At 59.7% G+C, this 102,398-nt stretch carries 108 protein-coding genes, 1 tRNA gene and 1 pseudogene; 36 read left to right on the top strand and 74 right to left on the bottom strand.

All coding sequences use genetic code 11. The annotated features are described in order from the left end of the window. Together ACB042_RS15250 and ACB042_RS15245 are read left to right on the top strand one after the other, a co-directional pair. Positions 1-206: hypothetical protein (locus tag ACB042_RS15250; protein ID WP_371178669.1), on the top strand; the 206-nt coding region annotated here is incomplete at its 5' end. Positions 207-359: 153 nt separating this feature from the next. After that, positions 360-470, top strand: a pseudogene (locus tag ACB042_RS15245) (gamma carbonic anhydrase family protein); the annotation flags it as partial. A gap of 256 nt (positions 471-726) precedes the next feature. On the opposite strand, the gene rplQ reads toward ACB042_RS15245, so the two are convergent. From rplQ to rpsJ, 28 genes are all read right to left on the bottom strand, one after another. After that, complete coding sequence (gene rplQ / locus ACB042_RS15240; protein ID WP_005307999.1) at positions 727-1,110, bottom strand: 50S ribosomal protein L17; 384 nt, start codon at positions 1,108-1,110, stop codon at positions 727-729. Between the two features lie 43 nt (positions 1,111-1,153). Continuing rightward, complete coding sequence (gene rpoA / locus ACB042_RS15235) at positions 1,154-2,143, bottom strand: DNA-directed RNA polymerase subunit alpha (protein WP_005307997.1); 990 nt, start codon at positions 2,141-2,143, stop codon at positions 1,154-1,156. A gap of 25 nt (positions 2,144-2,168) precedes the next feature. After that, positions 2,169-2,789, bottom strand: a complete 621-nt coding sequence (rpsD, locus tag ACB042_RS15230; RefSeq protein WP_005340600.1) for a 30S ribosomal protein S4 — start codon at positions 2,787-2,789, stop codon at positions 2,169-2,171. A 39-nt stretch (positions 2,790-2,828) separates the two neighbouring features. Continuing rightward, positions 2,829-3,218, bottom strand: a complete 390-nt coding sequence (gene rpsK / locus ACB042_RS15225; protein WP_005307993.1) for a 30S ribosomal protein S11 — start codon at positions 3,216-3,218, stop codon at positions 2,829-2,831. Positions 3,219-3,232: 14 nt separating this feature from the next. Then, the gene (rpsM, locus tag ACB042_RS15220; protein WP_005307991.1) at positions 3,233-3,589 is read right to left on the bottom strand and encodes a 30S ribosomal protein S13; all 357 of its coding nucleotides are present in this window, start codon (positions 3,587-3,589) and stop codon (positions 3,233-3,235) included. A 139-nt stretch (positions 3,590-3,728) separates the two neighbouring features. Continuing rightward, a complete protein-coding gene (gene rpmJ, locus ACB042_RS15215) occupies positions 3,729-3,842 on the bottom strand; it encodes a 50S ribosomal protein L36 (RefSeq protein ID WP_005319705.1) in 114 nt (37 codons plus the stop codon). A gap of 27 nt (positions 3,843-3,869) precedes the next feature. Beyond that, the gene (gene secY, locus ACB042_RS15210) at positions 3,870-5,198 is read right to left on the bottom strand and encodes a preprotein translocase subunit SecY (protein WP_005340602.1); all 1,329 of its coding nucleotides are present in this window, start codon (positions 5,196-5,198) and stop codon (positions 3,870-3,872) included. Between the two features lie 8 nt (positions 5,199-5,206). Next, positions 5,207-5,644, bottom strand: a complete 438-nt coding sequence (gene rplO, locus ACB042_RS15205; RefSeq protein WP_005340604.1) for a 50S ribosomal protein L15 — start codon at positions 5,642-5,644, stop codon at positions 5,207-5,209. 2 nt (positions 5,645-5,646) lie between these two features. Further along, positions 5,647-5,826, bottom strand: a complete 180-nt coding sequence (gene rpmD / locus ACB042_RS15200) for a 50S ribosomal protein L30 (protein WP_005307985.1) — start codon at positions 5,824-5,826, stop codon at positions 5,647-5,649. A 6-nt stretch (positions 5,827-5,832) separates the two neighbouring features. After that, the gene (gene rpsE, locus ACB042_RS15195; RefSeq protein ID WP_005340605.1) at positions 5,833-6,333 is read right to left on the bottom strand and encodes a 30S ribosomal protein S5; all 501 of its coding nucleotides are present in this window, start codon (positions 6,331-6,333) and stop codon (positions 5,833-5,835) included. Between the two features lie 14 nt (positions 6,334-6,347). After that, positions 6,348-6,701: a 50S ribosomal protein L18 gene (gene rplR, locus ACB042_RS15190; RefSeq protein WP_005340606.1), complete on the bottom strand. Its 354-nt coding sequence runs from the start codon at positions 6,699-6,701 to the stop codon at positions 6,348-6,350. Between the two features lie 9 nt (positions 6,702-6,710). After that, positions 6,711-7,244: a 50S ribosomal protein L6 gene (rplF, locus tag ACB042_RS15185; protein WP_005340607.1), complete on the bottom strand. Its 534-nt coding sequence runs from the start codon at positions 7,242-7,244 to the stop codon at positions 6,711-6,713. Between the two features lie 13 nt (positions 7,245-7,257). Continuing rightward, positions 7,258-7,650, bottom strand: a complete 393-nt coding sequence (gene rpsH / locus ACB042_RS15180) for a 30S ribosomal protein S8 (RefSeq protein WP_005307980.1) — start codon at positions 7,648-7,650, stop codon at positions 7,258-7,260. A gap of 21 nt (positions 7,651-7,671) precedes the next feature. After that, positions 7,672-7,977 carry a 30S ribosomal protein S14 gene (gene rpsN, locus ACB042_RS15175; RefSeq protein ID WP_005340609.1) on the bottom strand — a complete coding sequence of 102 codons (306 nt, stop codon included), beginning with the start codon at positions 7,975-7,977 and terminating at the stop codon, positions 7,672-7,674. Positions 7,978-7,987: 10 nt separating this feature from the next. Further along, positions 7,988-8,527, bottom strand: a complete 540-nt coding sequence (rplE, locus tag ACB042_RS15170) for a 50S ribosomal protein L5 (protein ID WP_005331162.1) — start codon at positions 8,525-8,527, stop codon at positions 7,988-7,990. Positions 8,528-8,540: 13 nt separating this feature from the next. Then, the gene (gene rplX / locus ACB042_RS15165; RefSeq protein WP_005307977.1) at positions 8,541-8,858 is read right to left on the bottom strand and encodes a 50S ribosomal protein L24; all 318 of its coding nucleotides are present in this window, start codon (positions 8,856-8,858) and stop codon (positions 8,541-8,543) included. A gap of 11 nt (positions 8,859-8,869) precedes the next feature. Next, positions 8,870-9,238 carry a 50S ribosomal protein L14 gene (gene rplN / locus ACB042_RS15160; RefSeq protein WP_005307975.1) on the bottom strand — a complete coding sequence of 123 codons (369 nt, stop codon included), beginning with the start codon at positions 9,236-9,238 and terminating at the stop codon, positions 8,870-8,872. A 147-nt stretch (positions 9,239-9,385) separates the two neighbouring features. Continuing rightward, positions 9,386-9,634 (bottom strand): 30S ribosomal protein S17, encoded by a 249-nt coding sequence (rpsQ, locus tag ACB042_RS15155; RefSeq protein ID WP_005307966.1) that lies wholly within the window; start codon positions 9,632-9,634, stop codon positions 9,386-9,388. Continuing rightward, on the bottom strand, positions 9,634-9,825 hold the full coding sequence (gene rpmC, locus ACB042_RS15150) for a 50S ribosomal protein L29 (RefSeq protein WP_005307965.1): 192 nt from the start codon (positions 9,823-9,825) through the stop codon (positions 9,634-9,636). Before rpmC ends, rpsQ begins: the two co-directional genes overlap by 1 nt. Then, positions 9,825-10,238: a 50S ribosomal protein L16 gene (gene rplP / locus ACB042_RS15145; RefSeq protein WP_005340612.1), complete on the bottom strand. Its 414-nt coding sequence runs from the start codon at positions 10,236-10,238 to the stop codon at positions 9,825-9,827. Before rplP ends, rpmC begins: the two co-directional genes overlap by 1 nt. A 13-nt stretch (positions 10,239-10,251) precedes the next feature. Beyond that, positions 10,252-10,965, bottom strand: coding sequence for a 30S ribosomal protein S3 (rpsC, locus tag ACB042_RS15140; protein ID WP_005307962.1), 714 nt, complete (start codon positions 10,963-10,965; stop codon positions 10,252-10,254). Between the two features lie 3 nt (positions 10,966-10,968). Next, positions 10,969-11,313, bottom strand: a complete 345-nt coding sequence (gene rplV, locus ACB042_RS15135; RefSeq protein WP_005319741.1) for a 50S ribosomal protein L22 — start codon at positions 11,311-11,313, stop codon at positions 10,969-10,971. A 10-nt stretch (positions 11,314-11,323) separates the two neighbouring features. After that, positions 11,324-11,602 (bottom strand): 30S ribosomal protein S19, encoded by a 279-nt coding sequence (gene rpsS / locus ACB042_RS15130; RefSeq protein ID WP_005307960.1) that lies wholly within the window; start codon positions 11,600-11,602, stop codon positions 11,324-11,326. 22 nt (positions 11,603-11,624) lie between these two features. Next, positions 11,625-12,446 carry a 50S ribosomal protein L2 gene (gene rplB, locus ACB042_RS15125; protein ID WP_005340614.1) on the bottom strand — a complete coding sequence of 274 codons (822 nt, stop codon included), beginning with the start codon at positions 12,444-12,446 and terminating at the stop codon, positions 11,625-11,627. A gap of 15 nt (positions 12,447-12,461) precedes the next feature. Further along, positions 12,462-12,764 (bottom strand): 50S ribosomal protein L23, encoded by a 303-nt coding sequence (gene rplW / locus ACB042_RS15120; RefSeq protein ID WP_005307955.1) that lies wholly within the window; start codon positions 12,762-12,764, stop codon positions 12,462-12,464. Continuing rightward, positions 12,761-13,366, bottom strand: a complete 606-nt coding sequence (gene rplD, locus ACB042_RS15115) for a 50S ribosomal protein L4 (protein WP_005340616.1) — start codon at positions 13,364-13,366, stop codon at positions 12,761-12,763. The genes rplW and rplD overlap by 4 nt, the downstream gene beginning before the upstream one ends. 17 nt (positions 13,367-13,383) lie before the next feature. Then, positions 13,384-14,016 carry a 50S ribosomal protein L3 gene (rplC, locus tag ACB042_RS15110; RefSeq protein WP_005340620.1) on the bottom strand — a complete coding sequence of 211 codons (633 nt, stop codon included), beginning with the start codon at positions 14,014-14,016 and terminating at the stop codon, positions 13,384-13,386. 22 nt (positions 14,017-14,038) lie between these two features. Next, positions 14,039-14,350: a 30S ribosomal protein S10 gene (gene rpsJ / locus ACB042_RS15105; protein ID WP_005307944.1), complete on the bottom strand. Its 312-nt coding sequence runs from the start codon at positions 14,348-14,350 to the stop codon at positions 14,039-14,041. Between the two features lie 356 nt (positions 14,351-14,706). Here rpsJ and ACB042_RS15100 point away from each other — a divergent pair, with 356 nt between their 5' ends. Further along, complete coding sequence (locus ACB042_RS15100) at positions 14,707-15,621, top strand: DMT family transporter (RefSeq protein WP_371178668.1); 915 nt, start codon at positions 14,707-14,709, stop codon at positions 15,619-15,621. Positions 15,622-15,658: 37 nt separating this feature from the next. Here the strand turns inward: ACB042_RS15100 and envZ are convergent, their stop codons facing one another. Together envZ and ompR are read right to left on the bottom strand one after the other, a co-directional pair. Further along, positions 15,659-16,969, bottom strand: a complete 1,311-nt coding sequence (gene envZ, locus ACB042_RS15095) for a two-component system sensor histidine kinase EnvZ (protein WP_157161774.1) — start codon at positions 16,967-16,969, stop codon at positions 15,659-15,661. Then, on the bottom strand, positions 16,966-17,688 hold the full coding sequence (gene ompR, locus ACB042_RS15090; RefSeq protein WP_005340625.1) for a two-component system response regulator OmpR: 723 nt from the start codon (positions 17,686-17,688) through the stop codon (positions 16,966-16,968). The genes envZ and ompR overlap by 4 nt, the downstream gene beginning before the upstream one ends. A 249-nt stretch (positions 17,689-17,937) precedes the next feature. On the opposite strand from ompR, the gene greB reads away from it, so the two are divergent. Both greB and ACB042_RS15080 read left to right on the top strand, forming a co-directional pair. Then, on the top strand, positions 17,938-18,411 hold the full coding sequence (gene greB, locus ACB042_RS15085; protein ID WP_005355349.1) for a transcription elongation factor GreB: 474 nt from the start codon (positions 17,938-17,940) through the stop codon (positions 18,409-18,411). Between the two features lie 191 nt (positions 18,412-18,602). After that, positions 18,603-20,912 (top strand): Tex family protein, encoded by a 2,310-nt coding sequence (locus tag ACB042_RS15080; RefSeq protein WP_371178667.1) that lies wholly within the window; start codon positions 18,603-18,605, stop codon positions 20,910-20,912. A gap of 70 nt (positions 20,913-20,982) precedes the next feature. On the opposite strand, the gene ACB042_RS15075 is transcribed toward ACB042_RS15080, so the two are convergent. The 4 genes from ACB042_RS15075 to bioH all read right to left on the bottom strand — a co-directional run bounded on the left by ACB042_RS15075 (position 20,983) and on the right by bioH (position 23,185). Next, on the bottom strand, positions 20,983-21,261 hold the full coding sequence (locus ACB042_RS15075) for a hypothetical protein (protein WP_005340630.1): 279 nt from the start codon (positions 21,259-21,261) through the stop codon (positions 20,983-20,985). A gap of 85 nt (positions 21,262-21,346) precedes the next feature. Then, positions 21,347-22,114 (bottom strand): putative metalloprotease CJM1_0395 family protein, encoded by a 768-nt coding sequence (locus tag ACB042_RS15070; RefSeq protein ID WP_167557245.1) that lies wholly within the window; start codon positions 22,112-22,114, stop codon positions 21,347-21,349. Between the two features lies 1 nt (position 22,115). Next, positions 22,116-22,349: a flagellar basal body rod C-terminal domain-containing protein gene (locus tag ACB042_RS15065; protein WP_005340632.1), complete on the bottom strand. Its 234-nt coding sequence runs from the start codon at positions 22,347-22,349 to the stop codon at positions 22,116-22,118. Between the two features lie 71 nt (positions 22,350-22,420). After that, on the bottom strand, positions 22,421-23,185 hold the full coding sequence (gene bioH / locus ACB042_RS15060) for a pimeloyl-ACP methyl ester esterase BioH (protein ID WP_371178666.1): 765 nt from the start codon (positions 23,183-23,185) through the stop codon (positions 22,421-22,423). Between the two features lie 38 nt (positions 23,186-23,223). Here bioH and ACB042_RS15055 point away from each other — a divergent pair, with 38 nt between their 5' ends. Then, a complete protein-coding gene (locus ACB042_RS15055) occupies positions 23,224-23,952 on the top strand; it encodes a ComF family protein (RefSeq protein WP_371178665.1) in 729 nt (242 codons plus the stop codon). Between the two features lie 80 nt (positions 23,953-24,032). After that, on the top strand, positions 24,033-24,611 hold the full coding sequence (gene nfuA, locus ACB042_RS15050) for a Fe-S biogenesis protein NfuA (RefSeq protein ID WP_005340636.1): 579 nt from the start codon (positions 24,033-24,035) through the stop codon (positions 24,609-24,611). 69 nt (positions 24,612-24,680) lie between these two features. On the opposite strand, the gene gpsA is transcribed toward nfuA, so the two are convergent. Genes gpsA through ACB042_RS15035 form a run of 3 tightly spaced genes read right to left on the bottom strand, consistent with a single transcriptional unit; the run spans position 24,681 to position 26,640 of the window. Further along, positions 24,681-25,685, bottom strand: a complete 1,005-nt coding sequence (gene gpsA / locus ACB042_RS15045; protein WP_058058785.1) for an NAD(P)H-dependent glycerol-3-phosphate dehydrogenase — start codon at positions 25,683-25,685, stop codon at positions 24,681-24,683. A 2-nt stretch (positions 25,686-25,687) separates the two neighbouring features. Next, positions 25,688-26,158, bottom strand: a complete 471-nt coding sequence (secB, locus tag ACB042_RS15040; RefSeq protein WP_005340639.1) for a protein-export chaperone SecB — start codon at positions 26,156-26,158, stop codon at positions 25,688-25,690. A 50-nt stretch (positions 26,159-26,208) separates the two neighbouring features. Further along, entirely contained in the window at positions 26,209-26,640 is a 432-nt protein-coding gene (locus tag ACB042_RS15035) for a rhodanese-like domain-containing protein (protein ID WP_005340640.1), read from the bottom strand. A 246-nt stretch (positions 26,641-26,886) separates the two neighbouring features. Here ACB042_RS15035 and gpmM point away from each other — a divergent pair, with 246 nt between their 5' ends. After that, positions 26,887-28,416: a 2,3-bisphosphoglycerate-independent phosphoglycerate mutase gene (gpmM, locus tag ACB042_RS15030; protein WP_201909269.1), complete on the top strand. Its 1,530-nt coding sequence runs from the start codon at positions 26,887-26,889 to the stop codon at positions 28,414-28,416. 9 nt (positions 28,417-28,425) lie between these two features. After that, entirely contained in the window at positions 28,426-29,778 is a 1,353-nt protein-coding gene (gene envC / locus ACB042_RS15025) for a murein hydrolase activator EnvC (RefSeq protein WP_371178664.1), read from the top strand. 133 nt (positions 29,779-29,911) lie between these two features. Here envC and ACB042_RS15020 read toward each other — a convergent pair whose 3' ends face one another. Continuing rightward, on the bottom strand, positions 29,912-30,562 hold the full coding sequence (locus tag ACB042_RS15020) for a Qnr family pentapeptide repeat protein (RefSeq protein ID WP_042059194.1): 651 nt from the start codon (positions 30,560-30,562) through the stop codon (positions 29,912-29,914). A gap of 89 nt (positions 30,563-30,651) precedes the next feature. On the opposite strand from ACB042_RS15020, the gene ACB042_RS15015 reads away from it, so the two are divergent. Continuing rightward, positions 30,652-31,659 (top strand): substrate-binding domain-containing protein, encoded by a 1,008-nt coding sequence (locus ACB042_RS15015; protein ID WP_005355407.1) that lies wholly within the window; start codon positions 30,652-30,654, stop codon positions 31,657-31,659. A gap of 84 nt (positions 31,660-31,743) precedes the next feature. Here ACB042_RS15015 and ACB042_RS15010 read toward each other — a convergent pair whose 3' ends face one another. The 3 genes from ACB042_RS15010 to ACB042_RS15000 are packed head-to-tail and all read right to left on the bottom strand — an operon-like array spanning position 31,744 to position 34,697. Then, on the bottom strand, positions 31,744-32,385 hold the full coding sequence (locus ACB042_RS15010; RefSeq protein ID WP_371178663.1) for a bifunctional 4-hydroxy-2-oxoglutarate aldolase/2-dehydro-3-deoxy-phosphogluconate aldolase: 642 nt from the start codon (positions 32,383-32,385) through the stop codon (positions 31,744-31,746). Positions 32,386-32,394: 9 nt separating this feature from the next. Continuing rightward, positions 32,395-34,191: a phosphogluconate dehydratase gene (gene edd, locus ACB042_RS15005; RefSeq protein ID WP_100644830.1), complete on the bottom strand. Its 1,797-nt coding sequence runs from the start codon at positions 34,189-34,191 to the stop codon at positions 32,395-32,397. Next, positions 34,188-34,697 carry a gluconokinase gene (locus ACB042_RS15000; protein ID WP_371178662.1) on the bottom strand — a complete coding sequence of 170 codons (510 nt, stop codon included), beginning with the start codon at positions 34,695-34,697 and terminating at the stop codon, positions 34,188-34,190. Before ACB042_RS15000 ends, edd begins: the two co-directional genes overlap by 4 nt. 245 nt (positions 34,698-34,942) lie before the next feature. On the opposite strand from ACB042_RS15000, the gene gntU reads away from it, so the two are divergent. From gntU to ACB042_RS14980, 4 genes are all read left to right on the top strand, one after another. Next, positions 34,943-36,283, top strand: coding sequence for a gluconate transporter (gene gntU / locus ACB042_RS14995; RefSeq protein WP_371178661.1), 1,341 nt, complete (start codon positions 34,943-34,945; stop codon positions 36,281-36,283). 149 nt (positions 36,284-36,432) lie between these two features. Then, positions 36,433-37,782 (top strand): CDP-diacylglycerol--serine O-phosphatidyltransferase, encoded by a 1,350-nt coding sequence (gene pssA, locus ACB042_RS14990; RefSeq protein WP_005342654.1) that lies wholly within the window; start codon positions 36,433-36,435, stop codon positions 37,780-37,782. 190 nt (positions 37,783-37,972) lie between these two features. Next, on the top strand, positions 37,973-40,042 hold the full coding sequence (gene recG / locus ACB042_RS14985; RefSeq protein ID WP_371178660.1) for an ATP-dependent DNA helicase RecG: 2,070 nt from the start codon (positions 37,973-37,975) through the stop codon (positions 40,040-40,042). 31 nt (positions 40,043-40,073) lie between these two features. Further along, positions 40,074-42,191, top strand: coding sequence for an AsmA family protein (locus ACB042_RS14980; RefSeq protein WP_371178659.1), 2,118 nt, complete (start codon positions 40,074-40,076; stop codon positions 42,189-42,191). Positions 42,192-42,245: 54 nt separating this feature from the next. On the opposite strand, the gene ACB042_RS14975 is transcribed toward ACB042_RS14980, so the two are convergent. Next, positions 42,246-43,154, bottom strand: coding sequence for a bifunctional GNAT family N-acetyltransferase/hotdog fold thioesterase (locus tag ACB042_RS14975; RefSeq protein WP_069527624.1), 909 nt, complete (start codon positions 43,152-43,154; stop codon positions 42,246-42,248). 51 nt (positions 43,155-43,205) lie between these two features. On the opposite strand from ACB042_RS14975, the gene ACB042_RS14970 reads away from it, so the two are divergent. Next, positions 43,206-43,886, top strand: a complete 681-nt coding sequence (locus ACB042_RS14970) for a spermidine synthase (RefSeq protein ID WP_371178672.1) — start codon at positions 43,206-43,208, stop codon at positions 43,884-43,886. Here ACB042_RS14970 and dtd read toward each other — a convergent pair. From dtd to ACB042_RS14945, 5 genes are all read right to left on the bottom strand, one after another. Beyond that, positions 43,875-44,312: a D-aminoacyl-tRNA deacylase gene (gene dtd / locus ACB042_RS14965; protein ID WP_113740154.1), complete on the bottom strand. Its 438-nt coding sequence runs from the start codon at positions 44,310-44,312 to the stop codon at positions 43,875-43,877. The two genes, ACB042_RS14970 and dtd, sit on opposite strands and share 12 nt — an antisense overlap. Before the next feature lie 92 nt (positions 44,313-44,404). After that, on the bottom strand, positions 44,405-45,277 hold the full coding sequence (locus ACB042_RS14960; RefSeq protein ID WP_005340664.1) for a virulence factor BrkB family protein: 873 nt from the start codon (positions 45,275-45,277) through the stop codon (positions 44,405-44,407). Positions 45,278-45,454: 177 nt separating this feature from the next. Next, positions 45,455-46,696, bottom strand: coding sequence for a malic enzyme-like NAD(P)-binding protein (locus ACB042_RS14955; RefSeq protein ID WP_064339161.1), 1,242 nt, complete (start codon positions 46,694-46,696; stop codon positions 45,455-45,457). A gap of 254 nt (positions 46,697-46,950) precedes the next feature. Then, positions 46,951-48,177: an aromatic amino acid transporter gene (locus ACB042_RS14950; protein WP_005355439.1), complete on the bottom strand. Its 1,227-nt coding sequence runs from the start codon at positions 48,175-48,177 to the stop codon at positions 46,951-46,953. A 169-nt stretch (positions 48,178-48,346) separates the two neighbouring features. Then, positions 48,347-49,780, bottom strand: coding sequence for a DUF2867 domain-containing protein (locus tag ACB042_RS14945; protein ID WP_199765764.1), 1,434 nt, complete (start codon positions 49,778-49,780; stop codon positions 48,347-48,349). A 198-nt stretch (positions 49,781-49,978) separates the two neighbouring features. On the opposite strand from ACB042_RS14945, the gene ACB042_RS14940 reads away from it, so the two are divergent. Beyond that, the gene (locus ACB042_RS14940) at positions 49,979-51,070 is read left to right on the top strand and encodes a hypothetical protein (RefSeq protein WP_371178658.1); all 1,092 of its coding nucleotides are present in this window, start codon (positions 49,979-49,981) and stop codon (positions 51,068-51,070) included. A 66-nt stretch (positions 51,071-51,136) separates the two neighbouring features. Here the strand turns inward: ACB042_RS14940 and priA are convergent, their stop codons facing one another. Further along, entirely contained in the window at positions 51,137-53,344 is a 2,208-nt protein-coding gene (gene priA, locus ACB042_RS14935) for a primosomal protein N' (RefSeq protein WP_371178657.1), read from the bottom strand. Positions 53,345-53,491: 147 nt separating this feature from the next. Here priA and rpmE point away from each other — a divergent pair, with 147 nt between their 5' ends. Further along, positions 53,492-53,707 carry a 50S ribosomal protein L31 gene (gene rpmE / locus ACB042_RS14930; RefSeq protein WP_005340673.1) on the top strand — a complete coding sequence of 72 codons (216 nt, stop codon included), beginning with the start codon at positions 53,492-53,494 and terminating at the stop codon, positions 53,705-53,707. A gap of 125 nt (positions 53,708-53,832) precedes the next feature. Here the strand turns inward: rpmE and ACB042_RS14925 are convergent, their stop codons facing one another. Both ACB042_RS14925 and ACB042_RS14920 read right to left on the bottom strand, forming a co-directional pair. Further along, entirely contained in the window at positions 53,833-54,483 is a 651-nt protein-coding gene (locus tag ACB042_RS14925) for a chromophore lyase CpcT/CpeT (protein WP_021230765.1), read from the bottom strand. Between the two features lie 122 nt (positions 54,484-54,605). Then, positions 54,606-56,459 (bottom strand): methyl-accepting chemotaxis protein, encoded by a 1,854-nt coding sequence (locus tag ACB042_RS14920; RefSeq protein WP_103250823.1) that lies wholly within the window; start codon positions 56,457-56,459, stop codon positions 54,606-54,608. Positions 56,460-56,605: 146 nt separating this feature from the next. Here ACB042_RS14920 and rraA point away from each other — a divergent pair, with 146 nt between their 5' ends. Continuing rightward, a complete protein-coding gene (gene rraA, locus ACB042_RS14915) occupies positions 56,606-57,091 on the top strand; it encodes a ribonuclease E activity regulator RraA (protein ID WP_005340678.1) in 486 nt (161 codons plus the stop codon). A gap of 270 nt (positions 57,092-57,361) precedes the next feature. Here rraA and ACB042_RS14910 read toward each other — a convergent pair whose 3' ends face one another. The 3 genes from ACB042_RS14910 to ACB042_RS14900 all read right to left on the bottom strand — a co-directional run bounded on the left by ACB042_RS14910 (position 57,362) and on the right by ACB042_RS14900 (position 59,921). Then, positions 57,362-58,036 (bottom strand): 7-cyano-7-deazaguanine/7-aminomethyl-7-deazaguanine transporter, encoded by a 675-nt coding sequence (locus tag ACB042_RS14910; RefSeq protein WP_005340680.1) that lies wholly within the window; start codon positions 58,034-58,036, stop codon positions 57,362-57,364. A gap of 159 nt (positions 58,037-58,195) precedes the next feature. Beyond that, positions 58,196-58,483 (bottom strand): DUF3630 family protein, encoded by a 288-nt coding sequence (locus ACB042_RS14905; protein ID WP_159157841.1) that lies wholly within the window; start codon positions 58,481-58,483, stop codon positions 58,196-58,198. A gap of 10 nt (positions 58,484-58,493) precedes the next feature. Further along, complete coding sequence (locus tag ACB042_RS14900) at positions 58,494-59,921, bottom strand: YdiU family protein (protein WP_371178656.1); 1,428 nt, start codon at positions 59,919-59,921, stop codon at positions 58,494-58,496. Positions 59,922-60,026: 105 nt separating this feature from the next. On the opposite strand from ACB042_RS14900, the gene ACB042_RS14895 reads away from it, so the two are divergent. Beyond that, entirely contained in the window at positions 60,027-60,329 is a 303-nt protein-coding gene (locus ACB042_RS14895; protein WP_005340687.1) for a cytochrome c, read from the top strand. 67 nt (positions 60,330-60,396) lie between these two features. On the opposite strand, the gene recQ is transcribed toward ACB042_RS14895, so the two are convergent. Continuing rightward, positions 60,397-62,232, bottom strand: coding sequence for an ATP-dependent DNA helicase RecQ (recQ, locus tag ACB042_RS14890; protein ID WP_371178655.1), 1,836 nt, complete (start codon positions 62,230-62,232; stop codon positions 60,397-60,399). Positions 62,233-62,365: 133 nt separating this feature from the next. Here recQ and ACB042_RS14885 point away from each other — a divergent pair, with 133 nt between their 5' ends. Next, a complete protein-coding gene (locus ACB042_RS14885) occupies positions 62,366-62,830 on the top strand; it encodes a thioesterase family protein (protein ID WP_201954201.1) in 465 nt (154 codons plus the stop codon). Positions 62,831-62,954: 124 nt separating this feature from the next. Beyond that, entirely contained in the window at positions 62,955-63,482 is a 528-nt protein-coding gene (locus ACB042_RS14880) for a hypothetical protein (protein ID WP_005356927.1), read from the top strand. A 260-nt stretch (positions 63,483-63,742) separates the two neighbouring features. Here ACB042_RS14880 and ACB042_RS14875 read toward each other — a convergent pair. From ACB042_RS14875 to ACB042_RS14835, 9 genes are all read right to left on the bottom strand, one after another. Then, positions 63,743-63,819: transfer RNA gene (locus ACB042_RS14875), tRNA-Pro, on the bottom strand. Positions 63,820-63,974: 155 nt separating this feature from the next. Then, positions 63,975-64,679, bottom strand: a complete 705-nt coding sequence (locus ACB042_RS14870) for an MOSC domain-containing protein (protein ID WP_335832627.1) — start codon at positions 64,677-64,679, stop codon at positions 63,975-63,977. 45 nt (positions 64,680-64,724) lie between these two features. After that, a complete protein-coding gene (locus tag ACB042_RS14865; protein WP_005355472.1) occupies positions 64,725-65,570 on the bottom strand; it encodes an ABC transporter permease subunit in 846 nt (281 codons plus the stop codon). Beyond that, the gene (locus ACB042_RS14860) at positions 65,567-66,472 is read right to left on the bottom strand and encodes an ABC transporter permease subunit (RefSeq protein WP_181496993.1); all 906 of its coding nucleotides are present in this window, start codon (positions 66,470-66,472) and stop codon (positions 65,567-65,569) included. Before ACB042_RS14860 ends, ACB042_RS14865 begins: the two co-directional genes overlap by 4 nt. Then, complete coding sequence (gene potA / locus ACB042_RS14855; RefSeq protein ID WP_236356866.1) at positions 66,469-67,623, bottom strand: polyamine ABC transporter ATP-binding protein; 1,155 nt, start codon at positions 67,621-67,623, stop codon at positions 66,469-66,471. Before potA ends, ACB042_RS14860 begins: the two co-directional genes overlap by 4 nt. A 78-nt stretch (positions 67,624-67,701) precedes the next feature. Then, complete coding sequence (locus ACB042_RS14850) at positions 67,702-68,787, bottom strand: polyamine ABC transporter substrate-binding protein (RefSeq protein ID WP_005355476.1); 1,086 nt, start codon at positions 68,785-68,787, stop codon at positions 67,702-67,704. 119 nt (positions 68,788-68,906) lie between these two features. After that, a complete protein-coding gene (locus tag ACB042_RS14845; RefSeq protein WP_081043449.1) occupies positions 68,907-70,004 on the bottom strand; it encodes an extracellular solute-binding protein in 1,098 nt (365 codons plus the stop codon). Positions 70,005-70,057: 53 nt separating this feature from the next. Beyond that, entirely contained in the window at positions 70,058-71,419 is a 1,362-nt protein-coding gene (locus ACB042_RS14840) for an aspartate aminotransferase family protein (RefSeq protein ID WP_371178654.1), read from the bottom strand. 186 nt (positions 71,420-71,605) lie between these two features. Then, positions 71,606-72,937, bottom strand: a complete 1,332-nt coding sequence (locus ACB042_RS14835) for a glutamine synthetase family protein (protein WP_013723370.1) — start codon at positions 72,935-72,937, stop codon at positions 71,606-71,608. 478 nt (positions 72,938-73,415) lie between these two features. Between ACB042_RS14835 and ACB042_RS14830 the strand changes: the two genes are divergently transcribed. The 9 genes from ACB042_RS14830 to malZ all read left to right on the top strand — a co-directional run bounded on the left by ACB042_RS14830 (position 73,416) and on the right by malZ (position 81,692). Next, on the top strand, positions 73,416-73,802 hold the full coding sequence (locus ACB042_RS14830; protein ID WP_005356952.1) for a TraR/DksA C4-type zinc finger protein: 387 nt from the start codon (positions 73,416-73,418) through the stop codon (positions 73,800-73,802). Between the two features lie 147 nt (positions 73,803-73,949). Then, the gene (locus ACB042_RS14825) at positions 73,950-74,807 is read left to right on the top strand and encodes a hypothetical protein (RefSeq protein ID WP_199415565.1); all 858 of its coding nucleotides are present in this window, start codon (positions 73,950-73,952) and stop codon (positions 74,805-74,807) included. Positions 74,808-74,869: 62 nt separating this feature from the next. Beyond that, positions 74,870-75,316 (top strand): DUF962 domain-containing protein, encoded by a 447-nt coding sequence (locus tag ACB042_RS14820; RefSeq protein WP_368172012.1) that lies wholly within the window; start codon positions 74,870-74,872, stop codon positions 75,314-75,316. A 27-nt stretch (positions 75,317-75,343) separates the two neighbouring features. Continuing rightward, positions 75,344-75,838 (top strand): CreA family protein, encoded by a 495-nt coding sequence (locus ACB042_RS14815; protein WP_201906088.1) that lies wholly within the window; start codon positions 75,344-75,346, stop codon positions 75,836-75,838. Between the two features lie 74 nt (positions 75,839-75,912). After that, entirely contained in the window at positions 75,913-76,902 is a 990-nt protein-coding gene (locus ACB042_RS14810; protein ID WP_005340720.1) for a 2-hydroxyacid dehydrogenase, read from the top strand. Positions 76,903-76,994: 92 nt separating this feature from the next. Beyond that, positions 76,995-78,356, top strand: coding sequence for a molecular chaperone (yegD, locus tag ACB042_RS14805; protein ID WP_167573749.1), 1,362 nt, complete (start codon positions 76,995-76,997; stop codon positions 78,354-78,356). A gap of 165 nt (positions 78,357-78,521) precedes the next feature. Next, positions 78,522-78,938 (top strand): META domain-containing protein, encoded by a 417-nt coding sequence (locus tag ACB042_RS14800; RefSeq protein ID WP_107683310.1) that lies wholly within the window; start codon positions 78,522-78,524, stop codon positions 78,936-78,938. A gap of 88 nt (positions 78,939-79,026) precedes the next feature. Further along, positions 79,027-79,857 (top strand): HDOD domain-containing protein, encoded by an 831-nt coding sequence (locus ACB042_RS14795; protein WP_075116200.1) that lies wholly within the window; start codon positions 79,027-79,029, stop codon positions 79,855-79,857. A gap of 5 nt (positions 79,858-79,862) precedes the next feature. Beyond that, on the top strand, positions 79,863-81,692 hold the full coding sequence (gene malZ / locus ACB042_RS14790) for a maltodextrin glucosidase (RefSeq protein ID WP_371178653.1): 1,830 nt from the start codon (positions 79,863-79,865) through the stop codon (positions 81,690-81,692). 99 nt (positions 81,693-81,791) lie between these two features. Here malZ and ACB042_RS14785 read toward each other — a convergent pair whose 3' ends face one another. Both ACB042_RS14785 and ACB042_RS14780 read right to left on the bottom strand, forming a co-directional pair. After that, the gene (locus ACB042_RS14785; RefSeq protein WP_371178652.1) at positions 81,792-82,325 is read right to left on the bottom strand and encodes an ATP--cob(I)alamin adenosyltransferase; all 534 of its coding nucleotides are present in this window, start codon (positions 82,323-82,325) and stop codon (positions 81,792-81,794) included. Positions 82,326-82,414: 89 nt separating this feature from the next. After that, positions 82,415-83,557, bottom strand: a complete 1,143-nt coding sequence (locus ACB042_RS14780; RefSeq protein ID WP_371178651.1) for a DUF5610 domain-containing protein — start codon at positions 83,555-83,557, stop codon at positions 82,415-82,417. Positions 83,558-83,727: 170 nt separating this feature from the next. On the opposite strand from ACB042_RS14780, the gene trmA reads away from it, so the two are divergent. Next, entirely contained in the window at positions 83,728-84,861 is a 1,134-nt protein-coding gene (trmA, locus tag ACB042_RS14775; protein WP_371178650.1) for a tRNA (uridine(54)-C5)-methyltransferase TrmA, read from the top strand. A 67-nt stretch (positions 84,862-84,928) separates the two neighbouring features. On the opposite strand, the gene ACB042_RS14770 is transcribed toward trmA, so the two are convergent. The 6 genes from ACB042_RS14770 to ACB042_RS14745 form a co-directional block, all read right to left on the bottom strand. After that, positions 84,929-86,662, bottom strand: coding sequence for a methyl-accepting chemotaxis protein (locus tag ACB042_RS14770; RefSeq protein ID WP_371178649.1), 1,734 nt, complete (start codon positions 86,660-86,662; stop codon positions 84,929-84,931). Between the two features lie 51 nt (positions 86,663-86,713). Next, positions 86,714-87,724: a galactose/methyl galactoside ABC transporter permease MglC gene (mglC, locus tag ACB042_RS14765; protein WP_005342585.1), complete on the bottom strand. Its 1,011-nt coding sequence runs from the start codon at positions 87,722-87,724 to the stop codon at positions 86,714-86,716. 16 nt (positions 87,725-87,740) lie between these two features. Next, entirely contained in the window at positions 87,741-89,261 is a 1,521-nt protein-coding gene (gene mglA, locus ACB042_RS14760) for a galactose/methyl galactoside ABC transporter ATP-binding protein MglA (protein WP_371178648.1), read from the bottom strand. A gap of 53 nt (positions 89,262-89,314) precedes the next feature. After that, on the bottom strand, positions 89,315-90,301 hold the full coding sequence (gene mglB / locus ACB042_RS14755) for a galactose/glucose ABC transporter substrate-binding protein MglB (RefSeq protein WP_005340747.1): 987 nt from the start codon (positions 90,299-90,301) through the stop codon (positions 89,315-89,317). A 276-nt stretch (positions 90,302-90,577) separates the two neighbouring features. Continuing rightward, positions 90,578-93,637, bottom strand: coding sequence for a beta-galactosidase (locus tag ACB042_RS14750; protein WP_371178647.1), 3,060 nt, complete (start codon positions 93,635-93,637; stop codon positions 90,578-90,580). A gap of 189 nt (positions 93,638-93,826) precedes the next feature. Continuing rightward, entirely contained in the window at positions 93,827-94,834 is a 1,008-nt protein-coding gene (locus tag ACB042_RS14745; RefSeq protein WP_042081762.1) for a substrate-binding domain-containing protein, read from the bottom strand. Between the two features lie 201 nt (positions 94,835-95,035). Here ACB042_RS14745 and galE point away from each other — a divergent pair, with 201 nt between their 5' ends. The 5 genes from galE (at position 95,036) to bacA (ending at position 100,230) form a co-directional block, all read left to right on the top strand. Beyond that, positions 95,036-96,049 (top strand): UDP-glucose 4-epimerase GalE, encoded by a 1,014-nt coding sequence (gene galE, locus ACB042_RS14740; protein ID WP_371178646.1) that lies wholly within the window; start codon positions 95,036-95,038, stop codon positions 96,047-96,049. Positions 96,050-96,109: 60 nt separating this feature from the next. Next, the gene (locus ACB042_RS14735; RefSeq protein ID WP_371178671.1) at positions 96,110-97,168 is read left to right on the top strand and encodes a UDP-glucose--hexose-1-phosphate uridylyltransferase; all 1,059 of its coding nucleotides are present in this window, start codon (positions 96,110-96,112) and stop codon (positions 97,166-97,168) included. Next, on the top strand, positions 97,165-98,313 hold the full coding sequence (galK, locus tag ACB042_RS14730) for a galactokinase (protein ID WP_371178645.1): 1,149 nt from the start codon (positions 97,165-97,167) through the stop codon (positions 98,311-98,313). Before ACB042_RS14735 ends, galK begins: the two co-directional genes overlap by 4 nt. Continuing rightward, positions 98,310-99,299, top strand: coding sequence for a galactose-1-epimerase (gene galM, locus ACB042_RS14725; protein WP_371178644.1), 990 nt, complete (start codon positions 98,310-98,312; stop codon positions 99,297-99,299). Before galK ends, galM begins: the two co-directional genes overlap by 4 nt. A 115-nt stretch (positions 99,300-99,414) precedes the next feature. Beyond that, positions 99,415-100,230, top strand: coding sequence for an undecaprenyl-diphosphate phosphatase (bacA, locus tag ACB042_RS14720; protein ID WP_371178643.1), 816 nt, complete (start codon positions 99,415-99,417; stop codon positions 100,228-100,230). Positions 100,231-100,296: 66 nt separating this feature from the next. Here bacA and ACB042_RS14715 read toward each other — a convergent pair whose 3' ends face one another. The 3 genes from ACB042_RS14715 to ACB042_RS14705 all read right to left on the bottom strand — a co-directional run bounded on the left by ACB042_RS14715 (position 100,297) and on the right by ACB042_RS14705 (position 102,261). Further along, a complete protein-coding gene (locus ACB042_RS14715; RefSeq protein WP_139733597.1) occupies positions 100,297-100,992 on the bottom strand; it encodes a ChrR family anti-sigma-E factor in 696 nt (231 codons plus the stop codon). Then, complete coding sequence (locus tag ACB042_RS14710; RefSeq protein ID WP_005355542.1) at positions 100,985-101,554, bottom strand: sigma-70 family RNA polymerase sigma factor; 570 nt, start codon at positions 101,552-101,554, stop codon at positions 100,985-100,987. Before ACB042_RS14710 ends, ACB042_RS14715 begins: the two co-directional genes overlap by 8 nt. Before the next feature lie 140 nt (positions 101,555-101,694). Next, positions 101,695-102,261 carry an LON peptidase substrate-binding domain-containing protein gene (locus ACB042_RS14705; protein WP_371178642.1) on the bottom strand — a complete coding sequence of 189 codons (567 nt, stop codon included), beginning with the start codon at positions 102,259-102,261 and terminating at the stop codon, positions 101,695-101,697. Positions 102,262-102,398 lie beyond the last annotated feature (137 nt).

Genomic DNA, 102,398 nt, shown 5'->3' with positions numbered 1-102,398 from the left:
AATTGTTTTTGATGTTCGATGCTGTGAGTGCCCACACAGATTGCTTGATTCAAATTGTTAAAGAGCGACGCAACAGTGTGTTGCTGCGGGAGTGGAATTCTACTCAACCGCCTTCTCGAGTCAAGCCTTATTTTCAAAGGCTTTTCGAGGTTACCGACGAGGTTGTTTGCGTTGCCGCTTGCCCTGTCGATGGAGGCGCATTATAGGGAACAGATTCTTTCTGGCAACCCCTTATCTGCAATAAAATTGCAAAAAACTGCACTTTTTTAGTTATTCATATCCAAACACAGCTTTTATACAAACTTATCCACAGAAACACCCTTCTGGTTGCTAGAATGGCCGAAAACAAGGAGGCCAAGATGGACTTGCGACTGAGACCCTACAAGGGAAAATGCCCGCAACTGGGCAAACGGGTGTATGTAGATCCCTGCGCGACACTGGTGGGCGATATCGAGCTGGCTCACGATGCTCGAATGAAATGAATAGGCAATTCACCATTTCGCCAGGTTCAGGAACAACTCTTACCTCCTATATAGAATAGAAGAAGTTAAACGATGAGTTGAGGCAGTTGAGGCAGTTGAGGCAGTTGAGGCAGTTGAGGCAGTTGAGGCAGTTGAGGCAGTTGAGGCAGTTGAGGCAGTTGAGGCAGTTGAGGCAGTTGAGGCAGTTGAGGCAGTATCAGAATTCATTAAAAGAAAAGCCGGGACAAGCCCGGCTTTTTCTTTATCACTCAGCAGCTGCTTCAGCAGCGGCCGGGCGGTCTACCAGCTCAATGTAAGCCATTGGGGCGTTGTCGCCAGCACGGAAACCGCATTTCAGAATGCGAGTATAACCGCCGGCGCGCTCCAGGTAGCGCGGGCCCAGTTCATTGAACAGCTTAGCCACGATCGCGTTATCGCGAGTACGGGCAAATGCCAGGCGACGATTAGCAACGCTATCAGTCTTGGCAAGGGTGATCAGCGGTTCAACTACACGACGCAGCTCTTTTGCCTTAGGCAGAGTCGTCTTGATGATCTCATGACGAACCAGGGAGCTGGCCATGTTGCGGAACATTGCCTGACGATGGCTGCTGTTCCGGTTCAGTTGACGACCACTCAAACGATGGCGCATGACCTTATCCTTCTAACTAAATCTGTGAAACCCGTAATCTGGATTACTCGTCAGCGATGCTGGCGGGCGGCCAGTTCTCAAGGCGCATGCCAAGAGACAGACCACGGGAGGCCAACACGTCCTTGATCTCAGTCAGGGACTTCTTACCGAGGTTAGGAGTCTTAAGCAACTCAACTTCGGTACGCTGTACCAGATCACCAATATAGTGGATAGCTTCTGCCTTCAGACAGTTCGCAGAACGAACTGTCAGCTCCAAATCATCGACAGGACGTAGCAGAATCGGATCAAACTCGGGTTTCTCTTCTTTCTTCTCGGGCACGCTGACATCGCGCAGATCCACGAAGGCTTCCAGTTGCTCGGCCAGAATAGTGGCAGAACGACGGATGGCTTCTTCAGGATCCAGGGTACCATTGGTCTCCATGTCGATGACCAGCTTGTCCAAGTCGGTACGCTGTTCCACACGTGCTGCCTCAACATTGTAGGCAATACGAACGATGGGGCTGAACGCGGAGTCCAGCAGCAGGCGACCAATAGGACGCTCTTCATCATCGTTGTGAACACGAGCAGAAGCAGGCACATAACCACGACCGCGCTGAACTTTCAGGCGCATGCTGATTTCAGCATTGGCACCAGTCAGGTGGCAGATTACATGCTCCGGGTTTACGATCTCGACTTCATCACCGTGAGTGATATCACCAGCGGTAACGGGGCCTGTTCCAGACTTGGTCAGGGACAGAGTTACCTCGTCCTTGCCTTCCAGCTTCACAGCGATACCTTTCAGGTTGAGCAGGATTTCAAGAATGTCTTCCTGTACACCTTCTTTGCTGCTGTACTCATGCAGTACCCCGTCAATTTCGACTTCAGTAACTGCACAACCGGGCATAGATGACAGCAAAATACGACGCAGGGCGTTGCCCAGCGTGTGACCAAAGCCACGCTCGAGTGGCTCAAGAGTCACTTTCGCATGAGTCGGGCTAACTTGCTCGATGTCAACTAGCCGCGGTTTAAGAAAATCTGTTACAGAACCCAGCATTGTGTCCTCTCTTTAGAAGCTAGCTTTACTTGGAGTAAAGCTCGACGATCAGCTGTTCGTTAATGTCGGCAGACAGGTCGGAACGCTCTGGCAGACGCTTGAAAGCACCTTCCATTTTAGCGGCGTCAACCTCTACCCAAGTCGGCTTCTCACGCTGACCAGCAACTTCCAGGGAAGCTTTGATACGCGCTTGCTTCTTAGCCTTCTCACGAACGCAGATCACGTCCTCAGGGGAAACCTGGAAAGAAGGAATGTTCACAACGCGACCGTTAACCATGATGGCCTTGTGGCTCACCAGCTGACGAGATTCAGCACGGGTAGCGCCGAAGCCCATACGGTAAACAACGTTGTCCAAACGACCTTCCAGCAGCTGCAACAGGTTTTCACCGGTGTTACCCTTTTGACGGGCAGCGTCACGGTAGTAGTTGCGGAACTGTTTTTCCAATACGCCGTAGATACGACGAACTTTTTGTTTCTCGCGCAGCTGAACACCGTAGTCGGACAGACGCGCTTTACGCGCACCGTGCTGACCAGGGGCGGTGTCAATCTTGCACTTAGAATCAATCGCACGAACACCTGACTTCAGGAAGAGGTCGGTGCCCTCACGACGGCTAAGCTTAAGCTTAGGACCGATATATCTTGCCATCTTCTTTCTCCAACAATCCTAGACCAAGTAGCTACAGCGTTATACGCGGCGCTTCTTGGGAGGACGACAACCGTTGTGCGGGATCGGAGTCACATCAGTAATGTTAGTGATGCGGAAACCAGCCGCGTTCAGGGCGCGGATGGAAGACTCACGACCGGGACCCGGACCTTTGACCATGACTTCCAGGTTCTTGACGCCATATTCTTTGGCCATCTCACCAGCGCGCTCTGCAGCTACCTGCGCAGCGAACGGGGTGGATTTACGAGAACCACGGAAACCGGAACCACCAGAAGTAGCCCAAGACAGAGCATTGCCCTGACGGTCAGTAATGGTCACGATTGTGTTGTTGAAAGATGCATGAACGTGCGCAATACCGTCGCTCACTTGCTTTTTAACGCGCTTGCGAGCACGAGTCGGAGTTTTAGCCATTTTCTACCTTCCCGTTACTTCTTGATAGCCTTGCGCGGACCCTTACGGGTACGAGCGTTGGTCTTGGTACGTTGACCACGAACAGGCAGGCTACGACGGTGACGCAAACCACGGTAGCAACCCAGATCCATCAATCGCTTGATGTTCATGGAAATCTGACGACGCAGGTCACCTTCAACGGTGAATTTACCTACTTGTTCACGCAGACTCTCGATCTGAGCTTCGTCCAGGTCTTTAATTTTCACATTCTCAGCGATACCGGCTGCGGCACAGATGGCCTTAGAGCGGGTACGACCGACGCCATAAATAGCAGTCAAAGCGATGACTGCATGCTTATGGTCAGGAATGTTAATGCCAGCGATACGGGCCACTATTCACTCCTACATATAGTAGATTACGACCACCACAAAGCCCGTGAGCGGATACGTGGCGGTCAACCAATACACAACAAAAGTTGGCTGGCTATATTAGCCAGCACAACTATTTGTTGCAAGTACTAACCGTAAAAAATTAGCCTTGGCGCTGTTTATGCTTTGGCTCGCTGCAAATCACACGCACCACACCGTGACGCTTGATGATTTTGCAGTTACGGCAGATTGCCTTAACGGAAGCACGAACTTTCATTGCTTAACTCCGTAACTACGCCGACCTTTAGCGGCCGTAGCCCTTCAGGTTGGCCTTCCTCAGGACGTCGCCATATTGATGAGACATCATATGGGTTTGTACCTGAGCCATGAAGTCCATGATAACTACCACGATAATCAGCAGCGAAGTGCCACCGAAGTAGAACTGTACGTTCCAGGCAGTCATCAAGAACTGGGGTACCAGACAGATAAAGGTTATATAGAGCGCACCTGCCAATGTCAGGCGAGTCATAACCTTATCGATGTAACGTGCTGTCTGCTCGCCCGGGCGAATCCCCGGGATAAAGGCTCCACTCTTCTTCAGATTATCTGCTGTCTCGCGGGGGTTGAACACCAACGCGGTATAGAAGAAGCAGAAGAAGATAATGGCTGCTGCATACAGCATCTCGTAAAGCGGTTGACCCGGCTGCAGGACCATTGAGACCTGTTGCAGGATATCAGCTACTTTACCCTCGCCCTGACCAAACCAAGAGGTAATGGTCCCCGGGAAGAGGATGATACTGGATGCGAAAATCGCAGGAATCACACCAGCCATATTCACTTTCAACGGCAGGTGTGTGCTTTGCGCGGCAAATACCTGGCGGCCTTGTTGACGCTTGGCATAGTTAACGACGATACGACGCTGACCACGCTCCACGAACACCACAAAGTAAGTCACTGCGAAAACAATCAAGCCCAGCAACAACAACAGCAGGATGTGCAATTCCCCTTGACGTGCCTGTTCGGCCGTAGCGCCAATGGCATGCGGCAGACCAGCAACGATACCTGTGAAAATAATCAACGAGATACCATTACCAATCCCACGCTCGGTAATCTGCTCACCCAACCACATCAAAAACATGGTACCGGTGACCAGACTCACAACCGCTGTGAAATAGAAACCCAGACCCGGATTAGTCACGAGTCCATGCATCATATTCGGCAGACCGGTTGCAATACCAATGGCCTGGAAAGTTCCCAAAACCAGCGTGCCCCAACGGGTATATTGGCTAATCTTGCGACGGCCGGATTCACCTTCTTTCTTGAGTTCAGCAAGAGCGGGGTGAACCACTGTCAGCAGCTGGATAATGATCGACGCCGAAATGTACGGCATGATCCCCAACGCAAGAATAGAAGCACGCGAGAGTGCACCACCACTGAACATGTTGAACATCTCAATGATGGTGCCCTTCTGTTGCTGGAACAACTCGGCCAGTACGGCGGCGTCAATACCAGGAATCGGCACATAAGAGCCTGCACGGAAAACGATAATCGCCCCGAGAACGAAGAGCAGACGGCTCTTCAGTTCACTCAGACCACCCTGTGCTTTAACATCCAATCCTGGTTTCTTAGCCATTGTACTGATTATTCCTCGATTTTACCGCCAGCGGCCTCGATGGCTGCGCGTGCACCTTTGGTGACGGACAGACCACGAACGGTCACAGCACGGTCAATGTTGCCTGACAGAACAACTTTAGCGAACACGATGTTCTTAGTAACAACACCGGCTTGCTTCAGAGTGCTCAGGTCGACCACATCACCTTCTACCAGGGCGATTTCGTTCAGACGCACTTCGGCAGAAACCAAAGATTTGCGAGAGAAGAAACCGAACTTCGGCAGACGGATTTTCAAAGGCATCTGGCCGCCTTCGAAACCGTTGCGGACTTTACCGCCACCGGAACGAGAGGTCTGGCCTTTAACACCACGACCACCAGTCTTGCCCAGGCCGGAGCCGATACCACGACCACGACGTTGTTTTTCAGGCTTGGAACCAGCGGCCGGAGACAGAGTGTTCAGACGCATGCTTAGCCCTCCACCTTAACCATGTAATAAACCTGGTTGATCATGCCGCGTACGCAAGGAGTATCTTCCAGCTCAACGGTGTGACCAATGCGACGCAGACCCAGACCACGCAGAGTCGCCTTGTGCTTTGGCAGACGGCCGATAGAGCTGCGAGTTTGAGTTACTTTTACAGTGTTAGCCATGTCGCATTACCCCAGAATTTCTTCAACGCGCAGACCACGCTTGGCAGCGATCTGTTCCGGTGATTGACCGTGAACCAGAGCGTCTACAGTAGCGCGAACAACGTTGATTGGGTTGGTGGAACCGTAGGTCTTGGCCAGCACGTTGTGGATACCGGCAACTTCCAGAACAGCACGCATAGCGCCGCCTGCAATGATACCAGTACCTTGGGAGGCCGGCTTCATGAACACGGTGGAGCCAGAGTGAACACCACGCACCGGGTGGTGCAGAGTGCCGTTGTTCAGCTCAACCTTGTTCAGGTTACGCTTAGCCTGTTCCATTGCTTTTTGAATAGCAGCCGGAACTTCACGGGCTTTACCGTAACCGTAACCTACACGGCCGTTACCATCACCCACCACGGTCAACGCGGTGAAGGACATGATACGACCACCTTTAACAGTTTTCGAAACACGGTTTACTGCAATGAGCTTTTCTTGCAGTTCGCCGGCTTGAGATTCGACTTTAGCCATCTTCGACTCCTAGCTTAGAACTGAAGACCAGCGTCACGTGCGGCAGCTGCCAGGGCAGCGATGCGACCGTGATACTTGAAACCGGAACGATCGAAAGATACGTTCTGAACGCCTTTGGCAATAGCACGCTCAGCGATAGCCTTACCTACAGCGGTAGCAGCATCTGCGTTACCGGTGTATTTCAGAGCTTCACTGATGGCTTTCTCTACTGTGGAAGCAGAGGCCAGAACTTCGGAACCGTTGGCTGCAATAACCTGCGCATAGATATGACGCGGGGTACGGTGAACAACCAGACGGGTAGCTCCCAGTTCCTGCATCTTTTTCCGAGCACGAGTAGCACGACGGAGACGAGCTGCTTTCTTGTCCATAGTGTTACCTTACTTCTTCTTAGCTTCTTTAGTACGCACTTGCTCGTTGGCATAGCGTACACCCTTGCCCTTGTAGGGCTCCGGAGCGCGGTAAGCACGGATATCGGCGGCGACTTGGCCAACCAGCTGCTTGTCGACGCCACGCAGAACGATTTCTGTAGCAGTCGGGCACTCAGCGGTCACACCAGCCGGCAGCGCATGCTCTACCGGGTGAGAGAAGCCCAGAGCCAGCGCAACAGCATTGCCCTTGATGGAGGCTTTATAACCTACACCAACCAGCTGCAGCTTGCGCTCGAAGCCTTGGGTAACACCGATTACCATGTTGTTGACCAATGCACGGGCAGTACCGGCCTGAGCGTCAGCACCAGCGATGCTGCCGCGCGGGGCGAACTTCAGTACATTGTCTTCTTTGGTCACTTCTACACCGGCGTGAATAGAGCGAACCAGAGAACCTTTACCACCTTTGATGGTCAGTTCCTGGCCGTTCAGAGTCACCTCTACGCCAGCAGGAATAGTGACGGGTGCCTTAGCAACACGAGACATTTCCTACCTCCTATTAAGCGACGTAGCAGATGATCTCACCGCCCATGCTTGCTTTGCGAGCAGCACGGTCAGTCATCACACCTTTAGACGTGGACACGATAGCAACACCGAGACCGCCCATAACTTTCGGCAGATCAGTAGTGCGCTTGTAAATACGCAGGCCTGGACGGCTTACGCGTTGGATCAGTTCTACAACTGGCTTGCCCTGGAAATATTTCAGTTCAATTTCCAGTTCCGGCTTCACGTCACCAGCTACGGAGTAGCCAGCGATGTAACCTTCTTCTTTCAGCACTTTGGCGATAGCCACTTTCAGCTTGGAAGAAGGCATGGAAACCGCAACTTTGCTCGCCGCCTGACCGTTACGGATGCGGGTCAGCATATCCGCGATCGGATCTTGCATGCTCATAAGTCTAACTCCCGAGATTCGTTACCAAGAAGCCTTCTTCAGGCCCGGAATTTCGCCCTTCATGGCATGCTCACGCACTTTGATGCGAGACAGGCCAAACTTGCGCAGGAAACCGTGCGGACGACCAGTAATATTGCAACGGTTACGCTGGCGGGACGGACTGGAATCACGGGGCAGCTGTTGCAGTTGCAGTACAGCATCCCAACGCGCTTCTTCAGAAGCGTTCATGTCAACGATGATAGCTTTCAGCTCGGCACGCTTGGTCGCGTACTTGGCTACCAGCTTGGCACGCTTTGCTTCGCGCGCTTTCATGGATGTTTTAGCCATAACCCTAACCTTACTTGCGGAATGGGAAGTTAAAGGCAGCCAGCAGAGCACGGCCTTCTTCATCGGTATTCGCGGAAGTGGTGATGGTGATATCCAGACCACGGACGCGATCGACTTTGTCATAGTCGATTTCCGGGAAGATGATCTGCTCACGCACGCCCATGGAGTAGTTACCACGACCGTCGAACGCTTTAGCGTTCAGGCCACGGAAGTCACGGATACGCGGTACGGAGATGCAGATCAGCCGTTCCAGGAACTCCCACATACGCTCGCCACGCAGGGTTACTTTACAACCTATCGGGTAGCCTTCACGAATCTTGAAGCCCGCAACAGATTTGCGAGCTTTGGTGATCAGCGGCTTCTGACCGGAAATGGCAGCCATATCGGCAGCAGCATTTTCCAGCAATTTCTTGTCAGAGATCGCTTCACCAACACCCATGTTCAGGGTGATTTTCTCGATCCGAGGGACTTGCATGATAGTCTTGTAACCGAACTGCTTGGACAGTTCATTTACTACATCGGATTTGTAGTAATCATGCAGTTTCGCCATCGTTAAACTCCAATTACTTCACAAGTTCGCCGGTGGATTTGAAGAAACGAACTTTTTTGCCGTCTTCAATCCGGAAACCAACGCGGTCAGCTTTGCCAGTGGCAGAGTTGAACAGCGCTACGTTTGATACATCGATGGGGGCTTCTTTGGTGACGATACCGCCAGCCTGACCCAGTGCGGGTACCGGCTTCTGGTGTTTCTTCACCTGGTTGATGCCTTCCACGATTACCTTACCTTTTGCAATCAGGACTTGAGTGACTTTGCCACGCTTGCCCTTGTCTTTGCCGGTAAGAACAATCACTTCGTCTTCGCGACGGATTTTAGCTGCCATCGTTCGACTCCTTACAGTACTTCGGGTGCCAGGGACACAATCTTCATGAACTTCTCATTACGCAGTTCACGGGTCACCGGGCCAAAAATACGAGTACCGATTGGCTGTTGGTTGTTGTTAAGCAACACAGCCGCATTGTTGTCGAAACGGATGACAGAGCCGTCCGGACGACGAACGCCTTTACGGGTGCGTACGACCACCGCGTTATACACATCACCTTTCTTCACTTTACCGCGAGGAATGGCTTCCTTGATGGAAACCTTGATGATGTCGCCGATGCCGGCGTAACGGCGGTGCGAGCCACCCAGAACCTTAATACACATTACACTGCGAGCGCCGGAGTTGTCGGCAACACCCAGCATACTTTGCATCTGGATCATCTTAGTGCTCCGCTTTGTTTACTTCTTATCCCTAATGGGATCTGGCTGCCTTCAAAAGGCGCGAAACTATAACACAGGATTTTCAGAAAAGGTAGCCTAAAAAACAAACGGCCCCTGAAAGGGGCCGCTTGGACTACAAAGTACCGATTAGGCCTTTTCTACAACGGCAACCAGGGTCCAGGACTTGGTCTTGGACAGCGGGCGGCATTCGCGGATTTCCACGAGGTCACCAGCTTTGCACTCGTTGTTTTCGTCATGCACGTGCAGCTTGGTAGTGCGCTTGATGATCTTACCGTAGATCGGGTGCTTTACCTTGCGCTCGATAGCAACAGTGATGGACTTGTCCATCTTGTCGCTGATTACACGACCTTGCAGAGTACGGATCTTGTCAGTCATTACGCACCTGCCTTCTCAGTCAGTACAGTCTTGATACGTGCGACGTCACGACGCACTTGTTTCAGAGTGTGAGTCTGAGCCAGCTGGCCGGTGGACGCTTGCATGCGCATGTTGAATTGCTCACGCAGCAGGCCCAGCAGCTCCTGGTTCAGTTCTTCGACGCTCTTTTGACGCAGATCTTGGGCTTTCATCACATCACCGTCTTAATTACGAAAGTGGTCTGAACAGACAGCTTAGCTGCGGCCAGGGCAAACGCTTCACGCGCCAGAGCCTCAGGTACACCGTCCATCTCGTACAGAACCTTGCCAGGCTGGATCGGGCAAACCCAGTATTCCACGTTACCCTTACCTTTACCCATACGAACTTCGAGGGGCTTTTCGGTGATGGGCTTGTCCGGGAACACACGGATCCAGATCTTACCTTGACGCTTAACGTGACGGGTCATGGCACGACGGGCTGCTTCGATTTGACGAGCAGTCAGTTGACCACGGGATGTCGCCTTCAGGCCAAAGGTACCGAAGGATACTTCGTTACCAGAGGTGGCCAGACCGCGGTTACGACCCTTGTGGGTCTTGCGGAATTTAGTACGCTTAGGTTGCAACATTTACCGAATCTCCTTACTTAGCAGCGCGGCGCTTGTTGTCACGCTTGGGCTTTGCAGGAGCTTGCTCTTGAGCAGCGGCAGCGTTAACAGCAGCCAGACCGCCCAGAACTTCGCCCTTGAAGATCCAAACTTTAACGCCGATCACACCGTAAGTGGTGTGGGCTTCAGAAGTTGCGTAGTCGATGTCGGCACGCAGGGTGTGCAACGGCACACGACCTTCACGGTACCATTCGGTACGCGCGATTTCAGCACCGCCCAGACGACCGGAAACTTCCACTTTGATGCCCTTGGCACCCAGGCGCATTGCGTTCTGTACGGCGCGCTTCATAGCACGACGGAACATTACACGACGCTCCAGCTGGGAAGTGATGCTGTCGGCAACGAGTTTGCCATCCAGCTCCGGCTTGCGGACTTCGGAAATGTTGATCTGAGCAGGCACGCCAGCAATAGTGGCTACAGCTTTGCGCAGCTTCTCAACGTCTTCGCCTTTCTTACCGATTACAACACCCGGACGAGCGGTGTGAATGGTCACACGGATGCTCTTGGCCGGACGCTCAATGGTGATCTTGGACAAGGACGCGTTTTTCAGTTCCTTGGTCAGGAACTGGCGTACTTGAAAATCGCTGTACAGGTTGTCAGCGAAGTCTTTGGTGTTCGCGAACCAGGTAGAATTCCAAGGCTTGGTAATACCCAGGCGAATGCCATTAGGATGTACTTTCTGACCCATTGCTTATCTCCCAGCCTTAGCGTCGGATACCACTACAGTGATGTGAGCGGTACGCTTGAGGATACGATCCGCACGACCTTTGGCACGCGGACGGATGCGCTTCATGGAGGGACCTTCGTCGACCATGATAGTAGCAACACGCAGCGCGTCGATATCGGCGCCTTCGTTGTGCTCAGCGTTTGCAATGGCAGATTCCAGCACTTTCTTAACCAGCACTGCAGCCTTTTTCGGGCTGAAGGTCAGGATATTCAGAGCCTTGTCTACGGACAGACCACGTACTTGATCGGCTACCAGACGAGCTTTCTGGGCAGAAGTACGGGCATAACGGTGTTTAGCGATAGCTTCCATCATTTATCCCTTAGCGCTTCTTAGCCTTCTTATCAGCAGCATGGCCGCGATAAGTACGAGTCGGTGCGAATTCACCCAGTTTGTGACCGATCATTTCTTCGGTAACGAAAACCGGAACGTGCTGACGACCATTATGGACAGCGATGGTCAAACCGATCATGTTCGGGATGATCATTGAACGACGGGACCAGGTTTTAACCGGCTTTTTATCCCCGCTTTCCACCGCTTTCTCTACCTTCTTCAGCAAGTGCAGGTCAATAAATGGACCCTTCTTGAGAGAACGTGGCATGGTGATTCCTCTATGTTAACAATTACTTGTTACGACGACGTACGATGTACTTGTCGGTACGCTTGTTCTTACGGGTCTTGAAGCCTTTAGCCTTCTGGCCCCATGGGGACACAGGCTGCATGCCCTTGTTACGACCCTCACCACCACCGTGCGGGTGGTCAACCGGGTTCATCGCCATACCGCGAACGGTCGGACGAATACCACGCCAGCGGTTTGCACCGGCTTTACCCAGTTGACGCAACATGTGCTCGGAGTTACCGACTTCACCGATGGTAGCGCGGCACTCGGCCAGAACTTTACGTACTTCGCCGGAACGCAGACGCAGAGTTACATAGTTACCTTCACGAGCCAGGATCTGGATGAAAGTACCAGCGGAACGAGCCAGCTGGGCACCTTTACCAGGCTTCATCTCTACAGCGTGAACGGTAGAACCAACCGGGATGTTGCGCATCGGCAGGGCGTTACCTACCTTGATGGCTGCATCAGCACCAGAAGCGATCGCGTCACCAGCTTTCAGGCCTTTCGGAGCCAGGATGTAACGACGCTCACCGTCTGCATACAACACCAGAGCGATGTTAGCGGTACGGTTCGGATCGTATTCCAAGCGCTCTACTTTAGCCGGGATACCGTCTTTGTCGCGCTTGAAGTCGACGATACGGTAGTGCTGCTTGTGACCACCACCGATATGACGGGTAGTGATACGGCCGTTGTTGTTACGACCACCGGACTTGCTTTTGCTGTCCAGCAGAGCGGCGAAGGGCTTGCCCTTGTACAGCTCTTGATTGACGATCTTGACGACGTGGCGGCGGCCCGGAGAAGTAGGCTTGCACTTAACGATTGCCATTTTTGAGAACTCCTCTTACTCGGCTGCGCCCATGAAGTCGATGTCCTGACCAGCTTTCAGGGTCACATAAGCCTTTTTCCAATCGGAACGACGGCCTACGCGTGCACCTGCGCGCTTGGTCTTACCCTTCATGTTCAGGGTACGGACGGTCTCAACTTCGACCTCGAACAGTTTCGCAACTGCAGCTTTGACTTCCGCCTTGGTAGCATCAACAGCAACTTTGAACACGATAGTGTTCTGCTTTTCTGCAACCATGGTGCTCTTTTCAGAGATGTGCGGAGCCTTCAGAACTTTCAGCAGACGCTCTTCACGGATCATGCCAGCATCTCCTCGATTTGCTTAACTGCGTCAGCAGTCATCAGAACCTTGTCGAAAGCGATCAGGCTGACCGGGTCGATACCGGCAACGTCACGCACGTCAACTTTGTACAGGTTGCGAGCAGCCAGGAACAGGTTCTCATCGACTTCAGCAGTCACGATCAGAACGTCAGTCAGTTCCATTTCTTTCAGCTTGGCGATCAGTTCTTTGGTCTTCGGAGCTTCGATGCCGAACTTCTCAACAACGATCAGGCGCTCTTGACGTACCAGCTCGGACAGAATGCTACGGATAGCGCCGCGGTACATCTTCTTGTTTACTTTCTGGCTGTGATCTTGCGGCTTAGCAGCAAAAGTCACACCACCGGAACGCCAGATGGGCGAACGGATGGAGCCAGCACGGGCACGACCAGTACCCTTCTGACGCCACGGCTTTTTGCCGCCACCAGACACTTCAGAGCGAGTCAGCTGCGCACGAGTACCCTGACGGGCACCAGCGGCATATGCAACGACGACCTGGTGAACCAGAGCTTCGTTGAATTCGCGCCCGAAGGTAGTCTCGGAAACTTCAAGAGCGCTCTTGGCGTCTTTCATTACCAATTCCATTACTATCTCCTCAGACGTTACGCTTTGACGGCAGGTTTGACGATCACGTTGCCGTTGGTTGCACCCGGTACTGCACCTTTGATGAGCAGCAGGTTGCGTTCAGCGTCAACACGAACCAGTTCCAGGTTCTGAGTCGTTACACGCTCAGCACCCATGTGACCAGCCATCTTTTTGCCCTTGAATACACGACCCGGAGTCTGGTTCTGACCGATAGAACCCGGAACGCGGTGAGACAAGGAGTTACCGTGGGTCATATCCTGGGTGCGGAAGTTGTGGCGCTTAACAGTACCAGCAAAGCCCTTACCTTTGGATGTGCCGGTAACGTCTACCAGCTTAACGTCAGCGAGAAGATCTACTTTCAGCTCGCTACCAACAGTGAAAGTTTCACCGTTGTTCAGGCGGAATTCCCACAGACCGCGACCGGCTTCTACACCAGCTTTGGCGAAGTGGCCAGCTTCCGGCTTGGTCACACGGCTGGCTTTCTTGGCGCCAGTGGTAACCTGAATAGCGTTGTAGCCGTCGGTTTCTACAGATTTGACCTGAGTTACACGGTTAGCTTCAACTTCGATAACAGTCACCGGGATAGAAACGCCATCTTCAGTGAAGATGCGAGTCATACCCACTTTGCGACCTACAAGACCGATTGTCATTGTTATCAACCTCTTTCCGTAATTAACCCAGGCTGATCTGGACGTCTACACCAGCTGCCAGATCCAGACGCATCAGGGCGTCTACGGTCTTGTCAGTCGGCTCAACGATGTCTACCAGACGCTTGTGAGTGCGGATCTCGTACTGATCACGCGCATCTTTGTTGACGTGCGGGGAGATCAGGACGGTGAAGCGCTCTTTGCGAGTCGGCAGCGGAATAGGACCGCGAACCTGCGCGCCAGTGCGCTTAGCAGTTTCAACGATTTCCGCAGTGGATTGATCAATCAGGCGATGATCAAAAGCCTTCAGGCGGATACGGATTCTTTGGTTCTGCATTGACAGAGCTCCAATAGATAAAAGAACATAAATCAACACCGCCCGACCGAGATTACTCCCGCCAGAGGTGTGATTTTTCACGTTTCCCCCCATATCGGGGGGACTGTATGGCTGGCTCCTGTAAACAGGAAACTCAGCAGCAGACATATCGTCTGGCTTACCTCATGGGTAAGCGGAGGGGATTATACGGATTTTTCAAATTTGCGCAAGGGAGAACGAACAGATTATGCGCAGTTTTATGTGACAGATGGATCTCGCCTGCGGCAACACACTCTGCTGCCGACACCAAGGTAACGACAATGTTACAAGCAGACTGGTAGACTGTGCGCTTGCCTCTCTCAGTGGAACGACATCCCATGCTCAAAGATCAAAAGAAAGCCTATCAGTATGGCCTTTGCGCCGTTGCCCTCTGGTCGACGGTCGCCACTGCCTTCAAGATCTCCCTCGCCTATTTCGAACCTGTGCAACTGTTACTTGTGGCCGCCTTCACCTCGACTCTCACGCTGACAGCCGTCGTCGCCAAACAGGGCAAACTGCCGCTGCTGGGGAGCTACATCAAGGCCCGCCCTTTCTACTATCTGACTCTGGGCGTGCTGAATCCCTTTGTCTATTACCTGTTGCTGTTCAAAGCCTATGATCTGCTGCCTGCCCAGCAGGCACAGACCCTCAACTACACCTGGGCCATTACCCTCAGTCTGCTGGCCGTCCCCTTCCTCGGCCAGAAGCTGCGTCGGCGTGATGGCGTCGCTATCGTGCTGGGGTATTTTGGCGCGCTGGTGATCGCCACCAGAGGGGATGTATCCGGCCTCCAGTTCGACAGCCCCCTCGGCGTGACGCTGGCGCTGGTCTCGACCCTCATCTGGGCCAGCTACTGGATCCTCAACACCCGCAATCAGGGCGATCCCATTGTCAGCCTGTTGCTCGGCTTTATGATCAGCCTGCCTTTTATCGTCGTGGCGACCTGGTTGCTCTCCGATTTTGCCATGACCGCCTGGCAGGGATGGGCTGGTGCCATCTATGTGGGACTGTTCGAAATGGGCTTCGGTTTCGTGCTCTGGCTGATGGCGCTGCGCCATGCCACCAACACGGCCCCCATCAGCAACCTCATCTTTATCTCGCCGTTTGCCTCACTGGTGCTGCTCAATCTGCTGATCGGCGAAGCCATCCATCCGGCCACCCCCATCGGGTTGGCGCTCATCGTTGCCGCCCTGCTGATCCAGCAGCTCAGGTACGGCAAACGCTATCGTGCATCAGTCGAAACCAAGAGCTGACCATGCAGAAGGGCGTATCCACGGATACGCCCTTCTCTCAATCCATCCACTCCTGTGGCTGATGTTTCGGCAGCCGCATCTCGACCAACAAGCCGCCGAGATCCGAGCTTCCCAACCGGATAGTGCCGTGGTGCTGGGCGACTATCTTGGCCACGATAGCCAACCCCAAGCCACTGCCGCCAACGGTCCGCGCCACATTACCCTGAGTAAACGGCTTGAGCACCCGGGAGTAGTCCTGCTCCGGAATGCCGGGGCCATCATCGGAAAGGCGCAGGCGCACCCAGTGCCCGTCGTCCTTCAACTCGGCATGCAAGCGGCTCGCCCCATAACGCAGTGAGTTGCTTGAGAGGTTGTTCAACACCCGCCGGATGCTGACCGGATTGCAGGCCACCCGCACCGCCTCTTGCGGCAGCGCCAGATCAACTTCCAATCCCTGCTCCGAGTAGATCAGCAAGGTATCGTGCACCAGCTGGGTCAGGTCGATCGGCTCCAGATCCTGGCCTTCATCCGGGCGGATGTAATCGATGAACTGATCGATGATGGCATTGGACTCATCGATGTCGGCGTTGATGCTCTCCTTGAGGTACTCGTCACCGGAGGACATCATCTCGGTCGCCAGCCGGATGCGGGTCAGCGGGGTACGCAGATCGTGGGAAACCCCCGCCATCATCAAGTTACGCTCTTCGATCAGGCTCTTGATGGAGTGCGACATATGGTTGAAGGTGCGTGTCAGTCGCCGCACTTCCCGTGATCCCAGCTCCCCCAGCGCCTCGGGGAAATGGCCCCTGGCAACAGCAACGGCACCAGCCTCGAGATCCTCGAGCGGGCGCACCAGCTGCCGGGCAAAGCGCCAGGCCGCAAACAGGGTGATCACCAGCAGCACGCTCAGATAGATGATGAGGGGTTCGATATCGTCATCTTCAATCTCGGTCAGCGGGATCCGCACCCAGATTTTGCTGGCCTGCGGCGGCTGGATCCAGATGATGTAGTGATCCTGGATCTCGACCCGCACCTTGGCCGGGCCACCCAGTTCGCGGCTGATGTTCTCCTCCAGATAGGGGTACGGCTTGGCCTCGTTGAAGCCATGCTGCACCGCCTCGCTCTGGGTATAGATGTCGGTACCGGTTGTCACATAGACCAGCGCCTCGGCATCTTCGCTCAGCGCCAGTTGTTCAGTGTTGACCGGAAAGATCAGCTTGACCTGATTGGCCAGCAAGTGACTGATCTGCTTGACGGTTGGCGCCAGCAGATAGTTGTAAAAGGTGACGTAGGAGACCGCTTGATAGACCACCAGAACGGCGGCCAGAAACCAGAGCATGCGTGAGAACATGCTGCCGACCTTTTTCATGCACCGTCACCATCTGGCACGAACACATACCCCAGACCCCAGACGGTCTGCAGGTAGCGGGGCTGGGCCGGATCCTGCTCCAGCAGGCGGCGCAGACGAGAGACCTGTACGTCGATACTGCGCTCGGTGGCGGTATATTCGCGGCCACGTGCCAGATTCATCAACTTGTCGCGGGAAAGCGGCTCGCGCGGATGGCTGACCAGTACCTTGAGCACCGCAAATTCACCACTGGTGAGCGCCATCGGCTCACCATCCCGGCTCAGCTCGCGGGTCGCCAGATTGAGCTGGAAAGCCCCGAAGTTGACCACCTTCTCTGCAGCCGAGGGTGCCCCCGGCAGCTCGACGGTATGGCGGCGCAGCACGGCACGGATCCGCGCCAGCAGTTCGCGGGGGTTGAACGGCTTGGGCAGATAGTCATCGGCCCCCATCTCGAGCCCGACGATGCGATCCACTTCATCCCCCTTGGCGGTGAGCATCAGAACAGGGATCTGGTTGCCCGCTTCCCGCAGACGGCGGCAGATGGAGAGCCCATCCTCCCCCGGCAACATCAGATCGAGCACCATCAGGCTGAAATTTTCACGAGTCAGCAAGCGATCGGCCTGCTCGCCATTGGCCACGCCGCGCACTACGAATCCCTGCTCGGTGAGATAGCGTTCCAACAGGGAACGTAATTTCAGGTCATCGTCCACGACCAGGACCTTGTATTGCTGCTGACTCATTGCTTTGCCTCTTCATTCTTTAGCTGCCCCCAATACTAGGGGGGGATATAGCGGGAGCAAAGCACAAATATGTTACCGGTTATTACCCATCCCGAGAGCGTGACGGCCATCAAGTCACTGCGCTGGCCAGCTACTCCCTGAATGGCGCCAGCCGAGCCATCACGATTTCCCTCGACAGCAAGAGGACAAAAGCTAATATTCCCGAGCAGTTAGCGATGAATACCCCTCTTTGACCAGGTCCGCATCACCATGAAGACAAAGCTGATCACCCGCGAAGGCTACAACAAGCTGAAAGAAGAACTCGATTTTCTCTGGCGTCAGGAGCGCCCCGAGGTCACCAGGAAGGTGGCATGGGCCGCCAGCCTGGGGGATCGCAGCGAAAATGCCGACTACCAGTACAACAAGAAGCGGCTGCGGGAGATCGATCGGCGGGTGCGTTACCTGCGCAAATGCCTCGAAGAGCTGGGGATCGTCGACTATGCCCCCGCGCAGGAGGGCAAGGTCTTCTTCGGCGCCTGGGTCGAGGTGGAAAACGAAGAGGGTGAGACCAAGCGCTTTCGCATCGTCGGCTATGACGAGATCTTCGAGCGCAAGGATTACATCTCCATCGACTCCCCCATGGCCCGCGCCCTGCTCAAGAAAGAGGTCGGTGATGAGGCCATCGTCCGTACGCCAGTTGGTGACGTCTGCTGGTATATCAACGAGATCAGCTACCCCAAATAGCCGGACTGCTTGCCACAGGCACATCCTGAGTCACAGGTGCAATGGCAAGATAAACGCCCTCCCCTGCGACTTTATCAGTCTGACTGGTGCAGACCCCGGCGCAGGGTGGCATCCCGCAACACGACCCCATATAGTGCTCACACTTGGCGCCTGATGGCGCGGACTCGACCACAGAGGCCCTCAACAACATCATGATGCAAACCATAGAGAGACAGATTGCCGGTGAGCTCAATGCTCGCCCGGAGCAGGTGCAGGCCGCAGTGCGCCTGCTGGATGAAGGCTCGACCGTGCCCTTTATCGCCCGTTACCGTAAAGAGGTGACCGGCGGTCTGGACGACAGCCAACTACGTACTCTGGAGAGCCGCCTCGGCTATCTGCGTGAACTGGAAGATCGCCGTCAGGTGATCATTCGCTCCATCGAAGAGCAGGGCAAGCTGACCCCCGAGCTGATGCGCGAATTGAATGGCGCCGACAGCAAGACCCGACTGGAAGATCTCTACCTCCCCTACAAGCCCAAGCGCCGCACCAAGGGGCAGATGGCGATCGAAGCCGGGTTGGAGCCACTTGCCAACCTGCTGCTCAGCGACCCGATGCAGGATCCCGAGCTAGCTGCAGCCACCTTCCTCAATCCCGAACAGGGCATTGCCGACAGCAAGGCTGCCCTCGACGGCGCCCGCTATATCCTGATGGAGCGCTTCGCCGAGCAGGCCGACCTGCTGGAGAAGTTGCGCGACTACCTGTGGCAGAATGCCACCCTGCGCGCCCGCGTGGTGGCAGGCAAGGAGCAGGAAGGGGCCAAGTTCAAGGACTATTTCGAACACGACGAACCCCTGCACAAGGCCCCCTCCCACCGGGTGCTGGCCATGCTGCGCGGCCGCAATGAAGGGATTCTCAATCTGGCGCTGGTCACCGGTGACGATGAGAGTGCCAGCCCCTGCGAAGGGATCATTGCCCACCACCTCAAGCTCAATCTGCAGAACCGCCCGGCCGACAAATGGCTGCAAGGGGTGGTGAGCTGGACCTGGAAGATCAAGTTGTCGCTTCAGATGGAGACCGAGCTGATCGGCCGCATCCGCGAGTCGGCAGAGGAGGAGGCAATCAAGGTGTTCGCCATGAACCTCAAGGATCTGCTGATGGCGGCCCCGGCCGGCATGCGCTGCACCATGGGGCTGGATCCGGGCATCCGCACCGGGGTCAAGGTTGCCGTGGTGGATGCCACCGGCAAACTGGTCGATCACGCCACCATCTATCCATTCGAACCAAAACGCCAGATTGATCAGAGCCTCAAGACCCTGAGCGAGTTGTGCCAGAAGCACAAGGTCGAGCTCATCAGCATCGGCAACGGCACCGCCTCGCGGGAGACCGACCGGCTGGTCAGCGACCTGTTCGAGCGCTACCCCGCCGCCAAGGCGCAGAAGATAGTCGTGAGCGAAGCGGGGGCCTCGGTCTACTCCGCCTCCGAGCTTGCCTCTCAGGAGTTCCCGGATCTCGACGTCTCGATCCGTGGCGCCGTCTCCATCGCCCGCCGCCTGCAAGACCCGTTGGCCGAGTTGGTCAAGATCGACCCCAAGAGTATCGGGGTAGGTCAGTATCAGCACGACGTCGGCCAGAGCCAACTGGCCCGCCGGCTGGATGCGGTGGTCGAGGATTGCGTGAACGCGGTCGGTGTGGATGTGAATACCGCCTCGGTCGCCCTGCTCAACCGGGTTTCCGGCCTCTCCCAGACGTTGGCCCAGAACATCGTCGCCTATCGGGATGAGCACGGCGCTTTCAAGAGCCGTCAGCAGTTGCTGAAAGTGAGCCGACTCGGCCCCAAAGCCTTCGAACAGTGCGCCGGCTTCCTGCGCATTCGCGGCGGCAGCAATCCCCTCGACAGCTCGGCGGTACACCCGGAGTCCTATCCGGTGGTGGAGCGGATCCTCGCCAAGCTGGAGCAGACCGTGGAGAGCCTGCTCGGCAACAGCAGCCTGCTGCGCAGCCTGAAACCGGCCGACTATACCGATGAGCAATTCGGCGTACCTACCGTCACCGACATCATCGGCGAGCTGGACAAGCCGGGCCGCGACCCGCGCCCCGAGTTCAAAACCGCGACCTTCAAGGAAGGTGTGGAGCAGATCAGCGACCTGGTACCCGAGATGGTACTGGAAGGCGTGGTCACCAACGTCACCAACTTCGGCGCCTTCGTCGATATCGGTGTTCATCAGGACGGTCTGGTGCACATCTCCTCCCTGACCGACCGTTTCGTCAAGGATCCCCGTGAGGTGGTCAAGGCGGGCGACATTGTGCGGGTCAAGGTGCTGGAAGTGGACGCCCCGCGCAAGCGGATCAGCCTGACCATGCGCCTCGACGAGAAAGCAGGACAAGCTTCCCGCAAGCCGGCTGAAGCGCGCAACAGCAGTGCCGGCAACACCAAGCCAAGAAATGAGCCGCGGCAAAGCCCCCCTATGGGTGGTGCCATGGGCAACGCCTTCGCGGCAGCGCTCTCCAAAGCGAAAAAGTAGCGAAGCCTTCCAGAAGTCCTCTGAATGCAAAAAGCCCCACAAGGGGCTTTTTTACGCGCGAAGCTCAGGATCACTGCGCCAGGGCAGCAAGAATGCTCTCGGGCTCTCCATGCTGGGCTAGCACTTCCCGCAGTCGGTTGAATGCCTTGCAGGCCTCTTGCGGATATTTGCCGTAAGAGACGACGCCGGTGTGGCTCCAGCCAGCCGCCAGCATCACTTTCTTCTTGAAACTGGTTCCTTCAGTTCCCCCTCCCCCGAGCTGCATCAGAAACTGCTCCATCTGCAGGTGGGGAGGCGGTACACGGGAGAAGGTGGTGAAATCTTCCGCTTTGACTTCATCGAAATGCATGACAGCTCCTGTGAAATTGGAATGGGCCTGATCTTCAGGTTAGTTGCAAAACAGGCAAAGCAGCTGAAAGTTTGGCGAGGGTGATTCAGATATGCAGACTGAGGGACTGGGTAGAGGCCGGGCTGACAGCCTGTCGATAGTGGCCCGCGATAACGCTGTTGCGCTTGTCCATATAGGCACTCAGCACACCGCCCGATTTCGCGCTCTGCTCGGCCATCAGCTCTTTGCGCGCCTTGGCCTCACTCGCAGCGGCGCTGCGCGCGACGGCCAAGTCCTGCGCGGAAGGCTCGGCGGGCGCCAGCGCTGCAGCGCGGATCTGCTGCATCTTGGCGATGGTAGCGGCAGGGTCACCGGGTACGACACTGGTATCGATCTGGACTTCGCCACCCGTCGCATAACGCTTGCCATCCGGCCCTTGCGTAAACTGATAGGTGGGCGAGCTGGCGTATTCTCCACCCGCAGACTGGTGAGCCTGCTCGTGAGTACGCACCTCCTTGTCACGCTCGACAAGATCCTGAACCTGCTGCTCTTGCCGCTGTTGCTGCTCCTGCTGTTTAGGATCTTGCTGCTTGCGCTGCCCATCCTCGCCGGTGGCCTCGACAAAGCGATTGTCTGGCAGTGTCGTCGGGGCTAATTGCCCGGTTTCACGGCTGTTCTGGGAGCTCTGATTGCTGGAGGCCTGACCGGCTTTGGATTTCTCTTTCTGGGAGCCGACTTCAGATTCGGCAACGGAGGCTTGGCCCGCACGGGCCTGCGGGATCAGTTCTGCCCGGCGATTATCCGTCCTCGCCGCTTCCACCTGGGGTTGCAGCTGTGTCGGGATAAGGGGAGGCAGACTGACATTGATGTTCATCTCACACCCGGATGTCGATCAGGGTTCCCATCATATCGCTGGCGGTCTGCACTACCTTGGCGGAAGCACCAGCCTGCTGCTCGGCCACCTTGAGATTGACGAGCTCATCGGTCACTTGCACCTGATCCCCGCTGGGGGTGTTGAGGCGGGCGATCTGATTGGATGCCTTGTCGGCAATCTGCTCGGCTCGCTGAAATCCCTGTACCCCGCTGTTGAAAGCAGAATCAATACGCATGGTGTTACTCCTCTGGTCACAGCTTAATTATCCGCCAGACCAGAGGATTAATGAAGCTTGCAGGCTGTTTTTTAGCCAACAAAATCTCGAACGATTTCAATGAATTCGTCAGGATGGGAGATAAAAGGTGCGTGTGAGGCCTTATTGAGAGTCACGCTGCGGCTGGCAGGGTAGAGATCATCCAGCAGGGGAATGGCCGCCTTGGGTACCAATGAATCCAGTCGGCCATAGATCCGCAACCAGGGCAGATCCAGCTCCCGCAGCGGTTCGCGCAGGTCAATCTCGGCCAACAGCGTCAGCCCGGCCTCGAGAGCGGCAAACTGGGGAGCCGGGCGCTCGGCCAGCCAGTGGCGCAACTGACGGATATCGTCCCGAGCGTGTTCACTGCCCATGGCCTGGATCGCCAGAAAGCGCTCTATGGTCTGGCGAAAATCCCCCGCCAGCATCTGGTTGAAGCCGGTCAGTACCTTGGGGGCAATGCCGGGCCACTCGTCCCGCGCCATAAAGCAGGGAGAGCTGGCTACCGTGATCAGGGAGTGCAACCGATCGGGATGAGTCAGCGCCAACTGGCTTGCCACCAGACCGCCGAGCGACCAGCCAAGCAGATGGCACTTCTGCGGCAAGATGGCGGCCACCTGCTCGGCAAGCCAGGTCAGGCTGTAATCCACCTCGTCTGCCAGCGGGCTGTTGCCAAAGCCGGGCAAATCCACCAGATGAACCCGATAGTGGGACGCCAACTGTTGGGCAACACCATGCCAGACCGCACCGTTCATCCCCCACCCGTGCAACAACACCAGATCGGGCCCCTGGCCAAACTGCTCTACAGATATGCTCATCTAGACTCAAGATCCCTGTTCATGCTCTTGGGGTCAGCATGTTAAAGCGACTGCTCGCTAAAGCAAGCCCGCTGCTCGCCAGCCACGGCGACTGGCAAGGGAGTTGCCTGCTCTGTCATCAGCCTTGCGACAACGAGCCCCTGCTCTGCAGCTGGTGTCGGCAGGCGCTGCACCAGTCACAGCCGAGATGCCACCTCTGCGCCGCACCGCTGGCTGACTATATAGAAGAGAGCACACCGGTCTGTGGTCGCTGCCAGCGCAGGCCTCCCCCTTGGGAGCGGTTGCAGGTGATCGGCGACTACCTGGCTCCCTACCCCATGCTGATCCCCCGGCTCAAATATTCCGGCCAGATCCTTCTGGCGCCGCTACTGGCACGCCTCTTGGCCGATCATCTGGATGGCCGCGAGCCGCCGGAGGCGATCATTCCGGTTCCCCTGCACTGGTGGCGGCAGTGGCGGCGAGGGTTCAATCAGGCGGAGGAGATCGCGCAAGCCCTTGGCGAGTTCACCGACATTCCCTGCGACAACACTTTGTTGCAGCGCATCAAGGCGACCCCGCAACAAACAACCCTGAGCGCCGGGCAGCGGCGGCGCAATCTGCGCGGGGCATTCCGGATCCGCCCCCACCACTATCGCCATGTCGCCCTGCTCGATGACGTCGTGACCACAGGCGCCACCGCTGGTCAGCTCAGCCGTTTGCTCCATGAGAGCGGCATCACAAAGGTGGAAGTGTGGGCGATCTGTCGTACCCTGCGGCACAGCAAGTAGCCATCGGCATGCTACCCAAGCATTAATAACCGCGTTATCATAAATACCCTAGTCGTACACTCAGGTTTATGAGGATAGTGATGATCAGCATTTCCGACGCCGCCCAGGCCCATTTCCGTAAACTGCTGGAAAAACAGCCTGATGGCACCAATATCCGGGTGTTTGTGGTCAATCCGGGAACCCAGAATGCCGAGTGTGGCGTATCGTATTGCCCGCCCGATGCCGTGGACCCGGAAGATCAACACCTGCCCTTCAGCGGCTTCGACTGTATGGTCGATCCCCTGAGCGCCCCCTTCCTGGTGGATGCCACCATCGACTTCGTCACCGATCAGATGGGCTCCCAGCTCACCCTGAAAGCACCGAACGCCAAGATGCGTAAAGTGGCCGACGACGCGCCGCTAATCGAGCGCATCGAGTACGTGTTGATGTCCGAAGTGAACCCTATGCTGGCCGGTCACGGTGGCAAGGTCACCTTGGTCGAGCTGACTGAAGACAAACTGGCCATCCTGCAGTTTGGCGGTGGTTGCAACGGTTGCTCCATGGTCGATTACACCCTTAAAGAAGGGATCGAAAAGCAGCTGCTGGAGAAGTTCCCGGGTGAGCTCAACGGCGTGAAAGACGCCACCGAGCACCAGCGCGGCGACCACTCCTACTACTGATTTGCAGCCCTTGCAGCAAAGAAAAGGCCCTGCCATCTGGCGGGGCCTTTTGCATGGGCAATCGGCAGATTACTCGTCCTTCTTGTCTCGCGACAGCAGGGCGATGGCCGCCTCTTTCGGGTTCTTACCCTCGTAGAGCACCTTGAAGATCTGCTCGCAGATGGGCATCTCGACGCCGCAGCGGGCCGCCAGCAGATGCACCTCTTTGGTGTTGCGATACCCCTCCACCACCTGACCGATCTCGGTCATGGCGGTGTTCACATCCTTGCCAGCCCCGAGGGCCAGCCCGAAGCGACGGTTGCGCGACTGGTTGTCGGTACAGGTGAGCACCAGATCCCCGAGCCCCGCCATCCCCATAAAGGTTTTGGCATCGGCACCCAGCGCCGCACCCAGACGCTGCATCTCCACCAAACCCCGGGTGATGAGCGCGGTTCTGGCATTGGCGCCAAACCCGAGCCCGTCGGAGAGACCGGCACCGATGGCGATGACGTTCTTCACCGCCCCACCCAGCTGCAGACCGACGAAGTCCGGATTGGTATAGACCCGGAACGAGCGGCCACAGTGCAGCAGATGGGAGAGATCGTCGGCGAACTCATCGTGAGTCGAAGCGACCGAGATGGCGGTCGGCAGACCGGCAGCCAGCTCCTTGGCGAAGGTGGGGCCGGAGATGACCGCCAGCGGTATCTCGTCACCCAGTACTTCGCGGGCCACATCCTGCAGCAGGCGGCCACTGTCCGGCTCCAGACCCTTGGTGGCCCAGGCGATACGGGTATCGGGGCGCAGGAAGGGTTTGATCCGGGTCAGTACATCGCCAAATACATGGCTCGGCACGACCAGCAGCAGCACGGGAGCCGCTTGTACCGCACGTTGCAGATCCGCAGTTAGCTGCAAATCAACAGGAAAAGGAACATCAGGCAAAAATGCCTTGTTGCAGCGGTCTTGTTCCAGCTCGGCGACATGGGCGGGATCGTGACCCCACAGCAGGGTCGGATGACCATTGCGCGCCAGAGAAATGGCAAGGGCGGAGCCATAAGACCCCGCCCCCAAGACCGAGATAGCGATCTGGTCAGCCATTATCAGGCTTCCGCAGTCGCCTGCTGGGCCTGTGCTTGCGCCATGTGCTGGGCAAACAGGGCATCGAAGTTGACCGGTGCCAGGTTCAGCTGCGGGAAGGAACCCTTGCTCACCATGTTGGCCACGGCTTCGCGGGCATACGGGAACAGGATGTTCGGGCAGAAGGCAGCCAGGCAGTGAGCCAGTTGCGGCTCCGGCAGGTTGCCGATGGTGAAGATACCGGCTTGCTGTACTTCGCACAGGAAGGCAGTTTCGGTTTCCAGTTTGCAAGTTACGGTCAGGGTCAGGACAACCTCGTACACGTTCTCAGCCAGGATGTTGGTCTTGGTATCCATATCCAGCTTGACGTCCGGCTGCCACTCTTTCTGGAAGATGTGCGGGGTGTTCGGCGCTTCGAAAGAGACATCCTTGGTGTAAACACGCTGGATGTGAAATTCCGGTTGTACTTCCTGGTTGTTGATCTCGTCAGCCATTTCGTTTGATTCCTTGTTATATGGATAAGTGGGCTCAGGCCCTGCTTAAATCAGCGTTTCTTGGTTACCGGCAGATTTTCTGCACGCCATTGGGCCATGCCACCGCCGAGCACATAAACCTGCTTGAAGCCAGCTTTGCTCAGCTGACGGCCCGCGCCGCCCGCAGTCATTCCCGACTCGCACACCACTATGATGGGGGCATCTTTATGCTTTTCAACCGGGCCCAGATTATTGCTCTGGATCTGGGTCAGCGGCAGGTGCTGGGCACCGGCCAGATGGCCCTTGGCGTACTCTTCCTGACTGCGAATATCCACCACGGTGGCATTCTCGCGGTTGATCAGCAGGGTCGCGGTGTGGTTGTTGACGGTTTTTACCGGGGACAAACGGGCACGCACAGTGGTGTAAACCAGAGTGCCAGCCAGACCCAACCAGGCTGCGGTCAGCAGCGGGTTACGGGCCGCAAAATCCAAATACTCTTGCATCTTCTACTATCCAGGGACCAAGACAAGGGCCCGAGTATACATGGGGGTATTGATAAGATCAGCCATCTTGGCGGCAAAGCGCGAGCAGGCTCCCATCATCAACGGGCAGCGAGCATGGCAGGAAGGGCGTGGCTTGCGGGGCAGCGGGAGCGCCCCTTGGCTATCAGGTGACTATTTCGGCAGATGTAGTAATATTACGCTAGTTTCATTTCCCGCATTTTTTCCAATCCGAGAGGACATAGTCTTATGTCAACAGCTAAGAAACCTTTGGTTCTGGTCATCATGGACGGTTGGGGCTACAGCACCAAGCAAGAGCACAACGCCGTCGCTGCCGCCAAGACTCCCAACCTCGATCGTCTGGCCCGTGACTACACCAGCACCCTGATCTCCGGCTCCGGCCTGGACGTGGGTCTGCCGGATGGCCAGATGGGCAACTCCGAAGTGGGCCACGTCAACATCGGTGCCGGTCGCATCGTCTATCAGGAGCTGACCCGCATCTCCAAAGACATCCAGGACGGTGAATTCTTCCAGAACGTCGAGCTGGCCAAGGCTGTTGACGCTGCTGTGACCAACGGCAAAGCCGTTCACATCATGGGTCTGATGTCCCCGGGTGGCGTACACAGCCACGAAGAGCACATCATGGGCATGATCGAAATGGCTGCCAAGCGTGGCGCAGAGAAGATCTATCTGCACGCCTTCCTGGATGGCCGTGACGTTCCGCCGCGCTCCGCCCAGTCCTCCATCGAGCTGTTCGACGCCCTGTTCGCCAAGCTGGGCAAAGGTCGTTTCGCCTCCATGATCGGTCGTTACTTTGCCATGGACCGTGACAACCGCTGGGATCGCGTGCAGCAAGCCTATGACCTGATGACCCAGGGCAAGGGCGAGTTCACCGCCAATAGCGCCACCGAAGCACTGGCTGCCGCCTATGCCCGCGACGAGAACGACGAGTTCGTCAAGGCGACCCGCATCGGCGAAGCTGCCCCGATGGAAGATGGCGATGCGCTGATTTTCATGAACTTCCGTGCCGACCGTGCCCGTGAAATCACCCGCGCCTTCGTTGACACCGACTTCACCGGCTTCGCCCGTGCAGTCGAGCCGAAACTGAACTTCGTGATGCTGACCGAATACGCGGCCGACATCAAAACTGCCTGTGCCTACCCGCCGACCGCTCTGGTCAACACCCTGGGTGAGTGGCTGGCCAAGCAGGGCAAGACCCAGCTGCGCATCTCCGAAACCGAGAAGTACGCTCACGTCACCTTCTTCTTCAACGGTGGCGAAGAGTCCTGCTTCACCGGCGAAGATCGCGAGATCGTGGCCAGCCCGAAAGTGGCGACCTATGACCTGCAGCCGGAGATGAGCTCCGAAGAGCTGACCGACAAGCTGGTTGCGGCCATCAAGAGCGGCAAGTACGACGTCATCATCTGTAACTACCCGAATGGCGACATGGTTGGTCACACCGGTGTGTTTGATGCCGCAGTCAAAGCTTGTGAAGCCGTTGACCACTGCATCGGTCGTGTCACCGACGCGCTGGCCGAAGTGGGTGGCGAGTGCCTGATCACTGCCGACCACGGCAACGCCGAGAAGATGCTGGACGAAGAGACTGGTCAGGCCCACACCGCCCACACCAATCTGCCGGTTCCGCTCATCTATTTCGGTCGCAAAGCCGAGGTAGTTGAAGGTGGCAAACTGTCCGATCTGGCCCCCACCATGCTGACCCTGATGGGTCTGTCGGTGCCGCCGGAAATGACTGGCAAGCCCCTGATGATTCTGAAATAATCCTTCCCCATGCGGGGATGCGAAGTTATTTCACAGAAAACCAGTCGCGTCGGCCTGTTGGCCGGCGCGCTGTTTTTTTGCCTGTTGTTTGGCGCCAGCAAATCGGCTTTGGCCGCCAATCAGCAGCTGGGCACCATGCAGTCCCAGATCAAAGAGCAACAGAAGACCATCAAGCTCAGCAAGCAGGAGCTTGCCAAGCTCAATACCCAGCTCAAGGCTGACGAGCAGGCCATCTCGGCCGCCGCCGCCAAACTCAACCAGACCAGACAGCAGTTGAAGCAGAACCAGCAGAAGCTGGCGACCCTGCAAAAAGACAAGCTGGCGCTGGAAGTTCAAGCCAAACATCAAAAGCAGTTGCTGGCCAAACAGGCGGAGAGCGCCTTTCAGGCGGGCAACCACGACTACCTGAAACTGCTGCTCAATCAGCAGGATCCGGCCAAACTGAGCCGCTCCCTCGACTACTACGACTACCTCAACAAGGCCCGCATCGAGGCCATCGACGCCCTGCGCGCCACCCGCGACAAGCTGGCGAAAAACCAGCAGGCAACCAAAGAGACCGAAACCAGACTGCAGACCCTGCTTGCCGAACAGCAGGAGCATCACCAGACCCTGCTGGCCAGCCAGCAGAGCCGGGCCAAGGTGCGCAACCAGTTGCAGCAGTCGGTACAGGATGACGAGCAGAAGCTCACCAAGCTGGTCAAGGCGGAGAAGGCGCTGAAAGCCCGGCTGGAAGAGCTGCGCCGCCAGCGGGAAGAGCAGGAGCGCCGCGAACGGGCCGAACGGGAGCGGCTGGCCAAGCTGAAAGCGGAACAGGAGCGTCAGCGCAAGCTGGCCGAGCAGCGCCGCGCCGAGCAACAACGACTTGCCGCCCAGCAGAATAAAACCGTCAAACCGGCAGAACCGGTCGAAGAGATGTCCAGTACCAAACCGGAGCGAGGCTCGGGGATTGGGACCGCAGGTTACTACAGCGGGCTCAAGACCAATGGCAGCCTGCGCTGGCCGGTACAGGGGCCGATCCTCATCGCCTACGGCTCGCCGCGCACCGCCCAGCTCAAGTGGAAAGGCACCCTGATCGGCGCCAGCGAAGGAACCCAGGTCAAGGCGGTCGCGCCGGGCCAGGTGGTTTACGCCGACTGGCTCGATGGCTTCGGTATGCTGCTGGTAATCGATCACGGTAAGGGCTATATGAGCCTCTACGGTCATAATCAGTCGCTGCTGCGTCAGGTTGGCCAGAATGTGGAACAGGGTGAACCGGTGGCACTGGTCGGTGACAGTGGCGGTCAGGACAGACCGGGCCTCTACTTCGAAATTCGCTATCAGGGCGAGGCGATCAACCCAACCAAATGGCTGGCCAAGGGTTGAGTCAACCCGGCCGACAAACGCATCACACGCTCACTAGCAAAAGCCTGCATCACGCAGGCTTTTGTCGTTTCAGGAGTACAGCAACCCGCTGTCGCTCCCATTTGATGAAAAATTACCTAATTTTTCGCTCGGCTCAGGGGAAGACAACCAGACCGATCTGCTCCAGCAAGGTCTGCTGCTGATCCTCGTTGATCTGCACCCCTTGCAGATCGACCCGGCGCAGATCCAGCCCCGGCAGATCGCACTGGCGCAGATCGCAGCCCTGCAGCTTGAAGCTGGTCCAGTCGATCTGGCCAAACTCGGAGCCGCTGAGATCGGAACCCGCCAGCGAGGCACCAAACAGGTTGGCTCCCTGCCAGCGGTTGCCGGTCAGCTCGCACTTCTCCAGCAGACAGCCCTCGAAGCTGGCGTAGCTGAAGTTGTTGCCGGTCAGATGGGCCTCGCAGAAGTAGCTTTTGGCGGTGATCTGGTTGGCGAAGCTGGCGTGGCCGAAGTTGATACCGACCGCCTGACAGTCGCGCATCTCCAACCCCAGACACTGGCTACGGCTGCAATCGGCCATGGTGAGATCGCAGCGCAGGAAGCTGGCCTCGCGCAGATCGCAACCCTGCAACAGGCAGCCCCGTTCACTCTCCCGATCGTAGAAGCTGCAGTCGATGAAGCGGCTATCGCTCAAATCCAGCCAGGAGAAATTGCAGCCGATAAAGCGGCACTCCGAGAACTGCTCCCCCTCCACATCCTGTTGCTCGAACCGGACATCCACGAACTGCTTGCCTCTGATCATCGGAAAACTCCTGCAAAAACGGCTTCATATGCTGACTTTATCCGCCAAAAACGGTAATGTTACATGTAACATCCACGCTGGACACCCCTATGAGCCCCACCCGCAAGCGCCGCCCCACCCTGCAAGATATCGCCGACCAGACCGGCGTGACCAAGATGACTGTCAGCCGCTATCTGCGCGACCCGCAGACCGTAGCGGAGGGGACCCGCGAGCGGATCGCAGCTGTGGTGGAAGAGCTGGGTTATATCCCCAACCGAGCGCCGGACATTCTCTCCAACGCGACCAGCAAGGCGATCGGCATCCTGATCCCCTCACTTTCCAACCAGGTATTCTCGGCGGTGATCCACGGCATCGAGTCGGTGACCCGACCGGCTGGCTACCAGACCCTGCTTGCCCACTACGGCTACAGCCCGGAGCGGGAGGAGGAGCAGGTCGCGTCCCTGCTCTCCTATCACGTGGATGGGCTGATCCTCTCCGACAGCCAGCACACCGAACGCACCCGCAAGATGATCGCCACCGCCGGCATTCCGGTGGTGGAGACCATGGATCTACCACAAACCCCCATCGACATGGTGGTCGGCATGGATCATAGAGCCGCGGCCCGGGCCATGGTAACAGAGATGCTGCACCGGGGCCGACGCAAGGTGGTCTATCTGGGGGCGCGGCTCGACGTACGTACCCAGCTGCGGATGGAGGGTTACTATCAGGCGATGACCGACTTCGGCCTCACCGGCCAGCATCTGCTGACCGAACAATCCTCCAGCTTCACTCTGGGGGGCGAGCTGCTGGATCAGGCGCTGGTACGCTATCCCGACCTCGACGGCCTGTTCTGCACCAACGATGACCTGGCGGTGGGCGCCCTGTTGCAGTGTCAGGCCAAGTGGATCCCGGTGCCCCAGCAGATCGCCATCGCCGGTTGCAACGCCCTCGACATCGGCCACGCCATGACCCCCAAACTGGCCAGTATCGCCACCCCGCGGGAAGCGATCGGTCGGGAGGCGGCCACCATGCTGCTGGCTCGTCTCAACGGCCAATCCCAACCCGACACCCGCAAGGATATCGGCTTCTCCCTCTATGTCGGGGAGAGTCTTGGGTAATCCCTTCCCTCACCCACTTAAGTCACGCCGATAACAAACAGGCCACCCGAGGGTGGCCTGTTTGGTTTTCTGCACAACTGATGCTTAGCGTTTAACCTGCTCAACCGCTTCGCGGGAGAGGCGGGTTACCTCTTCCCAGTTGCCGCTCTTGACCGCATCGGCCGGCAGCATCCAGGAGCCGCCGACGGTGGCCACGCACTTGAGTGCCAGATAGTCGGCCACGTTTTTCGGGCCGATACCGCCGGTGGGGCAGAACTTCACCTGGGGCAGCGGCGCGGCAATGGCAGAGAGCGCCTTGGTGCCGCCGTTCGCTTCGGCCGGGAAGAACTTCAGATGGTCATAGCCCGCTTCCAGCGCCTGCATCACTTCAGACGGAGTAGCCACACCCGGGATCAGCGGTGCAGTGCTTTTGGCTGCGTGGGCCAGCAGGGCCGGGGTCATCCCCGGGGAGATGACGAAACGGGCACCAGCGGCGACGGCGGCGTCAAACTGCGCGCAGTTGAGCACGGTACCGGCACCGACCATGGCATCCGGCATCGCCTTGGCGATGAGGGCGATGGCATCGAGCGCCACCGGGGTGCGCAGGGTGATTTCGAAGACAGAGATGCCGCCGTCGAGCAGCGCCTTGGCCATCGGCAGGGCCTGATCCAGCTCGTTGATAACCATCACGGGTACCAGCGGGGAGGCGGCAAACACCTCGGCCGGGGTCACTTTCCAGTTCTGCATAGCTCTTCCTTAGTCAAAGATGGTAGCGCCACACTCGGCGCTCGATACCGCGCGACGCATCACGCTGAACAGTTCACGGCCCCACCCCTCTTGTTCCAGAGTGAGGTCAATCTCGGCCTGGGTACGGCCACTCAAATCGGTCAGGCAGTCGAGGCTGCCGTTTACCGCGTCAACCCGTAGCAGATCGCCGTCGGCCAGCAGGCCAATGGCCCCGCCGTGCAGCGCTTCCGGAGTGACGTGGATGGCAGCCGGGATCTTGCCGGAGGCGCCGGAGAGACGGCCATCGGTGACCAGCGCCACCTTGAAACCCGCCTTCTGCAGGTTGCCGAGCACAGGCATCAGCTTGTGCAGTTCCGGCATGCCGTTGGCGGCTGGGCCATTGTGGCGCACCACGATAACGGCGTCCTGATTGAGATCACCCGCCTTGTAGGCCGCTTCCACCGCATGCTGGGAGGAGAAGACCCGCGCTGGCGCTTCAATCACCCGATACTCGGGAGCCACGGCAGAGACCTTGACCACGGCGCGGCCCAGATTGCCCGCCAGCAGCTTGGTGCCGCCGGTGGCCTGGAATACGCTGCCGGAAGGCGACAGCACGCTCGCATCGCCGCTTTCGCCCACCGGCTGCCATACCAGCTGGCCATCGACCAGTGCCGGACGGCTGAGGTAATCCTGCATCTCGCCAAAGACCGGAGTGGCGTCCATGTGGATCAGCCCCTCTTGCGCCAGACGGCGCATCAGGCCGGGCACGCCGCCCGCCTGTTCGAAGGCGTTGACGTCGGCCGGGCCGTTCGGGTACATGCGAACCAAGAGCGGCACCACGTCGGAGAGATCGCTGATGTCATCCCAGGTCAGCACCAGACCGGCGGCGCGGGCCAGCGCCACCATGTGGATGCTGTGGTTGGTGCTGCCGCCGGAGGCGAGCAGGGCCACCAGACCGTTGACCAGCGAGCGCTCATCCAGCACCTCGCTCAGCGGGCGATAGGCCGGGGAGCCCGGGATCATGGCGCTGATGCGGCGGGCCGCTTCGGCGGTCAGGGCGCGGCGCAGCTCGCTGTGTGGGTGGACAAAGGCAGAGCCCGGCAGCATCAGGCCCATGGCCTCGAATACCAGCTGGTTGGTGTTGGCGGTGCCGTAGAAGGTACAGGTGCCTGCCGCGTGGTAGGCGCCGCACTCCATCTCCAGCAGGGCATCGCGACCCACTTCACCGGCAGCGTACTTCTGACGCACCTTCACCTTCTCGTCATTGCTGATGCCGCTCGCCATCGGGCCAGCAGGAACAAATGCAGTCGGCAGGTGAGCGTGGGAGAGGGCCCCCATGATCTGACCCGGAGCTATCTTGTCGCAGATGCCGAGCAGCAGGGTCGCATCAAAGGTGTTGTGAGAGAGCGACAGCGCGGTCGCCTGGGCGATCAGGTCGCGGGAGAAGAGGGACATGTCCATCCCCGGCTGACCCTGGGTCACGCCATCGCACATGGCGGGCACGCCGCCGGCGACCTGGGCGCTGTGGCCCAGCTCGGCCAGCACTGCCTTGATCTGATCCGGATAGCCCTGATAGGGCTGATGGGCGCTCAGCATGTCGTTGTAGGCGGTGACGATGCCGACGTTGGCGCGGGTCATATCGAGAATGCGACCCTTCTCGTCACTGCTGCAGGCGGCCACGGCGTGGGCCAGGTTGCCGCAGGCCAGCGCGGCGCGGGTCTTGCCCTGCTCTGCCTGACGCTGGATGCGGGCCAGAAATGCCTGACGACGGGCGACACTGCGCTCGCGGATGCGGGCGGTGACGTCGGAAATTACCTGATGAATCATTGGGCTTGCTCCAATGCTGTGACGGCGCGGTCAACCACCTGTTCGAAGGTGCCGTCTATATCAATGTGGAATACACCGGCTTCGCCTTCCGGGCGCTCCAGAGTATCGAACTGACTTTGTACCATGCTTTCACGCATGAAGTGGCCTTTGCGGGCACGCATCCGCTCGAGGATCAGCGGCTGGCTGCCATCGAGGAAGATGAAGCTGACCGACTCGTTGCCTTCGCGGATCTGGTCGCGGTACTTCTTTTTGAGGGCGGAACAGACAATGATGCCGGTCTCGTTCTTCTGCTCGAGACTGTAGGCGGCGTCGCGGATCCGCTCCAGCCAGGGGGCACGATCCTCATCGTTGAGGGGGTTGCCGCCAGCCATCTTCTGGATGTTGGCCTTGGGGTGCAGGTCATCACCATCGATGAACTTGGCGCCCAGCGCTTCGGCCACTTTCAGACCCACGCTGGATTTGCCGCTACCACACACACCCATCACGATAATGCACTTACCCGCCATAATTTGACCTCTGTCCCACTTTTCAAAAAACCAGCTGTTGATGGGTTCTAATCTAACACGTTACCGGTAACATGTTACCGGTAACGATTGAAAATGTGAAGTCTGCCACAGACTGAGCAAACCCATAGTCACCTGGGCATATGATGTTGAGCCCTTGCCATAAATCTAAATAAATCATAAAGATATGGTTTGCCGACGGATCGGCAAGGTGTCACGACTGAACTTGGAAAAAGGAACGCATAACAATGTCTGACCTCTCCCTGATCATGACAGCCGCCGGCTCGATTGTGCTGCTGCTCTTCCTGGTGATGAAGGCCCGGCTCCACGCCGTGGTAGCCCTGATCCTGGTCTCCATGGTGGCGGGTCTTGCCGCTGGCATGAACCCGGCCGATATCGCCAACACCATCCAGAAAGGGATGGGTGGCACCCTCGGTTTCGTCGCGGTAGTGGTGGCGCTGGGCGCCATGTTCGGCAAGGTGATGGAAGTGACCGGTGCCCTCGACCGGGTGGCTCACACTCTGCTCGGCAAGTTTGGCGTCAAGCGCGCCAACTGGGCCATGGCCCTGACCGGCTTTGTCTGCGCCCTGCCGCTCTTCTTTGACGTGGCCGTGGTGCTGCTGATCGGCGTCGCCTTCGCCATCGTCCGTCGTGGCGGCGGCAGCGTGGTGAAGATCGGTATCGCTCTGCTGGCCGGTATCGCCACCTGCCAAGCCTTCCTTATCCCGGCGCCGGGCCCGATCCTGGTGGCATCCCAGCTGGGTGCCGACTTCGGCTACATGATCCTGTTCGGCCTGATCGCCGCCGTACCGGCGCTGATCCTCGCTGGCCCGCTGTTCGGTGACTTCATCAGCAAGATCGTCGATGTGCCGCTGCCTGCCGATGCCCAGAACAGCGTTCACGATGACAGCAAATCCCTGCCCTCTTTCGGGCTGGCCATTGGCCTCATCGGTCTGCCGCTGCTGCTGATCGGCCTCAAGACCATCGTCGGTCGCTTTGTCGAGGCGGGCTCCACCCTGCACAACTGGCTGGAGTTCATCGGTCACCCCTTCACTGCCATCATGGTCGCCTGTCTGGCCGCCTTCTATCTGCTGGGTATTCGCCGTGGCATGTCCCGTGACGAGGTGATGAGCGTCTGCAACAGCGCCATCCAGCCGGCGGGCGTCATCATTCTGGTGACCGGTGCCGGTGGCGTGTTCAAGCAGGTGCTGGTTGATTCCGGTGTGGGTGCCGCCCTTGGCAACATGCTGGCCGATTCCGGTCTGCCCATCGTCGCACTGGCCTTCATTCTGGCCGCTGCGGTACGGGTGATTCAGGGCTCCGCCACCGTCGCCATGCTGACCGCCTGCGGTCTGGTGCTGCCGATGCTGGAGCCGCTCGGTCTGAACGGCGCCCAGCTGGCGGCCGTCACCATCGCCATCGGCGGCGGTGCCATCGTGCTCTCCCACGTCAACGACTCCGGTTTCTGGCTGGCGAACCGCTACCTCGGCCTGACCGAGAAGCAGACTCTGCAGACCTGGACTGTGATGGAGACCATCATCGGCACCACCGGCGGCGTGATGGCGATGATCATCTACAGCTTCCTCTGACAAGGGCGAAATGCTGACAAAAGGCCTCACTCGTGAGGCCTTTTTCATCTTTCTGATGATTCTTTCTTTGGCTGAGAGGGCGAGATTGCTAGAATCGCCTATTCATCGCTCCGAGTGGAACGCTTAACCCCGTGATTTCAGGTTTATCTATGCATTCATCGGCCCATTATCGACAACTGCTGGCGCGCCTGCCCCAGATCGCCGTCGCAGCGGATCAGTTTGAAGTGCTCTATAGCGCCCAGGATTTCAAACGCCGCATTCTTGCGCTTATCGCCAGTGCCACCCGGCGCATCTATCTGGTCGCGCTCTATCTGCAGGATGACGAAGCAGGCCGGGAGATCCTCTCCGCCCTCTACGCCGCCAAGCAGCGCAATCCGGCCCTCGACATCAAGCTGTTCGTCGACTTCCACCGTGCCCAGCGCGGCCTGATCGGCAAAGGCAAGCAGGGCGGCAACCACCTGATGTATCAGGCCATGGCTGCCGAACACGAGCACCAGATCGAAATCTACGGCGTGCCGGTAAAAGGGCGCGAGCTGCTCGGCGTGCTCCACCTCAAGGGCTTCATCTTTGATGATGTGGTGCTCTACTCCGGCGCCAGCCTCAACGACATCTACCTGCACCAGCAGGATCGCTACCGCTTCGATCGCTATCACCAGATCACCAGCCCGGAGCTGGCCCGCAGCATGGTCAACTACGTGGATGATCTGTTCGTGAAGAGCGATGCGGTGCAGCGACTGGATCACAGCGATATCCCCAGCGCCAAGCAGCTGAAGGGGCCGATCCGCCGCTTCAAGCAGAACCTGCGCCAGAGCCAGTACCGTTTCAGCACCATGCCGGTCAACACTCAGGAAGTGGCCGTCACCCCCATGGTGGGTCTGGGCAAGCGCAACAATCAGCTCAACCTGATGATCCGCAATCTGGTGCGCGCCACCGAGCGGGAGATCTTCATCTGCACCCCTTACTTCAACCCCCCCAAGGAGTTGAGCAAGGATATCGAGGATCTGCTGCAGCGCGGTTGCAAAGTCACCATCGTAGTGGGCGACAAGACCGCCAACGACTTCTTCATTCCGCCAGAAGAGAAGTTCTCCACTATCGGTGGCCTGCCCTATCTCTACGAGACCAACCTGCGCAAGTTTGCCGAGCGCAACCAGCGTCACATCGACGACGGCCGCCTCAACCTGATGCTCTGGTGTTGCGAGCGCAACTCCTACCATCTCAAGGGGATCTTCGTGGATGACGAGTGGGCCCTGCTCACCGGCAACAACCTCAACCCCCGCGCCTGGGCGCTGGATCTGGAAAACGGCCTGCTGGTGCACGATCGTCGCCACCTGCTGCGTCCCCAGTTCAACGCGGAGCGGGAGAACATCCTGACCAACACCAAGCGGATCAGCCACTTCGATCAGGTGGAGCAGATCCAGGACTACCCGGAACAGGTGCGCAAGCTGCTGGGACGGATCCATCGGGTCAAGGCCCATTTGCTGCTTAAACGCATCATCTGACCTTGGGCGCCATGCGCCCGCACCTTGCCTGTTGGCAGCCGCACAAAGGCCTCCCGTTTTCGGCAGGCCTTTGTTATATCCGCCATTTACCCCGCGTTGGCGACCCAGCCCGCAGCAACTCGGCTTGCATCGGCCCCTCAACAACCCCTATCATCTGGACATATTTACAGTGTTTTCGGGCATCTAATTGATGAAATTGGATAAAATTCCTCTCGACAGCCTCAAGGGTGTCGGCAGCAAGATGCAGGAGAAGCTCGAGCGGCTGGGACTGGCCACGGTACAGGACCTGCTGTTCCATCTCCCCCTGCGCTACGAGGACCGCACCCAGGTGTGGCCCATCGGCGATCTGCCGCCCGGCCTGCACGGCGCCGTTGAGGGGGAGATCCAGGACACTCAGCTGGTGATGGGGCGCCGTCGCATGCTGGTCTGCCGTATCAGCGACGGCACCGGCACCCTCACCCTGCGCTTCTTCAACTTCACCGCCGCCCAGAAGAACAGTCTGGCGACAGGCCGCCTGATCCGCTGCTTTGGCGAGGTGCGCCCCGGCAAATACGGGCTGGAGATGGCCCACCCCGAGTACAAGCTGCTCGGCGAGGAGCAAGCCGGCCAGACCGAAGAGGCGCTCACCCCCGTCTACCCGACTACCGAAGGGCTGCGCCAGCTCACCCTGCGCAACCTCACCGATCAGGCACTGGCCCAGCTCGACCTCTATGGCGTTGAGGAGCTGCTGCCCGCCGGCCTCTATCCTCACCAGATTGAGCTGGCCGCCGCCCTGAAATTGCTGCACCGTCCGCCCCCCTCAGTGGCACTGCCGCTGCTCGAAAGCGGCCAACATCCGGCCCAGCAGCGGCTGGTGCTGGAGGAGTTGCTGGCTCACAACCTCTCGGTACTCAAGGTGCGCGCTCAGGCACAAACCCAGCTGGCCCGCGCCCTCAAACCGGCGCCTGCGCTGGTCGAACAGCTGCTCGGCGCCCTGCCGTTCAAGCCCACCGGCGCCCAGAGCCGGGTGGTGACCGAGATAAGCAAGGATCTGCAACAGAGCCACCCCATGATGCGGCTGGTGCAGGGTGACGTGGGCTCCGGCAAGACCCTGGTCGCGGCGCTGGCCGCCCTGCAAGCCATCGGCAACGGCTGTCAGGTGGGTTTGATGGCGCCGACCGAACTGCTGGCGGAACAGCACGCCATCAACTTCGCCAAGTGGCTGGAGCCGCTCGGCATCGGAGTCGGCTGGCTGGCGGGCAAGCAGAAAGGCAAGGCGCGGGAGGAGGCGCTGGCCGCCATCGCCGATGGCAGCGTCAAGATGGTGGTGGGCACCCACGCCATCTTTCAGGAGCAGGTGGTGTTCCAGCGCCTCGCCTTGGTCATCATCGATGAACAGCACAGATTCGGGGTGCATCAGCGCCTCGCCCTGCGCGAGAAAGGAGAGCGGGAAGGGGTACATCCCCATCAGCTGATCATGACCGCCACTCCCATCCCCCGCACCCTGGCGATGACCGCCTATGCCGACCTCGACACCTCGGTCATCGACGAACTGCCGCCGGGCCGCACCCCCATCACCACAGTCGCGCTGCCCGACAGCCGTCGCGGCGACGTGATCGAGCGGGTCAAGCTCGCCTGCACCGAGGGCAAGCAGGCCTACTGGGTCTGCACCCTGATCGAGGAGTCGGAGGTGCTGGAGTGTCAGGCTGCCGAGGATACCGCCGCCGAGCTGCAAAACCTGCTGCCCGGCCTGCATATCGGGCTGGTACACGGCCGGATGCGCCCGGTCGAGAAACAGCGGGTGATGGAGGAGTTCAAGGCAGGCATACTGCAACTGCTGGTCGCCACCACCGTCATCGAGGTGGGGGTGGATGTGCCCAACGCCAGCCTGATGATCATCGAGAACCCGGAGCGACTGGGGCTGGCACAGCTGCACCAGCTGCGCGGCCGGGTTGGCCGTGGTGCGGTAGCCTCTCACTGCGTGCTGCTCTATCATGCCCCCTTGTCCAAGACGGCCCAGAGCCGGCTCGGGGTGCTGCGGGAGACCAACGACGGCTTCCTCATCGCCCAGCGCGATCTGGAACTGCGCGGCCCGGGGGAACTGCTCGGCACCCGCCAGACCGGTCTGGCTGATCTCAAGATCGCCGATCTGGTGCGGGATCAGCCGCTTATTCCACAGGTGCAGAAGATGGCGCGCTTCCTCATGGATAGGCATCCGAGTCATGTCGAACCCTTGATCCGCCGTTGGCTCGGTCTGCGAGACCACTACTCAAACGCCTGACAACACATCCCAAAACAGGAGGAAAGCAACCATGAATTCCTGGCTACGCGGCCTGCTCTACACCTTCGCCTTCCTGCTGCTGTTTGTCTGGGTTGCCCTCGGCCTGTTCGACGCCGAGCGCGCCAAAGGCCCCATCGCCAGCTGGATCAGCCAGCAGACCGGCGTGCCGGTCACCATAGGGCGACTGGTGTTCAACCCGCTGCACCCCTACACCCTGCTGGCTGAGCAGGTACGTTACGGCGATGCGGTCTCCCTCGACAAGATCTATCTGGAGATCGAGAGCATCGACTGGCTGAGCCGCGACGTGCGCATCGCCCATCTCGATCTCATTCGTCCCGCCATCAAGCTGCCGCTGCCCAACCAGCTGCCGAACCTGCCGGTGCACTCCCTCACCATCAGTGACAGCACAATCGATCGCCTCAGTCTGGAGAGCAGCGAGCTGACCCTGCGCGGCCTCAATGCCACCCTGAGCGACTGGGAGCTGATCGACCCGAAACGGCAGCCACAGGCCAACCTGAGCCTCAATATCGGCCAGCTGGAGACCCCGCAATTCACCTTCGCCCGCCTCAACCTGCAAGGACGGCTGGAAGGAGAAGTGCTGCGCACCGACAAGCTGGTGACCAACCTGTTTGACGGTCTGCTGGAGACCGGCATGGTGCTGGACTGGCCCGCTCGCACCCTGCAACTGCACGATCTCAAAGCGCGCGGCATGCGGGTAGAGCTGGGTGACCTGACACAGCAAGGCTTCCCGCAGCGCTTCCCGTTGCAAAGCGTGTCGCTGGATCGCGGTCAGCTGGACGGCGTCAGCCTCAACGACATCAATCAGGAGCTCTCCTTCAACAACTTCAGCGGCCAGCTCACCGCCTTCAACTGGCAGGCGGGCAGCCAGCCCACCGGCTATCTGAGCGGCACCCTGGGCGACATGGGCCGTGGTCTGTTCCAGCTGGAGGAGATCAAGGGCAAGCTCGCCTTCTCGCCCCAGCAGATCGACGCCGAACTGCAGGGCAAGGCCTATGAAGGGGCGTTCAATGTCGAGCTCTCCCTCGATAGCCAGCAGCAGAAGCTGACCCTGAAAGACGTGGCGCTGAGCGGCATGGATATCAGCCTGCCGCAGGGTTGGTGGCAGGATTGGCAGAGCTGGCGCCCGCAGCAGGTCGATATCCGCAAGCTGGCGTTCGACAAGCTCAAGGTGCTCTCCTTCGACGATACCCTGCCCCTGTCGCTGACCGGCTGGCAGCTCTATCTGAGCGATCTCGCCCTGCGCGATAACCAACCCGGCCCGCTGCTCGGCCGTGCCCGCATAGAAAGCAAGTGGTTCGAGCTGGTGTGGGATGGCCTCAGCGCCCGCAACGGCGAGCTGGATGGGGACCTGACCCCCAGCTCCTGGCAGCTGGGCAAGCTCACCAGCTCGCTGCCGGATGAGGGCACTCTCAGCCTGAGTGGCCAGTGGGGCCGCGAACCGGGCCAGAGCAGCCGCCTGCAGTTGCAGGCAACCAAGCTGGATCTGCAGCAATGGGGCAAGATATTCCACTCCCCTGTCTCGTTCGCTGGCAAGGCGGACGTGAGCGCCGATCTGCAAGCCGAACAGGGCAAAACGGCGGGCGAATGGCGCCAGACCCTGCAGGGGAGCTTTGCCCTCGATGCCGACGAGCCGTTCTGGGACAAGGTGAAGATAGATCCGCTGCTGGATGAGTGGTTCAAGGGGGCGACCCCGCCCACCCTGACGCCGGATCAGCTATGGCAGGCGATGCAGGAGGGTGATACCCCCTTCTACCGCATCAAGCTGCAGGGCAAGATCGACAAGGGGCAACTACAAGTCGAGCAGGCTGGCGCCTCCACCATCACCCATCTGCTGGCGCTGCAAGGGGGGATCGATCTGGTCAACGAGCAGTGGCAGCTGGATCTGGGGATCCTCAATGGCAACCGCTGCGCCGAGCTGCTCGGCCAGTGGCGCGGGCCGCTGACGGAACCCACACTGGCCTGGAGCTTCCCGCAGAAGCAGGACGCCTGCGGCTGGGAAGTGGGAGTACGCTATCCGCCGCAAGGCAACAGCGCCCCGCTCTGGCGACCGGCTCCCGCAACGAAAGCCCAAAACCAGGCCCAAGTGCAGACCCAAACCGGGCAGACAAGCGACAGCCAGCAAGGGTAAAAACAGACAAGGCCTCATGATGAGGCCTTGTAGTTTGATGGAGAAACGACGCGGTTACTGGCCCGGACGGCGGGGCGGCTGCACCACGTAGTGGCCGCAGAACTCCGCCGCCAGCTTGCTGCCGCTGAACAGCTGGATCTTGAGGCTGAAGGTGGCAGGCTCCCCCCGTTTGAGTGGCTGCAGCACGGCGGGCATCCCCTCGCGGGCCACCCGCGCCTCGGGCTCCTCATCGACCGGGCCATGATATTTGATGGTGCTCTCGGCCAGCACCGGCTCGCCCACCAGCCCCTCCTCTTTAAGCTGCAACCAGATCAACCCCCAGCCTGCCAGCACGCACTGGCTGTAGACACTGCCGGCGAACATGCTGCCATGCACGTTGAAATTGGCCGCCAGATTGGCCTTGAGATGGAAGGTCTGGCCGTCGTAGTGGCTGATGTGCATCCCCATCTTCTCGCTGATGGGCACCCCGCGCGACCAACGGGTGGTGAGGTCCTGACACCACTCCGGCCGGTACTGGATAGTCTGCAACGGGCTCAGGGATTTGATCATCTGGCGATGGGGAATCCGGCCAAAGGAGACTGGGCCGCCCCCCACTTCGAGAAAGCCGCACTTGCGATAGAACTCCACCGCTTCCTGACGGGCGTTCATCACCAGCCGTTTCACCTTCTCGCTGCGGGCCAGCTGCTCGAGGTCCTCCACCATTTTGGCGCCCAGCCCCTGGCCGCGATATTCGGGCCGCAGCGCCATAAAGCGGATCTGCGCCTCGTCACCGCCGATAAAGAGGCGGCCCACCGCGATGGGAGTGCCATCGGGTGCCAGCATCAGCCGGTGAATGGCGACCGTGTCGTATTCGTCCCGCTCGGAACCGACGGGCAGATTGAAGGGCTTACGCAGAAGTTCCCAGCGCAACTGGTAGTAGGCATCCAGCTCGGCGACTGTCTGAGGGGTGACTACCCGGTACATAGTTTCATCCTTGAGTTACACTGGTCGGAAACCATCTTGCCGTGCAAATTCATGGACTTCAATCTGCAAGCGTACCAAGCCGATCACTTGTTGCACCTCAGCGTCAAACCCCAGCGCCGCCTCACGGTACAGGAAAATAGCCACCACCGCTGGCTGGAGATAGATGGCGTGGTGCAATCCGCCATGTCGCTCGCCGACCCCGCGACCCTCTGTCTGCCCCATCAGCGGGTCATCGCCTGCCTGCTACCGGAGCGGGCTGAGCAAATCCTCGAACTGGGGCTGGGTGGCGGCGATCTCACCCGCCATCTGAGTCAGCGCTGGCCCGATGCTCGCCACGAGTGCGTTGACCTCGACGAAGAGGTGCTGACCGTTTATCAGCAGTTTTTCCAGCATCAGGCGCACGATGGGCAAGCCGTTCCGACACTCCATCAGGCCGATGCCCTCGCCTTTCTCGAGCAGAGCGAGCAGCAGTACGACCTCATCCTGCTCGATCTCTTCAGTCAGGATGGCAACCCGCTGCTGCTGTTTCAGGAGCGGCTCTACCGGGCGCTGGCTCCCCGCCTCTGCGGCCCCCTGGTGATCAACCTGCTGCCGCGCACAGAACTGGAGCTAACCCACGCCCTGACGCTGATCGAACAGTGGATTGGCCCCGCTACCCCCTATCCGGTTGCGGGGCTTATCAACGTGATCGTCCACGTCACACCGCGGGACGAGACATCCTCAGACCTGTAGCCAGAAGGTAACCGGGCCGTCGTTGACCAGCGCCACCTTCATGTCGGCGGCAAAACGCCCGGTTGCGGTCGGGATGCCGCTGGCAGCAGCCTTCGCCACGAAGTAGTCATAGAGGCGTTCGGCCTCGCTCGGGTGGGCACCGCAGGAGAAGCTGGGGCGCATCCCGCTCTTGGTATCGGCCGCCAGGGTAAACTGGGAGACCACCAGCAGGCTGCCGCCGACCTGACCGACATTGAGGTTCATCTTGCCATTCTCGTCACTGAAGACCCGATAGCCGCTCACCTTGTGCAGCAGTTTGTCGGCCTTGGCCTCGTCATCCCCCTGCTCTACTCCGAGCAGTACCAGCAATCCCTGACCGATGGCGCCGGTCACCTCCCCCTCGACAGTCACGCTGGCCTCGCTGACCCGCTGAATCAGTGCAATCACATCCCTCTCCTCTCAAAACAGAACGACCGCCCCGGCTCGATTGCAGGGGCGGTCGTCGATGCTACCAATAAACCGGTGGCCAAGGCGATGGCTTAGCCAAGCTCCTCGCTCGCCGGCTTCTCGTACTCACCGAGGCAGGCTGTGGTCTCCGCACCGAGCAGCACCACCAGCCAACTTAAATAGACCCAGACAAACAGAATCGGGATGGTGGCCAGCGCACCGTAGATGGCCTGATAGGAGGGGAAGTTGGTGATATAGATGGCAAAGCCGCGCTTGGCCAGCTCGAACAGGGTCGCCGCTACCAGCGCACCGATAAAGGCGTGGATCAGCCGCACCTTGCAGTTCGGCACCACGGTATAGACCAGCAGGAAGGTGAGCACCGAGAAGAGGAACGGCAAACCGCGCAACAGCAGATAACCGATGCCGAACAGGCTCTCGGCGCCAAACAGCCGCAGCGAGAAGATATAGGAGGAGATGGCGATACTGGCCCCGATAAGCACAGGCCCCAGGGTCAGGATCATCCAGTACATGGCAAAGGCCTGCGCCAGCGGGCGGCCCTGGGTCGAGCGCCAGATGTAGTTGAGGTTCTTGTCGATGGCGGAGATCAGCATCAACGCCACCACCACCAGCGCCCCAATCCCCACAGCAGTGGTGTTGGTGGCATTGGCGACGAAGCCGTCGATGTACTCCTTGAGCATATCGCCCGCGGTCGGCACGAAGTTGTGGTAGACGAACTGCTCCATCGCCTGCTTGAGGCTCTGGAACACCGGGAAGGCGGACATCATGCCAAAGACCACGGCGATCATCGGCACCAGCGAAAGCAGGGTGACATAGGCCAGATAACCGGCGGTGACCGTCAATCTGTCCTGCTGGAAACGGCCCCAGACAAACTGGGCAAAGTGGCGACCATCATGGCGCAAGAAGGAGAGGGCGTGGGCCAAACGGCCGCTGACAGGCTGCTGCATCTTGATTCTCGTTAGCGTCATAGTGGCAATATTGTGTCAGAGGAGAGCGCTGTTTGACCACCTTTGCACCCGATTTGCCTCCATCTGCCCCAACCTGTCGCCCGGCTGGCGTCTCTGGCTGTCGCCAGAAGCAGAGATAAAAACGGCCCCGATAAAGGGGCCGTTTGCAACGCCGGATTACAGCATGTAGTCCGCGGGCAGCTCGATGCGGGCGACGCCGGAGGCCACCGCCGCCAGCGCCACGGCGCGGGCAACCCGCGGCAGCAGACGGGCATCCATCGGCTTGGGAATGACGTAATCCTTGCCGAAGGCCAGCTCGCTCACCCCGGCGGCGGTCAGCACCTCGGCCGGCACCGGCTCCTTGGCCAGCGCACGGATCGCCTCGACCGCGGCAATCTTCATGGCATCGTTGATGCGGCTGGCGCGGGCATCGAGGGCACCGCGGAAGATGAAGGGGAAACAGAGCACGTTGTTGATCTGGTTCGGGTAGTCGGAGCGACCGGTACCCATGATGAGGTCGCTGCGCACCGCGTGGGCCAGCGCCGGCTTGATCTCGGGATCCGGGTTGGAACAGGCGAAGATCACCGGATTGGGCGCCATCAGGGCGACCGCTTCGGCGGGCAACACGTCGGGGCCTGAAACACCGACAAACACATCCGCCCCTTCGATGACATCCATCAGGGTGCGCAGCGGGGTCTCGTTGGCGAAACGCTGCTTGTACTTGTTGAGATCGCTGCGGCCGGTGTGAATCACACCCTGACGATCCAGCATGAAGATGTTGTGCGCCCTGGCGCCACACTTGATCAGCAGATCCATGCAGGCGGTGGCGGCAGCCCCCGCCCCCATGCAGACGATGCGGCTGTCACTGATCTGCTTGCCCTGCACTTCCAGCGCATTGAGCAGACCGGCGGCGGTGACGATAGCGGTACCGTGCTGGTCATCGTGGAACACCGGAATGTCGCAGCGCGCGATCAGCGCCTCTTCAATCTCGAAACACTCCGGCGCCTTGATATCTTCCAGATTGATGCCACCGAAGGTATCGGCGATGGCCGCCACCGTGTCGATAAACTGCTGGCTGGTCTCGTGCTTCACCTCGATGTCGATAGCGTCGATACCGGCGAAGCGCTTGAACAGCAGGGCCTTGCCCTCCATCACCGGCTTGGAGGCCAGCGGCCCCAGATTACCCAGACCCAGAATGGCGGTGCCGTTGGAGATGACGGCCACCAGATTGCCCTTGCCGGTATAACGGTAGGCATCGGCCGGGTTGGCGGCGATCTCGCGCACCGGCTCGGCAACACCTGGGCTGTAGGCCAGCGCCAGATCGCGGGCGGTTTCGGCAGGCTTGGTCAGGGCGATGGCAATTTTGCCCGGTACGGGCAGGGCGTGGTAATCGAGTGCTTCTTGACGCAGATCGGACATGGGGGACCCCGATGTGGTTGGTGCAAATGAGGTGCCGACAGGGGACACACAGAAGGGCGGGGATCATAAAAGAAAGCGGTGGGCATGCCCAGCAGATCATGCTGCCGCTAGCCAGATCAGACCAGTTTTTTCAGCACCTTACCCCACCCACACCTACCACTTTAGTTATAGATTCTGCTGCGTGGGATAAAAATGGAGCAAAAAGGGCGGCAAATTGGCCTTGCCGCCCTTTCTGTCAGTGCTGTAGACCTGACTCAGTTGCCCAGATAGACCGGCAACAGATTTGCCATCGACAGGAAGTGGAACAGCGCGGTCGCCAATCCGAACAGGATCAGCAGCCAGGCCATCAGCTTGCCGCCTGGGGTGACGAAATGGGGGGTGACTTCGCCCCGCTCGGCCCGCGCCCGGGTCCGCAGCACCAGCAATGCCGGGATGATGCAGGTCCAGATGGTTGCGGCGGCACCGGCATAGCCGATGGCCAGCAGGAAGCCGAACGGGAAGAGCAGGGAGAGCACCAACGGCGGCAGGAAGGTGACCGCCCAGGTCTTGCAGCGACCGGCGCGGCTGTTGTCGAACTTGAACAGATCAGCCAGATAGTCGAACACCCCGAGCCCCACTCCGATAAAGGAGGAGAGGATGGCCGCCATGGAGAAGCCGTTGATTGCGCTGGCCACCTTCTCCGATTCAATGACCCCTGAAAGCGCGGAGAGCAGCACACTCACGTCACCCCCCTTGGCAATCACCGGAGCAAAATCCTGACGGGGCAGGTTGCCGAAGATCCCCAACAGCCAGAGCACGTAGAGCGCCAGCGCGATCAGGGTTCCCCCCAGAATGGCCCATCTAGCCTGCTGCTCGTTCTGGTAGTAGGCACGCAGGGAGGCCACCGAGTGGTGATAGCCGAACGAGGTGAGCGCCACCGGCAGCATCGCCATGGCATAGGGAGCGTAGCGGCTCTCGCTGCCCGCCAGATCGAGCAGGGTCGGCAGCTTGATACTGCCGAGCAGACCGGCCACACCGAGGGCGAAGCTGAGGATCATAAAGGCGATCAGCACCACAGAAATGCGGTCAACGGCGCGGGTAGAGTGCCACACCACCGCAGAGAAGAGCGCCACGAACAGCACGGATGCAAGCTTGCTGTCGATCCCCAGAATGCCCTGCAGGATGGCACCGGAGGAGGTGATATAGGCGTAGAGCAGTATGCCGCCAACAAAGTAGACCGAGAGGTTGTTGAGGAGATTGAGCTTCTCCCCCAGCAGCTCGCGAGTCACGGTATTGAAGGAGACCCGCATATCGTGGTGCTGGAAGGATTCCAGCAACATCCAGCCGGAGAGGGTCATCATCACCATGGTGACGGTCAGCGCCAGCACCGACCAGAGGGTCCAGGCCCCCGCCCCCGAACTCGGCAGACCGAGCATGCCGGCTCCCACGCAGACGCTGGCAATGATGCAGGCGCCCCCCAAAATTGACGGTTTTTTCTTCATAATCCCTTCTTTTTCTGACTGATTATCTATCCGCGGTAAACAAGACCGCGGCATGATGCCAGCCTTTGCCATGAGACGCCTACCACTATCTGCCATAACCGGGCATGGCCGCCGCATAAAAAGTGCCCCGAACGGGGCACTCTATCAGCGGGGATGGTGTGAATAGGGGTTAATCCATCACCGGGATACCTGCCCTCGCCTCAGCCTGACGGGCGATGGCCTCGGTCATCCCCTGAAAGATAAAGAGGTGGAACGGCAGCATGGCAAGCCAGTAGGCCAGCCCCCAGGCGCCCTGCGGGTGCCAGTGAGCGGTGACCCGGATGCGGGTCAACCCGGACTCCTCCGGCAGGATGTTGAACTCCAGCCGCCCGACGCCCGGGGCCTTCATGTTGAACAACAGATCGAGCCTGCGCCCCTCATCCACCCCGAGGATCTGCCAAGAGTCGAGCATGTCACCCTTCACGAAGCGATCGGGATTGGTGCGACCACGAGTGCGGGCCGGGCCGCCAATCAGGTGATCCATCCATTCGCGCACCACCCACAGCTGGTTCATGTAGAAGTAGCGCTGCTCACCCCCCAGCTGCTGCAAAACCTGCCACACCACCTCGGGCGAGGCGAGACAGATGGCCTCGCCGCTGGCGGTGCGGTCGTAGAAGCCATATTCGGGATGGCGCCAGCGCAGGCCAAGCGGCGTCTCCTGCCCCTGCTGTTCGGCACCCAGCTTCTGCTCCAGCGCCAGACTCTCCGCCAGCGCCTCGTCGAAGCTGAGCAGGGTCTGTGGCAGCAGGGCACGCAGCGGACCATCGTCGGCCGGGATATCGTGCTTGAGGCCCCCCACCAGCGCCTTGGCTACCGGTTGCGGCACAGAGGTGACAAACTGCAGCCACCAGGCGGAGAGGCGCGGGCTCAGAAACGGGATGGGAATGATGGGGCAGCGCTTGCCGATATGGGCGGCGAACTTCTGCAACTGCTGTTGATAGCTGAGCAGCTCGGGGCCGACCGCGTTGAAGATGCGCCCATCCACCTCGTCTGCCTCTACCAGCCCGCCCAGATAGTGCAACAGGTTGGACAGCGCAATCGGCGGCGTGCGCGAGCGCACCCATTTCGGCGTCACCATCATCGGCAGGTTGAACACCAGATCCCGCATCACCTCGAACGCCGCCGAACCGGGCCCGATGATGATGCCGGCGCGCAGCTCAACCGTCGGCACGCCAGATTCGCGAAACAACTCGCCACAATGGCGGCGGGAGTTGAGATGGCGGCTGTTGCACTGCTCGGGCTGGATTGCCCCGAGATAGATGATGCGGCGCACCCCGGCGGCGCGGGCAGCGGCAGCGAAGTTCTTCACCCCCTGCTGCTCCAACCGGTGAAAATCGGCCCCCGCCCCCATGGCATGCACCAGATAGAAGACGGTATCGATGCCCGCCAGCGCAGGCAGCAAGGTGATCGGCTTGAGGCTGTCGGCGAGGCGAAACTCGACTCCCTCAGGCAAGCGGCAGGGACGGCGCGCCCCGGCAATCACCCTGTAGCCCAGCGTTTGCAGGTGGGGCACCAGATAGGAACCGATATAGCCTGCCGCCCCCATCACCAGACAATTTCTCATGTAATTCTCCCTATCCTCACCGATGCCGCTTGTCAGCCAGAGTGCGCAGCGCTACCTGAAAATGTTCAACTAGAGCGCCACTATCCAGTCTCTTGCCATCCTGCCACGCCGCCACCTTGCAACCTAGTACTAACCACCTCCCTGATTAGTCCGATTTGGTGTTAAGCCCTGTGCATTAAGTGGTCGATAACTGACCAAATGTATAGCGCCGAGGGCGATCATATGCGCATCGATCACTACGACCTCCAGGGGGAGGTGCAATATCGGCAACAACAGGCCCAGAACCGCAAGGTGCGCAACCTCGGGCCCGTGCCACCCGTCGTCAATCCACCGGAAGGCAACAACGCGGCAGTGGCCGGCGAACGCAGCAGCACCCTGACCCTCACCAGCGCCCTGACGCTGCAAACCGCGAGGCAATCAGCCGCCAGCAAGCAAGCTGCAACACCTCCCACCCCGCCCGCAGGGGAAGTCGGCAAAGAGCAGGATGGCATTCCCGACGATGGACTGGATAACCGCCAGCGGCTGATCAAGCTGATGATTGAGGCGATGCTGGGCCACGAGATCGAGCTGCCCAAGCCGATCAAACCCTCCGAAGAGGGAGGCGATGGAGTGACCCAAGGAGATGCCGCTGCTCAAGCCGCCGAGCCAGATCAACTGGTGGAGGTGACTGACACCCTGCTGCAACAGGAGCAGCTCAACGTGGTGGCATCGGCCAGCGTAGCGACTCGGGATGGTCAGACTATTCAGCTCGATCTCGGCTTTGTGCTCGACTGGCGCCAGCTGGAGGTAAGCCAGCGGCGCACCACCCTCAATGCCCTCAAGGATCCGCTGGTGCTCAGTCTGGATGGCAAGATTGCCGATCTGACCGAGGCACGGGTCACTTTCGATATTGATCAGGATGGCAAAGAGGATAGCCTGCCGGGCTTGAGTGAAGGGAGCGGCTTTGTGGCGCTGGATCGCAATGGCAACGGCACCATAGACGATGGGGGCGAGCTGTTTGGTGCTCGCTCCGGCAATGGCTTCGGCGAGTTGGCCACCCTGGATGAGGATGGCAACGGGGTGCTGGATGAGGGGGATAGCCAGTTTTCAGCGCTGCAGTTCTGGCATCCGGAGCACGCACCTATCGCGCTGGTCGAACTGGGGATCGGCGCCATCCTGCTGCGCCCCCTCGACACCCCCTTCAACCATCTGGGGGAGAGCGGCAATCAGGGGGTGCTGCGCCAATCCGGCCTCTATCTCACCGAACAGGGTAAAGGAGGCTGGGTGCAGCAGATCGATCTGCGGGTCTGAGCCTTGAAATGAAATCACCCGTCGGTCGCTGACGATAACTGCCAGCGACCGGCGCCGGTACCACCATCAACTCAGCTCGGTGGGGTCGATATCCAGACTCCAGCGCACCCTTTTGGTCTCGGGCCAGCCTTCCAGCTCCTTCACCGCCCAATCCAGCAGTTGGGCCAGCGGTGCCCGGTTCGGCCCCTGCACCAGCAACTGCATGCGGAACTTGCCCGCCTTACGCTCCATAAAGCCGCTGATGGGCCCCAGCACCTGAACGTGGGGATAACGGGCGCTGCGCAGGGTATCGGCGAGGCGAGAGAGGAACAGTTGCACCTCGTCGCGGCCGTTGGCCTCGGCGCGGAACAGCCCCTGATAGCTGAACGGCGGTAGCCCCAACAGGCGGCGCTCTTTCAGCGCCGTGTCGGCGAAGTGGCCGTAACCGTTCTGGGTCAAATCCTGCAGCAGGGCATGTTCCGGATGGTGGCTCTGCAGCACTACCAACCCGGGTTTGCTGGCGCGACCGGCACGGCCCGCCACCTGGGTGTAGAGCTGGGCCAGCTTCTCGGCGGCGCGAAAATCGGCGCTGAACAGGGCGCCATCCACATCCAGCAGACCCACTAGCGTCACGTCCGGAAAGTGGTGGCCCTTGGCCAGCATCTGGGTGCCGATCAGGATCTTGTACTTGCCCGCCTTGATGTCGCCGAGATGGGTCTCCAGCTCCCCCTTGCGGCGGGTGTTGTCCCGATCGATGCGTACTACCGGATATTGCGGGAAAACCGTGGTGAGCAGCTGCTCCAGCTGCTCGGTGCCCACTCCCGATCCAATCAGCTCGTTGCTGCCACACTCGGGGCAGTGGTGGGGCAGCGGGCGCACGCTGTCACAGTGGTGGCAGTGCAGCCGTCGTCCGGCCTGATGCCAGGTGTACCAGGCATCGCAACGCTCACAAGCGGCGCTCCAGCCACACTGGTGACAGATCAGGGCCGGGGCATAGCCACGGCGGTTGAGAAACAGCATCACCTGATTGCCCGCCGCCAGATGCTCCGCCATCAGCTGCTCCAGCTGGGGCGAGAGCCCGGCCTGCAACCGCACGTTCTTGATATCCAGGATCACCTGACGGGCGGTCTGGGCGTTACCGGCGCGCCGCGTCAGGCTGAGGTGGTGATACTTGCCGGTGCGGGCGTTGTGCAGCGTCTCCAGCGACGGGGTGGCCGAGCCAAGCAGGATGGGGATACCGGCACGATGAGCCCGCATCACCGCCAGATCCCGCGCGTGGTAGCGAAAACCGTCCTGCTGCTTGAAGGAGCCGTCGTGCTCCTCGTCAATGATGATGATGCCGAGGTTGTGAAACGGGGTGAACACCGCGGAGCGGGTACCGATCAGGATGGCGGCGCCGCCGTCGCGACAGGCGAGCCAGGCGTCGAGCCGCTCCCTGTCGTTCATGGCGGAGTTCATCGCTACCACAGGCACGTTGAAGCGGCGCCGGAAGCGGTTGATGGTCTGCGGGGTCAGACCGATCTCCGGTACCATCACCAGCGCCTGCTTGCCCGCCTTGAGCAACGGCTCGAGGATGCTTAAATACACCTCGGTTTTGCCGGAACCTGTGATGCCATCCAGCAGGAAGGCGCCGAACTTGTCGCTCTGGCTGGTAACGGCAGAGACGGCCAATGCCTGCTCGCCGTTGAGGCGCAGCCCCTCCCCCGGCTCGAAGCGGGCAGCCCAATCGCCGTCGTGGCTCGGCTCCAGCGAACGCTTCTCCAGCAGCCCCTTCTTCTCCAGCGCGGTGAGAGCTGCGCTCTGGATCTCCTCCTGCTTGAGGGCAGAAGGTGTCTGCGGCCCCTTGCGCAGCAAGGCGAGCGCTTGCTGCTGCTTGGCCGCCCGCTTGAGCTCGTTAAGGTCGATGGCCATGCCGGCCTCGGTAGCAAACCAGAACTCCAGCTCCCGATAGGCGGCTGGCTCCCCCTTGCGCACCAGCACTGGCAGGGCGTGAGGCAACACCTCACCCAGCGGATGCTGGTAGTAGCTGGCGCTCCAGTTCATCAGCGCCAGAATATCCGGCCCCAGCACCGGCGTCGCATCGAGTACGCGCTTGATGGGCTTGAGCTTGTTGCGGGGCACCTGGCTGTCGACCGGATGTTCCACCACCAGCCCAACCAGGGTCTGGGGACCGAAAGGGATCTCGACCCGGCAACCGGGGGCAGGTAACGGCAGGGGAGAGAGATAGTCGAAGTGACGGCGTAACGGTACCGGGACAGCGACACGAACCAGATCCAGCGTTTGGGAAGAATTCACCAGGGGTTGCCTATTTTTTCTGCGAAGCCACTTGCCTGATCTCAGGCATTTCCTATATTATTCGCAGCCTTTGAAACTGTGTTCAACAATCGTGTGGTGTCCGACAAGAGATCGGATGGCGACACGGCCTATTAATTGAGGTTGTCCATGAAAGCTGGTATCCATCCTGACTACGTAGCCATCACCGCCAAGTGCTCTTGCGGTAACGTCATCAACACTTTCTCTACCATCGGTAAAGATCTGAACCTGGACGTGTGCTCCGAGTGCCACCCGTTCTACACCGGCAAGCAGAAAGAAGTTTCTAGCGGCGGCCGCGTAGACAAGTTCAACAAGCGTTTCGGTGCGATGACCACCAAGAAGTAATTTTACTTCTGAAGAATTCTGAAAAAGGCGCCCATCGGGCGCCTTTTTTACGATCCCTGTTTTTCTTCCTTCTGTCCCGTCCTGAATATGGTTTACCCCTTTCCCGCAGCCAGATGCACTCGCCCCTACTGGCCAAACCCTTTGGAACGACGCAAATAGACATACCCCTCACCCGGGCTGCCCCAGCGCGGACTCCCTGCGTTGTCATAGGCGCGATCCAGCAATCTGACGCTATCGGGGCCAATCCAGATATGCTGCACCAGCGTCGTGGCACCACCAAAATCGGTGGAGCAATGGCCCACCCGGGTATGACCGGCATATTCGCCGGAGGGGGTACGGGTCAGCCAGATCTCGCAACCGTGGCGCAAGGAGAGCTGCTGCGGGGTCAGACTGTCGAGCAGGGCGGGATCATGCCAGGCACCGGCAAAATCTGTGGCACGGGGCATGGTCAGTTCGGCCATCAGGATCCGCCCGTCAGGGGCAGGTGAGAAGCGATAGATGCGCTGGCGGAAAGGACGGACGGAGCGCATGCTCAGATACTGCTCGGCATAGACCCAGCGATAGCCCTGATAGCCGGGCCAAATCTCCATCAGGCGCAGCTCGGCACTGGTAAAGCGGCTGTCGTAACTGGCCTGCTCCCGGCTCGTAAAGGCCCCGTTGAACCAGCTGAGTAGCGGCTCCATGCCGGGCTTGAGTGGGGTAGCCTGAGGCGCCGAACCTGCCAACACCAGACAGGAACAGAGCAGCCCGAATACGGCCACCAGCAACTTTGCCATCGAATCCTTCCGAATCATCATAGTGGCGGCGATTATATGAGCGAATTACCCCAATAACAGCCATTACGATCAAATCATTGCCACTCTGGTGCAAAAACCTCACAAGGATGCCAGTCCGCTCACTAAACCCGATATTTTGCCACTGCCTTGTTGAGCAGCTGGGCCTGCTCGTTGAGACCCTCGCTGGATCTCGCATTTTCCTCTGCCATGATGCTCGACTCCTGGGCGATGTCGCGGATGTTGTTGACGTTGCGGTTCACCTCGTTGGCCACCAGACTCTGCTGTTCGATGGCTGCCGCAATCTGGGTGCTCATGTCCATGATGTTGGTAACATCCTGAGTGATCTGCCCCAGCAACTCCCCTGCGGTACTGGCCTGATCCGAGCTGCGGTTGCCCTGCTCGCGGCAGGTTGCCATCACCTCGACGATGCTGCCGGTCTGTTTCTGCAGCGAGCTGATGATGCCGGCGATCTCCTGGGTCGATTTTTGGGTACGGATGGCCAGATTGCGCACCTCATCGGCCACCACCGCAAAACCACGTCCCTGATCCCCTGCCCGAGCTGCTTCGATGGCTGCGTTGAGGGCCAGCAGGTTGGTCTGCTCGGCAATGCCGCGGATCACATCGAGCACGGAGCCGATGGTCTCGCTCTCTTTTTGCAGCTGGCTTACCTCGCGGGATGAACTCTCCAGATTGCCTGCCAGCGAGCGGATCTGCTCGACAGTATTCTCGACCGCAGTCCGCCCCTCCATCGCCTTGTTGTTGGTCGCCTGCGCATTGTTGGCCGCCTGCTCGGTGTTGCGGGCGATCTCTTCGATGGTGGAGCCCATCTCTGTGGACGCGGTCGCCACCATGTCGGTCTCCTGCAGCTGGCGCGCCGCCCCTTCGCTGGTGCGTTTGACGTTGGCCGAGAGGTGATCCGCCGCTTCGGTCAGGGTGTGCACGCTCTGCTTCACATCGCCAATCAGGTTGCGAAACCCGCCCAGCATCACGTCGAGATTGCCTGCCAGCTGGGCCATTTCATCTGCCCCGCGCAGCTCTATCTTCAGGCGCAGGTCATTATCCTGGCGAATGCGGTTGACGGTATCATTCACCTGAGTAATGGGACGGTCGATGCTGCGCCCCAGCAACACGCTCATGATGCCGATCAGCACCACAATCACCCCGCCACAGACCAGCATCAGGCTGTTGAGGCGAGCGCTCTGCCGCTCCAGCTCAGCGACAATGTGCTGATCGACGGCGGCAAACCCCTGTTCGGTCTGATGCACCAGATCCCGCATCTGGTTGCGCAGCCCCTCATCCTCTTTCAGCCCCAGTACCTGCATCCCCTGCACCAGCGCCACAAAGTCCTGCCGGTACTGCTTGCTGGCCTGCTCCAACCTGCCGCGATCCCCCTCCGGCAAAGTGGCAAGGCTATCCTGAAAACTCTTGTGCAAGGTCTCGAAACGCTCCAGATACTGGATATCGGAACGCAGCATGAAGTCTTTCTCCGCCCGCCTCAGTTGCAGCATGGTGATGAGCAGCCCCTGCTGATCCAGCTGCTTGAGCCCATTCTCCACCTCATGCACCGCCGCCCTCAGCTTGCCATAGAGCCCCTCCTCAGGCCCCAGACCAATCTTCTGCTGCTGGGCCACCAGATCATTGAAGGCTTTGCCATAACCGCTGATCTGCTGATCCAGTCTGGTCAGCTCCCCCTCGACGGCCGCCAGATTGTCATCAGTCACCAGCTCCCGGTTGTGCTGATGAAAATCTGACAGCCCCTGATTGAAGCGCTCGACGAAGGTCATATCCTTGCGGATCAGAAAATCCTTCTCGGCCCGCCGCAGGTTGAGCATGGCGATCTCCAGCTGATCGATATTGCGCTGGGCTTCGGTCAGGTGACGGTGCACCTGGCTGGAGTAGATAAACAGGCCGCTCAGTACCAGCATGGCAACGGCAACCAGCACGGTATTCAGGATCAACTTATGACGGATAAGCACGATAGACCTCTCGCAAACAGGCAGTGAACTGCATTGAGCTTATGCAGAAAAGCGGCGACAGGTGATCTGTGCAAGGAATATTCATTGAAATGCCACACCCACTCCTTATACTGGTTGCACCTGTTTCCAGCCGTGGATTTGACACTATGGAATACAATACTTCTGAACTGTGCGACATCTATCAGGACATGGTGGATGTGCTTGAACCCATGCTCTGCTCCTTCGGCGGCCGCGCCTCTTTCGGCGGCGTCATCACCACCGTCAAATGCTTCGAATCGAATGGCCTGATCCGTGAACTCGTCAAAGAGAACGGACTGGGACGCGTCTTGCTGATCGATGGCGGTGGCTCCATGCGCCGCGCTCTGATCGACAGCGACATCGCCACAACAGCAGCAGAGAACGATTGGGAAGGGATTGTCTGCTACGGCTGCGTCCGCGAAGTCGATATTCTGGAAGATCTGGATATCGGCATTCAGGCACTGGCAGCCATTCCGGTCGGTGCCGACAGCAAGGATGTAGGGGAGACCGATCTGCCGGTCAACTTCGGTGGCGTGACCTTCCTGCCTGACGACCACCTCTACGCCGATACCACAGGGGTGATCCTCTCCCCCGAGGCACTCGATATCGAGTAAGCCACAGACAGCGTGACGACGGGAGCCTTGGCTCCCGTTTTTTATGTCTGCAACTTGCTGAAAAATGACCAAAAAAGAGGGCCAGATAAACTGGCCCTTAACTGGAAGCAATGTGAGCAATGTCGTGCCTTCACAAGAAGTCCATCACGTTGGAACGAATGAAGTCTTTCCCGGAAAACAAGTTAACAATAATCATTCTCATTTAACTAGGCAAGCGCTATTTGCAGAAAGTGCAAAAAAATTGACCACCGCGAAGGGTGGTCAATCTGGTCAGGCTTGCCGGGTGGCCGTTTGCAGGCTGGATAATCCGGCCTCGCCCACCAGCTTGCGGCTGAGGTAGCGCAACAAGACACCGTAGAGCGGCACAAACAAACCAAGGCTTATCAGCAACTTGAATACGTAATCGACGGTTGCGATCTCGACCCAGTGCTCTGCCATGAAAGGATCTGTGGTGCGCCAGAAGGCCACACTGAAGAAAGCGATGGTATCGACCAGATTACCGAACAGGGTGGAGGCCGCAGGTGCAATCCACCACTGCTTGAGCAGACGCAGCCGGTTGAACACCACCACATCCATGAACTGCCCTACCAGATAGGCCATAAAGCTGGCCAGCGCGATACGCGCTACGAACAGGTTGAACTCGGCCAGATGACCAACGCCCTGGAAGCTCCCTTCGAAGAAGAGTACTGAGAGCGCATAGGAGACCGCCAGTGCTGGCAGCATCACGGTCTGGATAATCTTGCGTGCCAGACCGGCACCGAAGATCCGCACCGTCAGGTCAGTGGCGAGGAAGATAAACGGGAAGCTGAACGCCCCCCAAGTGGTGTGGAAGCCAAACACAGTGATCGGCAGCTGCACCAGATAGTTGCTGCTGGCAATGATCAGGATGTGGAACAACGACAGGCGAACGAGCGCCGTTTGGTACTGCGCAGGGGTCAGATTCATCTTGTGACCTTTTTGGTTAATGGGGTTAGGGAACCCATATCGCCACCATTGGCGATAATCGAGGGGCGAAATTATACGCCCCCAAACCGATAGTTCAATCTTTATGCGATTACGCTTGTCCAGGTTGGCCAGCCGCAGAGCTGGCCTTGTGGGCGATAGTCACGCCTTGTGCTGTCTGGCGAGCCAGAGCAGTGCCTCCCGATCCGCCGGGCGCACCGCCTCCAGCCAGCAGCCGCTGTAGTGTTCATACTCCAGCCGAAACTGGCTCCCTTCAAACGCCAGCAACCAGCTATGGCGATCGGCCCCCGCATCCTGCTCGAGCGGCTGCAGCTCCCACTCTCGCAGCAAGGCCTGCGCCAACAGCGGGAACGTGTCCCAGTCGAGTGCCGGACAATCCAGCGTCACTACGCCAGCTTCGCTATCTACCTGTTTGATTTGCCAACTCATGCCCTGTCTCTCAGCTACTGCAGGAGAGCTCACCACAGCAATACCATGCCGGTGTCGGGGTGGCGAGATCCTCATATTCGGGTTGTTCATCAAAGGGGCGCTGCAAGGCGGCGAACAGCCGCTCGAACGGCTGCATATCCCCTGCGTCGGCGGCGTCTATCACCTGCTGGGCCAGCGCATTGCGCAGCACATACTTGGGATTGATGGCATCCATCTGCGCCTTGCGCACGGCATCCTCGCTGCCTTCGCGCATTAGCCGCGCCCGATAGCGCTCCAGCCACGCCTGCCAAACACCAGGTTCAGGCAACAGGGCCAGCAGAGACGCAGGCCACGCCCCCTCTTGCGTCACCTCACCGAGACGGCGAAGGAACAGGTGGTAATCCACCTTGTGGGCCGCCAGCAACCGGAACAGCTCGCGGAACAGAGCCGGATCATCCTCCTCCCACACCGCCAACCCTAGTTTGGCCCGCATCAGTTCGGAGTAGTGCAACATCAGCTGCTGCTCGTACTGGGCCAACGCTGCAGCCAGCGCATCACCGTCTACATGGCCAGCCAGCGCCTGCGCCAGTTTTTGCAGATTCCAGTAACCGACCGCGGGCTGCTGATCCAGCGCGTAGCGGCCCGCAGGGTCCGAGTGGTTGCAGACAAAATCGGGCACGTAGGCATCGATAAAGCCGTAGGGGCCATAATCCAGCGTCAGGCCGAGCAGCGACATGTTGTCGGTATTCATTACCCCGTGACAGAAGCCCGCCGCCTGCCATTTGGCAATCAACCGCGCGGTGCGGCGCACTACCTCGGCAAACAGTTCGGCACCACTCTCCAGTTCGGGGAAGTGGTGGCGCAGCAGATAGTCGATGAGTGGCGGGATCTTCTCCCCCTGCCCGCTCCAGGCGAAATACTCGATATGACCGAAGCGCAGATGGCTGGGGGCGGTGCGCAGCACAGTCGCCCCGGTCTCCACCTGCTCGCGATAAACGGGCTCCTGACTCCCCACCAATACCAGCGCCCGCGTGGTCGGGATGCCGAGGGCATGGAGCGCCTCGGAGGCGAGATACTCGCGAATGCTGGAGCGCAGCACGGCGCGACCGTCACCAAAGCGGGAAAACGGCGTCTTTCCTGCCCCCTTCAGGTGCAGATCCCAACACTGACCATCCGGCGCCTGCTGCTCACCCAGCAACAGCGCGCGACCATCACCAAGCCGCGGGCTATAACCCCCGAACTGATGGCCGGCATAGACCTGAGCTACCGGCTGCATGCCTGGCAGCACTTTTCCCTCGCCACAACAGGCGATCCAGTCAGCCTCGCTGACGCCTCCCAGCCCCAACTCATCCAGCAAAGCCCGGTTGAGATGAAGCAACTGGGGTTGCTGCAGCGGCTGGGGGGCCACTGGTTCACAGGCCCAGGGCAACTCGGTCGCAAAAGTGTTGATCAACTTCATGGTTGTGCCATTCGTCCCTGCGTATGCTCGTGTCACTCTTTATACTGCCGTCAGCCATGCTTGTGCTCACTGGCAACCATCATTTTTCAATTCAAGGAGAAGAAGATGCAAAAATGGGTATATGCCCTGCCCTTGCTGGCACTGGCGTGGGGTCATCAGGCCAAGGCTGCAGATATCGAGGCAGGCAAGGCCAAGGCGGCGGTCTGTGCCGCCTGTCACGGGGTGGAAGGCAAGGCGATGATCCCCAACTATCCCCATCTGGCGGGTCAGAATGCCGCCTATCTGGTGAAACAGTTGAAAGCCTTCAAGGATGGCACTCGCAAAGAGCCCTTGATGGACCCCTTCATGGCGCCGCTGACAGATGCGGATATCGACAATCTGGCGGCCTTCTACGCCAGCCTGAAATAACCTCGCGTCTGACCCCAGGTTCTTCCGAGCCGCGCTTACCGTGGTCGATTAGGCTGCCTAATCGACCCTAGCGACGGCAGTAGTCGATGATCAGATCCATAAAGGCTTCGCCAAAGCGCTCCAGCTTGCGGTGCCCGACACCGTTGATAGCCAGCATCTCGTCTTCGGTCATCGGCATCAGCTGAGCCATCTCCACCAGGGTCGCATCGTTGAACACCACGTAGGGCGGCACCTCTTCATCCTCGGCAATCTGCTTGCGCAGGCCGCGCAACGCCTTGAACAACCGCTTGTCATAGTTGGCATTGTCGAGCAGGCCGTTGCGCTTCTCCTTGCGGCTGGAGATGGGCTGCAGGCGGGGTACCGCCAGTTCCAGCTTCACATCGCCACGCAGTACCGGACGGGCCGCTTCGGTCAACTGCAGCACCAGATTGCGAGTGATGTTCTGAGTCAGCAGCCCCTTGTGGATCAGCTGGCGGATCACGCTCATCCAGTATTCGTGGCTCTGATCCTTGCCGATGCCATAGGTCGAGAGCTTGTCATGGCCGTGATCCTTGATGCGCTGGTTGAGGGAACCGCGCAGCACCTCCACCACATAACCCACCCCGAAATTCTGCCCCACCCGCCAGACGCAGGAGAGCGCCTTCTGGGCATCTTCGGTGCCGTCATAGCTCTTGGGCGGATCGAGACAGATATCGCAGTTGCCGCACGGCTTGTCGTTGTACTCGCCAAAGTAGTTGAGCAGCACCTGGCGGCGACAGGTCTGCGCCTCGGCAAACGCCGCCATCACGTTGAGCTTGTACTGCTCCACCTGCAACTGCTGCGGGTTCTCGATGTTGTCGAGCAGGCGGCGCACCCGACCGATATCGGCGGGATCGTAGAGCAGCAGCGCCTCGGCGGGGGTGCCATCGCGCCCGGCGCGGCCGGTCTCCTGATAGTAGGATTCAATGTTCTTCGGAATGTCGTAGTGCACCACGAAGCGTACGTTGGGCTTGTCGATACCCATACCGAACGCCACCGTCGCCACCACTATCTCGATGTCATCCTTGAGGAAGGCATCCTGCGTCTGCTGGCGCTGTTCGAGCGGCAGCCCCGCATGATAGGGCGCGGCCTTGCAGCCGTGGCGGGATAGCCGCTCGGCCACCTCCTCCACCCGATTGCGACTGGAGCAGTAGACGATGCCGCAGTTGCCCTTCTGACTCTGCACATAACGCAACAACTGTTCGGCCGCCTTGAACTTCTCCACCAGGCTGTAGCGGATATTGGGGCGATCGAAGCTGGCAGTGTGGATGAAGGGATCGTTCAGCTCTAGGCGGTGCAGCATGTCGCTGCGGGTCGCCTCGTCGGCGGTGGCGGTCAGCGCCACCACAGGCACCTGCGGGAACCACTGTTTGAGCCGCCCCAGCGCCGCATACTCAGGCCGGAAATCGTGGCCCCACTGGGAGACACAGTGCGCCTCATCGATGGCGAACAGCCCGAGCGGCAGCTCGGCCAGCCGATCCATAAACTCGTGCTGCAACAGTCGCTCGGGGGAGACATAGACCAGCTTGATCTCGCCGCGGCGCATGGCGGCAAAGTTCTGGATCATCTCCTCCCGGCTCAGGGCCGAGTTGATGTAGACCGCCGCCACACCGTTGGCGCGCAGGCTGTCGACCTGATCCTTCATCAGCGAAATAAGGGGAGAAACCACCACCCCGAGCCCGGGCCGCAGCAGTGCCGGGATCTGATAGCAGAGCGACTTGCCGCCGCCAGTGGGCTTGAGCACCAGCGCATCGCGCCCCGCGACGATCTGCTCGATGATTTCGAGCTGACCCGGCCGAAACTGCTGATAGCCGAAGACCGTCTGCAGCAGGGCAAGCGGACTCTCTGGCTGAGGATCTGGCAGGGTTTCGGCAATCGCGGTCATGGGCTCTCCTTTGGGGTCGCCATTCTAAAGCAGCCGCCGCCCACAATAAACCTGCCATTGCGACTGTTAAGGAACTGTTGCAGACTGGCTGGAGTTTTTACTCGGCTTTGATGACAAGGATTGGGATCAGAGAATGAAACAGATGCTCAAGAAGATGGCGCTCAGTGGCATTGCCAACCTGTTTGCCGAGAAGATGCCCTTCAATAAGCTGATCGGCATGCAGGTGACCCACTACGACTTCGACAAGGTGGAACTGCGCATCAAGATGGAAGACAAGCTGATCGGCAACCCCTTCCACAACATCTTGCACGGCGGCGTCACCGCCACGCTGCTGGATGTAGCGGGCGGCATGATCGTCGCCGCCTCCTGCATCGACGAGCTGGAGGAGTTCTCCCCCAGTTATCTCAAGGAGCGCTTCGCTCGCCTCGGCACCATAGATCTGCGGGTAGATTACCTGCGCCCGGGGCGCGGCAACGAGTTTATCGCCACCGCCCACATCATCCGGGCCGGCAGCAAGGTCGCGGTAGCCCGGATGGAGCTACACAACGAAGAGGGCACCCACATCGCCTTCGGCACTGGTACCTATCTGGTGGGTTGAACCAAATTAGTGCATAAAAACCACGCGGCTAATCCAATTTTAATCATTAGATTCCTTACCCCCTCTGGCCGAACAAGGTCCATACTGATAGTCGGGATTGTGTGCAGAGGGAGGATTGTAGGCGATGAGTGCGAAACTGGCCATCAAACCATCCAGAGCCTTGTTGACACAGCTCGAGTCCATGCTCGACGAGGTGCAGACACCCGAGTGTCGCCACTGGTTGGAACAGGAGCTTGAGGGGTATTCTCTCTCCTCACCCCTGCCTTGGTATCGCATCGTTCCCTGTCGGCAACGCGGTCACTTTCTGGATCTGAAAACGGGAAAATATTTGACCTGTCATATCAACAGTCAAACGCTATGCCAACGCGATCTGGCCCAAATTCAGTTCATTTATGCCCGTGAACCCGCCGCCCACTATTTGCTGCAACGCAATTCCGGTATTGAACCCTGGCCAGAACAGCTGCTGGAAGATTATCAGGAGCAGTTGATCCCCGGCCATTTATGCCTGCAAGCCTGGCATGAGCCCGTTATCTCATTACGTGCACAACTGATGGAGGGAATAGAACATTTCATTAGTGAGTACCCCAAGCACGCGGCCTTGCTGCCTCAACACAGTTTCAAGGCTTTGCGGCATCAGCACTGGCATATCTGAGTAAGCGCCTGGCGCGCAAGGAGGGCACCATAGACAAGACCCATAGCGAGATTGCCACAATCTAGAGTGCCGGAGTCAGGATCAGACTCCACCGATGGGCCACCGAGCGGTGGCCCTTTTAATATCTGTGGTCTTGCTTCGCCCCTGCATACAGCAGGTCAGGTCACTTGGCCAGGTAACAGGTCAGCAGCTAAAGAAAATCGGGAAAACAGGAAGGATAAATGCAAAAAGGCCGCTCTATTGAGCGGCCTTTTCAAATTTGGTCGGTGTGAGAGGATTCGAACCTCCGACCCCTTCGTCCCGAACGAAGTGCGCTACCAAGCTGCGCTACACACCGATGTCTGCGGGACGGGAATTTACCGAAAGCCCCGACCTGACACAAGCCTTTTTTGCATTTAACAGGAAAAAAAACGCCGTTCGCTCAACTATTCAGCACTCTTTTCATCCGTTTACCGGGCTGCAGCCAGCTGGTGACATTCCGGTAACCGGCTGTCAGGCCAGGCTCAGGGATGCCGGTCCCAGCAGACGGCGCTGCCAGTCAGCCACAGTGCCATGCTCCAGCCAGTCGGCTGCATGCTGGCGCCAGTTGGGGGAAAGGGCCGGATTCTCCAGCAACATCAGCAGATCCGCTTCATTGCGCACCTGATTGAACAGGATATCCGCCGTGCGCTTCACCGTCAGTTCGGGATAGGGTCTGTCTACCAGCTCCATGGCCGACTCCGGCGACACCATCCCCTCCTCCAGCACCCGCAGCAGCCAGCCACAACGACCATTCAGTTGCATCACCTGCGACATCTGGCCATAACCAAAGCGCTGGTTGAGCTTGAAACAGGGGGATCTTGGCTGACTTATCTGGATCAGCGCCTCGCCGAGCCGATAGACATCGCCAATGCAGGCTTGCGCCTCGGTCAGCCCGATACCGGAGAGGTTCTCGCCAAAGGCGGCAGGTTGCCAGGGGGTACGTGGCGCAGGCAAGCCCAGCGCGGTTTGCCAGGTCTGCCACCAGAGATAGTGATCGGCCGGATAGTAGTGGAGCGCCCGATCCGGGCCACCGTGGTGGCGCTGGTCACACTGTTCATCCCCTTCCAGACCGGCAAAGGTACAGCGAACTGGTGCAGAGATCGGTTGCTTGTGAATGGCGCTGGTGAGGCCGGGCACCAGCTCGGTGCCACGACCGCTAAAAAGGGAGATCCGCATACTCATCCTCCAGGTTGACGAGAGTAGGCGGATCTTATCATGGCGTCAGACGACGGCCTGCATCTGGGTGGTCATGGCTATCTCGGCGCGACGGCGCTTCTCCGCCCTGGCCATCAGATACCAGCTGCCGAAGGTAAAGAGCGATACCGACAACAGGATCAGGCTGGCCACCGCGTTGATCTCGGGTTTCACCCCTAGCCGCACCGCCGAGAAGACCTCCATCGGCAAGGTGGTCGAGCCCGGGCCGGAGACGAAGCTCGCCAGCACCAGATCATCCAGCGACAGGGCGAACGACATCATGCCGCCTGCCGCCAGCGAGGGGGCGATCATCGGGATGGTGATCAGGAAGAACACCTTCCACGGCTTGGCGCCAAGATCCATGGCCGCCTCCTCGATGGAGAGATCCAGCTCCCGCAACCGCGCCGACACCACGATCGCCACATAGGCGGTACAGAAGGTGGTATGGGCGATCCAGATGGTCAGCATGCCCCGCTCGGCGGGCCAGCCCACCAGCTGGGCCATCGCCACGAACAGCAGCAGCAGCGACAGACCGGTGATCACCTCGGGCATCACCAGCGGCGCCGTCACCATGCCGCCGAACAGGGTGCGACCACGGAAGTGGGGAATTCGGGTCAGCACGAAGGCTGCCACCGTCCCCAGCGCCACCGCGGCGATCGCGGTGTAGAAGGCGATCTCCAGCGAGCGGAACACAGACCCGATCAGCTGCTTGTTGTCGAGCAGGCCGAAGTACCACTTGAGTGACCAGCCACCCCACACCGTCACCAGCTTGGAGGCGTTGAAGGAGTAGATCACCATGATGATCATGGGCAGGTAGATAAACAGCAGCCCCAGCCAGAGCATCAGTTTGGCAAAACCAAAACGCTTCATCATGCCTTGCCCTCCAGCTCTTTGGCCTGGTTACGGTTGAAGAGGATGATCGGAATGATCAGCACCGCCAGCATCACCACCGCCAGTGCAGAGGCAACCGGCCAGTCGCGGTTGTTGAAGAACTCCTGCCACAGCACCTTGCCGATCATCAGGGTCTCCGGGCCGCCCAGCATTTCCGGAATAACGAACTCTCCCACCACCGGAATGAACACCAGCATGCAGCCGGCGATGATGCCGTTCTTGGAGAGCGGTACCGTGATCTGCCAGAACCGGGTCAGGTTGCGAGCCCCCAGATCGGAAGCAGCCTCCAGCAGGCTCTGATCGTGTTTGACCAGATTGGCGTAGAGCGGCAGCACCATGAAGGGCAGGTAGGAGTAAACGATGCCGATATAGACCGCCAGGTTGGTGTTGAGGATCTGCAGCGGTTCGTCAATCAGCCCGATCCCCAGCAAGACGCTGTTCAGCAGGCCGTTGTTACTGAGGATCCCCATCCACGCATAGACCCGGATCAGAATGGCGGTCCAGGTCGGCATCATGATCAGCAGCAGCAGAACGGTCTGGGTCTCCTTATTGGCACGGGCGATGGAGTAGGCCATCGGATAGCCAATCAGCAGGCAGAGCAAAGTGCTGACGAAGGCCATCTTGAGGGAGCCCAGATAGGCCGCGATATAGAGCTCATCCTCCTGTAGCAGCAGGTAGTTGCCCATGTTGAGCAGGATGGTGAGCTGATTGTCAGCCCAGCTCACCACGTCGGTGTAGGGCGGGATCGCCACATCCGCTTCCGCAAAACTGATCTTCACCACGATGACGAAGGGCAGCAGGAAGAAGAGGAACAGCCAGAAGAAGGGGATGCCGATCACCAGTCGGCGCCCCCCGACCCGCTTCAGTCGTTGCAAGAACTTCATGATTGCAGCACCACGCCGCTGTCATCTTCCCAGTAGAGGAACACCTGGTCATCCCAGGTTGGCCGCTTGCCGTGGCGTTCGGCATTGGCGATGAAAGCCTGAACGATTTTGCCCGAGGGCAGCTGGATGTGATAAACCGAGTGACCGCCCAGATAGGCGATGTCATAGACCTCACCCTTGGTCCAGTTGAAGTCCGGGTGCTCGATCTCCTCCGGTTTTTGCAGACTCATCAGCAGTTTTTCCGGCCGCAGGGCGTAGGTCACCTTCTTGTTCTCGGCGCGGGAGCTGATGCCGTGGCCCACATAGATGGGCTGCTCCAGATCGGCGCAGGCGATGGTGGCGTGGTCCTGCTCATCCTCCACCAGCAGGCCGTCAAACAGGTTGACGCTGCCGATGAACTCGCACACCAGCCGACTGGCCGGAGTCTCGTAGATATCCATCGGGCTACCGATCTGCTCGATGCAGCCGAGGTGCATGATGGCGATCCGCTCCGCCATGGTCATGGCCTCTTCCTGATCGTGGGTCACCATGACGCAGGTAACCCCGACCCGCTCGATGATCTCAACCAGCTCCAACTGCATCTTGGAACGCAGCTTCTTGTCGAGCGCCCCCATGGGTTCATCCAGCAGCAGCAACTTGGGACGCTTGGCCAGGGAACGAGCCAACGCCACCCGCTGACGCTGACCACCGGAGAGCTGATGCGGTTTGCGACGGGCATACTGGGTCATCTGCACCAGCTTGAGCATCTCCTCCACCCGGGCATCGATCTCGGCCTTGGGCAGGCCATCCTGCTTGAGGCCAAAGGCGATGTTCTGGGCCACCGTCATATGGGGGAACAGGGCGTAGGACTGGAACATCATGTTGATGGGGCGTTCATAGGGGGGCATGTCGGTGATGTCGACCCCGTCGAGGAACAGCCGCCCCTCGGTCGGGCGCTCGAAACCGGCCAGCATCCGCAGCAGGGTCGATTTGCCGGAACCGGACCCGCCGAGCAGGGCGAAAATCTCCCCCTTGTGAATATTGAGAGATACGTTATCGACCGCCAGCGTTTCGTCGAACTGCTTGCTTACCCGATCAATTTTCACCAGCACTTCTTTGCGCTGCTGACTGCCCTCGAGGGCTTTCTTGTAGGCACTGGAGGCTATCGCCATTACCAAACTCCCCAACGTGATACCGGCCTTGCGGCCGATCCATAAAAGCGATTTGGCGCCCCCGAACGGGCACCAAGGTTAGGTACCGGACTTGATCTTGGTCCAACTCCGGGTGATTAGACGCTGTACCGAGCGGGGATGTGCTTCCTGCACATAAAGTCGCTCCAGCACGGCCTGAGGGGGATAAACCTCCTCATTGTTGCGCACCGCCTCATCCATAAACTCGCCCGCCCTTGAGTTGGGATTCGCATAGCCCACATAGTCGCTGACCTTGGCGATCACTTCGGGCTGCAGGACGTAGTTGATGAGGGCGTGCGCCTCTTTGACATTGGTGGCATCGGACGGGATCGCCATCATGTCGAACCAGAGATTGCCCCCCTCTTTCGGAATGCTGTAGGCAATTTTCACCCCCTTGCCAGCTTCATCGGCGCGGGCAGCGGCTTGCAGGATGTCGCCGGAAAAACCGGCCGCCACGCAGATGTCGCCATTGGCGAGATCGCCGATGTATTTGGAGGAGTGGAAGTAGGCCACATAGGGCCGCACCTTGAGCAGCAGCGCCTCGGCCTGCTTGATATCCCCCGTCGCATGACTGTTGGGATCGAGTCCGAGGTAGTTGAGGGCAGCAGGGATCATCTCGTCGGCAGAGTCGAGAAAGGCGACGCCGCAGCGAGAGAGTTTCGCCATGTTTTCCGGTTCGAAGATGGTGGCCCAGGAGTCAATCTTGTCGACCCCCAGCACCGCCTTGATTTTGTCGACGTTGTAGCCGATGCCGTTGGTCCCCCACAGATAGGGCACCGCGTACTGATGACCCGGATCCACCTTGTCGAGCTGCTTGAGCAGCACGGGATCCAGGTTGGCCAGATTGGGCAACAGGGATTTATCCAGTTTCTGGAAGGCTCCCGCCTTGATCTGCTTGGCCAGGAAATTATTGGAGGGCACCACCAAATCGTAACCGGTCCGCCCCGTCAGCAACTTGCCTTCCAGGGTCTCGTTGGAGTCAAACACGTCATAGACGGTCTTGATCCCGGTCGCCTGCTGGAAATCGCTGAGGGTGGTCTCACCGATATAGTCAGACCAGTTGTAGAAGTGCAGCACAGGGGCAGCCTGGGCCACATTCGCCAATCCCATGGTCAGCGCTATGGTTAGCAATCTGGTTGTATTCACGGTGTCAGTTCTCCTGTTTCAGTGGTTGACCGTCTGCGCATCCATTCGCGCGGCCCATCCGGATGGATGGCATCACTACCCTCCCGGCCGAACTGCGGACCGGGAGGGGCATTCGTTACTTACTTGCCGGACTTGATCTTGGTCCAGCTGCGGGTCATCAGACGCTGCACCTTGGCCGGCAGATCCGGGAAGGTGTAGATCTTCTGCAGGGTCGCCGCATCGGGATAGATACCCGGATCGGTGCGGATCGCCTCATCCACCAGCGGGGTCGCCGCCTTGTTGCCGTTCGGGAACTGCACCACGTTGGTGATGTTGGCGATCACCTCGGGCTTCATCAGGTAGTTGATGAAGGTGTGGGCCGCCTCGACGTTCTTGGCATCCGCCGGAATGGCGATCATGTCAAAGAAGCTGCCTGCCCCCTCTTTTGGAATGGTGTAGGTGAGCGCGACGCCATTCTTGGCCTCGGCTGCCCGCGCCTTGGACTGCTGCAAGTCACCGGAGTAACCGACCGCGACGCAGAGGTTGCCGTTGGCCAGATCCGAGATGTACTTGGAGGAGTGGAAATAGGCGGTATAGGGACGGATGGAGAGGAACAGCTCCTCAGCCTTCTTCAGCTCGGCCGGTTTCTGGCTATCCGGTTTGAAGCCCAGATATTGCAGGGCAGCCGGCAGCATTTCGGTCGGTGAATCGAGGAAGGAGACGCCACACTCTTTCAACTTGGCCATGTTCTCCGGCTTGAACACCAGATCCCAGGAGTTGATCGGGGCATCGGCCCCCAACACGGCTTTCACCTTCTCGGCGTTGTAGGCATAGCCGATGGTGCCCCACAGATAGGGGATGGAGTACTGGTTGCCCGGATCGCTCGGCTCGAGCGCCTTGAGCAGGTCGACATCCATGTTTTGCCAGTTGGAGAGCTTGGACTTGTCCAGTTTCTGGAACACGCCCGCCTTGATCTGCTTGGCAAGGAAGGGGTTGGATGGCACCACGATGTCGTAGCCCGAACTACCCGCCAGCAACTTGGCTTCCAGTACCTCGTTACTGTCGAACACGTCATAGACCACCTTGATCCCCGTCTCCTTCTGGAAGTTATCCAGGGTATCCGGCGCTATGTAGTCGCTCCAGTTGTAGACGTGCAGCACCTTCTCTTCAGCCATTGCTCCGGCACTTGCCATGACCAGAGCCACAGAGGCAGCGATCACTCCTGTTTTGAAAGACATCATCCTTGTCTCCTAAGCAAATTGTATGCGCATGCCAACCTGCCCGACCGGCCTCAACCCTTCAGCTTTGCGGCTGTCAGATCCAGACTGCGCCTGGCCAGATCGACCAATTCATCAACCTGTTCCTCGGTGATGACCAAGGGGGGCGATATGATCATGGTATCGCCTACCGCCCTCATCACCAAGCCATTGTTAAAGCAGAACTCCCGGCAAGTCATCCCCGCATTTGCCTGAGCCGGGAAACGCCGGTTGGTCTGCTTGTCCTGAACGATTTCCAGCGCGGCGACCAATCCTTTGCCACGGGTTTCTCCCACCAGCGGATGATCGGCCAGCTCCGCCCAGCGGCGCTGCAAATAGGGGCCGATAGTATCATGCACTCGCTTAACTATGCTCTCTTTCTGCATAAGCTGGATATTGGCCACCGCCACGGCGCAAGAGACCGGATGACCCGAGTAGGTGAAGCCGTGGTTGAACTCGCCCCCCTCCTCCACCAGCCCCTTGGCAACCCGGTCGCTCACCATCACTGCGCCGAGCGGCAGATAACCGGAAGTGATCCCCTTGGCCAGACACATCAGGTCCGGCTTGATGCCAAACCCTTCGCTGGCAAACCAGTGGCCGGTGCGGCCAAAGCCGCAGATCACCTCGTCGGCGATCAGCAAAATGCCGTAGTGATCGCAGATGCGCTGGATCTCCGGCCAGTAGCTGTCAGGCGGAATGATGACGCCGCCCGCCCCCTGGATCGGCTCGCCGATAAAGGCAGCCACCTTGTCCACCCCCAGCTCCAGAATCTTCTGCTCCAGCTGACGGGCCCGCTCCAGCCCGAACTCGTGGGCACTCATCCCCCGCCCCTCACCGAAGTGGTAGGGCTGATCGATGTGCACTATGCCGGGAATGGGCAGTCCGCCCTGGGCATGCATCCCCTTCATGCCACCCAGACTCGCCCCCGCCACGGTGGAGCCGTGATAGGCGTTATGGCGACTGATGATCACCTGTTTGTCAGGCTGACCCTTGCTGGCCCAGTAGTGGCGCACCATCCGCAGCACGGTGTCGTTGCACTCGGAGCCGGAGCCGGTGAAGAAGACGTGGTTGAGATGGGCTGGCGTCACTTCGGCCAGCAGGGTGGCCAACTCGATCACCGGCGGGTGAGCGGTCTGGAAGAAGAGGTTGTAGTAAGGCAACTGCTGCATCTGGCGGGTAGCGGCATCCACCAGCTCCTGGCGGCCATAGCCCATATTGACGCACCACAGGCCCGCCATGCCGTCGAGAATGCGTTTGCCCTCGGAGTCTTCCAGATAGACACCGCTGGCTTTGGTAATGATGCGCGAACCCTTCTTGTTCAGGGCCTGAAAATCGGTAAAGGGGTGCAGGTGGTGGCTGGCATCCAGTTGTTGCCACTCACGGGTTGTCTGCTGCATTTGTTGCTCCTCGGTTCCTTCGATTTAGCAAGATTCAGTCGTCAAACAGTCAAGTGGGTAGTCAGGCGGGCTTGCATGCTCGCAGCCACAACCACTCACAGGTGGCTGCCGCCACCTGACTCGCGTTCCGGTCTCTTCGATACAGGGACCGGGGAGGCCGACTCCGGCCTCCCCGTTACAGGGGGATCAGACGTTCAGCAGCAGGAACTCCCGCTCCCAACGACTGATCACCCCAAAGTAGGTCTCGTACTCTTTGCGTTTGACCGCGACGAAGGCGCGGGTGAAGCGCTCGCCCAGCATCTCCTTGATGGGCTCGCACTGTTCGAGATGGCTGAGTGCCTCCTCCAGCGAGCGGGGCAGGCTGTAGGGCAGGTCATAGGCGCTCGACTTCATCTCCGGCAGCGGCTCCAGCTTCTCCATCATGCCGAGATAGCCACAGGCCAGAGTGGCGGCCAGCGCCAGATAGGGGTTGGCATCGGCACCGGCGAAGCGGTTCTCCACCCGCCGAGCGCTCGGGTCGGAGAAGGGCACCCGCAGGCCGCAGGTGCGGTTCTCTACGCCCCACTGGACGTTGCGCGGCGCGCTCTCGCCAAAGGTGAGGCGGCGGTAGGAGTTGACGTTGGGGGCCAGCAGGGCAGTCACCGCCGGGGTGTATTTCTGCAGACCGGCGATGAAGTGCATGAACTGTTCGCTGTTGCCGCCGTTCGGAGTGCCGAACAGGTTGTGGCCGTTCACATCTTCCAGACTCTGGTGGATGTGCATGGCCGACCCCGGTTCGTCGCTCATCGGCTTGGCCATAAAGGTGGCATAGATGCCGTGGCGGTGAGCGGCCTCACGCATGGTACGCTTGAACAGGAACACCTGATCCGCCAGATCGATGGCATCACCATGCAGGAAGTTGATCTCCATCTGGGCGGCGCCCGACTCGTGGATCAGGGTGTCCACTTCCAGTTCCTGCGCCTCACAGTAGTCATACATGTCTTCAAAGATGGGGTCGAACTCGTTGACCGCATCGATACTGAACGACTGGCGGGCGGTCTCAGGGCGGCCGTTGCGACCGACCGGCGGCACCAGCGGATAGTCGGGGTCCTCGTTGCGGGTGACCAGATAGAATTCCAGCTCGGGCGCCACCACCGGCTTCCAGCCCTGCTTCTCGTAAAATGACAGAACCCGACGCAGCACGGAGCGCGGCGCGATGTCGATCAGCTTGCCGTTGACGTCGAAACAGTCGTGGATCACCTGTGCAGTGGGCTCCAGCGCCCAGGGGACAAAACGGATGGTGTTGGGGTCGGGATAGAGCTGCATGTCCCGCTCCAGCGGGTCGATCATGCTGTCGTCATCCGGATATTCGCCGGTCACCGTCTGGGTGAAAATCACCTCGGGCAGACGCATGCCCCCTTCACGCAAAAACTTGTTGGCTGGGATGATCTTGCCCCGGGCGTTGCCGGTGAAATCCGGGAACAGGCACTCCACTTCCGTGATGCGATTGCTCTCCATCCAGCCTTTGATACTGTCCATGTTAAACCCCGACTTTACGGTTGCCATTGGCAAGGGTGTCTAATATATGGAACACCCTTGTTATAGAATTGTAATCAACATCACCATAAAAGCCCGCCATCAAGGGCAATGTCAAGCGGGCGTGTTTAAAAAACTATAAATAACGGCGCATATAATGACCAAGGCGGCACCAAATACTAAACACTCAAATCCGTACGAAGCCCCCCTCTCATCGTTGCAAAGGCGATGCCAACAGAAGGTGAAGCAGGCGCCAGATCCCGACCAATCCCCCGCAGGAACGGACCATTTTTTTGTAAGGGCGCACAATCCTTATCCTATTTGCTTTGCTTGGCTGCATTTTTTTGGTACAAGGCCCGCCCTGATTTGCACTCTCTTGCATGAAACAGGTGCAAATCGGGATACAAGGGCTTGGTCTGTAGGCAGACAGCCCCCATAAACAGGGATAATTGGGTTAGTAAACTGACTGGTAGTTAATCGTATGTGTGATTTCATGACTGAAGACCAACTGGCCTTTTACAAGGGGCAGATCGAGCGACAGATCGTCGAGCTCGAAGAGCGCCTGAACTCCCAGGCCAGCCAGGCCATCGCCACCGACACCAACGAGATGGCTGATGAAATTGACCGTGCCAGTATCGAGGAAGCCCGCCGTCTGGAGCTGAACCGCATCGAGCACGACAAGCTGCACCTGCGCAAGCTGCGGGGCGCATTGAAGCGCATCAGCGAAGGGGATTTTGGTTACTGCGAATCTTGCGGTGACGAGATCTCCCTCAAGCGGCTGCATGCCCGTCCGGAATCCCGTTTCTGCGTCGAATGCCAGAGCACCAAGGAATTTAACGATACCCACGTGTTCCGTCGCGTCGCCTGATTCTTCGAAGAACCGTCACCATTCTGGTGCAACAGACGCCAGCAAGGCAGGGCCCTGCGCTCAAACCTTGCACAACGCCTCGCAGCAAGATGGTGACAAGTTCTGTTAGACTCCGGACACCTTCCGGAATCTACAGGAGAACAGAGAGTGAAATGGCTCATCAAGCTGTGTTTGTGCCTGCCACTGCTGGCACAAGCACAGGTTCTGACGGTCAAGGTCCCCAGCCGTCCCGTCAACAATCTTGACCAGGAGTACCAGTACAAGCTGCTGGAACTGGCCCTGACCCGCTCCGGGCAACCCTTTCGCATCCAGCCTGTCGAACTCGACCTCAACCAGTTCACCCTCCAGCAGCAGCTAAGCAAGGGCAAGACCATCAACGTCTTCTGGATGGGCACCTCCAGCGCACTCGAATCCTCCCTGATTGCCGTCCCCATTCCGCTGTTTCGCGGGCTGGAAGGATTGCGGCTGTCCTTCATCCACGCGGATGCACAAGAGAAGTTCAACCAGATCAATACCCTGGCTGACCTCAAACAGTTGAAGGCGGCGCAAGGGGTCGGTTGGGCCGATAACAAAATTCTGGAAAATGCGGGGATCCCGACCTTATCCGGCCGATACAGCAGCCTGTTTCGCCTTATCAACGACGGCGACAAGATCGACTTCTTCCCGCGCGCCCTGGTGGAAATCTTCGCCGAGCGCAGCGAGCTTGTGGCGCAGTATCCCAACCTCGCCATCGAGCAGCATCTGCTGATCCGCTACCCCTTCGCCCAGTTCTTCTTCGTCAGCCCCGAATACCCCAAGCTGGCCAAGGCGATTCAGACCGGGCTGGAGCGGGCCTATGCCGATGGCAGTTTTATGAAGTTCTTCAATGACAACCCCAAGATCCGCGAAGCGCTCGCCAGCGCCAACCTCGATCAGCGGGTCACCATCGCACTGCCCAATCCGGATATGACCCCGTTGCTAAAATCCATTCCGGCCCAATATTGGGAGTATCCACCGCAGGGATAAGCATCCCGAGCGCCTAGCCACGAAGGTCAGGCAGCGAGAACACAGTGCGCCAGGGAGGTGCCATGAAGGGAATCCAGGAGTGGTTTGCGCAGTACGGCCAGAGTCATCGCCATCCGGTCAACGTCGCCATCCACAAACTGGCGGTGCCGGGCATCTATATCTGCTCGCTGGCGCTGCTCTGGTGTCTGCCACACGGGCCCTTGCCAGAGCCCCTCAACTGGGCGGCAGTGGCAGCCATTCCGGTGCTGCTGTTCTACCTGCAACTGTCGTTTTCGCTGTTCGCGGGGATGGCCGGGCTGACCGCGCTCGGGCTGGCCTTCTGCCACCAATGGCAGGGGCCGCTGTTGTGGCCCGCCGTGGCAGCGTTCGTGATTCTCTGGATAGCCCAGTTTGTCGGCCACAAGATCGAGGGCAAACGCCCCTCCTTCCTCGCTGACCTGCAATTTCTGCTGATAGGCCCCGCCTGGGTGCTTGCCAGCCTCTATCGTCGCCTGGGCATTCCCTATTGAAGGGGGGCCGGGCCAACAGGAGAGACCATGACACATAACCACACGCGACATAACGCCCTGCGCCGCGCCCTACCCCTGCTGCTGGGGGCCCTGTTTGCTGGCCCGGCACTGGCTGACAAGGCCGACCCGGTCGGTGAAGTGAGCACCGCTTTCAAGCTGTTTGGCCCGAACCACAAGATCTTGGTGGAGGCGTTCGACGACCCGCGCATCGACGGCATCGCCTGCTATCTGGCGCGCCCCAAGACCGGTGGTGTAAAAGGCGGGTTGGGACTGGCGGAAGATCCCTCCCACGCCTCCCTGTCGTGCCACCAGATCGGCCCCATCACCCTGCCCGAAAAACTGAAGGCGGGGGAAGAGGTGTTCGATGTCAGCACCTCGCTGGTGTTCAAGGAGCAGAAAGTGGTGCGTTTTTACGACAAGAAACGCAATGCACTGGTTTACCTGACCTACAGCACCAAACTGGTGGATGGTTCGTACAAGAGTGCAGTCAGCGCCGTTCCCATTATGCCCTGGGGACAATAACCAGCCAGTTTGTCCGGTGATAGCTGACCCATTTTGTTGTAATTTGACGACACACACGCTGCGGAGCACATACCATGAAAGTCGCCGTATTCAGTACCAAGAGCTATGACAAAGAGCATTTCAACCAGGCCAACAGCCAGTACGGCTTCGACCTGGAGTTTTTCGATGTGCGGCTGGAGGCCAAAACGGCCCGACTGGCTCACGGCTTCCCGGTGGTGTGTCTGTTCGTCAATGACGATGCCGACCGCGAGGTATTGACCGAACTGGCTGCCAACGGCACCCAGGTGATTGCCCTGCGCTGCGCCGGTTACAACAACGTGGATCTGGCCGCTGCCAAAGAGCTGGGGCTGAAAGTGGTGCGAGTGCCCGCCTACTCCCCCGAGGCGACCGCCGAGCATGCTGTCGGCATGATGATGTGCCTCAACCGCCGCATCCATAAGGCTTATCAGCGCACCCGCGATGCCAACTTCTCGCTGGAAGGGCTAGTCGGCTTCAACATGCATGGCAAGACCGTTGGCGTCATCGGTACCGGCAAGATCGGTCTGGCCGCCCTGCGCATCCTCAAGGGCTTCGGGGTTCGCCTGCTGGTCAACGATCCTTACCAGAATCCGGCAGCCATCGAGCTGGGTGCCGAGTACGTGGATCTCGATACCCTGTTCCGCCAATCCGACATCATCAGCCTGCACTGCCCGCTGTTCAAAGAGAACTACCACCTGTTGAACAAGGAGGCATTTGCCAAGATGAAGGACGGGGTGATGATCATCAACACCAGCCGTGGCGGCCTGCTCGACTCCAACGCCGCCATCGAGGCGCTCAAGACCTCCCGTATCGGCGCGCTGGGGCTGGATGTCTACGAAGAGGAAGAGGATCTCTTCTTCTCCGACAAGTCCAACGAGGTGATCACCGATGACGTGTTCCGCCGCCTGTCTGCCTGCCACAACGTGCTGTTCACCGGCCATCAGGCGTTCCTGACCCGCGAGGCGCTGCACGCCATCGCCGATACCACTCTTGGCAATATCCGCGCCATCGAGAGCCAGGGCCGCTGCGACAACGAAGTGGAATAAGGGCTCGCCCTCTCTTCGTCACGCGCCGGGTTGTGAGACCCGGCGCCTTCGGGTAGGCTAGCCCCCCTTTTTTATTCAGGAGTCTGGCGCCCATGTTTATCGGATTTGATTACGGCACCTCCAACTGTGCCGTGGCCGTGATGGAACAAGGTAGCCCCAGGCTGCTGAATCTTGGCGCATCCCGCTATCTCCCCTCCACCCTGCATGCCCCCCACCGGGATGCTATCGCCGGTCTGCTGGCCGAAGGGCTGGCCCCCGCCCAACAGGCGGAGTACCTCAAGCTGCGTGGCCCCGTGGTCACCCGCGCCCAGATGGTTCGCCGCCAGATGCGCGAAGAGGGACTGATCGACGAGCTGAGCTTTGGCGGTGCCGCGCTGGAACGCTATCTGGAAGAGCCGGACGACGGCTACTACATCAAATCGCCGAAATCCTTCCTCGGTGCCTATGGCCTCAAGGCCCCCCAGATCGCCCTGTTTGAAGACATCGTCTGCGCCATGATGCTCCATGTCCGCCAGCAGGCGGAGCAGCAGCTCGGCGCCCCGATCCGCCAGGCGGTGATCGGCCGACCGGTCAACTTCCAGGGTCTGGCGGGGGAAGAGAGCAACCAGCAAGCTATCGCCATCCTGACCGAGGCGGCCCGTCTGGCCGGTTTCGAGCAGGTGGAGTTCCTCTATGAACCGGTGGCCGCCGGGTTTGAATTCGAGGCGCGCCTCACCGAAGACGCCGTGGTGCTGGTGGTGGATATCGGTGGCGGTACCACCGACTGCTCCATGCTGCGGATGGGCCCCAGCTACCGCGATCAGCTGGATCGCAGCGGCGATCTGCTCGGCCACAGCGGCCAGCGGATCGGCGGCAACGACTTCGATATCCGCCTGACGGTGGAAGGGATGATGCCGCTGCTCGGCATGCACGAGACCCTCAAGACCGGCAAGCCGCTGCCCCACCCGCTGTTCTGGGATGCGGCCGCCATCAACGACGTCAGCGCCCAGAGCCGCTTCTACAGCCTCGACACCGCCCGCCAGCTGCAGGATCTGCAGCTCGACAGCCAGCCCAGCAGCAAGCTGGGGCGTCTGGCTAGCCTGCGGGCCCACAAGCTGAGCCACCAGCTGGTGTGGCGCGCCGAGCAGGGCAAGATCGCCCTCTCGGAGCAGGAACTCAATCGCCAGTCGCTGGCCGAGCTGGAAAAAGGGCTGGAAGCGGAGCTGACCCGCGAACAGCTGGCCAACGCCTCGGCCCTGCTGCTGGAGAAGATTGGCGAACTGATGGACGAAGCAATTGCCGCCGCCGGTGTGCAGCCGGATCGCATCTTCGTCACCGGTGGTAGTGCCCGCTCGCCGCTGATCGCCAGCTTTATCCGCCAGAAGCTCCCGTCCATCCCGCTTGAAGGGGGCGATGACTTCGGCTCGGTGGCCGCGGGTCTTGCCCGTTATGCCGAGCGGCTGTTCGCCAACTGAGCCCTGAGGCCGCGTTAATCGATGGCAACATCACCCGGGTGTTGCCATTAAGCGACAGTCGTGCGGGACAAGGGGCGACAGAAGCGGTCGGTCGTCCCCTCTCCCGCCCTGCTCCCGACAGCCCAAAAAGGGTATTCTTGACGCTCCCCCAACCGGAGCCCCCTCATGCCCAGATTGCCCTTTTTGCTGATCCCCCTGTTACTGCTCGCTGGCTGCAGCTCGACCGCCTTTGTTCAGCAAGATCTGCAACACCACCACTGGGTACTGAGCAAACTGGATGGCGAACCGATCGAGGCCCCCCGCGACAATCCCCCCGATTTCGAGATCGGCGAGCACTTCACCGTCAACGGCATCGCCGGTTGCAACCGCTACTTCGGTCAGGGCCATCTGGAAGATGACAAACTGTGGGTCACCAGTCTGGGCAGCACCGAAATGGCCTGCATGCCGCCGCTCGACACCATAGAACAGGCCGTACTGACCACCCTGACCGAGGGTGCGACCCTGAGCGGCACCAGCCAGAACCTGATCCTGCAGGGCAAACAGCACCGTTTGGAATACACCTTGCGCGACTGGGTGTTCTAGCGCTCACAAAGCCGCATCACAAACAGGAACATGTTGTCCGGCTGTGGCACAATATGAGGCAGAGTTCGCAACGGAGGCTGCCTCAGCCATGTCGATGGATCGCCTGTTTGACAAGATCAAACAACTCCCCACTATTCCCAAGCTGCTGCACGAGTTGATGCAGAGCTTCAACGACGAGAATGCCCGCATCGACGAGATTGCGGCCAAGATCGCCATGGATCAGGTGATCAGCGTCAAGGTGCTGCGGATGGCCAACTCGGCCGCCCTGCGCCGGGGCAACGAAGTGACCTCCATCGAACAGGCGGTGATCCGGCTCGGCTTCAACCGGCTGCGCTCCGTGGTGGTCGCCTCCGGCATCATCGGCACCTTCAAGGCCCCGCCCAGCTTCGACAAGAACAAGTTCTGGACCGAGACCTTCCAGGTCGCCACCATAGCCCGAACCCTGGCCCAGGAGGCCAAGGTGATGGATCCCGAGACCGCCTTCACCTGCGCGTTGATCCACAACATCGGCGAACTGCTTATCCAGAGCACCTTGCCGGAGGAGGCCGAGCTCATCAACATGGCAATCCAGAACGGCAGCAGCCGGGTCGAGGCCCAGCGGGAGATGCTGGGCTACGACTATGCCCAGCTCGGTGCCGAGCTGGCGCGGCGCTGGAACCTCTCTGAGGCCTTCGTCGATGCCATCTCCCAGCAGCTTGACCCGCTCTCCCACGATCCGGTCAGCAAGGAGGCGGTGCTGATCCGCCTCGCCGTGTTTATCTCCTTCGCCTGGAACGCGGGCGTGCCTGCCCAGGCCATCATCGCCCGCTTCCCCAAACCGCTCGCCGACCAGTTGGGACTGGATCCCAAGTCGCTGGCAGGCCAGCTCGAAACACTGCATGAACAGGGTAATGCCCTCGCCGATCTTCTGACTCAATAAGCATCATGACCCATCCGTTTCTGTTTCATCCCCAGGTGGCGCCCTGGTTCAAAGAGAGCGCCGACGCACTGCAATTGACCCTCTTTAGCGAGCTGGATGCGCCGATCCGCGAGGTGTGGCTGCGCCACGAGCCGGATAACGAGGAGTACCTGATCCCGATGACAGCGGTCTCCACCCGCGATCGGCTGCAGGTGTGGCAGGCGACCCTGCCGCTCATCAAGGGACAGGATATCCACCTCTACAGCTTCAAGTGCCTCACCGACGAGGAGCAGTGGTGGCTGCACGGTGCGGGCGTCAGCGCGTCCATGCCGCCACGGGAACAGCATTTTCGCTTCAACAGCCTGCACCAGCCACCGGCCTGGGTGCAGGATCAGGTGTTCTACCAGATCTTCCCCGACCGTTTCTGCAACGGCGATCCGTCGCTGAGCGTCAAGCATCACGAGTACGAATATCGCGGCAAAGCGGTGATCAGCAAGGCGTGGGGCGAGCCGGTCAGTCGCCACGAAGAGGGCCACGGCGCCTGCGAATTTTACGGTGGCGATCTGGCGGGGATCGATGCCAAGCTCCACTACCTGCAATCTCTCGGGGTGACGGCGCTCTACCTCAACCCCATCTTCGATTCGCCGAGCAACCACAAGTACGACACTCAGGACTACTTCAAGGTGGATGCCCACCTCGGCAGCAACGAGCAGTTCGCCGAGCTGACCCGCAACCTGCACCAGCGCGGCATGAAGATCATCCTCGATGCAGTGGTCAACCACACCTCTACCGAGCACCCCTGGTTCTGCCCGCCACTGGGAGCCCAGAGCAACCCGGACTCCCCGTGGCGCAGCTTCTACACCTTTGACAAAGAAGGGGATTATGTCAGCTGGAAGGGCATTCGCAGCCTGCCCAAGCTCGACTTCTCCTGCGAGAAGGTGCAAGACGCCGTCTATCGGGCCGACGACGCCATCCTCCGTTACTGGATGCGCGCCCCCTACCAGATCGATGGCTGGCGCTTTGACGTCATCCACATGCTGGGCGAGCGCGGCACCGCCGAGGGCAACCGCAGCCATGTGCGCGCCATTCGCGGGGCGGTGAAGCAGGAGAATCCGGACGCCTATGTGCTCGGCGAACACTTCTTCGAGGCGAGCCAGTGGCTACAAGGAGATCAGGAGGATGGCGCCATGAACTACTATGGCTTCGCCCACCCGATCCGCGCCTTCCTTGCGGGGCAGGATATCGCCTACCACCCCATCAAGATCAGCGCCGAAGAGCTGGATCGCTGGCTCAAGCTGGCGCGGGCCCACATCCCGTTCAAGAACCAGCTGGCCCAGTTCAACCTGCTGGACAGCCACGATACCGCCCGCTTCCTCCATCTGCTGGGAGAGGACAAACAGCGGATGCAGCTGGCCGCCACCCTGCTGCTCACCTATATCGGTGTGCCGTCCATCTACTACGGCGATGAAGTGGGGCTCTCCGGCGGCAACGACCCGGACTGCCGCCGCTGCTTCCCGTGGGATACCACAGACTGGGATCACGTGCTGCACGATCACTATCGTCGGCTGATCCAGATCCGCCGCCAGCGCCCCTCCCTGCGCCGCGGCGATATCCAGACCCTCTACGCCGGGCCCCACAGCTATGTGTTCGCCCGTACCCTGCAAAGCGATCAGGTGGTAGTAGCCTGCAACCGCCACCCGAGCGAGCCGCGCACCATCAGCCTGCCCCTGTGGCAGACCGCGAGCCCCGCCAGCCGCTTCACCGACGCCTTCAACGGCGAAAAATTCGAAATGGTGCAGGGGGAACTGCAGCTGACCATTCCGGCCAACTCGGCGAGAGTGCTGATCTCCAGCTGAGTGGGCAACTGACATGCTGAAAAACAAAACCGGAGCCCAAGGCTCCGGTTTTTTATTCCATTCAATCCACCATGACGTCTGGCCCCTAGCCAGCCACCATCAGTAGTTGATGCTGACGTAGGGCACTTCCGGCACCTGCCAGCGCTGCTTGAGGTAGACGGTGAGCACGAAGAAGAAGTTGGCCAGCAGGTTGGCGAAGCGATAGAGAATGGGATCGAAGGCCACCCCGCTTTCTTCCAGCCTGACCAGCAGCCGCACCACCTTCTTGCTGCCACAGCGGCACAGATGGAGGGTGGGAATGGGCTGCGGCCCCTGCGGCAGCACGAAACCGGTGACGCTGCCGCGACTCGCCTCGTTGTAGTGGTCGTAACGGGCCTTGAGCCACTCAAGGTCTGCATTGAAGATCCCCAGCTTGCCGCGCACCGAGCCGTTGAGGTTGTAGATAAGCCGCTGCAACGCCGCGAGATCCGCCAGCATGGGCTCGGTATCGGCATCCGGCGCAAGGTGTGACAGCACGGCCCCGACCTGACAACAGAGCTCATCGGTGGCGATTTCAAAATCACATTTGAGCGAGGTTTCGAAGATAAAGGGGTAGCAGAGCTCGCGCTTGTCTCTTGGCTTCTTGGGGTTCATGGGGCAACCGGATTGGAGAAAAGGCCAGTTTGCCAGCCCCGGGAAGGGCTGGCAAACGGCAGCTCATTACTTGCGTTACGCGCTGTGGCTCAGGCGTTCTTACTGGCGGGCTCGGTGGAGGGCTGGAACTGGTTGATCATCCGCAGCGCCTCCAGCATCCGCTGGTTGAAGCTGGTGAAGCGATCGACCTGTGCCGGTTCCACTTCCCCTCTCGCGGCCAGCACGGCCGGGGTCAGCGCCTGTTGCTGGGATGGTGGCAGCAGGGTATCTGCCTGTTTCTGCACCTGATCCAGCTTGGGCAGGTAGTCGGCAAACGGCTTGATCAAATCCTGCAGGGAGTGCGCCCCCTGATAGGTCTGGCTCAGCTTGACGCTCTGCTTGAGCTTGAGGGAGTAGGAGGCCAACTGGCTGTCATCCAGTTTCAGCTCGCCCGCCTTGTCCAGCAGATCCTCGAAGTTGCCGGAGAAGAAGTTCCCCGCCAGCTCATCGATTCCTTTGACCAACTTGCCGATGGACTCCATCTCGTCGCTGCTGAGATCCCCCTCCAGCGAGAAGCTGAAGCTCTGGCTCGATTTGAGGCTGAACTGGCTGCCGCTCTCGCTGCTCTGGGACTTGGTCTGCCAGCTATCGTTGAAGCGCAGCACCACCTTGTCACCATCCTTGGTCTGGATCTCCAGATACCCCTGCTGGCGACTGGCCATCTCGGCCTGCCCCATGTCGGTCGGAGAAATCTTGCCGAAGAACTCCTTCTCGAACTCCTCGAGCCCTTTCTGGATCAGCTTGTAGCTCTGATCGATACCGGTTTTGATATCGTCGTTGTCAGTCGCCCACTTGCCGAGCTGCTTCTTCGCCTCGTCAAAACCCTTGTCGACCCCCTTGCGGGCCTGCTCCATCATCCCGGTCAGGTCGTCGTCGGATTTGCCATCGGCCCGCGCGGCACCGAGCCGTCCGGTCACGAACTGCAGCACGTTGTCCGCCACCGACTGGAAGTCAAACAGGGTCTCAGGGGTGATCTCCTCAGGCTCTTTCACCTTCGGCGCCTGATAACCCTGGCCGTTGATCTCCAGCGAGAACTGCAGCGCCTGCTGGATCAGCACTTGCGCCCACTTGGGCGGCTTGTGCAAGGAGACCGCCTCCTCGCTCTTGACCTGTTTCTGCTCCGCCTGTTGCGGCGATTTGGGAGAAACACCCACTCCCTTGGGTTGGGCTGCGCCCACGCCTTCGATCTGCATAATGTGTCCTCCCACCATGCCTGTAGATCAGCTATCGGCCTGACTGAACACTTCTTGACCACAAAATGCTGGACAATCTGCGGCTGGCTTTTAAAATCGGGCCCCTTTGGGTGGCCTGTTGCCTTCCCCCGATTTCGACCCGGCCCGGCCGGTGTGCATGTGAGGTATTTATGACCCAATCCCAACAGCCTTCCGCGAACGCTCCGGCGCCTAGAACCGCGGCCGACTATCAGGCCCAACTCGACGAAAAGCGCGCTCGCCTCACCGAGCTGTTTGCCGGCTTCACCCTCCCGGCGCTGGAAGTGCACAGCTCACCGGCGGAGTACTACCGGATGCGCGCCGAATTTCGCATCTGGCACGAAGGGGATGACCTCTTCCACTGCATGTATGCCCCGGCGACCAAAGAGATCATCAAGATAGACCACTTCCCTACCGCCAGCCGCCTCATCAACCAGTTGATGCCGCTGCTGCTGGAGGGGCTGCGCCCACACCCGGTGCTGCGCCGCAAGCTGTTCCAGATCGACTACCTCTCCACCCAGTCCGGCCAGATCATTGTCAGCCTGCTCTATCACCGCAAGCTGGAGGCCGAATGGCAACAGGCCGCCGAAGCACTGCAGGCCGATCTGCGCGCCAAAGGGTTCGAGCTGCAATTGATTGGCCGCGCCCACAAGCAGAAGATCTGTCTGGGGGATGACTTCGTCATCGAACAGCTCAACGTGGTGGGTCGCCAGCTCACATACAAACAGGTGGAGAACAGCTTCACCCAGCCCAACGCCGCCATCAACGAACAGATGCTGGCCTGGGCGCTGGATGTGACCAAGGGGAGCGAAGGGGACCTGCTGGAGCTCTATTGCGGCAACGGCAACTTCTCCATCGCGCTGGCGCAGAACTTCCGCAAGGTGCTGGCCACCGAAATCGCCAAGCCGAGCGTCGACTCCGCCCAGTTCAACATCGCCGCCAACGGCGTCGACAACCTGATCATCCTGCGCATGTCGGCCGAGGAGTTCACCATGGCGATGCGTGGTGAACGGGAGTTCAACCGCCTCAAGGGGATCGATCTCAAGAGCTACCAGTGCAACACCATCTTCGTCGACCCGCCCCGCGCCGGTTTGGACGATGCCACTGTCAAGCTGGTGCAGGAGTACGACAACATCCTCTACATCTCCTGCAACCCCGAGACCCTGCAGGCCAACATGGCGGTACTGGGCGAGACCCACGAGATCGCCCGTTTCGCCCTGTTCGACCAGTTCCCCTGGACCCATCACATGGAAGCCGGGGTCTATCTGCGCCGCAAGGCCGGTTGATTCAGGCTGACAGGAAAACAACAACAGGGCCGGATGGCCCTGTTTTGTTATTGGCTGAACACCAGCCTCACTCCAGCCGGAAGTGGCCCACGATCTCCCGCAGCCGGTCGTAGGTCTGCTGCATCGCAGCGGAGCTGGCAACCGTCGCTTCGCCATTGTGGGTCAGCTGGCGGATCACTTCGGCGATGGCGCTCATGTTGCGGTTGATCTCTTCGGCCACCGCACTCTGCTGCTCCGCCGCCGTGGCGATATGGCTGATGAGATCGTTGATCTCCACTACTTCTCCGGCCATCAGATCCAGCGACTCGTTGACCCTGGTAGTGTTCTCGGCCGCCCCCTGACAGCTCTGCTTGGTGTTGCCCATGGCATCCACCACCGTTTGAGTGCCCCGCTGCAGACTGGCCAGCATGGTCTGGATCTCCGCCGTGCTTTGCTGGGTACGGGCCGCGAGGGAACGCACCTCGTCTGCCACTACCGCAAAACCGCGCCCCTGTTCGCCAGCGCGGGCCGCCTCGATGGCTGCGTTGAGGGCCAGCAGGTTGGTCTGTTCGGCAATGCTGCCGATCACCCCCAGCACAGAGCCAATCTGCTGCACATCCTGCTGCATCGCCTCGATGGAGCGGGCAGTGGCTTCCACTTCGTCCACCAGCGCCATCACGCTGGCCATCGCCTGATCCACCACCTGACGGGACTGGCTCGCCAGCTGCTGGCTCTGACCGGTGAGCTGGGCTGTGCTGGCCGCACTCTCGGAGACGGAGACCGCGGTGCGGCTCATCTCGTTGATGGCGGTCACCACCTGCTCGGTCTCGCGTACATGATCCGCCAGCAGGGACTGGGCGGCGCCGGTCTGGCTGGCCAACCCTTCTATACCACTGTTGAGCTGGCCGCTCGCCTGCCGCACCTCCCCCATCATCTCCTGCAGCCGCTCGATAAAGCGGTTGATCCCGGCCGAGATCTGGCCCAGGTCATCCTTGCTGGTCACCGCCAGTCGGCGGGTGAGATCGCCGCTGCCGCGGGAGAGCTCCAGCACCAGATCCCGCAACGAGACAATGGGGCGATAGGCCACATTGAGCGCCAGCATCGCCAGCACCATCACCACGATCGCCACACCGAACAGCGCCATGATGATCTGGCCGTTGAGGGCCCGGGTCATGGCCCGGATGTAGTCAAGATCGATGTAACCGGTCAGCGTCCAGCTGCTGCCGCGAATATCCAGCTGGTTGGGGCGCGCTTCGCTCTCCCCCTGCGGCTTGCTGTCATAGAGGTTGTTGCCCTGACTGTCGGCCAACGAGAAGTAGCGGCCATCGCCACTCATCTTCTCCAGCAGGCTCTTGAACTCGCTCATGTCGAGGTAGTAGAGATAGGCGGAATCAGCACCGCGCGGCACCAGAATGGTGATGACCGGCTTGCCATCTACCTGTTGCAGCGGGCTGACGGTGATCTGGTTGTTGGCGGCGGGGATCAGCTTGCGCAGGGCATCAACCTTGGCGCTGTCGTTGATGACCCCGCTCACGTCGAATGCCATGTCGCCGATCACCTTGACGATGTTGTGAAAGCCGGTCTCTTGCAGGGTCTTCTTGACGTTGGTCACCCCGAAGTTGAGGTTGGCGGCCAACAGGATTTTCTGATTGATGTCGCTGGCCAGCTTCTCTTTGACCAGGGTTATCTGCTCGGTGATGTTGTGGGTGGCCTGAGTGCGAATGTAGCCACTGATGAAGTGATTCACGCTGAGCCCGGCGGTGCCGATGGTGACCAGAATGGCCAGTAGCAGCAAGAGGTAAATCTTGACCTTGAATGGCATGGGTTCCCTCCAGAAGAGAGGGCTGACAACGCCAACCCTCTCTGCCAATCGTTATTTCTTCTTGGCGTACTTCATGGAGTCCAGGGCCACCGCCAGAATGATGATGCCGCCCTTGATGATGAACTGCCAGTAAGGGCTGACGCCGATATAGGTCAAGCCATAGTTGATCAGGGTGAAGATAAGTACGCCGGTGATCACACCCGCGACCGTTCCCACCCCGCCGGCAAACGACACGCCGCCCACCACGCACGCCGCGATGGCATCCAGCTCGTACATGAAGCCGAGGTTGTTGGTGGCGCTACCGATACGGCCCGCTTCCAGCATGCCGCCGAAGGCGTAGAAGACCCCTGCCAACGCGTAGATCATTACCAGATTGACCGCCACATTGACGCCGGAGACCTTGGCCGCTTCCGGGTTGCCGCCGATGGCAAAGATATTCTTGCCAAAGCGGGTCTTGTTCCACAGCACCCAGACAAAGACGCTGGCGATGGCCGCGTAGAAGGTAAGATAGGAGAGCTTGAATCCTCCTATCCGGATAAAGCCCTGCGCGAAGCTGGAGAAGCGGGGATCAAACCCGGCCACCGGCGAGGCCCCGACCGAGTCAAAGTAGAGGGAGTTGATACCGTAGACGATGATCATGGTGCCCAGGGTGGTAATGAACGGGGTAACGTTCAGGTAGGCCACAATGAGACCGTTGACCAGACCAATCAGCGCCCCCACCACACACACCAGCAGGATCACCGCCGGAATGGGCACCTCCCCCAGCGTCGGGAACACCTTGTTGACGTTGGTCAGCGCCTGCAACATGGTTGCCGCGATGAGTGCCGCCAGACCGACCTGACGACCGGCCGAGAGATCCGTCCCCTGGGTGATGATGATACCCGCCACCCCCAGCGCTATGATGACCCGCACCGAGGACTGGGTCAGGATATTGCTGAAGTTGGTGAGGCTCAGGAAGGAGGGCTCCTGGATCACGATGACCATGAGCAGCACCAGCAGCACCAGATAGATGGCGTTTTCCTTGAGCGCCTGCATCAGATTGAAATTTTTAGCCGACTCCATAAATGTCTTCCTGTCTCTAGAGGTACAGAGATGCCAGGCGCAGTATCTCGCTCTGGTCAGTTTCTTTGGTATTGACGATCCCGGCGACCCGGCCATTGCTCATCACCATGATGCGGTCGGTGATCCCCAGCAATTCCGGCATCTCTGACGAGATGATGATGATCCCCTTGTCCTTCTTCGCCAGCTCCAGGATGAGCTGGTAGATCTCGAACTTGGCCCCGACGTCGATGCCGCGGGTGGGCTCGTCGAGCATCAGGATCTCCGGCTGGGTCAGCAGCCAGCGACCGATGATCACCTTCTGCTGGTTGCCCCCGGAGAGGGAACCGATCTGGGTCTGCTGGGTCGGCGTCTTGACCCGCATGGAGTCGATCACCCACTGGGTATCGCTCTTCATCTTGTCGTCGCTGAGCAGCCCCATGGAGCCCTTGTAACTGTCCATGTTGGCGATCAGGGAGTTGAAGGCGATATCGAGCCGGGAGTAGATACCGGTGGAGCGGCGCTCTTCCGTCACCAGCGCAAAGCCGTTGCGGATCGCTTCGTGGGCGTTGTGGTTGGCCACCTCTTTGCCGTGCAGCTTGATGCTGCCCTGGCTGCGATCGCGAATACCGAACAGAGTCTCGACGATGTCGGTGCGCTTGGCCCCCACCAGTCCGGCGATGCCGAGGATCTCCCCCTTGTGCAGGTTGAAGGTCACATCCTGAATGGAGGGCTGGTTCTTCGCCGTCAGGTGTTCGATCTCGAGGATCACCTCTTTCGGCTGGTTGGTTTTTTCCGGGAAGCGCTGGGTCAGTTCACGGCCGACCATCATGCCGATAATCTGATCCATGGTCATGCCCTTGAGCGGCTGGGTTGCCACCCACTGGCCATCCCGCAATATGGTGATCTCGTCACAGAGCTGGAAGATCTCCTCCATCTTGTGAGAGATGTAGACGATGCCGCACCCCTTATCCTTCAACTTGTTGATGATTTTGAAGAGGTGGTTCACCTCTTTCTCGGTCAGGGAGGAGGTGGGTTCGTCCATGATGACGATCTTGGCATCGTAGGAGAACGCCTTGGCGATCTCGATCATCTGCATCTGGGAGACCGACAGGGTCGCGACCTTCACCTTGGGGTCGATGTCGATATCCAGCTCATCGAAGATGCGCTTGGTGTCGTCATACATCTTGCCGTGGTCGATAAACCACCCCTTGGTGGGGTAGCGGCCGAGCCACATGTTGTCCATCACGGTACGCTGCAGCACCAGATTAAGCTCCTGATGCACCATGGAGACGCCATTTTCCAGCGCCTCTTTGGAGGAGGTGAAGTTGATCTCCTGCCCCTTGAAGAAGATCTTGCCCTGATCCTTCTCGTAAATGCCGAACAGGCACTTGAGCAGTGTGGATTTTCCCGCTCCGTTCTCGCCCATCAACGCATGCACAGAATGAGGACGGACCCGTAAATTGACATTATCGAGTGCCTTGACGCCGGGAAAGCTCTTACTGACGTCAATCATCTCCAACAGCCATTCTGATTGTTGCTGTGTTGTCATATCAGCCATCACATCTGGTTGAAAAAAGGGCAAGGGGATCTCCCTTGCCCTGGAGGAGGGAATTACTCGAATTGGGACAGGTTGTCTTTATCCACACCGACGTAGGCAACACGTACTACCTTGTCGACGATATTCCACTTGGTGCCTTCACCGGCCGGTTTGCCTTCAGCCAGGTTCTTGGTCAGCTCGAAGGTGGCTTTGGCCTGGTTGGCCGCATCGTTCAGCACGGTACCCGCCATGGCACCGCTCTTGACCATGGCCAGCGCTTCCGGCAGCGCATCGACGCCGAATACCGGAATGGCAGTCTTACCCTGGGCTTTCAGTGACTCAACCGCACCCATTGCCATGCCGTCGTTGTTGGCGATGACCACTTCGATCTTGTTGGCGTTGGGGCCGGAGATCCAGGCATCCATCTTGTCTTTCGCCATGGCGGTATCCCACATACCGGTATCCATGTGCAGTTGCTCGGTCTTGACGCCGCCATCGTTCAGGGTCTTGACCACGTAGGAGGTGCGCGCTTCGGCATCCGGGTGGCCCGGCTCCCCTTTCAGCAGCACGAACTGGATCACGCCATCCTTGTTCAGATCCCACTCCGGATGGGCTTTCCAGTGTTTGGCAATCAGCTGACCCTGGATGATCCCTGACTCCTTGGAGTCGGTGCCCACGTAGTAGGCCTTGTCGTAGCTGGCCAGATCGGTAGCGCTCGGCTCCTTGTTGTAGAAGACCACCGGGATATCTTCGCCACGGGCTTTCTCAATCACCACCGGGGCCGCAGCGGGGTCAACCAGGTTGATGGCCAGCGCCTTCACCCCTTTGGCCAGCAGCACATCGATCTGGTCGTTCTGCTTGGACTGGTCGTTCTGGGAGTCGTTCATCAGCAGCTCCACCCCCGGAGTGGCTGCCGCCTCCTTCTCGATGGCCTTGCGCACGACCGCCATGAAGTTGTCGTCGTACTTGTAGACGGTTACCCCGATACGGGTGTCAGCCTGGGCATTGGCTCCAGCCATCATGCCCATCAGCAGGGCGGCAACTGTGGTCAGTTTTTTCATTATGTGTGCTCCGATGTGTCTATCTGTGTTGTAGGGTGGCGAGCAATTGAGCAAGCGCCAATCAATGTAATCAGTTTGTTGTCATTTCTTCTGTGATCATGACGACAAAATGAAAACGTTTACACTCTGTTACATTGAAACTTTATATTTATTTTTCAAATACATATAAATAAAAATCAGATTTGAGACTCAATCTTTCCCACAGCATTGAGGCTAGTCGTTACTGGTCTGTTGTCAAAATGGCGCACTGGCTCGACAGTCGCTTCAATAGCTGGATTAACGGAGAGTGCAGCTCCAACGGTAACGGCGCTCAAGCAGTTGATACTCGGGACGCACGCTCTGACTCCAGGAGTCATCACCGCCCACCCCCATGTGGGCGCCATCGAGACAGACCCACAGCCCCTCTTCAGCCACCATATCGCTCTGGTGACGGGCGGCGGCCAGCTGCTGCTGACTGAAGCGGCTGGCACTGAAATGGAAGCTGCCGCTCACCGTCGTGCTGCCCAGCTGCAACTGGCGGGTATCGCAGCGCAAGCCGTTGTCACTCGGGAAAACGTAAGGGGTGTGCATGGCCTCCAGCGGCAAACTCCAGCGCCCCAGATCGGCGCCCAGCAGGCGATCCGGATAGTTTTCGTGCGGGCCACGCCCCAGCCATTCTGCTCGCGCTGGCACCTCGGCCAGATGGAGCAGCAGGCCAATCCGCGGCAGCGACGGCAGCACCTGTGCCAGCTCGGTTTCTATCTCCAGGCTCATGGCGCCATCGTCGGTAAAGCGGTGATGCCAGTGACTCACCAGCAGCAGCTCATCACGGTGGAAGTAGCCATGACTGACCCGGATATCCCCTCCGGCGACCGCGATCCCCAGACAGCGGTGCTGCCACTGACCGAGGCCACAGCCCTGCCAGCGAGCAATCCAGGAGTTGGGGTCGGCGTGATCCGCTTCGCTGGTGCCGATGTCGTTGTCGAGCGGCGCCCGGTAGAAGTGATCCATGATCGGCGCCAACAACTGCTCCTGCCCCGATTTTTGCCAACTGGTGATGCGGCCGCTCTGCTTGTCGAGCCGCCACTGGCTGTTTGCGGCAGTGACCAACCAGCCATCCGGCTGCTCGCTCAGGGTAGCGGCAGCGACCGGCGCTGGCAGGGCAAGGGGGCTCGGCAGGGTGAACTGCTGACGGGCGACCTTGTGATCTGCCTGCGACCAGAGGGTGGCCTGGGGCTGAACGATGGCCAGATCGAGCCAGGCCAGTGAGCCTGCCGCAAAGGGGGGCAGTGTCTCGCTCAGGGTCAACTCGACCACCCCTTGCGGCTCCAGCATGAGGGAAACCTCCCCCTGCTGCTGCACATGGCCGTTCTCGCACAACTGCCAGCAAAGCCGCTCGTTGTCGGTTTCCCGAAACAGATATTCGCTCTCGATCCGCACCCGCAGCGGGGTATGCTCAAGCAGAGTGAAGCGGAACGGCTGCTGGGCGCGCTTTGCCTCAAACAGCGCGGGATGGGGGGTGCGATCAGGGAACAGCAGACCGTTGCAGCAGAACTGGCGATCGTTTTGCACATCACCGAAGTCGCCGCCGTAGCCCCAGTAGTGGCGACCATCGGCGGTGTATTTGTCGAGCCCCTGATCGACCCAATCCCAGACAAACCCGCCTTGCAGGCGTGGATGATCGCGAAACGCCTGCCAGTAGTGGGCGTAGCCCCCCAAACTGTTACCCATGGCGTGGGCATATTCGCAGAGGATCAGCGGCCGGTGCTCGTCGGGCAGACCGATCCACTTGGCCAGCGCCCACTTGGGCACCGCCGGGAAGGGCTGATCCTGATGGGTTCTGGCATACATGGGGCAGATGATGTCGGTCGCCGGGGTATCGGCCCCGCCCCCCTCGTACTGCACCGGACGGCTCGGATCGCTGCGCTTGATCCAGCCATACATGGCATCGTGGGCCGGGCCGTAACCCGACTCGTTGCCCAGCGACCAGATGATGATGGAGGGATGATTGAAATCCCGTGCCACCATGCGGGTCGCCCGCTCCAGAAAGGCGTTGCTCCAGGCGGGATCCCGCGCCAGCCGCCCCATGGGGGTCATGCCGTGGGTCTCCAGATTCGCCTCGTCCACTACATAGAGGCCGAGCCGATCGCAGAGGCGATAGAAATCGGGGTGGTTGGGATAGTGGGAACAGCGCACCGCATTGAAGTTGTGCCGCTTCATCAGCAGCAGATCCCGCTCCATGGTGGCGCGATCGATGGCATAGCCCCTGGCGGGATGGTGTTCATGACGGTTGGCACCGCGAACAAGCAGCGGCTGACCGTTGACCCGCAGCAGGCCGCCACGGATCTCCACCACCCGAAAGCCCACATCACATGCCTCGCTCTCGATAACCTGGCCCTGTTCGTCCAGCAGGGTCAGGGTCAGGCGATAGAGATGGGGCGTCTCGGCGCTCCACTTGCGCGGCGCAACCACGTCTAGCCAGCACTCGGCGCGATCGTCATACGCCCCTTTTTCATCAATGGTTTGAGTGCCGATCGGCTGGTGCAGGGCCGCGACCCGCTCGCTGCCGTCATAAAGATTGGCCTCCACCGACAGACCGGCCCCATTAGCCACTTGCAGGGCAATCTTGAGACGGCCATCCCGATAGCAGGCATCCAGCTCGGGGGTCACCCGCATATCCATCAGATGGCGGGACGGTTTGTGCAGCAGGCTGACGGAGCGGAAGATCCCCGACAGCCACCACATATCCTGATCTTCCAGATAGGAGCCATCAGACCAGCGCAGTACCAGCACAGCCAGCCGATTGTGACCGGTGTGCAGATATGGGGTCAGATCGAATTCGGCGGGCAGCCGGCTGTCCTGGGAGTAACCGACCCAGCGGCCGTTGCAGAAGAGGTGGAAGGCGCTGCTCACCCCGTCGAAGATGATCCGGCTCTGACCGCTTGCCAGCCAGCCGGCGGGCAGATCGAACTCGCGGGAGTAGCAACCGGTGGGATTCTCTGCTGGCACCCGGGGCGGATCGCAAGGAAAGGGGTACTTGATATTGGTGTAGATGGGGCCATCGGTGGGCGGCCGCGCAGCCGGATAGGCGGCATCCAGCTGCCAGTTGCCCGGCACTGTAATGGGGCAGGCATCCACCAGATCCTTCGCCAGCCAGCTCTCGGGCACCAATTCGGGAGCGGCAAAGAAGGAGAAGCGCCACTCGCCATCGAGCAAGAGACGGGAGGAAGAGGCCAGATCACCCCTGGCATCCGTTTCGCTGCGCCAGCTGAACATGGGGGTATGGGCTGCCAGCCGGTTTACCGACGTAATGGCCTGAGTCTGCCAATCCTGACGCGCCACTATCTCCCTGAGCATTCACTCTCTCCCTGCTGATTGGAAAACGTATTCAGTCTAGAGAAGTATGACGCAGGGAACGGCGATCTCGCTCACACAGATGTAAACGATTACACTGATTTTGTTAAGTAAAGCGGAGTAAAAATGATTAAAAACAGGTAAAACAATAACTATGCAAGAAACGGCCCCGAACAGGGCCGTAAAAGGAGGCTATCCAGCCCGAACCGGTGCCACCGAGTGGCGATTGATCAGGGTGGGGGTATAGATCCTGCTCTGGGTCGCGTCACTCTCCCCCGCCGCCAGCTGAATGGCCAGCTTGGCCGCCTGGGCCGCCATCAACTCGATGGGATAGCGCATGGTGGAGAGCTTGGGCCTCAGGTATCTGGCATAGATGATGTCATCGAAGCCCACCACCGAAACCTCCTCCGGCACTCGCAGGCCATTGTCCGCCAGCACCGAGATGGCGCCCGCCGCCATGGCATCGTTATAGGCCACCACGGCGGTCACCTTGAGCCCCTTGGCCAACAGGTTGAGCATGGCGCGCTCGCCCCCCTCCTCGTTCGGGGTGCCACTCTCGATAAGCTCGGGATCGGCTGCCAGACCGGCTTCCATCAGCCCATCCTGATACCCCTGCAGACGCAAGGTGGCATCCTCGATGGCGTGATCCGAGCTGATAAAGGCGATATGGCGGTGGCCCAGTTCGATCAGGTGGCGAGTCGCCGTAGCCGCCCCCAGCCGGTTGTTGAGAGCGATGCAGCGTCCCCTGAGGGCCGGAATATCGCGGTTGATCAGTACCATACCGGGCACCCGCATGGCGTAATCGTAAAGTTCCTCGTCGCTCAGCGCCTTGCTGTGCACCACCAGCGCCTCGCAACGCTTGCCGATCAGCAGCTCGATCGCTTCACGCTCCTGACGCGCCTTGTGAAAACCGTTACCCATCAGCAGGTGAAGGTTCTGCTCGACGGCCACGCCGGAGACCCCCTTCACCAGTGCACCGAAGAAGGGATCGGCTACATCACCGACCACCACCCCCATGGTATCGCAAGTCTGGCTGACCAGTGCCCGCGCGTTGGCGTTGGGGGTGTAGCCCAGTTCAGCCATGGCCTTCTGCACCACTTCGCGAGACGCGGCGCTGGCCTTGGGGGAGTTGTTCATCACCCGTGAAACCGTTGCCACCGACACATTGGCCAAACGGGCGACATCCTTGATGGTGCTCATGCTGTTTTCACTTCTTTCACTGTGCAATAGAGCGCCATTATACCCAGCAAACCCATTGAAAACAGGGGTGAAACGTATATCTGCCGTCAGGATGACCATAAAAACTGTGTAATCGTTTACACCGTTTTGCAAGCAAGCTCACAGTTTGGTCGCCACACCCTCGGCTAGACTGCTTCCAGACACTTTTCAGTGGAGAGCAAGATGAACGTTCTGGTCACCGGCGGTTGCGGATATATCGGCAGCCACACCTGTCTGGCCCTGCAAGCGGCAGGCATGAATCCCGTGGTGGTCGACAACCTCGGCAACAGCAAGCGCAGCGTATTGACTCGAGTCGCGGCTATCAGCGGCCAGCAACCCGTGTTCTATCAAGGAGATATTCGCGATGCCGCCCTGCTGGACCGGATCTTCGCCGATCAGCAGATCGACGCAGTGATCCACTTTGCCGCCCTCAAGGCGGTCGGTGAGTCGACTCGCATTCCACTGGATTACTACGAGAACAATCTCGGTGGCACCCTCACCCTGCTGCAGGCGATGAAACGGGCCGGGGTGCACAATCTGGTGTTCAGCTCTTCGGCGACCGTCTACGGTGATCCCGCCAGCCTGCCGATCCGCGAGGATTTCTCTCGCAGCGCCACCAACCCTTACGGGCGATCCAAGCTGATCATCGAGGAGATCCTCGAAGATCTGCAGCTGGCCGAGCCCCACTGGAGCATGACCCTGCTGCGCTACTTCAATCCGGTCGGCGCCCACGAATCGGGCACCATGGGTGAAGACCCGCAAGGTATCCCCAACAACCTGATGCCCTATATCACCCAGGTGGCCATTGGCCGTCGCGACTGCCTCTCGGTCTTTGGAAACGATTACCCCACCCCGGATGGCACCGGCGTGCGCGACTACATCCACGTGATGGATCTCGCCGAAGGGCACGTCAAGGCGCTGCAACACTGCGCTGGCAAGGGTGGCGTGCACACCTACAACCTGGGCACCGGCCAGGGTCAGAGCGTGTTGCAGCTGGTCGCCGCTTTCTCTGCCGCCTGTGGCAAGCCGCTGCCATTTCGCATCGAACCGCGCCGCCCGGGCGACATCGCCGCCTGCTGGGCCGATCCGGCCAAGGCCGAGCGCGAGCTGGGCTGGCGGGCGACCCGCAACATCGACGCAATGTGCGCCGACAGCTGGCGCTGGCAATCCGCCAATCCAAACGGTTACGAAGAGTAGGCCTGCCTGCTCCCTGTTAATAGACGACCCTATTTTTCAATACCTTATTCAGGAGAGATGATGTTCAACCCCGTCGATCATCCCCATCGCCGCTTCAACCCGCTGACCGGCCAGTATGTGCTGGTCTCCCCCCATCGGGCCAAACGCCCCTGGCAGGGACAGGTGGAGAAGGTGAGTCAGGCCCCCAAACAGGCCCACGATCCCGACTGTTTCCTCTGCGCGGGCAACACCCGGGTCACCGGCGACATCAACCCCGACTACAAGGGCACCTTCGTTTTTACCAACGACTTCGCCGCCCTGATGCAGGATACCCCGGCCGCCGATAGCGCCAGCGATCCCCTGCTGAAACTGGAAGCCGCCCGCGGCACCAGCCGGGTCATCTGCTTCTCGCCGGATCACGGCAAGACCCTGCCCGAGCTGCCGCTGCCCGCCATCGAGGGGGTGATCACCACCTGGATGGATCAGGTCGCCGAACTGTCAGCCCAGTGGGAATGGGTGCAGGTCTTTGAAAACAAAGGGGCCGTCATGGGCTGCTCCAACCCGCACCCCCACGGCCAGATCTGGGGCAGCGACTTCCTGCCCAACGAGATCGCCCGCGAAGAGCAGCACCAGCGCGACTGGCTGGCCGAGCATGGCCGCCCCATGCTGCTGGAGTATGTGGAGCGGGAGCTGGCGGATCGCTCGCGCATCGTAGTGGAGACCGAACACTGGCTCGCCGTGGTCCCCTTTTGGGCCGCTTGGCCATTCGAAACCCTGCTACTGCCCAAGGCGCACGTCCCCTCCATCCTCAACCTGACCAAGGCCCAGCAGCAGGATCTGGCGGTGGCGCTCAAGGAGCTCACCAGCCGCTACGACAACCTGTTCGAGTGCAGCTTCCCCTACTCCATGGGCTGGCACTTTGCGCCGCCCAAGTCGGAGTGCCCCGAGGCGTGGCAACTGCACGCCCACTTCTATCCGCCGCTGCTGCGCTCCGCCACCGTGCGTAAATTTATGGTGGGTTTCGAGATGCTGGCCGAAACCCAGCGCGACCTTACCCCCGAGCAGGCTGCCGAGCGGCTGCGTGCCCTGAGCCCCGTTCACTACACCCAGACCAGCCACACCAATGAGGAGGCCCTATGACCCCCAGCCAACGCGTCAGCACCGTTTTTGCCGAGCAATTTGCCAAAGCGCCCGATCTGCTGGTGCGCGCCCCCGGCCGCGTCAACCTCATCGGTGAACATACCGACTACAACGACGGCTTCGTGCTGCCCTGCGCCATCGACTACGAGACCTGCGTTGCCATCGGCCTGCGCGATGACCGACAAGTGCAGGTGATCGCCGCCGACTACGACAACCAGCACGACCAGTTCGACCTCGACCAGCCCATCGAGCACCACCCCGACCAGCGCTGGAGCGACTACATCCGCGGCGTGGTGAAATATCTGCAGGAGCGCGGCTATACCCTGCGCGGCCTCAATCTGGTGGTCTCCGGCAACGTGCCGCAGGGGGCAGGGCTCTCCTCCTCCGCCTCGCTGGAAGTGGCCATTGGTCAGGCCTTCAAAGAGGCGCTGGGGCTCGACATCAGCCAGGCCGAGATCGCCCTCAACGGTCAGCAGGCGGAGAACAAGTTCGTCGGCTGCAACTGCGGCATCATGGATCAGATGATCTCCGCCAGCGGCAAAACCGATCATGCCCTGCTGCTCGACTGCCGCTCGCTGGAGACCCGCCTCATCCCGATGCCCAGCGATCTGGCGGTGCTGATAGTCAACTCCAACGTGCGCCGCGGTCTGGTGGACAGCGAATACAACACTCGTCGCCAGCAGTGTGAAGAGGCCGCCCGTCACTACGGAGTCAAGGCGCTGCGCGACCTCGATCTGGCCGGACTGGAAGCGGGCAAGGCCGGGCTGGATGAGGCCTGCTATCGTCGTGCCCGCCACATCGTAGGGGAAAACGCCCGCACCATGGCGGCCGCCGACGCGCTGGCCAGCCACGACCTGACCCGCCTCGGCGAGCTGATGGCCGAGTCACATGCCGCCATGCGCGATGACTTCGAGATCACAGTGCCCGCCATCGACGGTCTGGTGGAGATCATCAAGGCCAGGATTGGCACAGATGGCGGCGTGCGGATGACAGGTGGCGGCTTCGGCGGCTGCGTGGTCGCCCTGCTGCGCCCCGACAAGGTGGCCGAAGTGATCGCCGCCGTCGAGGCGGAGTATCCGGCCATCTCGGGCCTCAAGGCCGACTGCTACGTCTGCTCTGCCAGCGCCGGTGCAGGCAAGCTATGAGCAGCGCCATGACCCCGTTCGAGCTGGAAAATGAAGAGGGGCTGCGGCTGCGCGGCCTCGACTTCGGCGCAACCCTCACCTCCCTCACCCTGCCGGTGGCGAGCAAACGGCGTGAAGTGCTGCTGGGCTGTGCCGACGACGCCTATCCCACCCAGCAGGTGTGGCTGGGTGCGGTGGCCGGGCGTTTTGCCAACCGCATCGGCGGTGCCGAGCTGGTGCGTGATGGACAGCACTGGCCGCTGAATGCCAATCAGGCACCCAACTGTCTGCACGGCGGGCAGGCTGGCTTTCATCGCCAGCGCTGGCAGATCAAGGAGCTGGAGGCGGATCGGGTCAAGCTGGCGTTGCTCTCCCGAGCGGGGGATCAGGGCTTTCCCGGCAATCTGCGGGTCACCCTGGAGTACCGGCTGGAGCAGGGCGATCTGGTGGTGGATTTCATCGCCAGCACGGATGCCGCTACGCCGGTCAGCCTCACCAGCCACGCTTACTTCAATCTCGATGGGCAAACCGATGGCGGAGATGTCCGTGACCACCTCATCAGCATCAATGCCGACCACTTCCTGCCGACCGACCCGAGCGGTTTGCCGATCGCCATCACCCCGGTGGAGGGGCCATTCGATCTGCGCCAAGAGCGCCTTGTCGGGCTGGATTGGCTCAGCCATCCCCAGCAGCAACAGGCCAAGGGATACGACCACGCCTTTGTGCTCAACGGCCCGGCGCAGGAGTGGGCAGCTCGCGTGGTGTCAGGTGACAGACAGCTGGCGATGGAGGTCTATACCAACCAGCCCTCGCTACAGTTCTACACCGGCAACTGGCTGGCCAATACCCCGAACCGCAGCGGCCTGTCGCACCGGGATCACGACGGCTTCTGTCTTGAGGCGCAACAGCTGCCGGACAGCCCCAATCGCCCCGAGCTGGGCAACCCCTGGCTGCTGCCTGGCGAGCGTTATCACCACCAGACCCGCTACCGCTTTATACGCGACTGACTTAAAGGTTTCATGATTTTTACATAGCCTCAGCAGTCACTATCGAGCAAGATAAGCCGCCCCGAGACCCTCCTGGGGCGTTTTTACATCAACGAAGTTAAGGATTGTTTGTTCGATGACTGACACTTATAGCCTGCTGGTCGCCTTTATTCTGGGCGTCGTCGAGGGGCTGACCGAGTTCCTCCCCGTCTCCTCCACCGGCCACATGATTATCGTCGGCCATCTGCTGGGCTTTGAAGGGCCCAAGGCTGCCACTTTCGAAGTGGTGATCCAGCTTGGCTCCATCCTCGCCGTGGTCGCCGTCTTCTGGCGCCGCCTGTTTGGCCTGATTGGCATCCACTTCGGCCAGAAGCCGTCCCGGGAGCACGCGACCCTGTCGCTGGTGCATGTCATCCTCGGCATGATGCCCGCCATCGTGGTCGGTCTGGCCATCCACAGCTGGATCAAGGCCAACCTGTTTGGTCCGCAGACCGTAATGTACGCGCTGGTCGCGGGGGGCATCCTGCTCATCATCGCCGAGAAGTTCCGCCCGGCCGTCACAGCCGAAACCCTGGATGACATCAGCTACAAGCAGGCGTTCGGTATCGGTCTGTTCCAGTGTCTGGCCCTGTGGCCAGGCTTCTCCCGCTCCGGCGCCACCATCAGTGGTGGCATGCTGATGGGGATCAGCCGTCACGCCGCCGCCGAGTTCTCTTTCATCATGGCGGTGCCCATGATGGTGGCGGCCAGTGGGCTGGATCTCTACAAGAGCCGCGATTTCCTCTCGATGGCCGACTTCCCGATGTTTGCAGTGGGCTTTATCACCGCCTTCGTGGTAGCGATGTTTGCGATCAAGACCTTCCTGACATTGATCCGCCGCATCGACTTCATCCCGTTCGCCATCTACCGCTTTATCGTGGCATTCGCCGTCTATCTGGTGTTTGTCGCCTGACCGGCAACCAGCAATCAAATGAAAAAAGGGACCAAGCTGGTCCCTTTTTCTATGGCGTCATAGTGCTCAGTAGAGATGCTGGCTGATGCCATTCAGCAGCCGCGACAACCCCTTGGTGAACTGCACCGGCGCATCCTGCACCGTGTAGCAGAGGCAACCGTCCGGCGTATGCGGGCTGTGGGAGTGGCTGGCATCGCGCCAGATGAAATCCCCCGCCTTGTAAAGGGTATCGCCATCCTGAATATTGCCAGCCAGCAGCAAGGTCAGCTCATAGCCCTGATGGGTGTGCTCGGGGATGCGACCGCCCGCTTCGATATGGAGCAAACTGGCGCGCGCGCCCATCTCATCCAGCGGCAGACTCTGCTGACGAATGGCCCCGATATGGCGCCACTTGGGCGAACGATAGCGGGCCAGCACCCGTGGCAAACGGTAGGCGTGACCGGCTACCTCCAGCTCGCCGTGCTGCGTTCGGGGCTGGTCATGTGTTGGCTCGGATAGGGGCTCTGCCAGCGGCTGGGCCAGAATATCCGCCAGCATGGCGTCGAATCCGGCGTCCAGTCCCACTTCATCGCGGGAGTCCAGCTCGGGCTCTGCTGGCGAGGCAAGATATTGCTGCGCCAGCTCTTCTTCGAATGTCTTTAGTCGGGCAGCACAATCGGGGCAGAGTTCACAGTGGGCGGAGAGCCCTACCGCCAGCGGCAGAGGGAGCTCGTCGGCGGCGAAGGCGCGCAGCATAGGGTCGGTCGGATGGGCTTTAATCATGGCCTTGCTCCACTTGCTCTTTCAGTTTCTGTAACGCCAGTCTGAGGCGGGACTTGATGGTACCGAGCGGCACGCCGAGTCGCTCCGCCAGCTCCTGCTGGGAGAACTCCTGCAGATAGATGCCACGCACCACCTGCTGTTGCGGCTCCGGCAGGGTGCCCAGATAGTGGGCCATCTGACGGGTCAGCACCGCATCCTCACCGCCGCTCAGATGCTCCTCTTCGGCCTGAAACTCCAGCACCGGCCACAGCTCCTCGGCACAGAGATCCTCCTTGCTGGCGCGACGACGGCGCAGCATGTCGAAGCACTGGTTGCGCATCACGGTGTAGATCCAGGTGGTCGGCGCCCCCTTCTCGGGGTGGTAGAGGCGCGCCTTTTGCCACACCAGCAGCATGGTCTCCTGCACCAGCTCCATAGCGTTGGCTTCGCTGCCGAGGTGGCGCAGGCCGTAGCTGCGAATACGCGGCGCAAAGTGTTGGAACAGGCGGGCAAAAGCAGCCTTGTCGGCCTGCTCTGCCACCCTGATCAGCAGAGATTTGAGGTCGCCATCCGGGTTATCCATCACGGGCGAGGTCCTGCGTATGGTCGAGTGTGGTTGGCCAGTATATGCCATTGCGCCATCCCTTTGGTGTGCTGTCGAACATGCTGTGGTAATGACTTGTACGGCACTGCGGCAGTGGCGGATCAGCGGGTCAGAAAAAATCAGTGGCTGGCCACCAGCACCCCCTTGAGCAGGGCGATGGCGGGCTGATTGTCGGCAGCGGCCAGCAGCAGCTGCTTCTGTTCGGGGGGGATCGGCAGCACCTCCAGCCAGCGCTGGGCCACCCAGTTGCCATCATCCCAGCGGGGGGCGGGATAGAGGGCGGCATAGTCGGGATAGTCGGCAAACACCTCCCGCAATGCCTCGACCAGCGGTTGCTGATCGGGATGGAGCCGGCGGGGCGGCCAGGCCGTCAGCGGCGTCACCTCGCCGATACGCAGGCCATCCTGCTCCTGCCACAGCTCCTCTATCTGCACCCGCTCCATCCCCTGCACCGTGATCCCCAGCATGCCGTCCGGCAGCCGGTCGAAATCGATGATGGTGACCCGGGTGGCGATGGGCAGCATGTTGCGCAGGGCGTCGGGCTGGCGAGGATCCACCATGCAGAGGGCAAAGCCGGACTCCCCCGCCTCGGCGATCATCCGCTGGTATCTCGGTTCGAAGATCCGCAGCGGCATGACGCCGCCGGGCAGCAGGTGGGCAGATAGGGGAAACAGCGCCAGTCGCATCGCAAACTCCTCGGTTGGGAACCTCTGTTGATACGCCGGGCCAGAGGGAGGAGATCATTCCCGTCAGCGGAAAGGAAAAACCCTTAACAATCAGGGGAAAATAGCCTGGACAAGCCGCTTCGATATGCAGTAGAAAT

Origin of the sequence: Aeromonas sp. S13(2024) (assembly GCF_041402405.1) — a bacterium.
GTDB classification, from domain to species: domain Bacteria; phylum Pseudomonadota; class Gammaproteobacteria; order Enterobacterales; family Aeromonadaceae; genus Aeromonas; species Aeromonas veronii.
The sequence above is the reverse complement of the archived record's forward strand: the minus strand, read 5'-3'. Positions and strand labels throughout refer to the sequence as shown.

What these genes read in the sequence shown, in the direction of transcription:
- ACB042_RS14895 (WP_005340687.1), top strand. Translation starts at nt 60,027, where the DNA reads ATGCAAAAATGGGTATATGCCCTGCCCTTGCTGGCACTGGCGTGGGGT.
- ompR (WP_005340625.1), bottom strand. Translation starts at nt 17,688, where the DNA reads ATGAGTCAGCAGCAATACAAGGTCCTGGTCGTGGACGATGACCTGAAA.
- ACB042_RS14800 (WP_107683310.1), top strand. Translation starts at nt 78,522, where the DNA reads ATGCCCAGATTGCCCTTTTTGCTGATCCCCCTGTTACTGCTCGCTGGC.
- rplX (WP_005307977.1), bottom strand. Translation starts at nt 8,858, where the DNA reads ATGGCAGCTAAAATCCGTCGCGAAGACGAAGTGATTGTTCTTACCGGC.
- gpsA (WP_058058785.1), bottom strand. Translation starts at nt 25,685, where the DNA reads ATGGCTGACCAGATCGCTATCTCGGTCTTGGGGGCGGGGTCTTATGGC.
- potA (WP_236356866.1), bottom strand. Translation starts at nt 67,623, where the DNA reads ATGGCGATAGCCTCCAGTGCCTACAAGAAAGCCCTCGAGGGCAGTCAG.
- ACB042_RS14710 (WP_005355542.1), bottom strand. Translation starts at nt 101,554, where the DNA reads ATGGATAACCCGGATGGCGACCTCAAATCTCTGCTGATCAGGGTGGCA.
- rpmE (WP_005340673.1), top strand. Translation starts at nt 53,492, where the DNA reads ATGAAAGCTGGTATCCATCCTGACTACGTAGCCATCACCGCCAAGTGC.
- mglB (WP_005340747.1), bottom strand. Translation starts at nt 90,301, where the DNA reads ATGAAAAAACTGACCACAGTTGCCGCCCTGCTGATGGGCATGATGGCT.
- ACB042_RS15065 (WP_005340632.1), bottom strand. Translation starts at nt 22,349, where the DNA reads ATGCGTATTGATTCTGCTTTCAACAGCGGGGTACAGGGATTTCAGCGA.
- ACB042_RS14960 (WP_005340664.1), bottom strand. Translation starts at nt 45,277, where the DNA reads ATGCAGCAGCCTGTCAGCGGCCGTTTGGCCCACGCCCTCTCCTTCTTG.
- ACB042_RS15080 (WP_371178667.1), top strand. Translation starts at nt 18,603, where the DNA reads ATGATGCAAACCATAGAGAGACAGATTGCCGGTGAGCTCAATGCTCGC.
- secB (WP_005340639.1), bottom strand. Translation starts at nt 26,158, where the DNA reads ATGGCTGACGAGATCAACAACCAGGAAGTACAACCGGAATTTCACATC.
- ACB042_RS14735 (WP_371178671.1), top strand. Translation starts at nt 96,110, where the DNA reads ATGTTCAACCCCGTCGATCATCCCCATCGCCGCTTCAACCCGCTGACC.
- rplW (WP_005307955.1), bottom strand. Translation starts at nt 12,764, where the DNA reads ATGATCCGTGAAGAGCGTCTGCTGAAAGTTCTGAAGGCTCCGCACATC.
- ACB042_RS14705 (WP_371178642.1), bottom strand. Translation starts at nt 102,261, where the DNA reads ATGCGACTGGCGCTGTTTCCCCTATCTGCCCACCTGCTGCCCGGCGGC.
- mglC (WP_005342585.1), bottom strand. Translation starts at nt 87,724, where the DNA reads ATGGAGTCGGCTAAAAATTTCAATCTGATGCAGGCGCTCAAGGAAAAC.
- envC (WP_371178664.1), top strand. Translation starts at nt 28,426, where the DNA reads ATGCGGGGATGCGAAGTTATTTCACAGAAAACCAGTCGCGTCGGCCTG.
- ACB042_RS14845 (WP_081043449.1), bottom strand. Translation starts at nt 70,004, where the DNA reads ATGTCTTTCAAAACAGGAGTGATCGCTGCCTCTGTGGCTCTGGTCATG.
- ACB042_RS14750 (WP_371178647.1), bottom strand. Translation starts at nt 93,637, where the DNA reads ATGCTCAGGGAGATAGTGGCGCGTCAGGATTGGCAGACTCAGGCCATT.
- ACB042_RS14715 (WP_139733597.1), bottom strand. Translation starts at nt 100,992, where the DNA reads ATGATTAAAGCCCATCCGACCGACCCTATGCTGCGCGCCTTCGCCGCC.
- ACB042_RS14820 (WP_368172012.1), top strand. Translation starts at nt 74,870, where the DNA reads ATGAAGGGAATCCAGGAGTGGTTTGCGCAGTACGGCCAGAGTCATCGC.
- rpsJ (WP_005307944.1), bottom strand. Translation starts at nt 14,350, where the DNA reads ATGCAGAACCAAAGAATCCGTATCCGCCTGAAGGCTTTTGATCATCGC.
- rpoA (WP_005307997.1), bottom strand. Translation starts at nt 2,143, where the DNA reads ATGCTGGGTTCTGTAACAGATTTTCTTAAACCGCGGCTAGTTGACATC.
- ACB042_RS14865 (WP_005355472.1), bottom strand. Translation starts at nt 65,570, where the DNA reads ATGATGAAGCGTTTTGGTTTTGCCAAACTGATGCTCTGGCTGGGGCTG.
- ACB042_RS14785 (WP_371178652.1), bottom strand. Translation starts at nt 82,325, where the DNA reads ATGAACCCCAAGAAGCCAAGAGACAAGCGCGAGCTCTGCTACCCCTTT.
- envZ (WP_157161774.1), bottom strand. Translation starts at nt 16,969, where the DNA reads ATGAAAAAGGTCGGCAGCATGTTCTCACGCATGCTCTGGTTTCTGGCC.
- ACB042_RS15035 (WP_005340640.1), bottom strand. Translation starts at nt 26,640, where the DNA reads ATGCAAGAGTATTTGGATTTTGCGGCCCGTAACCCGCTGCTGACCGCA.
- rplP (WP_005340612.1), bottom strand. Translation starts at nt 10,238, where the DNA reads ATGTTGCAACCTAAGCGTACTAAATTCCGCAAGACCCACAAGGGTCGT.
- ACB042_RS14795 (WP_075116200.1), top strand. Translation starts at nt 79,027, where the DNA reads ATGTCGATGGATCGCCTGTTTGACAAGATCAAACAACTCCCCACTATT.
- galK (WP_371178645.1), top strand. Translation starts at nt 97,165, where the DNA reads ATGACCCCCAGCCAACGCGTCAGCACCGTTTTTGCCGAGCAATTTGCC.
- ACB042_RS15100 (WP_371178668.1), top strand. Translation starts at nt 14,707, where the DNA reads ATGCTCAAAGATCAAAAGAAAGCCTATCAGTATGGCCTTTGCGCCGTT.
- ACB042_RS14880 (WP_005356927.1), top strand. Translation starts at nt 62,955, where the DNA reads ATGAGTGCGAAACTGGCCATCAAACCATCCAGAGCCTTGTTGACACAG.
- rplQ (WP_005307999.1), bottom strand. Translation starts at nt 1,110, where the DNA reads ATGCGCCATCGTTTGAGTGGTCGTCAACTGAACCGGAACAGCAGCCAT.
- ACB042_RS14745 (WP_042081762.1), bottom strand. Translation starts at nt 94,834, where the DNA reads ATGAGCACCATCAAGGATGTCGCCCGTTTGGCCAATGTGTCGGTGGCA.
- greB (WP_005355349.1), top strand. Translation starts at nt 17,938, where the DNA reads ATGAAGACAAAGCTGATCACCCGCGAAGGCTACAACAAGCTGAAAGAA.
- trmA (WP_371178650.1), top strand. Translation starts at nt 83,728, where the DNA reads ATGACCCAATCCCAACAGCCTTCCGCGAACGCTCCGGCGCCTAGAACC.
- rpmD (WP_005307985.1), bottom strand. Translation starts at nt 5,826, where the DNA reads ATGGCTAACACTGTAAAAGTAACTCAAACTCGCAGCTCTATCGGCCGT.
- ACB042_RS14810 (WP_005340720.1), top strand. Translation starts at nt 75,913, where the DNA reads ATGAAAGTCGCCGTATTCAGTACCAAGAGCTATGACAAAGAGCATTTC.
- ACB042_RS14910 (WP_005340680.1), bottom strand. Translation starts at nt 58,036, where the DNA reads ATGAATCTGACCCCTGCGCAGTACCAAACGGCGCTCGTTCGCCTGTCG.
- galE (WP_371178646.1), top strand. Translation starts at nt 95,036, where the DNA reads ATGAACGTTCTGGTCACCGGCGGTTGCGGATATATCGGCAGCCACACC.
- ACB042_RS14945 (WP_199765764.1), bottom strand. Translation starts at nt 49,780, where the DNA reads ATGAGAAATTGTCTGGTGATGGGGGCGGCAGGCTATATCGGTTCCTAT.
- ACB042_RS15000 (WP_371178662.1), bottom strand. Translation starts at nt 34,697, where the DNA reads ATGGCGGGTAAGTGCATTATCGTGATGGGTGTGTGTGGTAGCGGCAAA.
- yegD (WP_167573749.1), top strand. Translation starts at nt 76,995, where the DNA reads ATGTTTATCGGATTTGATTACGGCACCTCCAACTGTGCCGTGGCCGTG.
- rplO (WP_005340604.1), bottom strand. Translation starts at nt 5,644, where the DNA reads ATGCGTCTGAACACTCTGTCTCCGGCCGCTGGTTCCAAGCCTGAAAAA.
- rpsH (WP_005307980.1), bottom strand. Translation starts at nt 7,650, where the DNA reads ATGAGCATGCAAGATCCGATCGCGGATATGCTGACCCGCATCCGTAAC.
- ACB042_RS14900 (WP_371178656.1), bottom strand. Translation starts at nt 59,921, where the DNA reads ATGAAGTTGATCAACACTTTTGCGACCGAGTTGCCCTGGGCCTGTGAA.
- ACB042_RS14925 (WP_021230765.1), bottom strand. Translation starts at nt 54,483, where the DNA reads ATGGCAAAGTTGCTGGTGGCCGTATTCGGGCTGCTCTGTTCCTGTCTG.
- ACB042_RS15015 (WP_005355407.1), top strand. Translation starts at nt 30,652, where the DNA reads ATGAGCCCCACCCGCAAGCGCCGCCCCACCCTGCAAGATATCGCCGAC.
- ACB042_RS14870 (WP_335832627.1), bottom strand. Translation starts at nt 64,679, where the DNA reads ATGCGGATCTCCCTTTTTAGCGGTCGTGGCACCGAGCTGGTGCCCGGC.
- gpmM (WP_201909269.1), top strand. Translation starts at nt 26,887, where the DNA reads ATGTCAACAGCTAAGAAACCTTTGGTTCTGGTCATCATGGACGGTTGG.
- rpmJ (WP_005319705.1), bottom strand. Translation starts at nt 3,842, where the DNA reads ATGAAAGTTCGTGCTTCCGTTAAGGCAATCTGCCGTAACTGCAAAATC.
- ACB042_RS15010 (WP_371178663.1), bottom strand. Translation starts at nt 32,385, where the DNA reads ATGCAGAACTGGAAAGTGACCCCGGCCGAGGTGTTTGCCGCCTCCCCG.
- rpsQ (WP_005307966.1), bottom strand. Translation starts at nt 9,634, where the DNA reads ATGACTGACAAGATCCGTACTCTGCAAGGTCGTGTAATCAGCGACAAG.
- rplC (WP_005340620.1), bottom strand. Translation starts at nt 14,016, where the DNA reads ATGACAATCGGTCTTGTAGGTCGCAAAGTGGGTATGACTCGCATCTTC.
- ACB042_RS14970 (WP_371178672.1), top strand. Translation starts at nt 43,206, where the DNA reads ATGGACTTCAATCTGCAAGCGTACCAAGCCGATCACTTGTTGCACCTC.
- rpsC (WP_005307962.1), bottom strand. Translation starts at nt 10,965, where the DNA reads ATGGGTCAGAAAGTACATCCTAATGGCATTCGCCTGGGTATTACCAAG.
- rpmC (WP_005307965.1), bottom strand. Translation starts at nt 9,825, where the DNA reads ATGAAAGCCCAAGATCTGCGTCAAAAGAGCGTCGAAGAACTGAACCAG.
- ACB042_RS14835 (WP_013723370.1), bottom strand. Translation starts at nt 72,937, where the DNA reads ATGGACAGTATCAAAGGCTGGATGGAGAGCAATCGCATCACGGAAGTG.
- bioH (WP_371178666.1), bottom strand. Translation starts at nt 23,185, where the DNA reads ATGAGCATATCTGTAGAGCAGTTTGGCCAGGGGCCCGATCTGGTGTTG.
- ACB042_RS14885 (WP_201954201.1), top strand. Translation starts at nt 62,366, where the DNA reads ATGAAACAGATGCTCAAGAAGATGGCGCTCAGTGGCATTGCCAACCTG.
- recG (WP_371178660.1), top strand. Translation starts at nt 37,973, where the DNA reads ATGAAATTGGATAAAATTCCTCTCGACAGCCTCAAGGGTGTCGGCAGC.
- rplN (WP_005307975.1), bottom strand. Translation starts at nt 9,238, where the DNA reads ATGATCCAGATGCAAAGTATGCTGGGTGTTGCCGACAACTCCGGCGCT.
- gntU (WP_371178661.1), top strand. Translation starts at nt 34,943, where the DNA reads ATGTCTGACCTCTCCCTGATCATGACAGCCGCCGGCTCGATTGTGCTG.
- rpsS (WP_005307960.1), bottom strand. Translation starts at nt 11,602, where the DNA reads ATGCCACGTTCTCTCAAGAAGGGTCCATTTATTGACCTGCACTTGCTG.
- ACB042_RS15055 (WP_371178665.1), top strand. Translation starts at nt 23,224, where the DNA reads ATGTTAAAGCGACTGCTCGCTAAAGCAAGCCCGCTGCTCGCCAGCCAC.
- rplB (WP_005340614.1), bottom strand. Translation starts at nt 12,446, where the DNA reads ATGGCAATCGTTAAGTGCAAGCCTACTTCTCCGGGCCGCCGCCACGTC.
- ACB042_RS14780 (WP_371178651.1), bottom strand. Translation starts at nt 83,557, where the DNA reads ATGCAGATCGAAGGCGTGGGCGCAGCCCAACCCAAGGGAGTGGGTGTT.
- nfuA (WP_005340636.1), top strand. Translation starts at nt 24,033, where the DNA reads ATGATCAGCATTTCCGACGCCGCCCAGGCCCATTTCCGTAAACTGCTG.
- rplR (WP_005340606.1), bottom strand. Translation starts at nt 6,701, where the DNA reads ATGGACAAGAAAGCAGCTCGTCTCCGTCGTGCTACTCGTGCTCGGAAA.
- galM (WP_371178644.1), top strand. Translation starts at nt 98,310, where the DNA reads ATGAGCAGCGCCATGACCCCGTTCGAGCTGGAAAATGAAGAGGGGCTG.
- ACB042_RS14830 (WP_005356952.1), top strand. Translation starts at nt 73,416, where the DNA reads ATGTGTGATTTCATGACTGAAGACCAACTGGCCTTTTACAAGGGGCAG.
- ACB042_RS15075 (WP_005340630.1), bottom strand. Translation starts at nt 21,261, where the DNA reads ATGCATTTCGATGAAGTCAAAGCGGAAGATTTCACCACCTTCTCCCGT.
- ACB042_RS14975 (WP_069527624.1), bottom strand. Translation starts at nt 43,154, where the DNA reads ATGTACCGGGTAGTCACCCCTCAGACAGTCGCCGAGCTGGATGCCTAC.
- malZ (WP_371178653.1), top strand. Translation starts at nt 79,863, where the DNA reads ATGACCCATCCGTTTCTGTTTCATCCCCAGGTGGCGCCCTGGTTCAAA.
- ACB042_RS14815 (WP_201906088.1), top strand. Translation starts at nt 75,344, where the DNA reads ATGACACATAACCACACGCGACATAACGCCCTGCGCCGCGCCCTACCC.
- ACB042_RS15070 (WP_167557245.1), bottom strand. Translation starts at nt 22,114, where the DNA reads ATGAACATCAATGTCAGTCTGCCTCCCCTTATCCCGACACAGCTGCAA.
- rraA (WP_005340678.1), top strand. Translation starts at nt 56,606, where the DNA reads ATGGAATACAATACTTCTGAACTGTGCGACATCTATCAGGACATGGTG.
- ACB042_RS14770 (WP_371178649.1), bottom strand. Translation starts at nt 86,662, where the DNA reads ATGCCATTCAAGGTCAAGATTTACCTCTTGCTGCTACTGGCCATTCTG.
- secY (WP_005340602.1), bottom strand. Translation starts at nt 5,198, where the DNA reads ATGGCTAAGAAACCAGGATTGGATGTTAAAGCACAGGGTGGTCTGAGT.
- ACB042_RS14860 (WP_181496993.1), bottom strand. Translation starts at nt 66,472, where the DNA reads ATGAAGTTCTTGCAACGACTGAAGCGGGTCGGGGGGCGCCGACTGGTG.
- mglA (WP_371178648.1), bottom strand. Translation starts at nt 89,261, where the DNA reads ATGGCTGATATGACAACACAGCAACAATCAGAATGGCTGTTGGAGATG.
- ACB042_RS14905 (WP_159157841.1), bottom strand. Translation starts at nt 58,483, where the DNA reads ATGAGTTGGCAAATCAAACAGGTAGATAGCGAAGCTGGCGTAGTGACG.
- pssA (WP_005342654.1), top strand. Translation starts at nt 36,433, where the DNA reads ATGCATTCATCGGCCCATTATCGACAACTGCTGGCGCGCCTGCCCCAG.
- ACB042_RS14940 (WP_371178658.1), top strand. Translation starts at nt 49,979, where the DNA reads ATGTATAGCGCCGAGGGCGATCATATGCGCATCGATCACTACGACCTC.
- ACB042_RS14955 (WP_064339161.1), bottom strand. Translation starts at nt 46,696, where the DNA reads ATGTCCGATCTGCGTCAAGAAGCACTCGATTACCACGCCCTGCCCGTA.
- ACB042_RS14980 (WP_371178659.1), top strand. Translation starts at nt 40,074, where the DNA reads ATGAATTCCTGGCTACGCGGCCTGCTCTACACCTTCGCCTTCCTGCTG.
- bacA (WP_371178643.1), top strand. Translation starts at nt 99,415, where the DNA reads ATGACTGACACTTATAGCCTGCTGGTCGCCTTTATTCTGGGCGTCGTC.
- rplD (WP_005340616.1), bottom strand. Translation starts at nt 13,366, where the DNA reads ATGGAATTGGTAATGAAAGACGCCAAGAGCGCTCTTGAAGTTTCCGAG.
- rpsN (WP_005340609.1), bottom strand. Translation starts at nt 7,977, where the DNA reads ATGGCTAAAACATCCATGAAAGCGCGCGAAGCAAAGCGTGCCAAGCTG.
- ACB042_RS14950 (WP_005355439.1), bottom strand. Translation starts at nt 48,177, where the DNA reads ATGAAGAAAAAACCGTCAATTTTGGGGGGCGCCTGCATCATTGCCAGC.
- ACB042_RS14840 (WP_371178654.1), bottom strand. Translation starts at nt 71,419, where the DNA reads ATGCAGCAGACAACCCGTGAGTGGCAACAACTGGATGCCAGCCACCAC.
- rplV (WP_005319741.1), bottom strand. Translation starts at nt 11,313, where the DNA reads ATGGAAGCTATCGCTAAACACCGTTATGCCCGTACTTCTGCCCAGAAA.
- rplF (WP_005340607.1), bottom strand. Translation starts at nt 7,244, where the DNA reads ATGTCTCGTGTTGCTAAGGCACCCGTCACTATTCCTGCTGGCGTAGAG.
- ACB042_RS15020 (WP_042059194.1), bottom strand. Translation starts at nt 30,562, where the DNA reads ATGATCAGAGGCAAGCAGTTCGTGGATGTCCGGTTCGAGCAACAGGAT.
- rpsE (WP_005340605.1), bottom strand. Translation starts at nt 6,333, where the DNA reads ATGGCTAAAGTCGAATCTCAAGCCGGCGAACTGCAAGAAAAGCTCATT.
- rpsK (WP_005307993.1), bottom strand. Translation starts at nt 3,218, where the DNA reads ATGGCTAAAACTCCGACTCGTGCTCGCAAGCGCGTTAAAAAGCAAGTG.
- rpsD (WP_005340600.1), bottom strand. Translation starts at nt 2,789, where the DNA reads ATGGCAAGATATATCGGTCCTAAGCTTAAGCTTAGCCGTCGTGAGGGC.
- rplE (WP_005331162.1), bottom strand. Translation starts at nt 8,527, where the DNA reads ATGGCGAAACTGCATGATTACTACAAATCCGATGTAGTAAATGAACTG.
- recQ (WP_371178655.1), bottom strand. Translation starts at nt 62,232, where the DNA reads ATGACCGCGATTGCCGAAACCCTGCCAGATCCTCAGCCAGAGAGTCCG.
- edd (WP_100644830.1), bottom strand. Translation starts at nt 34,191, where the DNA reads ATGATTCATCAGGTAATTTCCGACGTCACCGCCCGCATCCGCGAGCGC.